At 51.1% G+C, this 115,343-nt stretch carries 106 protein-coding genes, 1 tRNA gene and 2 pseudogenes (1 of these 109 running past the window's edge); 60 read left to right on the top strand and 49 right to left on the bottom strand.

Translation table 11 applies throughout. From position 1 onward, the window contains the following. The 5 genes from cydD to A7098_RS08355 all read left to right on the top strand — a co-directional run. Nucleotides 1-275, top strand: partial view of a cysteine/glutathione ABC transporter permease/ATP-binding protein CydD gene (cydD, locus tag A7098_RS08375; protein ID WP_105280637.1) — the 3' portion only. It extends 1,492 nt beyond the left edge of the window; the window shows 275 of its 1,767 coding nt (coding positions 1,493-1,767); its start codon lies off the left edge, out of view; its stop codon occupies nt 273-275. Next, complete coding sequence (cydC, locus tag A7098_RS08370) at nt 276-1,997, top strand: cysteine/glutathione ABC transporter ATP-binding protein/permease CydC (RefSeq protein WP_105280636.1); 1,722 nt, start codon at nt 276-278, stop codon at nt 1,995-1,997. A gap of 44 nt (nt 1,998-2,041) precedes the next feature. Next, the gene (gene aat / locus A7098_RS08365) at nt 2,042-2,746 is read left to right on the top strand and encodes a leucyl/phenylalanyl-tRNA--protein transferase (RefSeq protein WP_001241665.1); all 705 of its coding nucleotides are present in this window, start codon (nt 2,042-2,044) and stop codon (nt 2,744-2,746) included. 284 nt (nt 2,747-3,030) lie between these two features. Then, a complete protein-coding gene (gene infA / locus A7098_RS08360; protein ID WP_001040187.1) occupies nt 3,031-3,249 on the top strand; it encodes a translation initiation factor IF-1 in 219 nt (72 codons plus the stop codon). 253 nt (nt 3,250-3,502) lie between these two features. After that, nucleotides 3,503-3,590: transfer RNA gene (locus tag A7098_RS08355), tRNA-Ser, on the top strand. 403 nt (nt 3,591-3,993) lie between these two features. Here A7098_RS08355 and clpA read toward each other — a convergent pair. From clpA to A7098_RS24200, 3 genes are all read right to left on the bottom strand, one after another. Then, entirely contained in the window at nt 3,994-6,270 is a 2,277-nt protein-coding gene (clpA, locus tag A7098_RS08345; RefSeq protein WP_000934072.1) for an ATP-dependent Clp protease ATP-binding subunit ClpA, read from the bottom strand. A gap of 30 nt (nt 6,271-6,300) precedes the next feature. Next, a complete protein-coding gene (gene clpS / locus A7098_RS08340; protein WP_000520781.1) occupies nt 6,301-6,621 on the bottom strand; it encodes an ATP-dependent Clp protease adapter ClpS in 321 nt (106 codons plus the stop codon). A gap of 98 nt (nt 6,622-6,719) precedes the next feature. After that, nucleotides 6,720-6,794: a hypothetical protein gene (locus tag A7098_RS24200; RefSeq protein ID WP_212741843.1), complete on the bottom strand. Its 75-nt coding sequence runs from the start codon at nt 6,792-6,794 to the stop codon at nt 6,720-6,722. A 149-nt stretch (nt 6,795-6,943) separates the two neighbouring features. Between A7098_RS24200 and cspD the strand changes: the two genes are divergently transcribed. Further along, nucleotides 6,944-7,168: a cold shock-like protein CspD gene (gene cspD, locus A7098_RS08335; RefSeq protein WP_000410785.1), complete on the top strand. Its 225-nt coding sequence runs from the start codon at nt 6,944-6,946 to the stop codon at nt 7,166-7,168. 72 nt (nt 7,169-7,240) lie between these two features. Here the strand turns inward: cspD and macB are convergent. Together macB and macA are read right to left on the bottom strand one after the other, a co-directional pair. Further along, nucleotides 7,241-9,186, bottom strand: a pseudogene (gene macB, locus A7098_RS08330) (macrolide ABC transporter ATP-binding protein/permease MacB). Continuing rightward, nucleotides 9,183-10,298, bottom strand: a complete 1,116-nt coding sequence (gene macA, locus A7098_RS08325; protein ID WP_000797455.1) for a macrolide transporter subunit MacA — start codon at nt 10,296-10,298, stop codon at nt 9,183-9,185. The pseudogene macB and the gene macA overlap by 4 nt, the downstream one beginning before the upstream one ends. A gap of 150 nt (nt 10,299-10,448) precedes the next feature. On the opposite strand from macA, the gene A7098_RS08320 reads away from it, so the two are divergent. Then, entirely contained in the window at nt 10,449-11,405 is a 957-nt protein-coding gene (locus tag A7098_RS08320; RefSeq protein ID WP_137598424.1) for a VirK/YbjX family protein, read from the top strand. Here A7098_RS08320 and A7098_RS08315 read toward each other — a convergent pair. After that, the gene (locus A7098_RS08315; RefSeq protein WP_000599824.1) at nt 11,402-13,060 is read right to left on the bottom strand and encodes an ATP-dependent endonuclease; all 1,659 of its coding nucleotides are present in this window, start codon (nt 13,058-13,060) and stop codon (nt 11,402-11,404) included. The genes A7098_RS08320 and A7098_RS08315 overlap by 4 nt on opposite strands. A gap of 423 nt (nt 13,061-13,483) precedes the next feature. Here A7098_RS08315 and aqpZ point away from each other — a divergent pair, with 423 nt between their 5' ends. The 4 genes from aqpZ (at nt 13,484) to hcr (ending at nt 18,331) form a co-directional block, all read left to right on the top strand. Continuing rightward, nucleotides 13,484-14,179: an aquaporin Z gene (aqpZ, locus tag A7098_RS08310; RefSeq protein ID WP_010347562.1), complete on the top strand. Its 696-nt coding sequence runs from the start codon at nt 13,484-13,486 to the stop codon at nt 14,177-14,179. A gap of 476 nt (nt 14,180-14,655) precedes the next feature. After that, nucleotides 14,656-15,555 carry an L-lysine exporter LysO gene (gene lysO / locus A7098_RS08300; protein ID WP_105280635.1) on the top strand — a complete coding sequence of 300 codons (900 nt, stop codon included), beginning with the start codon at nt 14,656-14,658 and terminating at the stop codon, nt 15,553-15,555. 143 nt (nt 15,556-15,698) lie between these two features. Next, nucleotides 15,699-17,351: a hydroxylamine reductase gene (hcp, locus tag A7098_RS08295; protein ID WP_000458798.1), complete on the top strand. Its 1,653-nt coding sequence runs from the start codon at nt 15,699-15,701 to the stop codon at nt 17,349-17,351. 11 nt (nt 17,352-17,362) lie between these two features. Beyond that, the gene (hcr, locus tag A7098_RS08290; RefSeq protein ID WP_105280634.1) at nt 17,363-18,331 is read left to right on the top strand and encodes an NADH oxidoreductase; all 969 of its coding nucleotides are present in this window, start codon (nt 17,363-17,365) and stop codon (nt 18,329-18,331) included. A 42-nt stretch (nt 18,332-18,373) separates the two neighbouring features. Here hcr and A7098_RS08285 read toward each other — a convergent pair whose 3' ends face one another. Beyond that, nucleotides 18,374-18,808, bottom strand: coding sequence for a DoxX family protein (locus A7098_RS08285; protein ID WP_000258529.1), 435 nt, complete (start codon nt 18,806-18,808; stop codon nt 18,374-18,376). A gap of 151 nt (nt 18,809-18,959) precedes the next feature. Between A7098_RS08285 and poxB the strand changes: the two genes are divergently transcribed. From poxB to A7098_RS08265, 4 genes are all read left to right on the top strand, one after another. After that, nucleotides 18,960-20,678, top strand: a complete 1,719-nt coding sequence (gene poxB / locus A7098_RS08280; RefSeq protein WP_105280633.1) for a ubiquinone-dependent pyruvate dehydrogenase — start codon at nt 18,960-18,962, stop codon at nt 20,676-20,678. A gap of 37 nt (nt 20,679-20,715) precedes the next feature. Beyond that, a complete protein-coding gene (gene ltaE / locus A7098_RS08275) occupies nt 20,716-21,717 on the top strand; it encodes a low-specificity L-threonine aldolase (protein WP_105280632.1) in 1,002 nt (333 codons plus the stop codon). Nucleotides 21,718-21,727: 10 nt separating this feature from the next. Further along, nucleotides 21,728-23,158, top strand: a complete 1,431-nt coding sequence (locus tag A7098_RS08270) for an SDR family oxidoreductase (RefSeq protein ID WP_105280631.1) — start codon at nt 21,728-21,730, stop codon at nt 23,156-23,158. Between the two features lie 99 nt (nt 23,159-23,257). Beyond that, entirely contained in the window at nt 23,258-24,271 is a 1,014-nt protein-coding gene (locus A7098_RS08265) for an NAD(P)-dependent oxidoreductase (RefSeq protein WP_024191085.1), read from the top strand. On the opposite strand, the gene amiD is transcribed toward A7098_RS08265, so the two are convergent. Together amiD and A7098_RS08255 are read right to left on the bottom strand one after the other, a co-directional pair. Further along, nucleotides 24,268-25,098, bottom strand: a complete 831-nt coding sequence (amiD, locus tag A7098_RS08260) for an N-acetylmuramoyl-L-alanine amidase AmiD (RefSeq protein ID WP_105280630.1) — start codon at nt 25,096-25,098, stop codon at nt 24,268-24,270. The two genes, A7098_RS08265 and amiD, sit on opposite strands and share 4 nt — an antisense overlap. Beyond that, complete coding sequence (locus A7098_RS08255) at nt 25,095-25,418, bottom strand: heavy metal-binding domain-containing protein (protein ID WP_001160737.1); 324 nt, start codon at nt 25,416-25,418, stop codon at nt 25,095-25,097. Before A7098_RS08255 ends, amiD begins: the two co-directional genes overlap by 4 nt. 125 nt (nt 25,419-25,543) lie before the next feature. Between A7098_RS08255 and A7098_RS08250 the strand changes: the two genes are divergently transcribed. The 6 genes from A7098_RS08250 to artJ all read left to right on the top strand — a co-directional run bounded on the left by A7098_RS08250 (nt 25,544) and on the right by artJ (nt 30,171). Then, nucleotides 25,544-26,059 (top strand): lipoprotein, encoded by a 516-nt coding sequence (locus A7098_RS08250; RefSeq protein WP_010347551.1) that lies wholly within the window; start codon nt 25,544-25,546, stop codon nt 26,057-26,059. 217 nt (nt 26,060-26,276) lie between these two features. Then, nucleotides 26,277-27,005, top strand: coding sequence for an arginine ABC transporter ATP-binding protein ArtP (artP, locus tag A7098_RS08245; protein WP_000027204.1), 729 nt, complete (start codon nt 26,277-26,279; stop codon nt 27,003-27,005). 18 nt (nt 27,006-27,023) lie between these two features. Continuing rightward, nucleotides 27,024-27,755, top strand: a complete 732-nt coding sequence (artI, locus tag A7098_RS08240) for an arginine ABC transporter substrate-binding protein ArtI (RefSeq protein WP_000756564.1) — start codon at nt 27,024-27,026, stop codon at nt 27,753-27,755. Between the two features lie 6 nt (nt 27,756-27,761). Further along, nucleotides 27,762-28,478: an arginine ABC transporter permease ArtQ gene (gene artQ / locus A7098_RS08235; protein ID WP_001001680.1), complete on the top strand. Its 717-nt coding sequence runs from the start codon at nt 27,762-27,764 to the stop codon at nt 28,476-28,478. Continuing rightward, a complete protein-coding gene (gene artM / locus A7098_RS08230) occupies nt 28,478-29,146 on the top strand; it encodes an arginine ABC transporter permease ArtM (RefSeq protein ID WP_000895401.1) in 669 nt (222 codons plus the stop codon). Before artQ ends, artM begins: the two co-directional genes overlap by 1 nt. A gap of 293 nt (nt 29,147-29,439) precedes the next feature. Beyond that, the gene (artJ, locus tag A7098_RS08225; protein ID WP_010347547.1) at nt 29,440-30,171 is read left to right on the top strand and encodes an arginine ABC transporter substrate-binding protein ArtJ; all 732 of its coding nucleotides are present in this window, start codon (nt 29,440-29,442) and stop codon (nt 30,169-30,171) included. Nucleotides 30,172-30,342: 171 nt separating this feature from the next. On the opposite strand, the gene rlmC is transcribed toward artJ, so the two are convergent. The 10 genes from rlmC to A7098_RS08170 form a co-directional block, all read right to left on the bottom strand. Next, nucleotides 30,343-31,470, bottom strand: a complete 1,128-nt coding sequence (gene rlmC, locus A7098_RS08220; protein ID WP_001149760.1) for a 23S rRNA (uracil(747)-C(5))-methyltransferase RlmC — start codon at nt 31,468-31,470, stop codon at nt 30,343-30,345. A 40-nt stretch (nt 31,471-31,510) separates the two neighbouring features. Then, the gene (locus A7098_RS08215) at nt 31,511-31,999 is read right to left on the bottom strand and encodes a YbjO family protein (protein ID WP_000389254.1); all 489 of its coding nucleotides are present in this window, start codon (nt 31,997-31,999) and stop codon (nt 31,511-31,513) included. A gap of 59 nt (nt 32,000-32,058) precedes the next feature. Then, on the bottom strand, nt 32,059-32,904 hold the full coding sequence (gene potI, locus A7098_RS08210) for a putrescine ABC transporter permease PotI (protein WP_085460562.1): 846 nt from the start codon (nt 32,902-32,904) through the stop codon (nt 32,059-32,061). Further along, the gene (gene potH / locus A7098_RS08205) at nt 32,901-33,845 is read right to left on the bottom strand and encodes a putrescine ABC transporter permease PotH (RefSeq protein WP_000105409.1); all 945 of its coding nucleotides are present in this window, start codon (nt 33,843-33,845) and stop codon (nt 32,901-32,903) included. Before potH ends, potI begins: the two co-directional genes overlap by 4 nt. A gap of 9 nt (nt 33,846-33,854) precedes the next feature. After that, nucleotides 33,855-34,988 carry a putrescine ABC transporter ATP-binding subunit PotG gene (potG, locus tag A7098_RS08200; RefSeq protein ID WP_000995981.1) on the bottom strand — a complete coding sequence of 378 codons (1,134 nt, stop codon included), beginning with the start codon at nt 34,986-34,988 and terminating at the stop codon, nt 33,855-33,857. 94 nt (nt 34,989-35,082) lie between these two features. Then, nucleotides 35,083-36,195, bottom strand: coding sequence for a spermidine/putrescine ABC transporter substrate-binding protein PotF (gene potF / locus A7098_RS08195; RefSeq protein WP_000126057.1), 1,113 nt, complete (start codon nt 36,193-36,195; stop codon nt 35,083-35,085). 350 nt (nt 36,196-36,545) lie between these two features. After that, a complete protein-coding gene (locus A7098_RS08185) occupies nt 36,546-37,022 on the bottom strand; it encodes a YbjN domain-containing protein (RefSeq protein ID WP_000203025.1) in 477 nt (158 codons plus the stop codon). A gap of 87 nt (nt 37,023-37,109) precedes the next feature. Beyond that, entirely contained in the window at nt 37,110-38,012 is a 903-nt protein-coding gene (gene rimK, locus A7098_RS08180) for a 30S ribosomal protein S6--L-glutamate ligase (protein ID WP_000684316.1), read from the bottom strand. Nucleotides 38,013-38,072: 60 nt separating this feature from the next. Continuing rightward, a complete protein-coding gene (gene nfsA / locus A7098_RS08175) occupies nt 38,073-38,795 on the bottom strand; it encodes a nitroreductase NfsA (RefSeq protein WP_105280629.1) in 723 nt (240 codons plus the stop codon). Further along, nucleotides 38,779-39,066, bottom strand: a complete 288-nt coding sequence (locus tag A7098_RS08170; protein WP_001201565.1) for a YbjC family protein — start codon at nt 39,064-39,066, stop codon at nt 38,779-38,781. The genes nfsA and A7098_RS08170 overlap by 17 nt, the downstream gene beginning before the upstream one ends. Nucleotides 39,067-39,225: 159 nt before the next feature. Between A7098_RS08170 and grxA the strand changes: the two genes are divergently transcribed. Further along, a complete protein-coding gene (grxA, locus tag A7098_RS08165) occupies nt 39,226-39,483 on the top strand; it encodes a glutaredoxin 1 (protein ID WP_001195223.1) in 258 nt (85 codons plus the stop codon). A 31-nt stretch (nt 39,484-39,514) separates the two neighbouring features. Here the strand turns inward: grxA and A7098_RS08160 are convergent, their stop codons facing one another. After that, the gene (locus A7098_RS08160; RefSeq protein ID WP_000681103.1) at nt 39,515-39,892 is read right to left on the bottom strand and encodes an inner membrane protein YbjM; all 378 of its coding nucleotides are present in this window, start codon (nt 39,890-39,892) and stop codon (nt 39,515-39,517) included. Between the two features lie 268 nt (nt 39,893-40,160). On the opposite strand from A7098_RS08160, the gene A7098_RS08155 reads away from it, so the two are divergent. Beyond that, on the top strand, nt 40,161-41,846 hold the full coding sequence (locus tag A7098_RS08155; protein WP_001024863.1) for an aspartate:alanine antiporter: 1,686 nt from the start codon (nt 40,161-40,163) through the stop codon (nt 41,844-41,846). A 135-nt stretch (nt 41,847-41,981) separates the two neighbouring features. Here A7098_RS08155 and rcdA read toward each other — a convergent pair whose 3' ends face one another. After that, nucleotides 41,982-42,557, bottom strand: coding sequence for a DNA-binding transcriptional regulator RcdA (gene rcdA / locus A7098_RS08145; protein ID WP_001250444.1), 576 nt, complete (start codon nt 42,555-42,557; stop codon nt 41,982-41,984). Nucleotides 42,558-42,640: 83 nt separating this feature from the next. Here rcdA and A7098_RS08140 point away from each other — a divergent pair, with 83 nt between their 5' ends. From A7098_RS08140 to ybjH, 3 genes are all read left to right on the top strand, one after another. Beyond that, a complete protein-coding gene (locus A7098_RS08140) occupies nt 42,641-43,849 on the top strand; it encodes an MFS transporter (RefSeq protein ID WP_105280628.1) in 1,209 nt (402 codons plus the stop codon). After that, entirely contained in the window at nt 43,849-44,664 is an 816-nt protein-coding gene (gene ybjI, locus A7098_RS08135; protein ID WP_105280627.1) for a 5-amino-6-(5-phospho-D-ribitylamino)uracil phosphatase, read from the top strand. Before A7098_RS08140 ends, ybjI begins: the two co-directional genes overlap by 1 nt. 84 nt (nt 44,665-44,748) lie before the next feature. Beyond that, nucleotides 44,749-45,033 carry a protein YbjH gene (gene ybjH, locus A7098_RS08130; protein ID WP_077629224.1) on the top strand — a complete coding sequence of 95 codons (285 nt, stop codon included), beginning with the start codon at nt 44,749-44,751 and terminating at the stop codon, nt 45,031-45,033. Between the two features lie 40 nt (nt 45,034-45,073). Here the strand turns inward: ybjH and mdfA are convergent, their stop codons facing one another. Further along, nucleotides 45,074-46,306: a multidrug efflux MFS transporter MdfA gene (mdfA, locus tag A7098_RS08125; RefSeq protein WP_105280626.1), complete on the bottom strand. Its 1,233-nt coding sequence runs from the start codon at nt 46,304-46,306 to the stop codon at nt 45,074-45,076. A 283-nt stretch (nt 46,307-46,589) separates the two neighbouring features. Here mdfA and ybjG point away from each other — a divergent pair, with 283 nt between their 5' ends. Both ybjG and deoR read left to right on the top strand, forming a co-directional pair. Next, entirely contained in the window at nt 46,590-47,186 is a 597-nt protein-coding gene (gene ybjG / locus A7098_RS08120; protein WP_105280625.1) for an undecaprenyl-diphosphate phosphatase, read from the top strand. Between the two features lie 57 nt (nt 47,187-47,243). Next, a complete protein-coding gene (deoR, locus tag A7098_RS08115) occupies nt 47,244-48,002 on the top strand; it encodes a DNA-binding transcriptional repressor DeoR (protein WP_105280624.1) in 759 nt (252 codons plus the stop codon). 47 nt (nt 48,003-48,049) lie between these two features. Here the strand turns inward: deoR and dacC are convergent, their stop codons facing one another. After that, a complete protein-coding gene (gene dacC / locus A7098_RS08110) occupies nt 48,050-49,252 on the bottom strand; it encodes a serine-type D-Ala-D-Ala carboxypeptidase (protein ID WP_105280641.1) in 1,203 nt (400 codons plus the stop codon). A gap of 246 nt (nt 49,253-49,498) precedes the next feature. Between dacC and gstB the strand changes: the two genes are divergently transcribed. Continuing rightward, entirely contained in the window at nt 49,499-50,125 is a 627-nt protein-coding gene (gene gstB / locus A7098_RS08105; RefSeq protein WP_105280623.1) for a glutathione S-transferase GstB, read from the top strand. Here gstB and yliI read toward each other — a convergent pair. The 3 genes from yliI to A7098_RS08090 form a co-directional block, all read right to left on the bottom strand. After that, nucleotides 50,122-51,237 (bottom strand): aldose sugar dehydrogenase YliI, encoded by a 1,116-nt coding sequence (yliI, locus tag A7098_RS08100; RefSeq protein WP_105280622.1) that lies wholly within the window; start codon nt 51,235-51,237, stop codon nt 50,122-50,124. The genes gstB and yliI overlap by 4 nt on opposite strands. Nucleotides 51,238-51,347: 110 nt before the next feature. Continuing rightward, on the bottom strand, nt 51,348-51,731 hold the full coding sequence (gene bssR / locus A7098_RS08095; RefSeq protein ID WP_000497144.1) for a biofilm formation regulator BssR: 384 nt from the start codon (nt 51,729-51,731) through the stop codon (nt 51,348-51,350). Between the two features lie 104 nt (nt 51,732-51,835). Next, nucleotides 51,836-53,890: a beta-galactosidase gene (locus tag A7098_RS08090; protein WP_000357591.1), complete on the bottom strand. Its 2,055-nt coding sequence runs from the start codon at nt 53,888-53,890 to the stop codon at nt 51,836-51,838. Nucleotides 53,891-54,124: 234 nt separating this feature from the next. Here A7098_RS08090 and A7098_RS08085 point away from each other — a divergent pair, with 234 nt between their 5' ends. The 3 genes from A7098_RS08085 (at nt 54,125) to rimO (ending at nt 58,150) form a co-directional block, all read left to right on the top strand. Further along, nucleotides 54,125-55,207 carry a LacI family DNA-binding transcriptional regulator gene (locus A7098_RS08085; RefSeq protein WP_105280621.1) on the top strand — a complete coding sequence of 361 codons (1,083 nt, stop codon included), beginning with the start codon at nt 54,125-54,127 and terminating at the stop codon, nt 55,205-55,207. Nucleotides 55,208-55,461: 254 nt separating this feature from the next. Next, a complete protein-coding gene (locus A7098_RS08080; protein WP_105280620.1) occupies nt 55,462-56,697 on the top strand; it encodes an oligosaccharide MFS transporter in 1,236 nt (411 codons plus the stop codon). Between the two features lie 127 nt (nt 56,698-56,824). After that, a complete protein-coding gene (gene rimO / locus A7098_RS08075; protein WP_105280619.1) occupies nt 56,825-58,150 on the top strand; it encodes a 30S ribosomal protein S12 methylthiotransferase RimO in 1,326 nt (441 codons plus the stop codon). A 46-nt stretch (nt 58,151-58,196) separates the two neighbouring features. Here the strand turns inward: rimO and A7098_RS08070 are convergent, their stop codons facing one another. The 7 genes from A7098_RS08070 to iaaA all read right to left on the bottom strand — a co-directional run bounded on the left by A7098_RS08070 (nt 58,197) and on the right by iaaA (nt 68,295). Beyond that, nucleotides 58,197-59,525, bottom strand: coding sequence for a GGDEF domain-containing protein (locus A7098_RS08070; RefSeq protein WP_105280618.1), 1,329 nt, complete (start codon nt 59,523-59,525; stop codon nt 58,197-58,199). Between the two features lie 7 nt (nt 59,526-59,532). Then, nucleotides 59,533-61,881: an EAL domain-containing protein gene (locus tag A7098_RS08065; RefSeq protein ID WP_105280617.1), complete on the bottom strand. Its 2,349-nt coding sequence runs from the start codon at nt 61,879-61,881 to the stop codon at nt 59,533-59,535. 177 nt (nt 61,882-62,058) lie between these two features. Further along, a complete protein-coding gene (gene gsiD, locus A7098_RS08060; RefSeq protein ID WP_105280616.1) occupies nt 62,059-62,970 on the bottom strand; it encodes a glutathione ABC transporter permease GsiD in 912 nt (303 codons plus the stop codon). 2 nt (nt 62,971-62,972) lie between these two features. Continuing rightward, nucleotides 62,973-63,893: a glutathione ABC transporter permease GsiC gene (gene gsiC / locus A7098_RS08055; RefSeq protein ID WP_000936043.1), complete on the bottom strand. Its 921-nt coding sequence runs from the start codon at nt 63,891-63,893 to the stop codon at nt 62,973-62,975. A 17-nt stretch (nt 63,894-63,910) separates the two neighbouring features. After that, nucleotides 63,911-65,449 carry a glutathione ABC transporter substrate-binding protein GsiB gene (gene gsiB / locus A7098_RS08050; protein WP_105280615.1) on the bottom strand — a complete coding sequence of 513 codons (1,539 nt, stop codon included), beginning with the start codon at nt 65,447-65,449 and terminating at the stop codon, nt 63,911-63,913. Between the two features lie 19 nt (nt 65,450-65,468). Next, entirely contained in the window at nt 65,469-67,343 is a 1,875-nt protein-coding gene (gene gsiA, locus A7098_RS08045; protein WP_105280614.1) for a glutathione ABC transporter ATP-binding protein GsiA, read from the bottom strand. Continuing rightward, nucleotides 67,330-68,295 (bottom strand): beta-aspartyl-peptidase, encoded by a 966-nt coding sequence (gene iaaA / locus A7098_RS08040; protein ID WP_105280613.1) that lies wholly within the window; start codon nt 68,293-68,295, stop codon nt 67,330-67,332. The genes gsiA and iaaA overlap by 14 nt, the downstream gene beginning before the upstream one ends. Nucleotides 68,296-68,496: 201 nt before the next feature. Between iaaA and moeA the strand changes: the two genes are divergently transcribed. Beyond that, nucleotides 68,497-69,732: a molybdopterin molybdotransferase MoeA gene (gene moeA, locus A7098_RS08035; RefSeq protein ID WP_000397342.1), complete on the top strand. Its 1,236-nt coding sequence runs from the start codon at nt 68,497-68,499 to the stop codon at nt 69,730-69,732. Beyond that, entirely contained in the window at nt 69,732-70,481 is a 750-nt protein-coding gene (gene moeB, locus A7098_RS08030) for a molybdopterin-synthase adenylyltransferase MoeB (protein WP_105280612.1), read from the top strand. The genes moeA and moeB overlap by 1 nt, the downstream gene beginning before the upstream one ends. A gap of 189 nt (nt 70,482-70,670) precedes the next feature. Here moeB and fsa read toward each other — a convergent pair whose 3' ends face one another. Next, nucleotides 70,671-71,333 (bottom strand): fructose-6-phosphate aldolase, encoded by a 663-nt coding sequence (gene fsa / locus A7098_RS08025; RefSeq protein ID WP_001487873.1) that lies wholly within the window; start codon nt 71,331-71,333, stop codon nt 70,671-70,673. Nucleotides 71,334-71,463: 130 nt separating this feature from the next. Here fsa and A7098_RS08020 point away from each other — a divergent pair, with 130 nt between their 5' ends. From A7098_RS08020 to A7098_RS08005, 4 genes are all read left to right on the top strand, one after another. Next, nucleotides 71,464-72,363, top strand: coding sequence for a glycyl-radical enzyme activating protein (locus tag A7098_RS08020; RefSeq protein ID WP_000576968.1), 900 nt, complete (start codon nt 71,464-71,466; stop codon nt 72,361-72,363). A gap of 5 nt (nt 72,364-72,368) precedes the next feature. Next, a complete protein-coding gene (locus A7098_RS08015; RefSeq protein ID WP_105280611.1) occupies nt 72,369-74,801 on the top strand; it encodes a glycyl radical protein in 2,433 nt (810 codons plus the stop codon). A gap of 140 nt (nt 74,802-74,941) precedes the next feature. Beyond that, nucleotides 74,942-75,757: a sugar-phosphatase YbiV gene (gene ybiV, locus A7098_RS08010; RefSeq protein WP_000216898.1), complete on the top strand. Its 816-nt coding sequence runs from the start codon at nt 74,942-74,944 to the stop codon at nt 75,755-75,757. A gap of 151 nt (nt 75,758-75,908) precedes the next feature. Further along, complete coding sequence (locus tag A7098_RS08005; protein WP_105280610.1) at nt 75,909-77,168, top strand: DUF1479 domain-containing protein; 1,260 nt, start codon at nt 75,909-75,911, stop codon at nt 77,166-77,168. 228 nt (nt 77,169-77,396) lie between these two features. On the opposite strand, the gene A7098_RS08000 is transcribed toward A7098_RS08005, so the two are convergent. Beyond that, nucleotides 77,397-78,989, bottom strand: a complete 1,593-nt coding sequence (locus A7098_RS08000) for an ABC-F family ATPase (protein ID WP_000961452.1) — start codon at nt 78,987-78,989, stop codon at nt 77,397-77,399. A 218-nt stretch (nt 78,990-79,207) separates the two neighbouring features. Between A7098_RS08000 and ldtB the strand changes: the two genes are divergently transcribed. Further along, entirely contained in the window at nt 79,208-80,128 is a 921-nt protein-coding gene (gene ldtB / locus A7098_RS07995) for a L,D-transpeptidase (RefSeq protein WP_001056379.1), read from the top strand. A 65-nt stretch (nt 80,129-80,193) separates the two neighbouring features. Here ldtB and A7098_RS24195 read toward each other — a convergent pair. The 3 genes and pseudogenes from A7098_RS24195 to mntR all read right to left on the bottom strand — a co-directional run. Continuing rightward, nucleotides 80,194-80,292, bottom strand: a pseudogene (locus tag A7098_RS24195) (hypothetical protein); the annotation flags it as partial. Between the two features lie 68 nt (nt 80,293-80,360). Continuing rightward, nucleotides 80,361-81,479, bottom strand: a complete 1,119-nt coding sequence (locus A7098_RS07985) for an anion transporter (RefSeq protein WP_105280608.1) — start codon at nt 81,477-81,479, stop codon at nt 80,361-80,363. Beyond that, a complete protein-coding gene (mntR, locus tag A7098_RS07980) occupies nt 81,476-81,943 on the bottom strand; it encodes a manganese-binding transcriptional regulator MntR (RefSeq protein ID WP_000091012.1) in 468 nt (155 codons plus the stop codon). The genes A7098_RS07985 and mntR overlap by 4 nt, the downstream gene beginning before the upstream one ends. A gap of 185 nt (nt 81,944-82,128) precedes the next feature. On the opposite strand from mntR, the gene mntS reads away from it, so the two are divergent. Together mntS and opgE are read left to right on the top strand one after the other, a co-directional pair. Then, a complete protein-coding gene (gene mntS, locus A7098_RS07975; RefSeq protein WP_001001762.1) occupies nt 82,129-82,257 on the top strand; it encodes a manganase accumulation protein MntS in 129 nt (42 codons plus the stop codon). Nucleotides 82,258-82,528: 271 nt separating this feature from the next. Then, nucleotides 82,529-84,112, top strand: coding sequence for a phosphoethanolamine transferase (gene opgE, locus A7098_RS07970; protein WP_105280607.1), 1,584 nt, complete (start codon nt 82,529-82,531; stop codon nt 84,110-84,112). A gap of 49 nt (nt 84,113-84,161) precedes the next feature. Here opgE and ompX read toward each other — a convergent pair whose 3' ends face one another. Beyond that, complete coding sequence (ompX, locus tag A7098_RS07965; protein ID WP_024212356.1) at nt 84,162-84,677, bottom strand: outer membrane protein OmpX; 516 nt, start codon at nt 84,675-84,677, stop codon at nt 84,162-84,164. A gap of 52 nt (nt 84,678-84,729) precedes the next feature. After that, entirely contained in the window at nt 84,730-84,795 is a 66-nt protein-coding gene (locus A7098_RS23685; protein ID WP_123056750.1) for a hypothetical protein, read from the bottom strand. A 234-nt stretch (nt 84,796-85,029) separates the two neighbouring features. Here A7098_RS23685 and rhtA point away from each other — a divergent pair, with 234 nt between their 5' ends. The 6 genes from rhtA (at nt 85,030) to ybiO (ending at nt 91,723) form a co-directional block, all read left to right on the top strand. Further along, a complete protein-coding gene (gene rhtA, locus A7098_RS07960; protein WP_024212357.1) occupies nt 85,030-85,917 on the top strand; it encodes a threonine/homoserine exporter RhtA in 888 nt (295 codons plus the stop codon). Between the two features lie 298 nt (nt 85,918-86,215). Next, the gene (gene dps, locus A7098_RS07955; RefSeq protein ID WP_000100800.1) at nt 86,216-86,719 is read left to right on the top strand and encodes a DNA starvation/stationary phase protection protein Dps; all 504 of its coding nucleotides are present in this window, start codon (nt 86,216-86,218) and stop codon (nt 86,717-86,719) included. Nucleotides 86,720-87,122: 403 nt separating this feature from the next. Next, nucleotides 87,123-87,869: a glutamine ABC transporter substrate-binding protein GlnH gene (gene glnH / locus A7098_RS07945; protein WP_000843874.1), complete on the top strand. Its 747-nt coding sequence runs from the start codon at nt 87,123-87,125 to the stop codon at nt 87,867-87,869. Between the two features lie 133 nt (nt 87,870-88,002). Continuing rightward, nucleotides 88,003-88,662: a glutamine ABC transporter permease GlnP gene (gene glnP / locus A7098_RS07940; protein WP_001159053.1), complete on the top strand. Its 660-nt coding sequence runs from the start codon at nt 88,003-88,005 to the stop codon at nt 88,660-88,662. Further along, nucleotides 88,659-89,381 (top strand): glutamine ABC transporter ATP-binding protein GlnQ, encoded by a 723-nt coding sequence (gene glnQ, locus A7098_RS07935; protein ID WP_000569080.1) that lies wholly within the window; start codon nt 88,659-88,661, stop codon nt 89,379-89,381. Before glnP ends, glnQ begins: the two co-directional genes overlap by 4 nt. A 116-nt stretch (nt 89,382-89,497) precedes the next feature. Next, entirely contained in the window at nt 89,498-91,723 is a 2,226-nt protein-coding gene (gene ybiO / locus A7098_RS07930) for a mechanosensitive channel protein (RefSeq protein ID WP_105280606.1), read from the top strand. On the opposite strand, the gene rlmF is transcribed toward ybiO, so the two are convergent. Beyond that, a complete protein-coding gene (gene rlmF, locus A7098_RS07925; protein ID WP_010354760.1) occupies nt 91,720-92,646 on the bottom strand; it encodes a 23S rRNA (adenine(1618)-N(6))-methyltransferase RlmF in 927 nt (308 codons plus the stop codon). The genes ybiO and rlmF overlap by 4 nt on opposite strands. A 275-nt stretch (nt 92,647-92,921) precedes the next feature. Here rlmF and mcbA point away from each other — a divergent pair, with 275 nt between their 5' ends. From mcbA to ybiJ, 5 genes are all read left to right on the top strand, one after another. Then, complete coding sequence (gene mcbA, locus A7098_RS07920) at nt 92,922-93,182, top strand: DUF1471 family periplasmic protein McbA (protein ID WP_010347475.1); 261 nt, start codon at nt 92,922-92,924, stop codon at nt 93,180-93,182. A 264-nt stretch (nt 93,183-93,446) separates the two neighbouring features. Beyond that, entirely contained in the window at nt 93,447-95,729 is a 2,283-nt protein-coding gene (locus A7098_RS07915) for a catecholate siderophore receptor Fiu (protein ID WP_000430029.1), read from the top strand. A gap of 213 nt (nt 95,730-95,942) precedes the next feature. Next, nucleotides 95,943-96,620: a PKHD-type hydroxylase YbiX gene (gene ybiX / locus A7098_RS07910; RefSeq protein ID WP_105280605.1), complete on the top strand. Its 678-nt coding sequence runs from the start codon at nt 95,943-95,945 to the stop codon at nt 96,618-96,620. Nucleotides 96,621-96,693: 73 nt separating this feature from the next. Continuing rightward, nucleotides 96,694-96,960: a C4-type zinc finger protein YbiI gene (gene ybiI / locus A7098_RS07905; RefSeq protein ID WP_105280604.1), complete on the top strand. Its 267-nt coding sequence runs from the start codon at nt 96,694-96,696 to the stop codon at nt 96,958-96,960. Nucleotides 96,961-97,223: 263 nt separating this feature from the next. After that, complete coding sequence (ybiJ, locus tag A7098_RS07900) at nt 97,224-97,484, top strand: DUF1471 family protein YbiJ (protein WP_000849301.1); 261 nt, start codon at nt 97,224-97,226, stop codon at nt 97,482-97,484. A gap of 102 nt (nt 97,485-97,586) precedes the next feature. Here ybiJ and ybiE read toward each other — a convergent pair whose 3' ends face one another. The 5 genes from ybiE to rhlE form a co-directional block, all read right to left on the bottom strand. Continuing rightward, on the bottom strand, nt 97,587-97,646 hold the full coding sequence (gene ybiE / locus A7098_RS24190) for a protein YbiE (protein ID WP_211180490.1): 60 nt from the start codon (nt 97,644-97,646) through the stop codon (nt 97,587-97,589). 65 nt (nt 97,647-97,711) lie between these two features. Next, nucleotides 97,712-98,797 (bottom strand): malate/lactate/ureidoglycolate dehydrogenase, encoded by a 1,086-nt coding sequence (locus tag A7098_RS07895; RefSeq protein ID WP_105280603.1) that lies wholly within the window; start codon nt 98,795-98,797, stop codon nt 97,712-97,714. Nucleotides 98,798-98,937: 140 nt separating this feature from the next. After that, nucleotides 98,938-99,900: a DNA-binding protein YbiB gene (gene ybiB / locus A7098_RS07890; RefSeq protein WP_000386505.1), complete on the bottom strand. Its 963-nt coding sequence runs from the start codon at nt 99,898-99,900 to the stop codon at nt 98,938-98,940. Between the two features lie 27 nt (nt 99,901-99,927). After that, nucleotides 99,928-102,078 carry an ATP-dependent DNA helicase DinG gene (gene dinG, locus A7098_RS07885; RefSeq protein WP_105280602.1) on the bottom strand — a complete coding sequence of 717 codons (2,151 nt, stop codon included), beginning with the start codon at nt 102,076-102,078 and terminating at the stop codon, nt 99,928-99,930. Between the two features lie 313 nt (nt 102,079-102,391). Beyond that, a complete protein-coding gene (rhlE, locus tag A7098_RS07875; protein WP_105280601.1) occupies nt 102,392-103,756 on the bottom strand; it encodes an ATP-dependent RNA helicase RhlE in 1,365 nt (454 codons plus the stop codon). Nucleotides 103,757-103,984: 228 nt separating this feature from the next. Between rhlE and cecR the strand changes: the two genes are divergently transcribed. From cecR to A7098_RS07850, 5 genes are read left to right on the top strand one after another with little or no spacing between them, the layout of a single operon-like run. Next, entirely contained in the window at nt 103,985-104,656 is a 672-nt protein-coding gene (gene cecR, locus A7098_RS07870) for a DNA-binding transcriptional regulator CecR (RefSeq protein WP_105280600.1), read from the top strand. Between the two features lie 2 nt (nt 104,657-104,658). After that, on the top strand, nt 104,659-105,654 hold the full coding sequence (gene hlyD / locus A7098_RS07865) for a secretion protein HlyD (protein WP_123000241.1): 996 nt from the start codon (nt 104,659-104,661) through the stop codon (nt 105,652-105,654). Continuing rightward, a complete protein-coding gene (locus A7098_RS07860) occupies nt 105,647-107,383 on the top strand; it encodes an ATP-binding cassette domain-containing protein (RefSeq protein ID WP_105280599.1) in 1,737 nt (578 codons plus the stop codon). Before hlyD ends, A7098_RS07860 begins: the two co-directional genes overlap by 8 nt. Next, on the top strand, nt 107,376-108,509 hold the full coding sequence (locus A7098_RS07855; RefSeq protein ID WP_000070112.1) for an ABC transporter permease: 1,134 nt from the start codon (nt 107,376-107,378) through the stop codon (nt 108,507-108,509). Before A7098_RS07860 ends, A7098_RS07855 begins: the two co-directional genes overlap by 8 nt. A 10-nt stretch (nt 108,510-108,519) precedes the next feature. Beyond that, the gene (locus A7098_RS07850) at nt 108,520-109,626 is read left to right on the top strand and encodes an ABC transporter permease (RefSeq protein WP_000469029.1); all 1,107 of its coding nucleotides are present in this window, start codon (nt 108,520-108,522) and stop codon (nt 109,624-109,626) included. Here A7098_RS07850 and A7098_RS07845 read toward each other — a convergent pair. Beyond that, nucleotides 109,588-109,998, bottom strand: coding sequence for a YbhQ family protein (locus A7098_RS07845; RefSeq protein ID WP_105280598.1), 411 nt, complete (start codon nt 109,996-109,998; stop codon nt 109,588-109,590). The genes A7098_RS07850 and A7098_RS07845 overlap by 39 nt on opposite strands. Before the next feature lie 132 nt (nt 109,999-110,130). Between A7098_RS07845 and A7098_RS07840 the strand changes: the two genes are divergently transcribed. Genes A7098_RS07840 through A7098_RS07830 form a run of 3 tightly spaced genes read left to right on the top strand, consistent with a single transcriptional unit; the run spans nt 110,131 to nt 113,086 of the window. Next, on the top strand, nt 110,131-110,892 hold the full coding sequence (locus A7098_RS07840) for an endonuclease/exonuclease/phosphatase family protein (protein ID WP_001113359.1): 762 nt from the start codon (nt 110,131-110,133) through the stop codon (nt 110,890-110,892). Beyond that, complete coding sequence (clsB, locus tag A7098_RS07835) at nt 110,889-112,130, top strand: cardiolipin synthase ClsB (RefSeq protein WP_105280597.1); 1,242 nt, start codon at nt 110,889-110,891, stop codon at nt 112,128-112,130. Before A7098_RS07840 ends, clsB begins: the two co-directional genes overlap by 4 nt. Then, nucleotides 112,130-113,086, top strand: a complete 957-nt coding sequence (locus tag A7098_RS07830) for a YbhN family protein (protein WP_000045485.1) — start codon at nt 112,130-112,132, stop codon at nt 113,084-113,086. Before clsB ends, A7098_RS07830 begins: the two co-directional genes overlap by 1 nt. 219 nt (nt 113,087-113,305) lie before the next feature. On the opposite strand, the gene A7098_RS24185 is transcribed toward A7098_RS07830, so the two are convergent. Both A7098_RS24185 and A7098_RS07825 read right to left on the bottom strand, forming a co-directional pair. Further along, entirely contained in the window at nt 113,306-113,524 is a 219-nt protein-coding gene (locus tag A7098_RS24185; protein ID WP_301005541.1) for a hypothetical protein, read from the bottom strand. Further along, entirely contained in the window at nt 113,517-114,968 is a 1,452-nt protein-coding gene (locus A7098_RS07825; RefSeq protein ID WP_301005540.1) for a phosphoethanolamine transferase, read from the bottom strand. Before A7098_RS07825 ends, A7098_RS24185 begins: the two co-directional genes overlap by 8 nt. Nucleotides 114,969-115,343 lie beyond the last annotated feature (375 nt).

The following is a 115,343-nucleotide window of genomic DNA, read 5'->3' as shown; positions in this document are numbered from 1 at the left end:
GCGCATTACTGCATCCCTGTTCGCTATTACTGTTGGATGAACCCGCTGCCAGCCTGGATGCACACAGTGAACAGCGAGTGATGGAGGCGCTGAATGCCGCCTCTTTGCGCCAGACTACGTTAATGGTCACCCACCAGTTAGAAGATCTTGCTGACTGGGACGCCATATGGGTGATGCAGGATGGTCAGATTATTGAGCAAGGGCGTTACGCGGAATTAAGCGTGGCTAACGGTCCTTTCGCTACATTGCTGGCTCATCGTCAGGAGGAGATTTAAATGCGCGCTTTGCTACCCTATCTGGCTCTGTATAAACGTCATAAATGGATGTTAAGCCTTGGTATTGTGTTGGCGATTATTACTCTGCTCGCCAGTATCGGTCTGTTGACGCTTTCCGGCTGGTTCCTCTCCGCCTCAGCGGTTGCGGGCGTTGCAGGACTGTACAGCTTCAACTATATGCTCCCCGCCGCAGGGGTGCGTGGCGCGGCAATCACCCGTACCGCAGGGCGTTATTTTGAACGTCTGGTGAGTCATGACGCGACTTTCCGCGTATTGCAGCATCTGCGCATTTACACCTTCAGTAAACTTTTGCCGCTCTCCCCTGCCGGGCTGGCGCGCTATCGTCAGGGCGAATTGCTCAACCGCGTCGTGGCGGATGTTGATACGCTCGATCATCTTTATTTGCGCGTTATCTCACCGCTGGTGGGCGCTTTTGTGGTGATTATGGTGGTGACAATTGGGTTAAGCTTCCTCGATTTCACCCTCGCCTTCACGCTGGGCAGCATTATGTTGCTGACGTTGTTCCTGATGCCTCCGCTATTTTATCGTGCTGGTAAAAGCACAGGGCATAATCTGACTCATCTTCGCGGGCAGTATCGCCAGCAACTGACAGCCTGGCTGCAAGGGCAAGCTGAACTGACCATTTTTGGTGCCAGCGATCGTTATCGTACGCAGTTAGAGAATACTGAAATTCAGTGGCTGGAAGCGCAACGCCGTCAATCTGAACTAACCGCTTTATCGCAAGCGATAATGCTGCTCATTGGCGCGTTAGCGGTGATCCTGATGCTGTGGATGGCGTCTGGCGGCGTTGGTGGCAATCCTCAACCCGGCGCGTTAATTGCCCTGTTTGTCTTCTGTGCGTTAGCTGCGTTTGAGGCTCTGGCGCCGGTGACAGGTGCATTTCAGCATCTGGGGCAAGTCATTGCCTCTGCAGTACGGATCACTGACTTAACGGATCAAAAACCGGAAGTCACCTTCCCTGATACCCAAACCCATGTTGCCGATCAGGTTTCCGTGACGTTACGTGATGTTCAGTTCACTTATCCTGAGCAATCACAGCAAGCTCTTAAAGGGATTTCCCTTCAGGCAAACGCCGGAGAACATATTGCGATTCTCGGTCGAACGGGATGCGGTAAATCAACACTGTTACAACTGCTGACTCGCGCATGGGACCCACAACAGGGCGAGATTTTGCTTAACGGTAGCTCTATAGCCAGCCTGAATGAAGCGACTCTGCGCCAGACCATCAGCGTTGTGCCACAGCGTGTACATCTGTTTAGCGCAACGCTGCGAGATAATCTGTTACTTGCAGCACCAGGCAGCAGTGATGAGGCTCTGGCGGAGATCTTGCGCCGCGTCGGTCTGGAGAAGCTGCTTGAAGACGCAGGACTCAACAGTTGGCTGGGTGAAGGTGGACGCCAACTCTCCGGTGGCGAACTGCGCCGTCTGGCTATCGCCCGTGCGCTATTACACGATGCTCCACTGGTATTGCTGGACGAACCAACCGAAGGCTTAGATGCCACAACTGAAAGCCAGATCCTTGAATTACTTGCAGAAATGATGCGTGAGAAAACGGTGTTAATGGTCACCCATCGACTTCGCGGTCTCTCTCGTTTCCAGCAAATAATTGTGATGGACAACGGACAAATTATTGAGCAAGGTACTCACGCAGAACTGCTTGCCAGACAGGGGCGTTATTACCAGTTTAAGCAGGGTTTGTGAGCTATTATTGAACGATCCGACTTGCGTAGTGGAGTTTTGCGGTCATGCGCCTGGTTCAGCTTTCTCGCCATTCAATAGCCTTCCCTTCCCCGGAAGGCGCATTACGTGAGCCTAACGGCTTGCTGGCGCTGGGGGGCGATCTAAGCCCTGCGCGTCTGTTAATGGCTTATCAACGCGGTATTTTTCCGTGGTTTTCTCCTGGCGACCCTATTCTGTGGTGGTCGCCCGACCCTCGCGCGGTATTATGGCCAGAATCACTGCATATTAGTCGCAGTATGAAACGCTTTCATAAACGCTCGCCCTATCGTGTCACAATGAATTACGCCTTTGGTCAGGTTATTGAAGGTTGTGCCAGCGATCGCGAAGAAGGAACCTGGATCACGCGCGACGTGGTTGAAGCCTACTACCGCCTGCACGAGTTGGGTCATGCCCACTCGATTGAAGTCTGGCGTGAAGACGAGCTTGTCGGCGGCATATATGGCGTGGCGCAGGGAACGTTATTTTGTGGTGAGTCGATGTTCAGCCGCATGGAAAATGCGTCCAAAACGGCGCTCCTGGTATTCTGCGAAGAATTTATCCATCACGGTGGCAAATTAATCGACTGTCAGGTGCTTAATGATCACACAGCTTCGCTTGGCGCCTGCGAAATTCCCCGCAGGGATTACCTCAATTATCTTAATCAAATGCGCCCGGAACGATTGCCGAATAACTTCTGGGTGCCACGGCAATTGTTTTCGCCTCAGAAATGAATGTTTTCGGCACATTTCTCTCCAGAGTGTTATAATTGCGGTCGCAGAGTTGGTTACGCTCATTACTCCGCTGCCGATAAGGAATTTTTCGCGTCAGGTAACGCCCACCGTTTATCTCACCGCTCCCTTATACGTTGCGCTTTTGGTGCGGCTTAGCCGTGTGTTTTCGGAGTTATGTGCCAAACCTGTTTGTTGCGATTTAGCGCGCAAATCTTTACTTATTTACAGAACTTCGGCATTATCTTGCCGGTTCAAATTACGGTAGTGATACCCCAGAGGATTAGATGGCCAAAGAAGACAATATTGAAATGCAAGGCACCGTTCTTGAAACGTTGCCTAACACCATGTTCCGCGTAGAGTTAGAAAACGGTCACGTGGTTACTGCACACATCTCCGGTAAAATGCGCAAAAACTACATCCGCATCCTGACGGGCGACAAAGTGACTGTTGAACTGACCCCGTACGACCTGAGCAAAGGCCGCATTGTCTTCCGTAGTCGCTGATTGTTTTGCCGCCTGATGGGCGAAGAGAAAGAACGAATAAAAGGTCGGTTTAACCGGCCTTTTTATTTTGTGATATGTATGAAGTACTTTGGAAGTATAAGTCCATAACTTGTCTCGATGTAGATATACTGCACAAGTTGTTTACAGTATGAGCAAACAATAATTATCATTAAAATTCTTCTTGACCGTTTTACTCCAACTCCCTATAGTAGCGCCCCGTTGCCACCCATGAGATTTGGCAGCAAAACAATTTGGTGAGGTGTCCGAGTGGCTGAAGGAGCACGCCTGGAAAGTGTGTATACGGCAACGTATCGGGGGTTCGAATCCCCCCCTCACCGCCATATTTAAAGAAGAGCTCGTACGAAAGTGCGAGCTTTTTTTCGCATTTTATCTGCCTGTACGGCAGTGAACATGGTGGGCGGGTGGAGTATGTTACCTGTGAATTTCTAAGCTGCCTGTACGGCAGTGAACCGAATGGCTTTTGATTCCTCGCTAAAGCGCACTTTCTAAGCTGCCTGTACAGCAGTGAACTCAAATACTACACGTTTAGCCCGTTGTTAATAAAGCAAAACCATCTCATTTTCCTGCTACCACCCTTTTTTATCCTTACCTTCCCGCAGGACTAATTATCAACAACTTACCATCATCATTAAAAAAAGGGTCTGAACCTCCTCCACCCCATAAACAAAAAGTCCGTAACCTCTTTCGAGATTACGGACTTCACCAACCTACCTAACAATCAGATTAATGCGCTGCTTCCGCCTTGTGCTTTTGCGCACTCTGGAATCCGTAGGTCAGCTCATTTTTCTCTTTATCCAGTGCAACGGTGACCTGGCCGCCGTCCACCAGCGAGCCAAACAGCAGTTCGTTAGCGAGCGGTTTTTTCAGGTTGTCCTGAATGACGCGAGCCATCGGACGTGCACCCATTGCCCGGTCGTAACCTTTCTCGGCCAGCCAGTTACGTGCTTCCTGACTCACTTCCAGAGAAACACCTTTTTGATCCAGCTGAACCTGCAACTCGACGATGAATTTATCCACCACCTGATGGATTACGTCGGTTGACAGATGATCGAACCAGATAATGTTGTCGAGACGGTTACGGAACTCTGGCGTAAAGATCTTCTTGATCTCTTCCATCGCATCGGTGCTGTTATCCTGGTGGATAAGGCCAATAGATTTGCGCTCGGTTTCACGTACCCCGGCGTTGGTGGTCATCACCAGCACCACGTTACGGAAATCTGCCTTGCGTCCGTTGTTATCGGTCAGCGTGCCGTTGTCCATCACCTGCAACAGAATGTTGAATACGTCCGGATGCGCTTTCTCGATTTCGTCCAGCAGCAGCACCGCGTGCGGATGTTTGATCACCGCATCGGTCAGCAGACCACCCTGATCAAAACCAACGTATCCCGGAGGTGCACCAATCAGGCGGCTGACGGTATGACGCTCCATATACTCGGACATATCAAAGCGTAAAAGCTCAATGCCCAGGGCTTTGGAAAGCTGTACCGTCACCTCGGTTTTCCCGACCCCAGTTGGACCAGCAAACAGGAACGAACCGACCGGTTTATGTTCGTGGCCTAAACCCGCACGCGCCATCTTGATAGCCTCAGTCAGCGCCTCAATGGCTTTATCCTGACCGAAGACCAGCATTTTCAGGCGATCACCGAGGTTTCTCAGCGTATCGCGGTCACTCTGAGAAACGCTCTTCTCTGGAATACGTGCAATACGAGCTACCACGGACTCAATATCCGCCACATTGACCGTTTTCTTGCGCTTGCTTACCGGCATCAGGCGTGCGCGAGCGCCCGCTTCGTCGATAACGTCAATCGCTTTATCCGGCAGATGACGATCGTTTATGTATTTCACCGCCAGCTCTACCGCCGCACGCACCGCTTTCGCGGTATAACGCACGTCGTGGTGCGCTTCGTACTTCGGTTTCAGGCCGTTGATGATTTGAACAGTTTCTTCGATCGACGGTTCAGTAATATCAATTTTCTGGAAGCGACGCGCCAAAGCACGGTCTTTCTCGAAAATGTTGCTGAACTCCTGATAGGTTGTCGAACCAATTACGCGAATTTTACCGCTGGAGAGCAACGGTTTGATCAGGTTAGCTGCATCCACCTGACCGCCAGAGGCTGCACCTGCGCCGATGATGGTGTGGATCTCATCAATAAACAGGATGCTGTTTGTATCCTGCTCAAGTTGTTTAAGCAATGCTTTGAAACGTTTTTCAAAGTCGCCGCGATATTTGGTGCCCGCTAACAGAGAACCGATATCGAGGGAGTAAATCGTACAGTCAGCCATCACTTCCGGTACATCGCCCTGAACAATACGCCAGGCAAGACCTTCCGCAATGGCGGTTTTACCGACGCCAGACTCCCCGACCAGCAGCGGGTTGTTTTTACGGCGGCGACAGAGAACCTGAATGGCGCGCTCCAGTTCCTTCTCACGACCAATCAGCGGGTCGATTCCTCCCACGCGTGCAAGCTGGTTCAGGTTAGTCGTGAAATTCTCCATACGGTCCTCCCCACCAGCTTGTTCTTCACTGCTCGGCTGGTTTCCTGGTTCAGAAGACTGAGATGGCTCGTCTTTACGCGTGCCATGAGAAATAAAGTTCACCACATCGAGACGGCTGACTTCATGTTTGCGCAACAGATACGCCGCCTGTGACTCCTGTTCGCTAAAGATAGCAACCAGAACATTCGCACCGGTAACCTCACTGCGACCGGAGGACTGTACATGGAAGACCGCACGTTGCAGTACACGCTGAAAACTCAGCGTCGGCTGTGTGTCGCGCTCCTCTTCACTGGCAGGCAGAACGGGTGTGGTTTGTTCAATAAAGGCTTCCAGTTCCTGACGGAGCGCCACCAGATCCACGGAACATGCTTCCAGCGCCTCCCGAGCAGACGGATTACTGAGCAATGCCAGTAACAAGTGCTCGACGGTCATAAACTCATGACGGTGCTCGCGCGCTCTGGCGAAAGCCATGTTTAAACTGAGTTCCAGTTCTTGATTGAGCATAGGCACCTCCCCCAATTTTTATGCCTGCATTCAGGCTTTTTCCAGCGTACACAGCAATGGATGCTCGTTCTCCCTCGCGTACTTGTTCACCATCGCCACTTTGGTTTCTGCAACCTCGGCGGTAAAGACTCCGCAAATGGCCTTCCCCTGGTAGTGAACAGCGAGCATCAATTGCGTTGCACGTTCTACATCATAAGAAAAGAATTTTTGTAACACGTCAATAACAAACTCCATCGGAGTGTAATCATCATTGACTAATATCACTTTATACATAGATGGCGGTTTTAGCGCGTCACGCACTTTTTCTTCCGCCAGTTGATCAAAGTCCAGCCAGTCGTTCGTTTTACCCATTGTCAGTTATCATCTTCGGTTACGGTTATCGGCAGAACGCTCTGCCGCTGACAAGAGCTTATTTGCCTGACCAATCTACTCCACATAATAGATAAGTATCATCTATCGTTGGCATCAGCGACATCAGTCACATTACTGTCAATAGCGTTAACTGCTTCAAATTTTTGATGCATACCTACCCCCTGCCCCCTGTCAAACGCTTGACGACTCGCCCTATTTCTCTAAATTGTATTTCTAGAGTTGGCGAGGTTTTGAACTGCCCCCTCTCTGACCCCGGTTTATTCCATCTTACTTGTATAAGATTTGCGAAGGATGTCGAAGCATGGAAAAGGGTACTGTTAAGTGGTTCAACAATGCCAAAGGGTTTGGTTTCATCTGCCCTGAAGGCGGCGGCGAAGATATTTTCGCTCATTATTCCACCATCCAGATGGATGGTTACAGAACGCTAAAAGCTGGGCAATCCGTTCAGTTTGATGTCCACCAGGGGCCAAAAGGCAATCATGCCAGTGTTATTGTGCCCGTCGAAGTAGAAGCGGCAGTCGCATAGCTCTTCTGTCTCATTGTGTACATCCTACAGGCAAAATGCCAGCCCGATCGGCTGGCATTTTTATCTCAAATACTACTCTCGCGCCAGAGCATCCACTGGATCCAGCCGTGCCGCATTTCTCGCAGGCAGCCAGCCGAATAAAATCCCGGTTATGGTCGAGCAAAGAAACGCCAGCAGCAGCGCCAACGGAGAAAAGCCAATTTCCCAGCCGGGTAAAAAAAGCTGCAAGGTGAAAGCGATTAACAGCGAAAGAGAGATCCCTAACGCGCCACCCACCAGACAAACCAGCACGGCTTCGATCAGAAACTGTTGCAGTACATCGCTGGCTCGCGCCCCCACAGCCATGCGAATGCCAATTTCCCGCGTTCGCTCGGTCACTGACACCAGCATAATGTTCATTACACCAATGCCTCCGACCACCAGCGAAATCACCGCCACCAGCGTCAGAAACAGTTGTAAAGTACGTGTGGTCTTTTCGACGGTTTTCAAGACGCCGTCCATGTTCCAGGTGAAGAAATCCTTTTTGCCGTGACGCAGCGACAACAAACGCGTCAGTTGCTGTTCCGCCTCGGCGCTGTCAAAGCCTTCTTTCACTCTTACGGTAATTGAGTTAAGCCACGACTGTCCCATAACTCGCCCGGACATCGTGCTGTAAGGCAACCACACGCGCAGCACTTTACTGCTACCAAACATCGACTGTTTTTCTTCCGCTACGCCGATGACCCTCGCTGGCATATTACCAACCAGAATCACCTCGCCAACCACATCCGCTTTATGCGGGAAAAGCTGACGGCGGGTATTACTGTCGAGAACGACGACCTGCGCGCGACCGTTGAGTTGCTCCTGATTAAAGGTGTTGCCTTCGCTGAAGGTCATGCCATAGACATTGAAATAATCGCCGCTCACGCCATTGGCACTGGCAGCTACATCAACATTGTTATAACGCAGGCGCAGGTTTTGCGAGACAGCGGGGTGGCAGAGGCGACCCACGGTTGTTTTTGAATAGCGATTAAGTCGTCGTATTTCAGCGCCTGTTGATATTGCGGATCGTCATCGCCAAAATCTTTCCCGGGATAGACATCAATAGTATTCGTACCAATAGAACGAATATCCGCCAGCACCATTTGTTTGGCGGCGTCGCCCACCACGACAATAGAAACCACCGACGCAATACCGATAATAATCCCCAGCATGGTCAGTAAAGTACGCATTTTATTCGCTGCCAGCGCCCGCCACGCCATCGTCAGCGCCTCGTTAAAACCGCTGACAAACTGCCGCCAGCCAGACGCCGTTTTGACTACAGGCTCCGTCCCGCCAGCAACATTCTCCTTTTCAATAGCGGGCGGATTGCGCACGATTTCGCCGTCGCGAATTTCGATCACCCGCTCGGCCTGAGCAGCGACCTGCGGATCGTGGGTGACAATAATCACCGTGTGCCCGCGATCGCGTAACTGATGCAGGATCGCCATGACCTCTTCGCCAGAATGGCTGTCCAGTGCGCCGGTCGGTTCATCGGCAAGGATCACCTGCCCGCCGTTCATCAATGCCCGCGCGATACTGACGCGCTGTTGCTGACCGCCGGAAAGCTGCGCAGGGTAATATTCTGTGCGGTCTTCCAGCCCCAGTCGTTGCAGTAACTCCTGGGCGCGCAGCAGTCGCTGTTTCCTCTCAAGACCGGCATAGACGGCGGGTACTTCAACGTTCTGCTCGGCGGTTAAATGCGAAAGCAAATGGTAACGCTGGAAAATAAAGCCAAAATGCTCGCGGCGCAGTTGCGCCAGCGCATCGGCGTCCAGTGTGGCAACATCCTGACCGGCAACGCGATAGGTGCCGCTGGTGGCTTTATCCAGGCAGCCGAGAATATTCATCAGGGTCGATTTACCAGACCCCGAAGCGCCGACAATCGCCACCATCTCACCGGCATAAATATCAAGGCTGATGCCCTTCAGCACCTCGACCTGCTCATCCCCAGCGGGATAGCTGCGGCGAATATCCTTCAATTCGAGCAAAGGCGTCATTGCGCAGCTCCTGGCTTGGCCTCACCAATCACCACTTCATCGCCCGCTTCCAGCCCTTTGACAATCTCAACATCGGTATCGTTACGTGCGCCAATCGTCACTTCACGCTCGCGTGTTTCACCATTACGCAACAATTTAACCTTATAACGATTATCACCAACCGGATCGCCTAACGCTGACAGAGGGATCGTCAGCACGTTTTTCACATCGGTGAGCTGAATATGAACCTGTGCGGTCATATCCAGTCGCAGCAAACCATTGGGGTTTGGGACTTCAAAACGGGCATAGTAGAAAATGGCGTCGTTAACCTTTTCCGGCGTCGGTAGCACGTCTTTAATCTGCCCTTCGTAGCGCGTCAGCGGATCGCCAAGCACCGTAAACCAGGCTTTTTGCCCCGGCTTCAGGTGGATGACGTCCGCTTCAGAAACCTGCGCTTTTACCAGCATGGTGCTCATATCCGCCAGCGTCAGAATGTTCGGTGCTTGTTGTGCGGCAATCACCGTCTGACCTTGCAGAGTGGTGATTTGCGTGACTTCCCCAGCCATCGGGGCAACGATGCGGGTGTAATCAAGATTGGTTTTAGCGGTGTCGAGAGAGGCCTGATTGCGCTTGATTTGCGCGTCAATAGTGCCGATTTGCGCCTGTTTCACAGCCATCTCCGTCGCGGCGGTGTCGAGATCCTGTTGTGAAACCGCCTGCGTTTGCGCCAGACGTTGTTGACGTGAATACGTCACCCGCGCCAGTTTCAACTCCGCTTCCGCCTGTTGCCGCTGCGCGCGCAGCTCCATCAGTGTTGCTTCCACTTCCTTGATCTGGTTTTCAGCCTGCTCAGGATCAATAACCCCTAAAAGCTGATCTTTTTTAACTTTATCGCCAATCGCCACCGACAGCGTTTTCAACTGACCGCTAACCTGCGCGCCCACGTCAACCTTACGCAGCGCGTCCAGCTTTCCGGTCGCCAGTACGCTTTGCTGCAAATCACCGGGGCGAACAATCAGTGTCTGATAAGTCGGCACGGGCGCGTTGAGAATTCTCCATAACGCAATCAGCCCGGCGATGACTATCACCAGCGCAATAACGTAACGTTTCTTCACGGTTCTCCGATTTTTCATAAATATTCTGAATACTCCATATGCCAATCCGGGTCATCAACTTCAACGAAATATCAACAAAACCCTAAAATTTACGTTAGTAATCACACTATTGATGTTTGGTTAAGATACGCAATGGTGAAATCGGCGTCATGTACAACCATTGATTTCATGAATATGTCGCAGCTAACTGAACGGTCCTTTACGCCATCTGAATCTCTCAGCAGCCTGTCTCTTTTTCTTAGTCTGGCACGTGGACAGTGTCGACCAGGTAAATTCTGGCACCGACGTAGCTTTCGTCAGAAATTTTTGCTGCGCTCGTTGATTATGCCGCGCTTAAGCGTTGAATGGATGAACGAACTATCCCACTGGCCTAATCTCAATACGCTGTTAACACGCCAGCCGCGACTGCCTGTTCGTCTGCATCGCCCTTACCTTGCCGCCAATCTTAGCCGTAAGCAATTACTCGAGGCGCTACGTTACCATTATGCATTGCTGCGTGCGTGTATGTCGGCAGAAGAATTCAGCTTATATTTGAATACCCCCGGCCTGCAACTGGCGAAGCTGGAAGGTAAAAATGGTGAGCCGTTCACGCTTGAGCTGACCATGATGATCTCAATGGATAAAGAAGGTGACAGCACAATCCTGTTCCGCAACAGTGAAGGTATTCCTCTGGCAGAGATCACTTTTACCCTGTGTGAATATCAGGGGAAAAGAACGATGTTTATTGGTGGACTGCAAGGTGCGAAATGGGAAATTCCGCATCAGGAAATTCAGAATGCGACGAAAGCCTGCCACGGGCTATTTCCAAAACGCCTCGTGATGGAAGCGGCCTGCCTGTTTGCCCAACGTTTACAGGTAGAGCAAATCATTGCCGTCAGTAATGAAACGCATATTTACCGCAGCCTGCGTTATCGCGATAAAGAAGGCAAGATCCATGCAGATTACAACGCTTTCTGGGAATCGGTTGGCGGCGTATGTGATGCTGAACGCCATTACCGCCTTCCGGCACTGATAGCACGAAAAGAAGTTGCCGAAATCGCCAGTAAAAAACGAGCTGAATACCGTCGGCGCTATGAGATGCTCGACGCCATTCAGCCACAGATGGCAACGATGTTTCGCGGTTAATCTGCCCGACCGCGCGCCAGCCACAGCACGCGTGAGAACATTTTTTTCAGCAGCGTCGGTACGGATTCCACACCACGACGGCCGGCCTCCATTGCCACTTCAATGGCAAGATCGGGTTTGGAAGAGCGATGGATCGCCTTCGAGATAATTTTGCGCAGATTCATCGGCACATTTTCCGGGATCTGCGCCACGCGGTGGAACACATCGGAAAATCCCTGGCGATACATAAAATGTTCCATATCCAGCGCCGGTAACGCCGTTAAATGTTCTCGTTCAGCTTCCCGATCGTTATTCAACAGGCTGCGTACCGTAGCGGCATATTTCTTCCCTGCTTCATCGCCATCGACCAGTACATGCCATTCAATCCCCATTCGCCGGGCAAATTTAACCAGTGGCTTTAGCCCGGACTGGGCAAATTCAATGACCTTGATCCCTTCGGCATCGAAATGGTGTCCACACTGGCGCGCCAGTTCATTGATAACCCAGGTTTCTGTTTCCCCTTCCACCAGCAACCAGCAGCGAGCAAACAGCGATGACGGACGATTAAAACGAATATGAAAGGATATGCGTCGGCTATCTTCAGTACTCAAGCCACTCGGCCCCAGACGCCAGGCGGCAACGCGAGAAGATTCACGCACCAGACGGCAAACATGCTCTACCGGTGTTAACGAAAGCAGCTCGCCAGAGTTGGTTGTAGCAATACGTTGCAATGGCAGAAGATTCAGCAGATGCCAGGCAACGGAAAGCATAATGGGGTGTAAACGGGTTTCTGGATCTTCTATCAGCAATAATGGACGGGCGTCTTTATCCAGCCGTAATGTCCCTTTTGCCTGCAATAAAGTGGCAAACAGGCCGAGCAAAATAACCCTATACGAGCGACCTCCAGGCCGGTCAATCATCCGGTTGATGATATCCAGATATCGCCAGCTTCGTTGCTCATTGCTGGCTCGCCGCCGCATTAAACGATATCTCGCCTGTCCGGCGCCCTGCTCAGAGAAATAATGCTCAAGCAGTTGCACCATTGCCGAAAGTCCCTGACGAATCTGCCCATCAGAGAGATTTTGTGGATGCGAGGATAACTCACGGGCGAGGAAATCGAGCTGGCGTGCGGTGACTTCCACATTGGGGACATTTGGCACCGTGCCACTACGAATACGGCGCATAAAACGGGCATCACGCAAGCGCAGCACCGGCATTAAACGCACCAGATGGCGTGCCTGATCGTTAATATCCTCGACATCAATCGGATGTCCGTCTTTATCGAGAAAACTGCGGAGTGTCATCACACTGCCGTCTTCCGCACTCTCCCCTTCTAGGCGATAAAAAATACGGTGATAGCCATCGGCGCACGGCGTCCAGCACGCTTCCAGCGGACGATAGCGGCGCACCCGATGCCGGCCTGGCAGCGATTCGCGGAAGGTCAAAATGATATGCAGATGATGTTCCCGCCCATTGATATCTCCCGTCGGAAACCAGAAATCGTCGCGCTCAAAATGGTAGAGATCTGACTCTGGCGATAACAGCAGGGTTAAAGCGTCCAGCAAGCTGGATTTACCCCACGCGTTCTCCCCAATCAGGACATTGTTTTGTTCCAGCATCAACGATAAACGGTTGATACCGCGAAAACCCACAATTTCAACGCGCTCAAGAATCATATCCCCTCCAGAAATATGTTATTTATCTTCTACTCCGGCAGTATAACGAGAAAGACGGTGACAATACGTGATGACAGCACAATTAAGCATGGCAAATGACTGAAAAATGAGCGAATAATTGTGTTATATACCCTCTTAACGATCCCCCTGAAAAAACAACAAAATCAAATAATTAGCTTATGAATTATTTTTGTTACCACCAAAGGCTTAATTCAGTTGTTTGCACTACAATGTCAATCAGGCAAATGACTATATGAGGGAACTGACTATTGCCCTAAATCAAAATTACTGGATTTATTTATCTGGCGAATGACTCGCCTTCGTTTTTAAAATACCCACGCATTATTTCTGTCGTCACTTTTTTACGACGACCCTATAAAACGACCATATTTTTCACAGGGTCAATTTTTAATTGAGGTGGATATGTTCAGAAAATTAGCAGCTGAATGTTTTGGTACTTTCTGGCTTGTATTTGGTGGCTGCGGTAGCGCAGTGCTGGCAGCAGCGTTCCCGGAATTAGGCATTGGTTTTGCTGGTGTCGCGCTGGCTTTTGGTCTGACCGTACTGACCATGGCCTTCGCTGTCGGTCATATTTCTGGTGGTCATTTTAACCCGGCGGTCACTATTGGTTTATGGGCAGGCGGTCGTTTCCCGGCAAAAGAAGTCGTTGGCTATGTGATTGCCCAGGTTGTCGGCGGTATTGTGGCGGCGGCATTGCTGTATTTAATTGCCAGCGGCAAAGCTGGATTTGACGCGGCAGCCAGCGGTTTTGCTTCTAACGGTTATGGCGAGCATTCACCGGGCGGTTATTCCATGCTTTCTGCACTGGTGGTTGAACTGGTACTGAGTGCGGGTTTCCTGCTGGTGATCCACGGCGCAACCGACAAATACGCTCCGGCGGGTTTTGCACCCATTGCCATTGGTCTGGCATTAACACTGATTCACTTAATCAGTATTCCGGTGACTAACACTTCCGTTAACCCGGCGCGCAGTACTGCGGTTGCTATCTTCCAGGGCGGTTGGGCATTAGAACAACTGTGGTTCTTCTGGGTGGTGCCAATTGTCGGCGGTATTATCGGTGGTCTGATTTACCGTACTCTGCTGGAAAAACGTGATTAATTAGCATTGGCATTTTATCTGCCCTGATTGTTTTATCTTCGACGTTACAAACCGCACGGGTGTTGGTGGCGTCAAAATCGCTGAAGCGTTCCCCGAAGGCCGGGGCAGCCCACATGGATGTGGGCTGAGGGCGCGTCTTACAGGGACGTTACCTCGCGCCCGACCCGGTAGCCGAAGGGGATAAGCTGAAGGCACCGCGCAGCGGCGATTTTGTTCGCCAGAGCCCGGGGGTGCAGGGGGCGGCGGCGACTGGCCGCCCCCTGCGCGCTCCTTGCACCAGTGGCTTTATATGGCATTGCACATGAAAGGAGTGCAACAATGTTAAGCTCTCAAATAGAATGACGAGATCTTTAAGCTCAACGCAGTCCCCTTCTTGTGCATAACATTTCCTTTTAATTGCAACTTTACTCATCCTTCTGCTTTCAGTAGTGTGTCATCGCGCATTTCGACTTCTTCTTTGCAAGGACTGAGTTTTCATGTTTTCTGGGCTGTTAATCATTCTGGTTCCCCTGATTGTGGGTTACCTCATTCCACTTCGCCAAAAAGCTGCGTTAAAACGCATTAATCAGCTATTAAGCTGGATGGTCTATCTCATTCTCTTTTTTATGGGTATCAGTCTGGCGTTTCTCGATAACCTCGCCAGTAACCTGTTGGCGATTCTGCATTATTCTGCCGTCAGTATTACCGTTATTTTACTGTGTAATATTGCCGCCCTTATGTGGCTGGAGCGCGGTCTGCCGTGGCGCAACCACCATCAGCAAGAAAAACTTCCGTCACGTATTGCGATGGCGCTGGAGTCGCTAAAACTGTGCGGCGTAGTCGTAATTGGTTTTGCCATTGGCCTTAGCGGATTAGGTTTCTTACAACACGCCACTGAAGCCAGCGAATACACCTTAATTCTGTTACTTTTTCTCGTCGGTATTCAGCTACGCAATAATGGCATGACCTTAAAGCAGATTGTCCTTAATCGCCGGGGAATGATTGTCGCTGTAGTGGTGGTTGCCAGTTCTTTAATTGGTGGCTTAATTAACGCCTTTATTCTTGATCTCCCCATCAATACCGCGCTGGCAATGGCCTCCGGTTTCGGCTGGTATTCTCTTTCCGGTATTTTGTTGACCGAATCTTTTGGGCCGGTAATCGGAAGCGCGGCGTTTTTTAATGATCTGGCTCGTGAGCTAATCGCCATTATGCTCATCCCCGGTCTTATCCGTCGCAGTCGCTCAACAGCATTGGGTTTGTGCGGTGCCACATCAATGGATTTCACCCTGCCCGTGCTTCAGCGGACAGGCGGGCTGGAGATGGTTCCAGCGGCGATTGTTCACGGTTTTATTCTTAGTCTGTTAGTGCCAATTCTGATCGCCCTTTTCTCTGCGTAATACCTCTCTGGCGGTAGATCCCTGCCGCCAAAATTGCGCTAAATCAATCTCCCTTAAAGTTGCATGAAAAACCCCTTTTATCCCGTCTTGAAGAGTCTTAACCTTAAACATGTATATTAAATATAACTTTAAAAGGTGTGATCATGTTTTGTGTGCAATGTGAACAAACTATCCGTACTCCGGCAGGAAACGGCTGCTCATACGCGCAGGGGATGTGTGGTAAAACGGCGGAAACCTCTGACCTTCAGGATTTACTCATCGCGGCGCTGCAAGGGCTTTCGGCTTGGGCGGTAAAAGCGCGTGAATACGGCATCATCAACCACGATGTAGACAGCTTTGCGCCACGCGCATTTTTCTCAACCCTGACCAACGTTAACTTCGATTCTCCGCGTATTGTCGGCTACGCTCGTGAAGCGATTGCCCTGCGCGAGGCGCTGAAAGCGCAATGCCTGGCTGTAGATGCCAACGCCCACGTCGATAACCCGATGGCGGACTTACAACTGGCGAGCGACGATCTCGGCGAACTGCAACGTCAGGCAGCAGAATTTACTCCGAACAAAGATAAAGCGGCGATTGGCGAAAACATTCTCGGCCTGCGTCTGCTCTGCCTGTATGGCCTGAAAGGTGCGGCGGCCTATATGGAACACGCACACGTTCTCGGTCAATACGACAACGATATTTACGCCCAGTACCATAAAATCATGGCATGGCTGGGAACCTGGCCTTCCGATATGAACGCACTTCTCGAATGTTCAATGGAAATCGGTCAGATGAACTTCAAAGTGATGAGCATTCTGGATGCAGGCGAAACCGGTAAATATGGTCACCCGACGCCAACTCAGGTCAACGTGAAAGCGACGGCGGGTAAATGCATCCTGATTTCCGGTCACGATCTCAAAGATCTCTACAACCTGCTGGAACAGACCGAAGGCACGGGCGTTAACGTCTACACCCACGGCGAAATGCTGCCAGCGCATGGCTATCCGGAACTGCGTAAATTCAAACATCTGGTCGGTAACTACGGCAGCGGCTGGCAGAATCAACAAGTTGAGTTCGCTCGCTTCCCTGGTCCCATCGTGATGACCTCTAACTGCATCATCGACCCAACCGTGGGTGCTTATGACGATCGTATCTGGACCCGCAGTATTGTTGGCTGGCCGGGCGTGCGTCATCTGGATGGCGAAGATTTCTCTGCGGTTATCGCCCAGGCGCAACAAATGGCGGGCTTCCCGTACAGCGAAATTCCGCACCTGATCACTGTGGGCTTTGGTCGTCAGACGCTGCTTGGCGCGGCGGATACGCTGATTGATCTGGTCAGCCGCGAAAAACTGCGTCATATCTTCCTGCTTGGCGGCTGTGACGGCGCGCGCGGCGAACGTCACTACTTCACCGATTTCGCCACCAGCGTGCCGGATGACTGCCTGATCCTGACCCTCGCCTGTGGTAAATATCGCTTTAACAAACTTGAGTTTGGCGATATCGAAGGTCTGCCGCGTCTGGTGGATGCCGGTCAGTGTAACGATGCATACTCAGCGATTATTCTGGCGGTAACGCTGGCAGAAAAACTGGGCTGCGGTGTCAACGATCTGCCGTTGTCGCTGGTGCTCTCCTGGTTTGAACAGAAAGCGATTGTCATTCTGCTGACGCTGCTTTCTCTGGGCGTGAAAAATATCGTCACCGGCCCGACTGCACCTGGCTTCCTGACCCCAGACCTGCTGGCGGTGCTGAATGAGAAATTCGGCCTGCGTTCTATCACCACTGTTGAAGAAGACATGAAGCAACTGTTGAGCGCGTAAGGAGTTTGTCGATGACGATGCCAACGAATCAATGCCCGTGGCGGATGCAGGTTCATCACATTAAGCAAGAAACGCCGGATGTGTGGACGATTTCCCTGATTTGCCACGATTACTATCCGTATCGCGCCGGGCAATATGCGCTGGTCAGCGTGCGAAACTCAGCCGAAACGCTGCGTGCTTATACCATCTCCTCCACACCTGGTGTGAGTGAATACATCACCCTGACCGTGCGGCGGATTGATGACGGTGTCGGTTCCCAGTGGCTGACCCGCGAAGTGAAACGCGGTGACTATCTCTGGCTTTCGGACGCGATGGGGGAATTTACCTGCGACGATAAATCTGAAGATAAATTCCTGTTACTGGCGGCCGGCTGCGGCGTCACGCCGATTATGTCGATGCGTCGCTGGCTGGCGAAAAATCGTCCGCAGGCAGATGTACAGATGATCTACAACGTGCGTACGCCGCAGGACGTCATTTTCGCCGATGAGTGGCGTAATTATCCGGTGACGCTGGTGGCAGAAAATAACGTCAGTGAGGGCTTTATCGCTGGGCGTCTCACTCGCGAACTGTTGGCAAGCGTTCCTGACCTGGCTTCGCGTACTGTGATGACCTGTGGCCCGGCGCCGTATATGGATTGGGTGGAACAGGAAGTGAAGACGCTTGGCGTGACACGTTTCTTTAAAGAGAAATTCTTTACGCCAGTGGCGGAAGCGGCGACCAGCGGTCTGAAATTCACCAAACTGCAACCGGCGCAAGAATTTTACGCACCGGTTGGCACCACGCTGCTGGAGGCGCTGGAAAGCAACAAAGTTCCGGTTGTCGCCGCCTGCCGTGCGGGTGTTTGCGGCTGCTGTAAGACAAAAGTGGTATCCGGTGAATATACGGTGAGCAGCACCATGACGCTGACCGACGCCGAAATCGCTGAAGGTTACGTACTGGCGTGTTCATGTCATCCGCAGGGGGATATGGTGCTCGCCTAAAGTTTAATGCCCGGCAAACTTAGCCGGGCATTTTTTAAGGAATTATCGCCAGGCAGAATTACCCGCCACGGCATAACGTCCGGCACCAAGAAAAGCGACGGCGAGAGCTGCAATAAAGAAATAAACCAGGCTTTCAATCGCCCAGGCTCCGGTTTTATCCAGCATCCCTGTTTTTCCCATTCCCACCATCAACCACGCCACGACCATTGTCAGGGCGATAACCAATGCGGCAGGTCGCGTCAAAATACCGAATATAATCAATATCGGCGCAACCACTTCCCCAATCAGTACGCCGTAGGCAATAAAGCCAGGAAAACCTTTTGCAACCAGCATTCCACTAATACCGTCAATTCCGGCAAATAACTTATGTATCCCGTGGAAAAGCATCAATCCTCCCACCGCCAGGCGTAACAATAATTTGCCAAAATCCTCATGCGTCAGCATCCGGTTCACTGCATTTAACATTGGTGTAACCATCTGAATTAACTCCTTTTATCGTAAAAATGCCATTCGCATCAGCCTTGGCGATTCCCGGATTAAAAGCAACAGAAATATCAGTATTCAGCCAGCGCAACAGGCAGCATCTACTAAACTTGTTACCGTTATCACATTCAGGAGACGGAGAACCATGAAACAAACGGTTGCAGCTTATATCGCCAAAACACTCGAATCGGCAGGCGTGAAACGCATCTGGGGAGTCACGGGTGACTCTCTGAACGGTCTTAGCGACAGTCTTAATCGCATGGGCACTATCGAGTGGATGCCGACCCGCCATGAAGAAGTCGCGGCCTTTGCCGCTGGCGCTGAAGCCCAGCTTTCGGGAGAACTGGCGGTCTGTGCCGGATCGTGCGGCCCCGGCAACCTTCACTTAATCAACGGCCTGTTCGATTGTCATCGTAATCACGTTCCGGTACTGGCGATTGCCGCCCACATCCCTTCCAGCGAAATTGGCAGCGGCTATTTCCAGGAGACCCACCCGCAAGAGTTATTCCGCGAATGTAGTCACTATTGCGAGCTGGTTTCCAGCCCGGAGCAGATCCCACAAGTGCTGGCGATTGCCATGCGCAAAGCGGTGCTTAACCGTGGCGTTTCCGTTGTCGTTTTACCGGGCGACATGGCGTTAAAACCTGCGCCAGAAGGGGCGACCTCGCACTGGTATCATGCGCCACAGCCGGTAGTCACACCGGAAGAAGAAGAGTTACGCAAACTGGCGCAACTGCTGCGTTACTCCAGCAATATCGCCCTGATGTGCGGCAGCGGCTGTGCGGGGGCGCATAAAGAGTTAGTCGAGTTTGCCGGAAAAATTAAAGCGCCAATCGTCCATGCCCTGCGCGGTAAAGAACATGTCGAATACGACAATCCGTATGATGTCGGAATGACGGGATTAATCGGCTTCTCGTCAGGTTTTCATACCATGATGAACGCCGACACGTTAGTGCTGCTCGGCACCCAGTTCCCCTACCGCGCGTTCTACCCGACCGATGCCAAAATTATTCAGATTGATATCAACCCAGCGAGCATTGGCGCACACAGCAAGGTGGATATGGCACTGGTCGGCGATATCAAATCGACTCTGCGTGCATTGCTGCCGCTGGTGGAAGAAAAAACCGATCGCAAGTTCCTCGATAAGGCGCTGGAAGATTACCGCGATGCCCGAAAAGGGCTGGACGATTTAGCTAAACCGAGCGAGAAAGCCATTCATCCACAATATCTGGCGCAGCAAATTAGCCATTTTGCTGCCGATGACGCCATCTTTACCTGTGACGTCGGCACGCCAACAGTATGGGCAGCGCGTTATCTGAAAATGAACGGCAAGCGTCGCCTGTTAGGTTCGTTTAACCACGGTTCGATGGCCAACGCCATGCCGCAGGCGCTGGGGGCGCGGGCGAGCGAGCCGGAACGTCAGGTGGTCGCCATGTGCGGAGATGGCGGTTTTAGCATGTTGATGGGCGATTTCCTGTCAGTCGTGCAGATGAAACTGCCGGTGAAAATTATCGTCTTTAATAACAGCGTACTGGGCTTTGTGGCGATGGAGATGAAAGCCGGAGGCTACCTGACTGACGGCACCGAACTGCACGACACCAACTTTGCCCGCATTGCCGAAGCGTGCGGCATTACGGGTATTCGCGTAGAAAAAGCCTCTGAAGTCGATGAAGCACTGCAACGCGCCTTCTCCATCGACGGCCCGGTGCTGGTGGATGTGGTGGTTGCCAAAGAAGAGTTAGCCATTCCGCCGCAAATCAAACTTGAACAGGCCAAAGGATTTAGCCTGTATATGCTGCGGGCGATCATCAGCGGACGCGGTGATGAAGTGATCGAACTGGCGAAAACGAACTGGCTAAGGTAAAAAGGGTGGCATTTCCCGTCATAAATAAGGACATGCCATGATTGATTTACGCAGTGATACCGTAACCCGACCGAGCCGCGCCATGCTCGAAGCGATGATGGCCGCCCCGGTTGGGGACGACGTTTACGGAGACGACCCTACCGTTAATGCTCTGCAGGACTACGCGGCAAAGCTTTCCGGTAAAGAAGCTGCCATTTTTCTGCCGACCGGCACCCAGGCTAACCTGGTCGCTCTGCTCAGTCACTGCGAACGCGGCGAAGAGTATATTGTCGGTCAGGCCGCGCATAATTATCTGTTTGAAGCTGGTGGTGCGGCGGTGCTGGGCAGTATTCAGCCGCAACCTATCGACGCAGACGCCAACGGCACGCTGCCACTGGATAAAGTGGCGATGAAAATCAAACCTGACGATATCCACTTCGCCCGCACCAAATTACTCAGTCTGGAAAACACCCACAACGGCAAAGTGCTGCCGCGTGAATACCTGAAAGAAGCATGGGAATTTACCCGCGAGCGCAATCTGGCGCTGCACGTTGACGGCGCGCGCATCTTTAATGCCGTAGTAGCTTACGGCTGCGAACTAAAAGAGATCACGCAATATTGTGACTCGTTCACCATTTGTCTGTCGAAAGGTCTTGGTACGCCAGTCGGTTCGTTACTGGTCGGCAATCGTGATTATATTAAACGCGCCATCCGCTGGCGGAAAATGACCGGCGGCGGGATGCGCCAGTCCGGCATTCTGGCTGCCGCCGGGATGTATGCGCTGAAAAACAACGTTGCACGGTTGCAGGAAGACCACGACAACGCCGCCTGGATGGCGGAGCAGTTGTGTGAAGCAGGCGCGGATGTGATGCGTCAGGACACTAATATGCTGTTTGTCCGCGTCGGGGAAGAAAAAGCTGCCGCGTTAGGTGAATACATGAAAGCGCGAAACGTACTGATCAACGCCTCGCCGATTGTCCGCCTGGTGACGCATCTTGACGTCTCGCGCGAACAACTGGCGGAAGTCGCCGCCCACTGGCGCGCTTTCCTGACGCGTTAAGGAGAGAGACGTGCCGCAACGCATTTTAGTTCTCGGTGCCAGTGGCTACATTGGTCAGCATCTGGTGCGCACACTCAGTCAGCAGGGGCATCAGATCCTGGCAGCGGCACGTCACGTCGACAGGCTTGCAAAGCTGCAACTGGCTAATGTCAGTTGCCATAAAGTCGATCTTAGCTGGCCGGATAACCTACCGGCACTATTGCAGGATATCGATACCGTCTATTTTCTGGTGCACAGCATGGGCGAAGGCGGCGATTTTATCGCGCAGGAGCGCCAGGTGGCTCTCAACGTCCGCGATGCGCTGCGCAAAGTGCCGGTTAAGCAATTAATCTTCCTCAGTTCACTGCAAGCCCCGCCACATGAGCAGTCAGACCATCTGCGCGCCCGTCAGGCTACGGCGGACATTCTTCGTGAAGCGGGTGTCCCGGTGACCGAATTGCGTGCCGGAATTATCGTTGGCGCAGGTTCAGCGGCGTTCGAAGTCATGCGCGATATGGTATACAACCTGCCGGTGCTAACCCCGCCGCGCTGGGTTCGTTCACGCACCACACCCATCGCGCTGGAAAACCTGCTGCACTATCTGGTGGCGCTGTTAGATCATCCGGCCAGCGAACACCGCATCTTCGAAGCTGCCGGACCAGAGGTGCTCAGTTATCAACAACAATTTGAACATTTTATGACCGCAAGCGGTAAGCGCCGCTGGTTGATCCCCATCCCCTTTCCCACCCGCTGGATTTCGGTATGGTTTCTCAATGTGATTACTTCCGTACCGCCCACCACCGCCAAAGCGTTGATTCAGGGGCTGAAACACGATCTGTTAGCAGATGACACCGCGTTACGTGCACTCATTCCACAACCGCTGATCGCTTTCGATGATGCGGTACGTAGCACGTTGAAAGAGGAAGAAAAACTGGTCAACTCCAGCGACTGGGGATACGACGCTCAGGCTTTTGCCCGCTGGCGACCAGAATACGGTTATTTCGCCAAACAGGCGGGGTTTACCGTTAAAACTTCCGCCAGCCTTCAGGCTTTATGGCAGGTGGTGAATCAAATCGGCGGTAAAGAGCGTTATTTCTTTGGCAATATTTTGTGGCAGACCCGGGCGCTAATGGATCGCGCGATAGGTCACAAACTGGCGAAAGGTCGCCCCGCACGGGAATATCTGCAAACAGGCGATGCGGTGGATAGCTGGAAAGTGATTATCGTCGAACCGGAAAAACAACTTACCCTGTTATTTGGCATGAAAGCGCCGGGGCTGGGAAGACTGTGTTTTACTCTGGAAGATAAAGGCGACTATCGCACTATTGATGTACGCGCCTTCTGGCATCCTCACGGTATGCCAGGGTTGTTTTACTGGCTACTGATGATCCCAGCGCATCTGTTTATTTTTCGCGGCATGGCAAAACGAATCGCCAGACTTGCAGAACAAAGCACAGATTAATCGAAAAAAACCTGCGTTATTCTTTCACGTTTCCCATTGCATCAAGGAGAAAATCACGGAAGAATGCGCTCGTCGTTTTATCAACAACAGTGGAATGATATGAAGGTACTGGTTACCGGCGCCACCAGCGGTTTAGGTCGAAACGCGGTTGAGTTTTTATGCCGGAAAGGCATCAGTGTGAGAGCAACCGGTCGCAACGAAGCGATGGGCAAATTGCTGGAAAAAATAGGTGCAGAGTTTGTCCATGCGGATCTGACTGAGCTGGTCTCATCGCAGGCGAAGGTGATGCTCGCAGGCATTGATACACTGTGGCACTGTTCCAGCTTTACCTCGCCATGGGGAACGCAGCAGGCTTTCGATCTGGCAAACGTTCGTGCCACTCGCCGCCTGGGCGAATGGGCTGTCGCCTGGGGTGTACGTAACTTTATTCATATCTCTTCACCCTCCCTGTACTTCGACTATCACCACCATCGCGATATCAAAGAAGATTTTCGCCCTCACCGCTTCGCCAACGAATTTGCCCGCAGCAAAGCCGCCAGCGAAGAGGTGATCAATATGCTTTCGCAGACCAACCCACAAACGCGCTTTACTATTCTGCGCCCACAAAGTCTGTTCGGCCCGCACGATAAAGTTTTTATTCCCCGTCTGGCGCATATGATGCACCACTACGGCAGCATCCTGTTACCCCACGGTGGCAGCGCGCTGGTCGATATGACCTACTATGAAAATGCCGTGCACGCTATGTGGCTGGCGAGTCAGGAAGCGTGCGATAAGTTGCCTTCTGGTCGTACATACAACATTACCAACGGCGAACATCGCACTCTGCGCAGCATCGTGCAGAAACTGATCGACGAACTGAACATTGATTGCCGTATCCGGTCGGTGCCTTACCCGATGCTGGATATGATTGCCCGCAGTATGGAGCGTTTAGGACGCAAGTCAGCAAAAGAGCCGCCGCTGACCCATTACGGCGTCTCCAAGTTGAATTTTGACTTTACGCTGGATATTACGCGTGCGCAGGAAGAGTTAGGTTATCAGCCGATCATCACGTTAAATGAAGGTATTGAGCAAACTGCCGCCTGGCTGCGCGACCACGGAAAACTGCCGCGCTAATCCTGACCGTATTTCTCCAGTAACGCTTCGGCAATCGCCTGAGTTTCTGCATCCGCTTCGCCGTTATATAACGTCGGGCGGAAGTGCATCTGAAACGCCATAATCACTCGCTGCTGTTCGCGCGGCGTCATTTCAGGTTTTACGTCATAGCCGTAGCGTGCCAAAAGCTCAAGCAACGATGCGGTTTCTACCGGCGTGTGGGGCGCGCGCCCGGCCAGATAAAAGCTAACGCGCGATGCATCCGGCCAGGCACCAATCCCCTGCTGCGCCAGTTGCTGCCACGGGAACAGTGGACCAGGATCGTCTTTGCGCTGTGGGGCAATATCCGCATGTGCCACTACGTTTTCTGGTTTGATGTGATAGCGGGCGATAATATCTTTCGCCAGTGGAATGAGCGCCTGAATTTGCGCTGGTTCAAACGGCGTAAAATATTTCACCCCCGCTGATTTCTGCCAGCCGCGATTTTCCAGCTCAATGCCAATAGAGGTATCGTTAATCCGCGTCGCCCCGCGCCAGGCGCTGATCCCCGCGTGCCAGGCCAGTTCTTGCTCCGGCACCAGTTGCCAGATACGCGGTTTGCCGTTGAAACGCGGCGGCACAGCTGGCACTAGGTAGTGCGAGCTGACTTTTTTATCGGTCAGCGTCGCCAGCGACGTGTCGAAATCATCCGCCGTGTAGTGGATCACCAGCACTTTAATACGGGGATATGCCGCCTGCGCCTGGCGTCGGGTATCGAGTTGGTATCCCTCTTTCTCGACAATGCCTTTTTCGCCTGCGCACCCTGCCAGTAACAGGATCGCCGCAACCAGCCAGAAAACGCTTCTCATCGACGTGTTTTCACCGCCGTTCCGCTGACGCTGACCATCAGCATACTGCCGTTTTGCCCGACAGTTTCGTAGTCGATATCAATGCCAACCACTGCGTCCGCTCCCAGCGCCCGTGCCTGGGAGCCTAATTCTTCAAACGCAATCTCCCGGGCTTTGCGCAGTTCCTTTTCGTAAGCCCCTGAACGACCGCCGACGATATCGCGGATACCGGCAAAGAAATCACGAAAAATATTGGCGCCTAAAATCGCTTCGCCCGTCACCACACCGCAATATTCAACGATGGTCTGACCTTCAAGTGTTGGGGTTGTGGAAAATTGCATGATCGATCTCCTTGTTTGCTAAGCCTTCGATCTCAAAAGCATTATCGGACTGATACGCTATTATTGAAAGGATATCATTATTATCGTAGAACGCTTTCAAGGTGTTCGCTTATAAGGAAATCATTATGCGCTACAGCAAATTGACCATGCTTATCCCTTGCGCACTGTTACTCAGTGCTTGCACCACCGTCACGCCAGCCTATAAAGACAACGGCTCCCGCACAGGTTCTTGCGTCCAGGGCGGCCCTGACAGCGTGGCTCAGCAATTCTATGATTACCGTATTCAGCATCGCAGTAACGACATTACCGCTCTGCGTCCGTACTTGAGTGACAAACTGGCGGCACTGCTCAGTGATGCCAGCCGCGATAACAACCAACGCGAATTGTTAAGCAGCGATCCCTTCTCCAGTCGTACCACCTTGCCAGACAGCGCCCGCGTCGCCAGTGCTTCTACCATCCCGAATCGCGATGCACGTAATATTCCGCTGCGCGTGGATCTGAAACAAGGCGACCAGAGCTGGCAGGATGAGGTGCTGATGATTCAGGAAGGCCAGTGTTGGGTCATCGACGATGTGCGCTATTTAGGTGGCAGCGTTCACGCCAAAGCGGGGACATTACGCCAGTCCATTGAGAATCGTTAATCCCTTGATTAGATTATAACCCCCATAAATTGTCCGGCATTCTGAGAGGAATGCCGACATTTATGCTCGCCGAACAACGCCCCCGTTATTTTGTGCTATGTTTATTGAATAATGCGCTTTGCTTTTAACTTTTAAAGCAGAAATATTGCATAATTATTCTGTCAAAGGTACTATCTTCGACCTCAATAGCTATCAGACTGCCAGTATACGAGTGTCAATGAGTATTCAATTAAACGGCATTAATTGCTTCTACGGCGCACATCAGGCGCTGTTCGATATCACGCTGGATTGCCCGCAGGGCGAAACGCTGGTGTTACTTGGCCCCAGCGGCGCGGGGAAAAGCTCGCTGCTGCGTGTACTCAATCTGCTTGAGATGCCGCGCTCCGGTACGCTCAACATTGCAGGCAACCATTTCGATTTCACCAAAACACCGTCAGACAAAGCGATTCGCGACCTGCGTCGCAACGTCGGCATGGTGTTTCAGCAATACAATCTGTGGCCGCATCTCACCGTGCAGCAAAACCTGATCGAAGCGCCCTGCCGCGTACTCGGCTTGAGTAAAGATCAGGCGCTGGCTCGCGCAGAAAAACTGCTTGAGCGTCTGCGTCTCAAACCTTATAGCGATCGTTACCCACTGCACCTTTCTGGTGGTCAGCAACAACGTGTCGCTATTGCCCGTGCGCTGATGATGGAGCCGCAGGTACTGCTGTTTGATGAACCGACTGCCGCGCTGGATCCGGAAATTACGGCACAAATCGTCAGCATCATTCGTGAGCTGGCGGAGACCAATATTACCCAGGTGATCGTCACCCACGAAGTTGAAGTGGCGCGTAAAACCGCCAGCCGTGTGGTGTATATGGAAAACGGTCACATCGTTGAACAAGGCGACGCGCGCTGCTTTACCGAGCCGCAAACCGAAGCATTTAAAAACTATCTCTCTCACTAAAGATTCGGGATAACGACAATGAAAAAAGTTCTGATTGCCGCGTTAATTGCAGGTTTTAGTCTTTCCGCCACAGCTGCCGAAACCATTCGTTTTGCTACCGAAGCCTCCTATCCTCCGTTTGAATCTATAGACGCGAATAACCAGATCGTCGGTTTTGACGTTGACCTCGCACAGGCGCTGTGTAAAGAGATTGATGCAACCTGTACTTTCTCCAACCAGGCATTTGACAGCCTGATCCCGAGTCTGAAATTCCGCCGTGTGGACGCCGTTATGGCGGGTATGGATATCACTCCAGAGCGCGAAAAACAGGTGCTGTTCACCACCCCGTACTATGACAACTCCGCCCTGTTTGTGGGTCAGCAAGGTAAATACACCAGCGTTGATCAGCTGAAAGGCAAGAAAGTCGGTGTGCAGAACGGGACGACACACCAGAAATTCATTATGGATAAACATCCGGAAATCACCACAGTTCCGTATGACAGCTACCAGAACGCAAAACTGGATCTGCAAAACGGTCGTATCGACGGTGTATTCGGTGACACCGCAGTAGTAACCGAATGGCTGAAAGATAACCCGAAACTGGCGGCAGTGGGCGACAAAGTGACCGATAAAGATTACTTCGGTACTGGCCTCGGCATCGCAGTACGTCAGGGCAACACTGAACTGCAGCAGAAATTTAATACTGCGCTGGAAAAAGTGAAGAAAGATGGCACTTACGAAACCATCTACAACAAATGGTTCCAGAAGTAATCCCTGATGAATGAATTTTTTCCTTTAGCAAGCGCCGCCGGGATGACCGTCGGCCTTGCCGTTTGTGCATTGATTGTCGGACTGGCGCTGGCGATGTTCTTTGCAGTATGGGAGTCAGCAAAATGGCGCCCTGTTGCGTGGGCAGGTTCGGCGCTGGTGACGATTCTGCGCGGCCTGCCAGAAATTCTGGTGGTGCTGTTTATCTATTTTGGCTCCTCGCAGTTACTGCTGACGCTTGCGGATGGCTTCACCATCAATCTTGGATTCGTGCAGATCCCGGTGCAGATGGACATTGAGAACTTCGACGTTAGCCCGTTCCTTTGCGGGGTTATCGCTCTGTCACTGCTGTATGCCGCTTATGCTTCGCAAACTCTGCGTGGCGCACTGAAAGCGGTGCCGGTGGGGCAGTGGGAATCGGGTCAGGCGCTGGGGCTGTCGAAATCGGCTATCTTTTTCCGTCTGGTGATGCCGCAGATGTGGCGTCATGCGCTGCCTGGTCTCGGCAACCAGTGGCTGGTACTGCTGAAAGATACCGCGCTGGTCAGTTTGATTAGTGTGAATGATTTAATGCTGCAAACCAAAAGCATCGCCACCCGTACCCAGGAACCGTTTACCTGGTACATTGTGGCGGCGGCGATTTACCTGGTGATTACCCTGTTGAGCCAGTACATTCTCAAACGCATTGACCTGCGCGCGACACGTTTTGAGCGGAGACCTGGCTGATGCTTGAGTATTTACCCGAACTGATGAAAGGGCTGCATACCAGCCTGACCCTGACGGTTGCCTCGCTGATTGTGGCGCTGATTCTGGCGTTGATTTTTACCATCATCCTGACGCTAAAAACGCCGGTGCTGGTGTGGCTGGTGCGTGGTTATATCACGCTGTTTACCGGTACACCGCTGCTGGTGCAAATCTTCCTGATTTACTACGGACCAGGTCAGTTCCCGACGTTGCAGGAGTATCCGGCGCTGTGGCATTTGCTGTCGGAACCGTGGCTGTGTGCGCTAATTGCATTGTCGCTGAACAGTGCAGCGTATACCACGCAGCTGTTTTACGGGGCGATTCGCGCGATCCCGGAAGGTCAATGGCAGTCCTGTAGCGCGCTGGGAATGAGCAAAAAAGATACGCTGGCGATCCTTCTGCCGTATGCCTTTAAACGCTCGCTCTCGTCTTATTCCAACGAAGTGGTGCTGGTGTTCAAAAGTACCTCTCTGGCATACACCATTACGCTAATGGAAGTGATGGGCTACAGCCAGTTACTGTACGGACGCACCTACGACGTAATGGTGTTTGGCGCGGCGGGGATTATTTACCTCGTCGTCAACGGCCTGCTGACGCTGATGATGCGTCTGATTGAGCGTAAAGCACTGGCATTTGAACGTCGGAATTAATGTGACTGCGTACACATTCGCCGGGGGGTTTTGTAGGTCTGAGAAGACGCGCCAGCGTCGCATCAGACACCTGCACGGTGCCTGTGCCGGATGCGGAGTAAACGCCTTACCCGGCCCACATAGTGCATAAATCCTTATAATGAAGACGGACAACCCACTAAGTTGTCCGTCTTTTTTTATCTCTCGCAAACTATTTAATCATATTTATTGCATATAAATTCATTTGATGGCATTGTAAATCCATGCCGCAGACACGGCTAATAATCATAAGATTGACAGACGGGAGTTCCATCATGAAAAAGCTAGTTCTTGCCGCATTACTTGCATCCTGTGCATTCGGCGCTTCTGCCGCAGAGAAAATCAATTTCGGCGTCTCTGCCACTTATCCGCCATTCGAATCGATGGATGCAAATAACCAGATCGTCGGCTTTGATATCGATCTGGCAAAAGCGTTATGCAAACAAATGCAGGCAGAATGTACTTTTACTAATCACGCTTTCGACAGCCTGATCCCGTCACTGAAATTCAGAAAATATGACGCAGTGATTTCCGGGATGGACATCACACCGGAACGTAGCAAACAGGTCGCCTTTACCACCCCCTATTACGAAAACTCAGCCGTTGTGATTGCCAAAAAAGATACCTATAAGACTTTTGCCGACCTGAAAGGTAAACGTATTGGTATGGAAAACGGCACTACCCACCAGAAATATATTCAGGATCAGCATCCGGAAGTGAAAACCGTCTCTTATGACAGTTATCAGAATGCATTTATCGACCTGAAAAATGGTCGTATTGATGGGGTATTTGGTGATACAGCGGTAGTTAATGAGTGGCTGAAAACCAATCCGCAACTGGGCGTTGCGACTGAGAAAGTAACCGATCCGCAGTACTTCGGCACCGGTCTGGGCATCGCTGTACGTCCGGATAACAAAGCTCTGCTGGAGAAACTGAATAACGCACTGGCAGCCGTTAAAGCAGACGGTACATATCAGAAAATCAGCGATCAGTGGTTCCCGCAGTAATTGAGACTGAGACGAAAGTAAGATGCCTGATGCGCTACGCTTATCAGGCCAACATCGACTCTGCAATGTATTGATTGAGCACGATTTGTAGGCCGGATAAGGCGTTCACGCCGCATCCGGCATGAACAAAGCGCACCAGGTCTGCGATCTGAAGCCGCAGATGCGGCTTTTTTATTGCTTCACCAGCAGCGTCAGCACTTCATAATGTGCGGTGTGGGGGAACATATCGAAAAGCTGTACCCGCTCAATGCGATATCCTGGTAGTTCGCGGATATCTTTCGCCATCGTTTGGGCGTTACAGCTTGAGTAGATAATAAAACGCGGTGCCATCGTCGAAAGATAATCACACAGCGGTTTACCAATGCCGCGACGCGGTGGATTAACCAGCACCAGCTCCGGCACTTCACCCTGAGCAGTGGCAAACTGAGTGGAGTCCAGCGCCTGAAATTGCAGACGCGTTAGAGCCAGTTCAGCAGCAGATTGTTTCGCACAGGCTATCGCTTCTGGCGCAATTTCAATCCCCGTTAGCTGCATTTCTGGCGTTGCGCAATGCAAACCAAAACCACCAACGCCGCAGAACAGATCCCACATATGATTTACCGGCAATTGCCGCACCCAGTCACGCGCGGTGGCGTACAGCTGGCTGGCGACCGCCGGATTAGTCTGGAAGAAACTTTGCGGGCGGATCCACAGCGGCACGTCATTAAAACGCTCTGCCAGCGCCTGCTGTTCGGTCAGGTAGATCTCCGTCTCCCCTTCCATTATCGCCATATGCACTGGCTGAATATTGACGGTAATGACTTTTAGCTGCGGCAGTTGCGCCTGTAACCACGGCAGCGCCTTACGCAGTTGCGCCAGCTTGGTTTCAGAGCGCAGTACAAAGCGCAGCATCATACCGCCATCCATCTGGCTTTCAGTCAGCAGAATATATTTCAGTTCGCCACGCTTGCGCGCCACGTTGTAGGGCGTCAGCCCCGCACGGGCGATAAACGGTTTTAGCGCCGCAAAAACAGGCGCAAATGAGGCAGGGTAAAGCGGACAGTCGCAAAGATCTTCTGGCGTACCGTCGCGGTGTAGCATTCCGAGCAGTGGTTTTTCAACGCTACCACTCACCACCATTTTGGCTTTATTGCGAAACCCTTGTTCCGGGCCAGACACCGGCGCGCACCATTCCGCGACCGGAAAATCGGCCAACAGATTTTTAAGATCGGTGGTTTTAGCGGAGAGTTGCTCTGGAATCGGCTGCGTTATCCACTGACAGGAGCGGCAGCGACCCGCGTCGTAAAGTGCGCACTGCATACATTGACCTTCACATCATCAGGGGCGAGGATTATACACATTATTGCAACTGGAAGAACCGCCTACTGGTGGCGGGAACAAACAGCAGCAATAAGATGAGCATGTCCGGCAGCTTTTGTAACATCAGGCTATGGAAGATTTCGCGTTTCGATTCACCAGGAATGCTGAACAGCTCAGGGTAACCATAACCGAGCGAAGCTGCCCACAGATAACTGGCGGCCGTGATTTGCGTCAGCAGATACAGCCAGCGCGCCAGGCGACGCCCTTTCACTAGCGAAAACGCACACCAGATTTCAATAAAAACCAGCGCAAGGCTGCTTAGAAAGACCAGCGTTAAACTCCAGGTTTGTACGCTGCGATGTATGAACTCGCCGATACCGCGCACGCCCAGCGTATTGAAAATCATCAGCACGTCGAGGCCACGGATCATAATAATGGCGAGCGCCGCCACCTGCACCAGTGCAGGCACATTCAGGCGAGCATGTGATGAAGATGTTTTCTTAAAAAATCCCAACGTTTCGTCTTCCATGAAAACAATGCCGCGACATGCGCGGCATTATGTAGCCAGGTTGGCAAATTTTAGTGTCTTCAGCCACGTCTTGCACGCTGGATATCGCGTATCCGCTGCTTTTCTGCGCGCGCCATTAAATACCAGGCGATAAATCCGACAATTCCTACCGCGCCGAGAATCAATGTTGCCAGGGCGTTGATTTCCGGATTCACCCCCATCCGCACGCTGGAGAAGACCAGCATTGGTAAGGTGGTGGCTCCCGGCCCGGAAACAAAGCTGGCGATCACCAGATCATCAAGCGACAGAGTAAAAGCCAGTAACCAGCCAGAAATGATCGCCGGCATGATCATCGGTAGTGTAATGACGAAAAACACCTTCAGCGGCGTCGCGCCGAGATCCATCGCCGCTTCTTCAATGGAGCGATCCAGTTCCCGCAGACGCGAAGAAATAACGACTGCCACATAAGCTGTACAGAAAGTGACGTGCGCCAGCCAGATAGTTAACATACCGCGATCGGCAGGCCAGCCGATCGCATGAGCAAGAGCAACGAACAATAACAACAGCGACAGGCCAGTAATCACATCCGGCATGACTAGCGGCGCGGTGATCATAAAGGCAAAGCCATTTGATCCACGAAACCGCCCAAAGCGTACCAGCACAACCGCCGCGATAGTTCCAAGAATTGCCGCCGCCGTCGCCGCACAGGCGGCAATCGTCAGACTTAAGCCGACCGCACTCATCATCGCATCATCACGCAATAACTCGCCGTACCAGCGCGTTGACCAACCGGCCCACACCGTCACCAGCTTCGAACTGTTAAATGAATAGATGACCAGCATCAGCATCGGCGCATAGAGAAAGGTGAAGCCCAGCAACAAAATCACCATTCGCCAGGGCGAACGAACGACCGGTAAATTATTCATCCGTGTTCCCCCACGCTTTTTTGCTGATATTTGTGGAACCACATAATTGGCACAATCAGCAGCAATAACATAACGATTGCCACCGCTGAGGCCACCGGCCAGTCACGGTTATTGAAAAACTCCTGCCACAGAACGCGCCCGATCATGATGCTGTCCGGGCCGCCGAGCAGTTCCGGGATCACAAACTCACCCACCGCCGGAATGAAAACCAGCATCGATCCGGCGATAATCCCACCTTTGGTAAGCGGCACTATCACCGTAAAGAAAGTCTTCAGCGGACGCGCGCCGAGATCAAGCGCAGCTTCCACCAGCGAATAATCAATGCGAGTTAACGCGGTGTAGATAGGCAACACCATAAACGGCACATAGGCGTAAACAATGCCGATATAAACGGCCAGATTGGTATGCAGAATGGTCAGCGGCTGATCGATAACCCCCAGCCACAGCAGGAAATTATTCAGCACGCCATTGTTTTTTAGTATCCCCATCCAGGCGTAAACGCGGATCAAAAATGAGGTCCACGAAGGCAGGATCACCAGCAGCAATAAGATATTGCGGGTCGAAGGTTTACTGTGCGCCACTGCCCACGCCAGTGGGTAGCCGAGCAATAAGCAACAAACGGTCGAAATCGCCGCCACCTGTAACGACTGGAGATAAGCATCGAAATAGAGCGGATCGTCAGTCAGTTGCAGGAAATTGCCGAGATTGAGGGTGACAGACAGTTGCCCGTCAGCCCACGCCATCAGTTCGGTATAAGGCGGAATGGCGCGCGCCATCTCAGCCAGGCTTATTTTAAAGACGATAAGAAATGGCAGCAGAAACAACAAAATCAACCAGATATACGGCAGCGCAATCACCAGTTTGCGACCGTGCTTCATTTGCCACTGTGTAAGCCACTGCTTTAATCCGCCCGGCTGGGCAGCAGGTTCAAGTGTACTCATCTTTGCTCCTTAAACCGTCAGCACCACACAACTGTCTGATTCCCAGCACAAACGAACTTCATCGCCCCAGGTCGGTAACCCTTTGCGAAAACGATGGGCGTTTTGTAACTGGGCGCTGATCATCTGCCCGCTTTTCAGGCGGACATGATAAACAGACAAATCACCGAGATAGGCAATATGTGTCACCTCTCCCACTGCAAAATTGCAGCCATCAGCAGGCGGTTCGTCACAGAGCATGATTTTTTCCGGACGCAGCGCCACATGCACCGGCACGTTATCCACCACAGACGCATCGGGATCGACTTTCAACGGATGCACCAGCCCAGGCGAATAAAGCAACAGGCCATCTTCCTGGCGTTCCTTTAGCAGCCCTTCGAAAACATTGACCGATCCAATGAACTCGGCGCTATATCGTGTCGTCGGGTGCTCATAAATTTCCTCCGGCTCGCCAATCTGAACAAATTTACCGCGATTCATAATCGCGATGCGCCCCGCCATGGTCATCGCCTCTTCCTGATCGTGCGTTACCATCACACAGGTCACGCCGACACGCTCCAGAATATCCACCACTTCAAGCTGCATCCGGTCGCGCAGTTTTTTATCCAGCGCGCCCATCGGTTCATCGAGCAGTAATAGTTTCGGGCGTTTGGCGAGGCTTCGGGCCAGCGCCACTCGCTGACGTTGGCCACCGGAAAGCTGATGCGGTTTGCGTTTGGCAAACTCCTGCATATGCACCAGCCCCAGCATTTCATTGACCCGACTGGCAATTTCCGCTTTTGGTAACTTGTCTTGTTTCAGACCAAAGGCAATGTTTTGCTCCACGGTCATATGGGGGAATAGCGCGTAGGACTGGAACATCATGTTGATGGGGCGCAGATAAGGCGGAACCTGTGACAAATCGACACCATCAAGCATAATTTGCCCGGCAGAAGGTTGTTCGAAACCTGCTAACATACGCAGCAGCGTGGACTTGCCACAGCCGGATGCGCCCAGCAGTGCAAAGATTTCGCCTTTATAAATGGTCAGACTGACATCATCGACCGCGTGTTGACCATCGTAAGATTTGGTCAAATTGCGGATTTCTAATAGTGGTGTCAGCGACTTACGACTTTTCGCCTGCGGGCGAGGGATAGCGTCATTCACGGCTGCTCTCCGGCATTTAATGTGTGCAAGCGCACCAGGATGGTGCGAATTGCCGGCGGGAGTGGTGCGCCCGTCCGGCATCTACGGCAGCGGATTATTTTCCGCTCTTCACTTTTGTCCACGCGCGGGTGCGCACACGATCGATTTTCGGATCCTGCACTTGCAGGGTGAACATTTTGGCGCGAACGTCCGCCGGAGGATAAATCCCTGGATTATCACGCACTTCCGCACTCACCAGCGGCGTAGCTGCTTTATTGGCGTTGGCATAGAACACATGGTCAGAGATATGTGCTACTACATCCGGGCGCAGCAGATAATTCAGGAACTGATACGCTTCGTCTTTATTTTTGGCATCGGCAGGCATGGCAAAGACATCAAAGAATGCCATCGCCCCTTCTTTCGGAATCGAGAAAGAGACATTCACGCCATTCTTCGCCTCCTTCGCGCGGTTGGAGGCCTGCCAGACATCGCCCGCCCAGCCAATCGCCACGCAGATGTCGCCATTAGCCAGGTCGTTAATATATTGAGATGAATGGAAATAACGAATATTCGGGCGCAGTTTCAATAGCAGGTCAGTCGCTGGTCCGGTGTAATCATCCGCTTTGGTGCTGTTCGGATCTTTACCAAGATAATTCAACACAGTGGCAAAAACTTCTTCCGGCGCATCGAGGAAAGAGACACCACAGCTTTTCAGTTTTTCCAGATTTTCTGGTTTGAGGATCAAGTCCCAGCTATCGACCGGCGCGTTTTCGCCCAGCACTGCTTTGACTTTATCGACGTTATACCCAATCCCGGTAGTCGCCCACATATACGGCATAGCAAATTTATTGTCGGGATCGTGTTTTGCCACCAGCTTCAGCAGTTCTGGATCGAGATTCTTCCACTCCGGCAATTTGCTTTTATCCAGCGGCTGGAATACTCCCGCAGTCAACTGGCGCTCCAGAAAGCTGGCTGACGGCACGACCAGGTCAAAACCGGTACTCCCCGCCATTAATTTGCCTTCCAGCACTTCGTTGGAATCAAAAACATCGTAGACGACTTTAATACCGGTCTCTTTTTCAAAATTTGCCACCGTATCCGGGGCGATATAATCAGACCAGTTATAGATGTGGAGTGTTTTTTGTTCAGCCGCGAGCGTGCCGACAGAGACGGCCATCAGAGCACCCGCAATCAGACCCGATAGCCATTTTTTATTTAAGGCGGTCATATCTCTTTCCTTCTGAAAGTTCGTTAACAAACGAACAAAAGTTGTCACACTAAAAGATATGCAATAAACGTGCATATTTTTTATCGGCGCGGTGCAAGAAAAGAGAACTCTCTCCCGGCCAGCATTGCTCGCTATATAAAAGCCTCGCAAGAATAACTTTAGCCAGGGTTTGAAACTATAGCTGTAATTAAAAAACGGTATTTAACAAATTTTTATGCGCATTTGCTCTATGTGATAAAGCAAATCTGGCACAATGGAAGTGAAATAATCTTTAATGAAAGGTTAAAATCAGCAGGAAATATTACGGCGCGCAGTCACTGCGGCAGCGACTGCGTGCTCGAAAAAAGTTATCAGTGAAGGAAATAGTTTTCGGTAACGTTGTTTTGCCCTTCATCGTCAGTCGGCAACAGCAGCTGATGGGCATTAGCTTCGAGGATGACCATTGAAATCTGCTCTTCGCTCTGGCGTACAAACCATGCAAACTGTTCATAGGTTACACCCTGCATAACAGATAAAGACTGGCAAACCACCAGCTTTGGCAGATTATCATCCTGCATATCGAGAAATGCTTTCACGGTCAGTGAGCTGGCATTGATGGCTGATAAATCCGCCGCCAGCGGCAACACGGCTGAAGGCCTGACTTCCGCCATGGCAGAAAACAGGATTGTGTTATCAATCAGGTCGATTTTGGCATCAAAGACACCGTCGAAATTCTGCATATGGGGCAGATGCAAAGCCTGACAGTTATCACATTCAAAAAAACTCATCCCCAGGTCATCGAGCCATTGACGCAACGTATCCAGACCAGGAACGACCAGCGATGTCATAATTTTGTACAACCTCTTCCGATAAAAAGACTGGCACAGCTTACGCAAAAAGCGCAGGCAAAACCATGATCAGTAATGTGATTGCGACTAACCACCCGTTTTCAGGCAATATTCTGCCGTGGCGTGGCGTTCGATCCAGCGGATCATTTTACCCGCAATGTCGATACCGGTGGTTTTTTCTATTCCTTCCAGCCCCGGCGACGCATTCACCTCCATCACCAACGGCCCGCGATTGGCACGCAGAATATCCACACCGGCAACATCCAGCGCCATCGTTCGCGCAGCTTTGATGGCGATTTCACGCTCCTTCGGCGTGATACTGGCGATGCTTGCCGCGCCGCCACGATGCAAATTGGAGCGAAAATCGCCCTCTTTCGCCCGCCGTTCAATCGCCGCGACAACTTCATCACCGACGACCAGACAGCGGATATCGCACCCTTGCGCCTCTTTGATATATTCCTGCACCAGAATATGAGCGTTCAGGCCGCGAAAAGCATCAATCACGCTTTCTGCCGCCTGGCGCGTTTCCGCCAGCACCACACCAATTCCCTGCGTGCCTTCGACCAGCTTAACCACCAGTGGCGCACCACCGACCATATCGATTAAGTCGCTGGTATCATCCGGCGAATGCGCAATCCCCGTGACAGGCAGGTCAATGCCCTGACGCGCCAGCAGTTGCATGGAACGCAATTTGTCACGCGCCCGGGCAATCGCGACCGATTCGTTCAGCGGGTAACTGCCCAGCATTTCGAACTGGCGCAGCGCCGCCGTCCCATAAAAGGTTATAGCAGTGCCAATGCGTGGGATCACTGCGTCAAAATGGGGTAACTTACGGCCTTTGTAGTGAATGGAAGACGCCGCAGGATTTATGTTCATGTAGCAAGAAAGCGGATCGAGAATTTCAACCAGGTGACCACGCTGTATGGCGGCTTCACGCAACCGCTTACACGAATAGAGCGTTCCATCCCGGGACAATATGGCAATTTTCACCCTGCACCTCTCTGTCAGACCTGGTCAAAAGCCCGCGTATAATACATCGCCGTAACGGTTTTAGCGCGTCGCCCAACCTTGTTTATGCAAATAATCGAGAATAAAAGGACGGCTTTCTTTGATAATCGTCCGGCGAATATGATCGCTCCAGGTATCCCGGCGATTATTACTGCCACGGGTAAGATAATATTCCGCCAGTTGCTCGTCATACTGTGCCAGAGCATCTTTATCCAGCGGTTGGTAGCTGTTTTCATGCACCAAAATGGAAGCCGGTAAACGCGGCTTGAGATCCGGGTTATCCGCAGGCCAGCCGAGACACAAGCCAAACAGCGGCAGAACATGCTTTGGTAATTTCAGCAGCTCCGTCACCGCTTCAATGTTATTGCGCAGGCCGCCAATATATACACCGCCTAACCCCAACGATTCCGCTGCGGTTAAGACGTTTTGTGCCATCATCGCCGTATCAACAACACCGAGCAACAACTGTTCAGCCAGGCCGAGTTGAGCATCCGGGCAGATCTGCAAATGACGGTTAAAGTCGGCGCAAAACACCCAAAACTCCGCCGCTTGCGCAACATGTTTTTGCCCGCCGGTCAGCGGCACCAGGGCTTCACGCAATGCGGGGGCGGTAATGCGAATAATGCTACTACACTGCAAAAAGCTGGAACTGGAGGTCGCACGGGCGCTGTTGATAATCGCCTCACGCTGTTCAGCGGAGATAGGTTCATCAGTGAAATGGCGAATGGAGCGGTGACCACAAATAAGTTCAATGGTTGGCGTCATTATCTTTTTCTCTTTCTGAACGTGAAGATTCCAGTGGATGATTCATCAGTTGCGGGGCCAGCCGTTTTGCCACCTGAAGAATAACCACCACCGCAGCGGGAAGCATGAGCAAAACACCGAGAAAAATCATCAGAATTTGCGCTTCTGGCGTAGAAAACGGCGCTGGAAGCGAAAAGTTGTCACTTATCGACAACAGCGCCGCCGCCAGTAACATCATTCCAATAAATTCCAGTATCAACACGCTTTTAGGCAATTTACCGATCGCGCGCATAAACTTCCCTCTGCAAAGTGAGCTGCCAGTTTAAAACCTTTCGCCGCGTTGTGCTTAACAGTTATAGCTTTAAGCAATCAATGCAACAGGTTAAACCTACTTTCAGCGAATAAGATTTGGCGTGATCATGCACACATGACAGATAAATGGAGAAAGCCAATGCAAACCGTTATTTTCGGTCGTCCGGGTTGCCCTTACTGCGTGCGTGCCAAAGATTTGGCAGAAAAGTTAAGTAATGAACACGATGATTTTCACTATCAGTATGTGGATATTCGTGCTGAAGGGATCACTAAAGAGGATCTGCAACAGAAAGCTGGCAAGCCGGTAGAAACCGTACCGCAGATTTTTGTCGATCAGCAACACATCGGTGGCTATACCGATTTTGCTGCCTGGGTGAAAGAGAATCTTGACGCCTGATTACCGGATAAGCCCTCTCTGTTTGAGGGCTTTATTGATTTTTTCTGTGTTGTGGCCTGAACAAGCTACTAATAAACAAAAAACATAACGCGCCCAGCGCACACCAGAAGACGGCACTCAACAACCACGCCAGCTCCTGCCAGAATGAGCGTGATGGTGAAAAAAACAGACGCATAATTAACATAGAACAGGGTGCTGCCAGCATTGCGCCAAACAGTGGTTTAAGGACTTCTCTACGCCGCGAAAAAAAGCTGGCTACAGCCCCAGGAAGAATGAAAAACAGTAAGCCGATTTCAGGGTGCCCGGCAGCCCGAAAAGCTCCCTTCATATGTGTCGCCAGAAAAAGGCACACCACAATAAAGAGGACAAAACAGCAAATTGCCCCCGCCCAATGTTGTTTATGTTTCACATGTTCCTCCTGACACTGCCTCTATCGAACACATTTTTCGCCGGTGTGGCGCTCAGTAAGATAAAGCCGCTTCGCATTCCATGCTAATATAGGCCAACACAATTCTTATAGCCGTTGGTATCTAATGTGATTACACTAGTAAAATATATTGTTACTTTACTATTGATTAAGTGCGCTGAATGAATCTGCGCTCTGAATTCAGGTAAAAACATTATCTTAAATTACCATTTCTTTCAACAGCTTACTCGTAAACAAGAAGTTAGTCTCCGTGAATATAAACGTCGCCGAATTGTTAAATGGGAATTACATTCTGTTATTATTCGTGGTCCTCGCGCTTGGACTATGTCTCGGAAAATTACGACTTGGTTCAATCCAACTGGGTAATTCCATTGGCGTTTTAGTCGTATCACTGTTATTAGGGCAACAACATTTCAGTATTAACACCGACGCGCTTAATCTTGGCTTTATGCTGTTTATTTTCTGCGTCGGGGTCGAAGCCGGACCCAACTTTTTTTCCATTTTTTTCCGCGATGGTAAAAATTACCTAATGTTAGCCCTGGTAATGGTCGGTAGTGCACTGCTGATCGCCTTAGGGCTGGGTAAGTTGTTTGGCTGGGACATCGGCCTGACGGCTGGTATGTTGGCTGGCTCAATGACATCAACACCGGTTTTGGTTGGTGCGGGCGATACCTTACGCCACTCTGGAATAGAAAGCAGGCAACTCTCTGCGGCACTGGATAATTTAAGCCTCGGGTATGCATTAACCTATTTGATTGGCCTGGTGAGTTTGATTGTCGGTGCGCGTTACTTGCCTAAGTTGCAGCATCAGGACTTACAGACCAGCGCCCAGCAAATCGCTCGTGAGCGAGGTCTGGACACCGACGCCAGCCGTAAAGTCTATCTGCCGGTAATTCGCGCCTACCGCGTCGGCCCGGAACTGGTCGCCTGGGCCGACGGCAAAAACTTGCGTGAACTGGGTATTTATCGACAAACAGGTTGCTACATTGAACGTATTCGTCGTAACGGGATTCTGGCAAATCCGGATGGTGACGCCGTGCTACAGATGGGCGATGAAATAGCGTTGGTAGGCTATCCCGACGCCCACGCCCGACTCGATCCCAGCTTCCGTAATGGTAAAGAAGTTTTTGATCGAGACCTTCTCGACATGCGTATCGTCACTGAAGAGGTGGTCGTCAAAAACCATAACGCTGTCGGTAAACGTCTGGCACAACTGAAGCTGACCGATCACGGTTGTTTCCTTAACCGCGTCATTCGCAGCCAGATCGAAATGCCGATCGACGATAACGTGGTGCTTAATAAAGGCGATGTATTGCAGGTGAGCGGCGATGCCCGTCGCGTGAAAACCATCGCCGATCGCATCGGCTTTATCTCGATTCACAGCCAGGTTACTGATCTACTGGCATTCTGCGCGTTCTTTGTCATCGGTCTGATGATCGGGATGATCACCTTCCAGTTCAGCACATTCAGCTTCGGCATGGGTAACGCTGCCGGGTTGTTATTCGCTGGTATTATGCTGGGCTTTATGCGAGCGAACCACCCAACCTTCGGCTATATTCCCCAGGGCGCGTTAAGCATGGTGAAAGAGTTCGGTTTGATGGTATTTATGGCGGGCGTTGGTTTAAGTGCCGGCAGCGGCATCAATAACGGCCTGGGCGCGATTGGCGGTCAGATGTTGATTGCCGGGTTAATTGTCAGCCTGGTGCCCGTTGTGATTTGCTTCCTGTTTGGCGCTTATGTGCTGCGCATGAACCGCGCGCTGTTATTCGGTGCAATGATGGGTGCGCGTACTTGTGCTCCAGCAATGGAGATCATCAGCGACACTGCGCGCAGCAACATTCCGGCATTAGGTTATGCGGGCACTTATGCAATAGCTAACGTGCTGCTGACGTTGGCAGGGACAATCATCGTAATGGTATGGCCAGGACTCGGATAAAACTGAAGTTGCCCCAAAAATGAAATTTTTTTGCACAACCGCAGAACTTTTCCTCGGGGCATCAGTCTTAATTAGTGCCACTGCTTTTCTTTGATGTCCCCATTTTGTGGAGCCCATCAACCCCGCCATTTCGGTTCAAGGTTGGTGGGTTTTTTGTTGCCTGAATTTTATCTCCTGCCCTGCCAATTGCGCCACCATCTGCAAAATATCCTCGCGCGATAGCGGCTTACGGTCAGTGACAAAATGCAGTGTCATCCCTTCAATAAACGCATCCAGCGCGCGGGCGGTTCCGGGTTCAAACCATTGTTCGAGCGTTTGCTGACTGCGCTGCATCCAGTTTTGCATCACCGTTTTTAATAGCGGTTTTCGGCTGGCCAATGCGTAGAGTTGATACATCAGTTCCATGTTATCCGGCGTTGCAACCTGCGAGCTGTAGATCATGTCAGTTATGGCCTGGCAGGCGCCTGATGCATCACTAACATCGCTAAAAAATGCCTGATATTGCTTAGACATTATCTCTGTAAAACTGCTGAACGCCTCCAGCAGCAGCTCATCAATTCCTGAAAAATAGTAGGTCATCGACCCCAACGGCACTCCGGCAAGGGTAGCGATTTTGCGGTGTGTAACGGCATGTATTCCGTAAAGTTTCACCGCCTCCAGCGTGGCCTGGATGATTTTTTCTCGCCGTTGCGGATCGTTAGCGCGACGCATGTCATTTCCTCTCTTTGCAATTGTGTACAAATGTACACAACCTTGCTAATGTTGTCTTCCCTCTTCTTTTTTTGACGTGATCTATGACCGTAAATTCTTCACGTAATGCCTTGAAACGCCGAACCTGGGCGCTGTTTATGTTCTTCTTTTTGCCAGGCCTGTTAATGGCATCCTGGGCAACCCGTACGCCTGCTATCCGCGATATTCTTTCTGTTTCGATCGCTGAAATGGGCGGTGTACTCTTTGGCTTGTCGATCGGTTCGATGAGCGGAATTCTCTGCTCGGCGTGGTTAGTGAAACGTTTTGGGACGCGTAATGTCATCCTGGTCACGATGTCCTGCGCGTTGATCGGGATGATGATATTAAGTCTGGCGCTCTGGCTGACATCGCCCGTGCTCTTTGCCGTGGGTCTTGGCGTCTTTGGAGCCAGTTTTGGTTCTGCGGAAGTGGCGATAAACGTTGAAGGTGCCGCCGTTGAGCGAGAAATGAATAAAACGGTTTTGCCGATGATGCACGGCTTTTATAGCCTGGGCACGCTGGCAGGTGCTGGTGTCGGGATGGCGCTGACGGCCTTTGGCGTTCCGGCAACGGTGCACATTTTATTGGCGGCGCTGGTAGGCATCGCGCCTATTTATATCGCCATTCAGGCAATCCCTGACGGTACGGGCAAAAATGCTGCCGATGGCACCCAGCATGGTGAAAAAGGCGTACCTTTTTATCGCGATATCCAGTTGCTGCTGATTGGTGTTGTAGTGCTGGCGATGGCCTTTGCCGAAGGTTCTGCCAACGACTGGTTACCCTTATTAATGGTTGACGGTCACGGTTTTAGCCCTACTTCCGGCTCGCTGATTTATGCCGGTTTTACCCTGGGGATGACTATTGGACGCTTTACCGGCGGTTGGTTCATCGACCGTTACAGTCGCGTTACCGTGGTTCGTGCCAGTGCACTAATGGGGGCATTGGGTATTGGGCTGATTATTTTTGTCGATAGCGCCTGGGTCGCGGGGGTGTCTGTTGTCCTTTGGGGGTTGGGAGCTTCTCTGGGCTTCCCACTGACCATTTCTGCCGCCAGTGATACCGGCCCCGATGCGCCGACCCGCGTCAGCGTGGTAGCAACAACCGGTTATCTGGCTTTCCTCGTCGGGCCGCCGCTGCTGGGCTATCTCGGCGAACATTATGGATTACGTAGTGCAATGCTGGTTGTACTGGCGCTGGTTATTCTCGCGGCTATTGTCGCGAAGGCCGTCGCCAAACCCGATACCAAAACGCAAACGGCGATGGAGAATAGTTGATGAGCATTAAATTAATTGCGGTAGACATGGATGGTACTTTCTTAAGCGATCAAAAAACCTATAACCGCGAGCGGTTTATGGCTCAATATCAGCAAATGAAAGCACAAGGGATTCGCTTTGTGGTCGCCAGCGGGAATCAATATTATCAGTTGATCTCTTTCTTCCCCGAAATTGCCGATGAAATTGCCTTTGTGGCAGAAAACGGCGGTTGGGTAGTGAGCGAAGGCAAAGATGTTTTTAATGGCAAGCTGTCGAAAAATGCATTTACCACTGTAGTGGAACATTTACTGACGCGCCCGGAAGTGGAAATTATTGCCTGCGGAAAAAATAGCGCCTATACCCTCAAAAAATATGACGATGCCATGAAAACGGTGGCGGAAATGTATTATCACCGTCTGGAATATGTCGATAACTTTGACAATATCGACGATATTTTCTTCAAATTTGGGTTAAACCTCTCTGACGAACTCATTCCGCAAGTGCAAAAAGAGTTACATGATTCGATTGGCGATATTATGGTGCCGGTTCACACCGGCAACGGTAGCATCGATCTGATTATCCCCGGCGTACATAAAGCCAATGGCCTGCGGCAACTCCAGAAGTTATGGGGAATAGACGACAGTGAAGTGGTGGTCTTTGGCGATGGCGGTAACGATATCGAAATGCTGCGCCAGGCTGACTTTAGCTTTGCGATGGAAAATGCCGGCAACGCGGTCGTAGCTGCGGCGAAATACCGCGCTGGCTCCAATAACCGTGAAGGCGTACTGGATGTGATCGATAAAGTTCTTAAGCACGAAGCGCCATTTAATCAATAAAACGGCAGCACGCCCGGCAACACAATGCCTGAATGAAGGATGCATAATTCGCGGAAATTCCCCTTCTGGATTATTTCAGGCGAAATGATGATGAAAAATTGTGTACTGCTGGGCGCGTTTCTGTTGAGTTTTACTGGTGTGGCAATGGCGCAAAGTGTCACCGTTGATGTGCCGAGCGGATACAAAGTGGTGGTAGTCCCCGATTCAGTCAGCGTTCCACAAGCGGTCAGCGTCGCGACTGTACCGCAAACTGTCTATGTGGCGCCTACTCCAGCTCCGGCTTACCGCCCACATCCGTATGTTCGTCACCTTGCCAGCGTAGGCGAAGGGATGGTTATCGAACATCAAATCGACGACCATCACCATTAATCCATGAATGCCTGATTGTGCAAAGCAACCAGGCATTTTCTTATCCGTCGTTTGAATTTCCTGTTTGTTTATCTTTTAAAAAGATAAACATCAGCAGCAGCCACAAAATTCCGTTGGCAAGGTTAAAGAGATTAAACAGGCCGTTGCCCCCGTTCAGCCAGGCATGTTTACTGATTTCGATACCGACGGTAAAGATCAGCATTTGTAACATCCCCATCGCCGCAGAAACCGTACCTTTACTCATATCGCTGGCAAACAGGGTTAATCGCACCAGCCCCGCATTCGCCAGGCCAATACCAAAAGCATAAATACTTAACCCGGCGGTCATCCATAAATACGCGTGCGATGAGATAACCGTTGCGGCAGCGGCGACTAACAGGCCAATCATAATCGGCCAACCGCCCATGATGATCAATGCGCGAACGGTGCGGCGCGAGGTCAAACGCGCTAACAGCAAGTTACCCGCAATTAACGCCCCGAAAACTGGCACTTGCAGCAAACCATATTCATAGCTGCTCAACTTTTCGCCAGTGATAATGATAATTGGTGACTGGGCGATCCACGCCAGCAACGGCAGGCTGACGAACCCCAGCGCCAGAGCTCCGGCAGCAAAGCGACCGTTCTTCAGCACCAGCTTGTAGTCATGCCCAAGCTCTTTCAGGGACAGTTTCTCACCAATACGCGTGGCGGTTTCCGGCATAGCGCGTTGCAGACCGAAAAAGGAGATCGCTGCCAATACGGCAAACAAGACAAACATCCCCTCCCAGGGCAGCACATGAATCCATGCGGCGCCCACCAGCGGACCGAGTAGCGGAGCAATCAGCGCCACGTTCGCCATCAGCGCGGTGATCTTGATACAAACCGCCTCTTCGAAGGATTCCTGAATCGCGGCGTATCCGACAGCGCCAATGAAACAAAGGCTTATCCCTTGCAGGAAGCGTAATAGCGTGAATTGTTCAATGTTTTGCGCCAACAATATTGCCAGACAGGTGACGATAAACCACACCACGCCCGCCAGCATCACCGGACGGCGGCCAATACGATCCGACAGCGGTCCCAGGAGCCACTGTAAAAACATCCCGCCCGCCAGGTAAGCGGTCATCGAAGTAGGAACCCAGTCAATACCCGCCTGATACTCTTCCACTACAGCGAGCATACCGGGTTGAATCATATCATTGCCGATATAGGTCGAGAATTCGTAGAGCACCAGACAGAGAGGAAAAAGTAACGCCTGACGTCCAAGCCGGGCACCGGAAGCTAATCTATTTTGCATGCAATTTCTTCGCCAATAATAATCGCGCAAAGTTTAATAAAAGCGCGGCAAACGAGAAAGCAAATTTTGTAGGTGAAACCACGCTTAAGCACATTCTTACATTATTCCGAGTATAGCTACTCTTTCTTTAAGCTTTATTTAATTCCTTCTCGTTACTATTCCCTGTTGTAAACCAATCCGAAAGTGAAATAAGACGATGCCGCTTTACCCTGTTTAACATGCACTTTATGCTCATCGACTTGCCTGATGGCTCCCCAATAATCACCTTTTGAGTCTGAAAGTTATGCTGGAAAATCTGAATTACTCATTATTCTCTCTTATTAACGCGACGCCAGACTCATCCGCATGGATGATTTCGTTAGCGATTTTTATTGCCAAAGATTTAATTACTGTAGTACCGCTGCTGGCTACGGTGCTTTGGCTATGGGGGTTTACAGCGCAACGGCAACTGGTGATAAAAATCGCTATCGCGCTGGCGGTCGGCCTGTTTGTTTCCTGGACGATGGGGCACTTATTTCCGCACAACCGTCCGTTTGTTGATCATATCGGCTATAACTTCCTGCATCATGCGGCGGATGACTCTTTCCCAAGCGATCACGGCACGGTGATATTTACCTTTGCGCTGGCATTTTTATGCTGGCATCGCCTGTGGTCAGGCGCAATCCTCATGACGCTGGCGGTGGTCATTGCCTGGTCACGTGTTTATCTCGGTGTTCACTGGCCGCTGGACATGCTCGGTGGATTATTGGCAGGAATGATTGGTTGCCTTAGCGCCCAGATTATCTGGCAGGCTGTGGGGGCAATGCTCTACCAGAAGCTGCAATTATGGTATCGCTTCTGTTTCGCCTTACCTATACGTAAAGGCTGGGTGCGTGGCTGATTTCGGATAAAAAGTGTAATATCAGGCGGCTCGCTTCAATAACTATTCAGAGGGAATATGGAAACACGTCGCGAAGAGCGTATAGGGCAGTTACTACAAGAATTAAAACGCAGCGATAAGTTACACCTGAAGGATGCCGCCGCCCTGCTTGGGGTTTCAGAGATGACGATTCGTCGCGATTTGAATAACAACAGTGCCCCCGTCGTACTACTCGGCGGCTATATTGTTCTGGAACCGCGTAGTGCCAGCCATTACCTGTTAAGCGATCAAAAATCCCGCCTGGTGGAAGAAAAACGCCGGGCGGCAAAACTGGCCGCGACGCTGGTTGAACCCGATCAGACCCTCTTTTTTGACTGCGGCACCACCACGCCGTGGATTATTGAAGCGATAGATAATGAAATCCCTTTCACCGCCGTTTGTTATTCGCTAAATACCTTTCTGGCGCTGAAAGAGAAACCCCATTGCCGCGCGTTTCTTTGCGGTGGTGAATTTCACGCCAGCAACGCCATTTTCAAACCCATTGATTTTCAGCAAACACTGAATAATTTTTGCCCGGATATCGCTTTTTATTCCGCAGCTGGCGTACATGTCAGTAAAGGCGCAACCTGTTTTAATCTTGAAGAGTTGCCGGTAAAACACTGGGCTATGTCAATGGCACAAAAGCACGTGCTGGTTGTCGACCACAGTAAGTTTGGCAAGGTACGTCCGGCGCGCATGGGCGAGCTGAAACGCTTTGATATTGTGGTAAGCGATTGTTGCCCGGAAGATGAGTATGTGAAGTACGCGCAGACGCAGCGTATTAAGTTGATGTATTAATGACGCATAACCGGATGACGTTTCCGCGCCATCCGGTCATCAGAAGATTAAGAGAACCAGCTGCCGAACCACTGATGGAATTTCATCATCACGAAGTCCCACATCCGACCAAAGAACCCACCCTCTTCCACATTTTCCATCACGATCAGCGGACGCTGTTCAATAGATTTACCGTTAAGCTGGAAATCAATGGTGCCGACAACCTGACCTTTTTTCAGCGGCGCGGTGAGCTGCGGTTCCGTTAACGTATAACTCGCTTTCAGGTTTTTCAGTTGCCCGCGTGGGATGGTCACTGATCCCCCTTCGCCTGCGCCGAGATTCACTTCGCTCTTATCACCGAACCAGACGCGCTGAGTCACAAAGGTGGCATCAGGTTTAATTGGCGTCACGGTTTCAAAAAAGCGAAAGCCCCAGGTCAGTAATTTCTCAGACTCATTAAAACGGATGCGGTCAGTTTTTGCCCCCAGCACTACGGAGATTAAACGCATATCACCCTGGGTAGCCGAAGCAACCAGATTATATCCCGCACCTGCCGTGGTTCCGGTCTTCATGCCATCAACATTCAGATTGCTGCTCCACAGCAGACGATTACGGTTAGGCTGACGAATTTTGTTAAAGGTAAACTCTTTCTCTTTATGAATAGCGTACTCTTCCGGCACATCGTGGATTAATGCTTTACCCAGCAATGCCATATCGCGCGCGGTACTGAATTGCCCCGGCGCATCCAGACCGTGCACCGTCTGGAAGGTGGTGTTGGTCAGGCCCAGTTTTTTGGCATAACCATTCATCAAACCAATAAATGACTCCTGACTCCCGGCAACGTAATCGGCCAACGCAATACAGGCGTCATTACCGGACTGGATAATCACACCTTTGTTCAAATCCGCCACCGAAACCTGATCGCCCGGTTTGAGGAACATTACCGACGAACCGCGCAGTGCCGGGTTTCCCGTCGCCCAGGCATCTTTACCGACCGTCACCATATCGGTGAGTTTGATCTTATCGGCCTTAAGCACCTGCCCAACCACATAGCTGGTCATGATTTTAGTCAGACTCGCGGGATCCAGTTTCTCATCCGCATTGCCTTCTGCCAGCACTTTACCGCTGGCGTAATCCATTAAAATCCATGCACGCGCATCCACGCTCGGCGCTTCAACGGTTTGTTCTGCCGCGAATGCCGTTGGGGCAAAAAGGAATAAAAATGCAGAACCCGCTGCAAGACCACGAAGGAAAGAGGAGTATTGCGTCATAAATGCCACCCGAGTATCCATTCAAAAAAAATACGTTATATCGCCGTATGATAAGTTCGGTGATTAATAACGCACACACAAGTTTAAAGAAACCGTAAGTTGGTAAAGTTTTTAAAGTTTATGCAATATCCTGCAGCTTCGCTGCTTCTGGCGTCATTTTTTTACTCGCTGTTGCTTAAAAGTTAACTTTACTTCACCATCGGAGTCCTGTTCAGCCTGTGGCTGCCTGTCGGAAAAGGGGTGAGTATGATTACGTTGTGGGGTCGGAATAATTCAACCAACGTTAAAAAAGTGTTGCTGACGCTCGAAGAACTGGAACTGCCTTATGAGCAAATTTTGGCGGGTCGTGAGTTTGGGGTAAACCATGACGCCGATTTTCTGGCGATGAACCCTAACGGGCTGGTGCCGCTGTTGCGTGATGACGAAAGTGGTTTAATTCTTTGGGAATCAAACGCCATTGTCCGCTATCTGGCTGCACAGTACGGGCAAGAACGTCTGTGGATCGACTCACCGGCACGTCGCGCAGAAGCCGAAAAGTGGATGGACTGGGCAAACCAGACGCTCAGCAATGCCCATCGTGGGATCCTGATGGGATTAGTCAGAACGCCACCAGAAGAACGTAATCAGGCCGCCATTGATGCCAGCTGCAAAGAGTGCGATGCCCTGTTTGCCCTACTCGATGCGGAGCTGGCAAAAGTAAAATGGTTTTCTGGCGACGAGTTTGGTGTGGGCGATATCGCTATCGCACCGTTTATTTACAATTTGTTTAACGTTGGCCTGACCTGGACACCGCGTCCGAATCTGCAACGCTGGTATCAGCAACTCACCGAACGCCCCGCTGTGCGCAAAGTGGTGATGATCCCCGTTAGCTAATTGCGTGGGCTAACTTTGAGTAATTCCCCGTTGGGCTCGTCGGTGAGAACGTATAAATAACCGTCGGGTTCTGTGCGAACGTCACGAATTCGCTGCCCCCTGTCCGTTAATATGCGGCCATCTTCCGTCACTTTGTCGCCTTTGACGCTCATCACGATGACATCTTTATCTTTCAGCGCGCCAATAAATAATTTTTGCTGCCACTGGGGGAATTTGTCACTGTTATAGAAGGCCATACCGCTCACGGCGGGCGAATCTTTCCAGTAAAAAACCGGTTGCTCGGTTCCGGCGACGATTTCCCCTTTTGCTTCCGGTATTTTAAAACCTGAGTAATTAATGCCCCAGGTTGCCAGCGGCCAACCGTAGTTTTTGCCTTTTTGCGGGATATTAATTTCATCACCACCGCGCGGGCCATGTTCATTCAGCCACAGCGCATTACTCCACGGATTCATCGCCATCCCTTGCGGGTTACGAATGCCATAAGACCAGATCCCGGCTCGCGCACCGGATTCGTTTACAAAGGGATTATCATCCGGGATCTCGCCCTGTTCGGTCAGACGCACCAGTTTGCCCTGTAATTTATCCAGATCTTGCGCCGTCAGACGCTGATTGTTTTCGCCCAGAGCAATAAAAAGATAACCGTTACCGTCGAAGACCAGCCGCCCGCCAAAATGGTTGCCGGTAGAAAGTTTTGGTGTCTGGCGAAAAACGGTGCGGAAGTCGGTCACTTTTGAGAGATCATCACTTAAGCGGCCATACCCCACGGCAGTTCCGGCTTTGCCATCATCGCCAACTTCGGAATAACTTAACCAGATGCGGCGCGACTGGGCAAAATCAGGCGCTAATGCCACATCCAGCAGGCCGCCCTGCCCGCGCGCCCAGACTTCCGGCACACCGACAAGCGGCGCAGATAATCCTTTTCCTGCTTGCCAGTGACGCAACTCGCCACCGCGCAGGGTGATTAACATGCCGTGATTATCAGGTAAAAAGGCCAGCGCCCACGGATGGTCGAGTTTGTCTTGCAGTACTTCGACATTTACCGGCGCGGGAGCCGCCCAGAGAGCGGAAGAAACACAGAGAAAGGGCACAAGGAAAAGGGATTGTCGATGCATAACGCCTCCGGATTGACTCTGGCTTAAAGCGTAGTCAGTGGAGGAGATGACAAATTCATTTTTACAAAAACTTAAACATGAAGGGGGAGACGCTTTCTCCCCCTTAGTTTTCAGGCCTGCGCAAGCATGGTGTGCTTTTCAAGGCTCTGGATACTCAGCGTTAAGCTCATCAGACAATTTTCAAGCTTATCGGCGTTGACGGTAATAACAGTCGGGCAATCATGATGCCCACTCATCAAACATACTGCGGCTGTCGCTAATGCTTCTTCAGCATGATGAAGAGCACTCCACTCTTCCTGATCCAGATGAAGATTCAACCGCAGCGATTTATCGTGCAGTTCGCGATTCAGTTTAAAAAAGTTATCTCGTAGATGATTGCTTTCGCTGACGGACATGTATCCTTTGGCCTTCCTCAGTTGCACATATGCGGCGAGGTCAACTCTTGCATCGATCAACCGGTTAAGTAGATCGCTTCGCTGTCTGTCAACGAACATACTTCGATCCTCCTCTTTGCAGCCTTTGTGCAATTAAATAGTATGGCTGCTTTTTGTACAAAATGCTGTCAGGGATCAATACTTCACATTTTATTAATAAGAATTTACATTATTTCTCTTTCCAGCACCTCGCATCCCCACGGCGCCAGTTCTAAGTCTTGTGAACAAGCTTTACCTGTTTCCGCCACTCGCCACGCTCCAGGAAGCACAATATTTTGTACATGAGCAGTGTAGTTTTGTACAAAAACCCATTCCTGATCGCCGTCTGTCCGACGCGTTGCAATAACGCCAGCAGGAAGTTCAGTAGCAAGTGCTTTTGGGAGATGAAGTGTGTTGATCAACATCGCGGCAAACGCTTGATGAAATGACGCATCATTACGCGAAGCCACATAGAAAGCTCGACCTTGTCCGACGTGATTTACCGTTAACGCAGGCGTACCCGCATAAAAATCCTCGCCATAGCGCGCCAGAACCTGTGCACCTTCGGCGTGAATAACCGCACATAATTCCCGTGCCTGCCATTGCCCCTGCAGTCCATACGCATTCGGCTCACAGATAACTTCGTTATGCTGATAATCATTAAGGCTATCAATCTCTTCAGCCCACACACCCATCAGGTCACGCAACGGGCCAGGGAACCCACCCAGGTGACATAAATCGGTTTCATTGACTATCCCGGACCAGTAAGTGGTGACAAAATTGCCACCAGCGTCAACATAGGCGCGAGCACGAGCAGCAAATCCATCGCGAACCATATAGAGCATTGGGGCAATAACTAACTGATAACCCGTAAGATCACAATCAGCATTGATAATATCGACCGCCACGCCCTGCTCCCAGAAAGGTCGGTAATGCTCCACTACCGTTTGCTCGTAGTGGATACCGCAATTGCGCGGCCCGGCAGCATCATTGACCGCCCAGCGGTTTTCCCAGTCGAAAATAATGGCAACTTTTGCCTGCGTTTTCGTCCCAACCAATTGGTTAAGATGAGCCAGCCGTTGCCCCAGTTGTATGACTTCGCGCCCGGTACGCGTCTCCAGATGACCGACATGATCAACTACCGCACCATGAAACTTCTCCACGGCGCCACGACTCTTACGCCACTGAAAATAGTGCACGCCGTCTGCGCCGTGAGCGACGGCCTGTAAGGAAGAAAGAATATTCATTCCCGGCTTTTTCAATTTGCTGGTTGGCTGCCAGCTTGTCTGGCTGGGCGTGGATTCCATCAGAATAAACGGTTTATTTTTCAAGGTACGCATCAGGTCGTGATACATCGCTGTTTTACAGGCAACGGCGCGTTCATCTTCCTGTTTATGCCACATGGGATAGCTATCCCAACTCACAAAATCAACCACTTCGGCTAATGCCCAGTAGTTGTAGTCATTGAAATACCACATAAAATTGGTCGTCGCAGGTAAATCTGGGCGTTCAGCTTTTAACGGCGCGATCTCCATTTGGTAGAACTCTTTTACCTGCGATGTGACAAAGCGCCGCCAGTCAAGATTCAAACCGTGGTTAGACATCTCACCTAATGGGGAAGGCGATTCAATTTGTGACCAGTCACTGTATGTATGGCTCCAGAAGCCAGTCCACCATGCCTGATTAAGCGCCTCAAGAGTGGTGTAACGAGTCTGCAACCAACGGCGAAACGCCTGTTGGCATCCCTTACAATGACACTCTCCGCCATATTCATTACTGATATGCCACCCCAGAACCGCCGGATGATTGGCGTATCGCTGCGCCAGCTTACGGTTAATTTGCGTCACTTTATCTTTATACACTGACGAAGAAAGGCAATGATTATGGCGACCTCCGTGAAGCATTTTCTCGCGTGAGGCGCTAACTCTCAGAACCTCTGGATAACGAGCTGCAAGCCAGGCGGGTTTTGCTCCGCTTGGTGTTGCGAGGAAGACAGAAATCCCGCCAGCATGAAGTTTATCCAGCACTTCATCCAGCCAGTCAAAGCGATACTCACCCTCTGTGGGTTCCAGCATTGACCAGCTAAAAATGCCCACCGACATGGTGTTACAACCAGCCTGTTGCATCATGGCGATATCTTTCTCCAGAATCCCAGGGACATGTAACCATTGCTCCGGATTGTAATCAGCACCATGAAGTAACCATGGGGCCCTGGGGATGATCGGTGGGTGCTTGTCCATGCTGACTCCTGAATTGTTTTAAACAGACAAAAAATGTTATTCGTTCACAACGATATCATCTAGTAATTAATTGCTTCGCTATGCAAGGAATGTCCGGCAAGAATGTGATCAAGTACGCGTTTTTTCCCTTCAAACAGGTTCGTCGGTTCAGCTTACCAGCACTGAGACAGGTGAGCGTGATACGTATGACATTCACTGCGGTATACTGTGACAAATTTTTTAGCCGGGGCGAATATGAAAACCAAAGCTGCAACCCTTGCCGATGTTGCTCGTCATGCCAATGTTTCTTATCAGACAGTGTCGCGGGTGCTTAACAATTCAGCGAACGTGTCTGCCAAAACACGTCAAAAAATTGAACAAGCCATTGCCGAACTTAAATACGTTCCAAATCGCGTAGCTCAACAGTTGGTAGGGAAAGAGAGCAAAACGGTCGGGCTGGTTACAACTTCGCTCGCCCTACATGCCCCCTCGCAAATTGCGGCAGCAGTGAAAAAATATGCCGGAGAACAGGGATATCAGGTGCTGATATCCATGATTGATGATGTTGATATTAAAGGTATTCAGGCTGCAATTAATGACTTAAAAGCACAACGGGTAACAAAGATTATTATCAACGCACCACTGGAAACGGCATTGGCTGAAACTCTGGTTGCTGAAAACAGCGATGTATTGTGTCTGTTTCTCGACGTGGATCCTTATAGCCCGGTGTTTAACGTCACCTTTAATCCCGCAGAAGGTGCACGCGCCAGCGTGAAATATCTTTACGATTTGGGGCATCGTCAATTTTGCCTGGTCTCTGGCCCAGAAAATTCAGTACCAGCGCGGCTACGACTCAATATCTGGCGCGATACCCTCTCCTCACTCCAACTGACGCCGCTGGCCATTCATTACGGTAGTTGGGACGCTCAAAGCGGCTATCTGGCGACGTTACAGATGCTACGTGAAACGCCACAGGCGACCGCTCTTCTGATCGCCAATGATCAGATGGCATTGGGGGCGTTAAGCGCCTTACATCAACAAAAACGTAAAATCCCGCAAGATATTTCTGTCATTGGCTATGACGACACCTATGAGAGTGCGTTTTTTGAACCTTCGCTAACGACCGTCGCAATCGACTTTGATTTACAAGGGAAAATTGCCGTTCAACAGATTTTACAGCCGGACGATGAACATGCGATGCTCCGCTCTTCAACCATCCTTCCCAGCCGCCTGGTCGTGCGTAACTCTGCTGGCCCTCTGCACTCACCACAGACAGATCTGATGAATATTGCTGAACACCTTCGCACACTGGCGGATGAGCTAACACGCAAGGCATAAAAGTAATACGTTCCCATAAAAAGATTTAGTGATCTATTTCGCTAAATCTTTTTTATTACCAGCAATAATTGTGATGCAAATCGCAAACATTCATTTAACACATTGCCTAATCATCGCGGTCAGGGTCAGAGTAAAAATGAAATTGTTAACGTATGACATTTTCCGGAGATGCATACCAAAACAATAACCAGTAAGCACAGCGAATGCCTGTGCCAACGGTAAATGACCCAACGCCAGTGATTGAGGATATGGCTATGTTATTGCCCGGTAAACGTAATTATATTTTGCTCAGTATTTTCGATTTCCTGTACCTCTTTGCCTGGTCGGCAACGATGGCATTTTTTGTCATATGGACGACACAGCATCTGGAAATTACCGCCACACGCACAGGATTACTTTATTCCGTTAATGCTTTCATTGCGTTATTAATGCAACCGTTCTTCGGTTTCATCTCCGATAAATTTGGTCTTAAGAAACAACTCATCTGGCTCCTCGTCGCATTATTACTTCCCGTAGGCCCATTCTTTATTTATGTGTACGCCCCGCTTCTGGTTCATAACTTCTGGCTGGGCGCTGTTTTGGGTGGCGTTTACCTGGGGATCATTTTTAATTCTGGCTGTGGCGTTCTGGATTCCTGGATAGATAAAGTTTCGCGTCGTTATCATTTTGAATATGGTCGCGTAAGAATGTGGGGCTCTCTGGGATGGGCCGCCGCCGCGTGGATTGTGGGTAAATACATTGATACCAGCCCTAATCTCTCTTTCTGGCTGGCAAGCTGTGCCATTGTGGTCGCCGCAATCTGCTTTATGTTTACCAAAATCGAACTGACCGAGGCGGAAATTGAAAAAACCAATTCGCTGAAAGCTATCCATGCGCTTGAACTGGCGAAAAATAGTCAGTTCTGGTTTTTATTGATGTTCACTCTGTTCGTAACGCAAATTTATGACACCTACGATCAACAATTCGCACAATATTTTTCGCTGCAATTTCCGACACCAGAAGAAGGCAATCGCTGGTACGGGATTCTGGCTTCTGTCCAGGTCTGTGGAGAAACCCTATTTCTCTGTCTGATGCCGTGGTTTGTTAACCGCACTGGCGCAAAATGGGCATTAGTGATTGCCGGAACCATTATGTCGTTGCGCATTGCCGGTTCTGCAATCCAACTGGGACCAGTGTGGATTGCAGCCGTTAAAATGATGCACGCCATCGAAAAACCACTGATCCTGGTATCTGTGTTTAAATTTATCGCAGCTAACTTTGATCATAAACTCTCTTCGACGGTCTACCTGCTGGTGCTTTTTGTGGCATCCATCGCCACGGCAATCTATTCACCTATTGCCGGCTATCTGTATGACACCATTGGCTTTGCTGAAACCTATCTCATCCTGGGGGCGATTGCCGGTTGCTTCACGCTTATTTCGGTCTTTACGCTGCGGGACAAATCCAGCAGCCAGCCAGTCGAGGCGCTAACTGAAAACCCTGTAGCCTGATAACCATTTGCGCCCCGATATTTGGGGCGTTTTCCTCGCCTGTTGACCAGATTACGATACAAATTTTATCCAGAACTCTGTAGAATCCCTGCCCTGACCTTTCCTGTAACTGAATATTTTTTAAGCTATGAGCAAAGTAACTCCCCAGCCGAAAATCGGCTTTGTTTCCCTCGGCTGTCCGAAAAACCTCGTCGATTCAGAGCGTATTCTGACCGAATTGCGCACTGAAGGTTATGACGTAGTACCGAGCTACGACGACGCAGACATGGTAATCGTCAACACCTGCGGTTTTATTGACAGTGCGGTGCAAGAATCACTGGAAGCCATTGGCGAAGCGTTGAATGAAAACGGCAAGGTAATAGTGACCGGTTGTCTGGGGGCGAAAGAAGATCAGATCCGCGAAGTCCACCCGAAAGTGCTGGAAATCACCGGCCCTCATAGCTATGAGCAGGTTCTGGAGCACGTTCATCACTACGTGCCAAAACCGAAACACAACCCATTTCTGAGCCTGGTGCCTGAGCAAGGCGTTAAGCTGACGCCACGTCATTACGCTTATCTGAAGATATCCGAAGGCTGTAACCATCGCTGCACCTTCTGCATTATTCCGTCTATGCGCGGCGATTTGGTGAGCCGTCCGATTGGCGAAGTGTTAAGCGAAGCGAAACGCCTGGTAGATGCGGGCGTTAAAGAGATTCTGGTGATCTCCCAGGATACTTCCGCGTATGGCGTTGATGTTAAACACCGTACAGGCTTTTACAACGGCGAGCCGGTAAAAACCAGTATGGTCAGCCTGTGCGAACAGTTATCAAAACTGGGGATCTGGACACGTCTGCACTACGTTTACCCTTACCCGCATGTAGATGACGTTATCCCGCTGATGGCTGAAGGCAAAATCCTGCCGTATCTGGATATTCCGTTACAGCACGCCAGCCCGCGCATTCTCAAACTAATGAAGCGCCCGGGTTCTGTAGATCGCCAACTGGCACGCATCAAACAGTGGCGCGAAATCTGCCCGGAACTGACCCTGCGTTCAACCTTTATTGTCGGCTTCCCTGGCGAGACGGAAGAAGATTTCCAGATGCTGCTCGGCTTCCTGAAAGAAGCACGTCTGGATCGCGTTGGCTGCTTTAAATACAGCCCGGTTGAAGGCGCAGACGCCAATGCCCTGCCTGACCAGGTTCCGGAAGAAGTGAAAGAAGAACGCTGGAATCGCTTCATGCAACTGCAGCAGCAGATTTCCGCCGAGCGCCTGCAAGAAAAAGTGGGCCGTGAAATTCTGGTGATCGTCGACGAAGTAGACGAAGAAGGCGCGATTGGCCGCAGCATGGCAGATGCACCGGAAATCGACGGCGCGGTTTATCTCAACGGTGAAACCAACGTTAAGCCGGGCGATATCCTGCGTGTGAAAGTCGAGCACGCCGACGAGTACGATTTGTGGGGTAGTCGGGTTTAATTAATTCAGGCCGGGCAAAATCATTTGCCCGGTTCGTTAATAAAAATTACTGCCAGCTAATCTGTGCCCTGCCGTTTTTCTTACTTTTATACAGCCGCTCATCCGCCAGCATTTTTAACCGTTCAACGGTAGTACATTCATTTGAATGCGCCACGCCGATACTGGTGCTTAAATTAATACTCCCCACCTGGAAATTGACGATATCTTTTAAAATCGATAGCAACTCATCCAGGGTTCCGCCAGTATAAATCACCGCAAATTCGTCGCCGCCAAAGCGGTAGACTTTGCCTTTATCCACCGGAATTTGTGATTTAAGGATTTTCACGACCTTCATCAACACTTCATCGCCCAACAAATGACCGAAGGTATCGTTAATATTTTTGAATTTATCGACGTCAAACAGGCATAAATAACCGCCTTTTTCCGGTAAGGTTTTTAAATCTTCGTCAAAGGATTTTCTGCCCATTGCTTTTGTCAGATCGTCAAGAAACGCCGAGTTATACATGCTGTAGAGTTTTTTGACATCCGCCGCCGAAAAGAAAAGCCCACCGTCCAGCACGCGATCAAAATGGTTATTAATAATGGCTTCTTTCTCAACAATGCCACGATTAATCACTCTGCGTATCAGATAGAGGCAACTTGTGCCTGAAATAACTGCCACCAAGGCAGCAAAGAAAATAATCAGCGTACATACCTGCAAATAAACGTCTTTTTTATAAGCAAATACGTACAATCCGGTCGGCAAATAGGAGAAATGTTCCATCGCTTCCGAAACGGTGAAGATGGCGTTTTTGGCATTATATTCATCACCGGTAACTGGCTTGCCGTTCTTAAACAGTGAGAACATCAGGTTCTCGCTATCCATTGCCAGTGACTTTGACAGTAACGAAAATCGCTCCAGCCCAAGCAAAAATATCAAACTGCGATTGTGAGTAACCGGATAGAGATAATAGACGAAGGTTTTGCCGTCAAAAGAGATGAACCCCGTATTTTTAACATGCCGATACTTAACAACTTGCATAATATCTGCACAATAATTATTTTCATACTCCTTAACCTGAATACACTCATCACTGGAAATCAGATAAGGACCAACATCATACAAATAAGAAGGTGAAACCGAGTCAGCGTAAGCTGTGCGCAAGCCAGCCAGCAATTCTTCTTCAGTCGGGTTAAGCGTGTTAATGAGATCAATTGCCACACTACGCCGATATTCAGCAATATTTGCCACCGTAAAAGCAGTATCAATAACGGACTGTTTCAGGCCATACACCCGTTCTTTTACCATCTGGGTATAGATCCCGCAGGCAACTGCTGAAATCATGATAAAAATCAGCAGACTGACTGTAAGTACGAATTTATTGATTCTGGACATACCTAAACTACTCTTTTACTAACTTTCCACTTTTGTCCCAGGCAGAGAATGGCAACGGCTTCTGGTACAGATACCCCTGGGCCTGAACACACCCTAATTTGATTAATTCACGCGCAACCTCTTCGCTCTCAACACCTTCTGCAATCACCGGGATCCGGTTATAGCGTGCCAGGTCGAAGATAATGCGCAAAATTTTACCCGCAGTGCCGAAAATATCGCCGGTAAATTGCGAGTCCACTTTTATGCTATCAGGATTAATTTCATAAAAACGTTTCAGGTTTGACAAACCCGTACCAAAGTCATCAATCGATATTCGTACCCCTTGTTTACGCAGTTGTTCAATATTGAGATAAAAATGTTCACTAATTCGCTCAATCACAGTTTCAGTGATCTCAATACAGAGACTTTTCGCCATCAGTTCATGTTCTTTCATGATGGCGATAAAACGCTCATGAAAATGTGGTTCGTTTAATTGCCAGGGCGAAACATTTATATGCAGTAAGAAATCCTGTTTCAGGAGCGCACGCTGGCTAAAATGGCGGAATTCAGCCATCGCCGTTTTAATAATTTGGTAACCCAGTTCATTGATAAAAGCGATATCTTCCGCGATAGCAATAAACTTCAGCGGCGAGATGATCCCCCGCTCCGCAGAAACCCAGCGGCACAGTGCCTCAGCCCCCAGAATTTCACGGGTGTTAATATCAACAATCGGTTGATAAACCAGGAATAGCTCGCCTTTTTCCATTGCATGACGGATATTGCGCGCAATCCAGATATTCTCTTCAATTTCGCTGAGTTTCGCATCATCACAGAAAATAAACTCAGAGAACATATGGTCACGGATGCTGGAAATCGCCAGCTTCAGTTTTTCTGCGTAGCTCCAGGCATTTTCGCCCTTCAGAGGTTCACAAATGGCAGATTTGTGTATACGCAGATTGCGATAGCCAAAGCTACTGTCGAAATCGTTTATCATCGCGATCTTACGGGTAAAAGTCTGTATATTTTCCCGACACAATAATAAATAGAGATCGGCATTAAATGTCACGATATCGCAGCATTGTGCATATTTCTCGGCAATTCGCTGACACAGCCTCCTGACGATTTTGTTGCGTTCCTCGACACCAAACACGGCTTCGACGGCTTCCAGTCCGCACAGTTTGATGATCCCGGCGGCCAGATACTGATTATTGTTTGACTCAATAATCGCCATATTTTTGATAAAACCGCTTTCCTGATCGTAGGAGATCAGCGAGAGCAATTTATTTGAACGCTCAACTTCAGCATCTTTCATTTCCGCGATCGAATTTTTGATGCTGATAATCTCTTTCGCATCGCCGTCACGAATTTTCAGTGCCTGCATTTGATCCGCAGAGTCAGGTAAAAACTCCAGCGTATTGACCAGCGTTGTCATTTCTGAAAATTGCCGACGGAACACACGGGTCGTCATTAAGTAAACCGCCAGCAATACGACAATAATGAAAGCAAACGGTAAATAAAAAAGTTTATCTGACGCGTTAAATAGTTTCCCCGTAGGATAATAAAAATAGATTTCGAATAGCGAGTTATTGGGTACGCGCGATGTTTTTGCTATATACTCTGTATCGACAGAATCAATAATATTATAATTATCTTCGCTATTATAAATAATCAATTTTTCACGGGCGAGTTGGTTCTTGGCAATGATTTCATAACCTTGTTTCAGAAACAACACTTCATCAGTTGCGCTGATTTGATCAAGGTATTCGTTCAGGTATCGCCAGTTTAAATCGACATGAATTTTATCAATAGCCAGCAAATCACGGTCTTTGCCGTTAATTCGTAGTGTAAAAGAAATACATTTTTTCCCCGGACGATCAAAGCAATTATATGCCGGATTCCAGCTACTGTCAGAGCCATCCGAAGCTACTGACCACGGGCGCTGCGACGGATTAAAATCGGCAAAGATGACGCGTCCTGCCTCATCAACAAGGGGACCATTTACCTTTTCCTGATGATAAATAAAGATTTTATCATTCGCCCGCCGCGAAAATAGATAATATTTATCATTATCCAGTACCAGCCCCACTGAGTCTAAAAATGGCATCATTTCCATTTTCAGGATGACAGCTCGTTTAATCTCCTCACTGTTTTTCAATAAATAAAGTGAGTCCTTTAACGTCAGAGCGGAACGTTCAATATCTTTAAAGAAATAGCCAACGTTTTTTTGAATAAGTTCAAAGCGGCTATCAGCACGTTTTACCGCACGCTCCGATACCAGCTGATAGTTAATGATGAAAAAAAGAACAATAAATGACAGCGCAGCCAATAAAAATAAAATTATCAGCCTGATCTTTATCTTTTCGTATAAACTCAGCATGTTAATACATTTAACAAAATAACTGTCAGTACGCTGTGCCGCTGCATAAATAGTCCCTCACAGCGGCTTTTTAACCAAATTACTCGATTCTACAAAATTAGAAGAAAGTTACAACACTTGCTTAAGGCAATAATTTCCTCTGAGGTCATTACCCTTTCAAGCAATATTCAACCGTGACTATCCTTTAATTTTGGGGTCCAGCGCATCACGCAAACCATCACCCAGCAAGTTGAACGCCAGCACGGTCAGGAAAATAGCCAGTGCCGGAAAAACCGCCACATGCGGCGCGATAACCATATCCGCTCTCGCTTCGTTGAGCATCGCTCCCCACTCCGGGGTCGGCGGCTGCGCTCCCAGGCCGAGAAACGACAGACTGGCGGCGGAGATAATTGAGGTGCCAATGCGCATGGTAAAGAACACGACGATGGAAGAGACTGTCCCCGGTAAGATGTGGCGCAACAAAATGGTCATATCGCTGGCCCCAATACTGCGCGCTGATTCAATAAAGGTTTGCTGTTTTAACACCAGCGTGTTGCCGCGCACCAGTCGGGCAAACGCAGGAATAGAAAAGATAGCGACGGCGATAATCACGTTAGCAATGCCGCTTCCCAGCACCGCGACAACAGCAATAGCCAGCAAAATGCCAGGGAAAGCAAACAGCACATCGCAAATACGCATGATCAGCCGATCCCACCAGCCTTCGTAATATCCAGCCAGCAAACCCAGCAACGTCCCAATCGCCGCACCGATAAACACCGCAAACACGCCCGCCGCCAGCGAGATTTGTGCACCAACCAGGACACGGCTGAAAATGTCGCGCCCCAGTGAATCGACGCCAAACCAGTGCTGCAAAGAAGGTCCGTTATTCAGATTGTCATAATCGAAATAATTTTCGGCGTCATAGGGGACGATCCAGCGTGCAAAAATTGCCATCATAATCAACAAAATGACGAATAATGCGGCGGTCATCGCCATATGCTGACGGCGAAAACGTCGCCAGAACTCATGCCACGGAGTACGCACCTGATCAGGTTTTACTAGTGGCATGGCGTTTAACACCGCCTGACGACGCCAGTTAAATAATCGCATCCTTACTTGTACCTGATAGCCGGGTTAATGGCGGCGTAAAGCACATCCACCACTAAGTTGATAAGAATAAATTCCAGCGAGAAAAGCAGAATTTCCGCCTGAATCACCGGGTAATCGCGCATTTCTACGGAGTCAACGAGTAAGCGCCCAAGTCCGGGCCAGTTGAAAACCTTCTCCACCACGATGGAACCTCCGAGCAAAAAGCCAAACTGTAAGCCCATCATGGTCACTACCGGGATCATCGCGTTGCGTAGCCCATGTTTGAGGACAACCCAGGTTTCGCTCACCCCTTTCGCCCTCGCGGTACGCATATAATCTTCGCTTAAGACATCGACAAACGACGCACGGGTAAAGCGCGCCATCACGGCTGCCACTGCCGCGCCGAGCGTCAGGGAGGGTAAAATGTAGTGCTGCCAACTGTCTGCACCTACGGTAGGCAGCCAGCCCAGCTCAACGGAGAAAACCTGTATCAAAAGCATCCCCAGGGCAAATGCCGGGAAGGAGATCCCCGACACCGCGATGGTCATACTCAATCGATCCGGCCAACGGTTACGCCAGACGGCGGCGATAATTCCTGCCGCCATACCAAATATCACCGCCCAGACCATACTGGTTATGGTCAGCCACAGCGTTGGCATGAAGCGGCTGGCAATCTCATCGGCAACCGGACGACGCGACACCATCGACAGGCCAAAATCTCCCTGCACTGCGTTGCTGATGTAGTGCCAGAACTGGTGATACAGCGGCTGATCCAGACCCAGTTGCTGACGCACCAGTTCGATGACCTGAGCATCGGCTTCGGGGCCGGCAATCAATCGCGCCGGATCGCCGGGCAGCATATGGACAAATAAAAACACCAGCACCGAGACGATAAACAGCGTCGGAATCAACCCCAGTAAGCGTTTGATAACGTAATTAAGCATTCCACTCCCTGCGTTGCTTATTGCAAGTCCGCATCTTCAAAGCTGAAGCCGGTGTCTGGCATGATCCAAAAACCGGTCAGATTTTTACTGTGTGCCGACACCAGTTTTTCGACCACCAGCGGGATCCACGGCGACTCTTGCCAGATGATATCCTGCGCCGCCTTATATAAGCGGGTCTTTTCCGCCGGATCGTTAGTTTTCAGTGCCTGAGCCAGGAAATCATCCACCTGTTTATTACTGTAAAACGCAGTATTAAACAGCGTCGGTGGCCAGTTCTGTGACGCAAACAGCGGCGATAACGCCCAGTCAGCTTCGCCGGTCGATGCCGACCAGCCGGTGTAGAACAGTCGCACGCCGCTCTCTTTTTGCCCTTTACCTTCTACTTCTGCCGCCCGCTGTCCGGCATCCATCGCCGTCACCTGGGCTTTAATTCCTACCTGCGCTAACTGCTGCTGGGTAAATTGCAGCACTTTCTGCGCGGTGCTGTGGTTATGTGACGACCACAGCGTGGTACTGAAACCGTTGGGATATCCCGCCTCTTTAAGTAATTCGCGCGCTTTTGCCGGATCGTAAGGCCACGGTTGGTAACTTTGCGCGTAGGCGATACTCGGCGGCACCACGCCAGTGGCGGGCGTTGCATATCCCGCAAACGCGACTTTCACCAGCGCCGGACGGTTGATGGCATAATTCAGCGCCTCCCGTACCTTCGGGTTATCGAACGGCTTTTGCGTCACATTCATACTGATATAACGCTGCATAATCGACGGGCTGGCCATCAGCTCGATATTTTTGTTTTTCTCCAGCAGCGCGGCCTGCTCGTAGGGAATGGGGAAAGCAAACTGCGCTTCACCGGTTTGCAACATTGCCGCGCGAGTGTTGTTATCCGCCACCGGACGCCAGGTAATGCTGTCCAGTTTGGGTAGTCCTGACTGCCAGTAACCGGTGAATTTTTTAACCTTCACAAAATCGGTCTGATTCCAGGTGTCCAGTTCATACGGCCCGGTTCCCACCGGATGAAAACCAATCTCTTTGCCATATTTTTCCAGCGCCGCCGGAGAAATCATCGCTGTCGCCGGATGGGCAAGAATATTAATAAACGCGGAGAACGGCTGTTTAAGCGTAATCTTCACCGTTGTCGGATCGACCGCTTCAGTTTTGGCAATATTCTTATACAAGTTATAGCGTTTAAGATGATTCGCTGGGTCACTGGCCCGATCCAGATTCGCTTTTACCGCCGCCGCGTTGAAGTCGGTGCCATCCTGGAACTTAATCCCTTCACGCAATTTCACGGTGTAAGTGAGGCCGTCACCGGAGACGGTATAACTCGCCGCCAGCACATTTTTCAGCTTCATATCTTTATCCAGACCGAACAGCCCCTGGTAAAACGATTTCGCCACGGCCTGTGACAACGTGTCATTCGCGTCATACGGGTCGAGGGTGGTGAAGTTCGATCCCACCGCCACAACCACATCTTTGGCAGCGAATGCACAAGATGCCATCAACGCTGTGACAATACCCAGCGCCACTAACCCACTACGGTGTACAGCTCTTGCCATTTGATTCTCCGCCTGAATGTTATCTACGCATGAATGCGTATTCTGATTGTGGTTGTGCGACGTAATGCCCCGGCCCGACGCATTGCAACGAGACGGCTGCAACCTCTTCGCCACGCTGATGAATATTGCTGGGAAGATCGTCCGATAGCAGTACGCGCTGTGGTCGCAGCCGGGACGGTTCAGCAACCGGAACTGCCGCCAGTAATTTACGCGTATAAGGGTGCTGTGGATTTTCAAAGACCGCGCGCCGGGGGCCTATTTCGACAATTTGTCCAAGATACATCACCGCTACACGATGGCTGATCCGCTCCACGACCGCCATATCGTGAGAGATAAACAGATATGCAATGCCGAAATCACGCTGGAGATCGAGCAACAAGTTGATAATCTGCCCGCGAATAGAAACATCCAGCGCCGACACGGCTTCATCGGCAATAATGACTTTGGGATTCAACGCCAGCGCACGGGCAATACAGATACGCTGACGCTGGCCGCCGGAAAACTCATGCGGGTAGCGCCACGCATGTTCGGGTAACAGACCAACGCGTTCCAGTAGCCACGCAACGCGTGCAGCGGCTTCATTACCCTGCAATAATCCATGAACACGTAGCGGTTCGATAATCGAATCACCGATCGTCTGGCGTGGATCCAGTGAGGCGTAAGGATCCTGAAAAATAAACTGAATATCGCGGCGCAATGCCTGAAGTTTGCCGGGTGACAGAGTATCGATTCGCTGGCCGTTGAAGATAATTTCTCCGCCCTGACTTTCAACCAGGCGCAACAACGCCCGTCCGGTGGTGGATTTACCACTGCCAGACTCCCCCACCAGCGACAACGTTTCACCCGGCCAGAGATCAAAACTAACCTTTTCAACGGCGTGCACTTCCCGCGTTACGCGATTCAACAACCCACTACGCAAAGGGAAACGGGTGACCAGATTACGCACCTGTAAAACAGGTTCGCCATCAACCACCGTTTTCTGCTCGACAGGGCGTTCCTGTTGAGTCGGATGTTCAAGCGATATCAACGGGAAACGTCGGGGATAATCTTGCCCTCTCATCGCGCCAAGCTGCGGAACAGCAGCCAATAGCGCACGGGTATAAGGATGCTGTGGCGCATGAAAAATCTGTTCGACGCTGCCCGTTTCCACCGCCTCGCCCTGATACATCACCAGTACCCGATCGGCAATCTCCGCCACCACGCCCATGTCGTGGGTGATAAAGATGACGCCCATCGACATCTCTTTTTGCAACACTTTGATTAATTGCAGGATCTGCGCCTGAATGGTGACGTCCAGTGCAGTCGTCGGCTCATCGGCAATCAGCACCGCCGGGCGACATGACAGCGCCATGGCAATCATCACCCGCTGACGCATCCCACCGGAGAGTTGATGCGGATAACGCGAAAGAATGGTTTGTGCTTCCGGGATGCGAACCTGATCCAGCATCCGTTTCGCCTCCGACATCGCTTCTTCACGACTGGCGTTCTGATGCAGACGGATAGACTCGGCAATCTGTTCGCCCACGGTAAATACCGGATTTAGCGACGTCATTGGCTCCTGGAAAATCATCGCTATATCCGCACCGCGTATATGCTGCATTTGCCGGGAGCTCTGCTGCTCACTAAGCTCAATCACCTCACGACTGCGGCGCCGCAATAACATTTTGTCGCACTGCACCAGCCCCCCCGCCTGTTCTAACAGACGCATCAACGCCAGTGCTGTAACTGACTTGCCGGAACCGGACTCTCCAACAATTGCCAGCGTCTCACCACGTCGCAGGCTAAAAGAGAGACCGCGAACCGCAGCCACTTTTTGCTGGTCCTGCATAAAGGCAATATTGAGATTATCAACAGCCAGCACATCATCGGCTTCAAGCTCATCACTGTGTGGCAACGGTGTCCCCTTTTTCACGATAGATACCGGTGGTTGGCGTATCGCCTGCGTAGCCCCAGGCGCGATACATTCCCTCGGTGTTAAAAGGTAGCGCGACGTTGCCTTCATGATCGATAGCGATTAGTCCGCCACTGCCGCCAAGCGCAGGGAGTTTTTCCATCACTACCCGCTCGCAGGCTTGTGCGAGGCTTAAGCCCCCGTAATCCATCAACGCGGCGATGTCATACGCCGCCAGCGCGCGAATGAAGACTTCGCCCGTGCCGGTACAAGAAACTGCCACGCTGGCGTTATTGGCGTAGCACCCGGCGCCAACCAGCGGGCTGTCGCCGACCCGACCAGGTAATTTATTGGTCATTCCCCCCGTGGACGTGGCAGCCGCCAGATTGCCATGGAGATCCAACGCCACGGCTCCCACAGTGCCCATTTTCTGTTTTTCATCCAACGGTGCGCCGCTATGGTCGAGGAGCATCTCCCCTTCCTCACGCGCCGCCAGTAATTGTTCATAACGCAAAGGCGTGGAGAAAATCTCCGGCGAGACGCGCTCCATGCCATGAGCAAAAGCAAAATTTTCTGCGCCATCACCTATCATCATCACATGCGGGCTTTGTTCCATCACCAGACGGGCGGCAAGAACCGGATTACGCAGATGACTGACGCCCGCCACTGCACCGGCTTTCAGGGTATTGCCATCCATCACGCAGGCGTCGAGTTCATGGGTTTCATCACGCGTAAAGACAGCGCCAATTCCGGCGTTAAACAGTGGGCACTCTTCCAGCAAGCGCACGGCTTCCGTCACTGCATCCAGCGCACTTGCGCCCGCTTCGAGCATGTTCTGTCCGGTTTCAACAATGGCAGACAGTGCCTCAATGTAGCGTAATTCCTGTTGCAGACTCATCTGTGCGCGGCTAATTGCGCCTGCGCCGCCGTGAATTGCAATGACTGCTTTGCCCATAGTATTCGTCCATTAAGGGTGGCTCGCCACTTTGCTATAAATATCAGAATTTTTATGAATTATTCATTCAATTTTTGAATATAGAAAGATGTATATGGCATGTAAAGGCAGGAGCCCGCTCTACGACCGAGGTGGCATACAGTCCGTGGCGTTTTTCTGACATAATAGGCGGATTCGATTTTGCCCCGCAGGAGTGTTTTCATGGAATTTACCACCGGTTTGATGTCGCTCGACACCGCGCTTAATGAGATGCTTTCTCGCGTTACCCCTTTGACTGCTCAGGAAACGCTGCCACTGGTTCAGTGTTTTGGTCGTATTCTGGCGAGCGATGTGGTTTCGCCGCTCGATGTCCCTGGGTTTGATAACTCGGCAATGGACGGCTACGCGGTTCGTTTAGCCGATATCGCCTCCGGGCAACCGCTGCCCGTTGCTGGCAAATCGTTTGCCGGGCAGCCGTATCATGGTGAATGGCCTGCTGGCACCTGTATTCGCATTATGACCGGTGCTCCGGTGCCGGAAGGCTGTGAAGCGGTGGTGATGCAGGAACAGACCGAACAAACGGATGCAGGAGTGCGTTTTACCGCTGAAGTGCGTAGCGGGCAAAATATTCGTCGTCGCGGTGAAGATATCTCTGCGGGTGCGGTTGTTTTCCCGGCGGGGACTCGCCTGACTACCGCAGAGCTGCCGGTGATTGCTTCACTGGGAATTGCCGACGTTCCGGTGATTCGCAAAGTGCGTGTGGCGCTGTTTTCCACCGGTGATGAACTCCAGTTGCCAGGTCAGCCACTGGGCGACGGTCAAATCTACGATACCAACCGTCTCGCCGTACACCTAATGTTAGAACAACTGGGTTGCGAGGTGATCAACTTAGGGATTATCCGCGACGATCCCCACGCCTTGCGCACAGCATTTATTGAAGCCGACAGTCAGGCGGATGTAGTGATCAGTTCTGGCGGTGTTTCGGTTGGTGAAGCGGATTACACCAAAACCATTCTCGAAGAGCTGGGCGAAATCGCCTTCTGGAAGCTGGCGATTAAACCGGGTAAACCGTTCGCGTTCGGTAAACTCGGCAATAGCTGGTTCTGCGGCCTGCCGGGTAATCCGGTTTCAGCAACGCTGACATTCTACCAACTGGTACAGCCGTTACTGGCAAAATTAAGCGGCAACACCGCCAGCGGCCTGCCTACGCGCCAGCGTGTACGCACGGCTTCTCGCCTCAAGAAAACGCCTGGTCGTCTTGATTTCCAGCGTGGTGTGCTGCAACGCAATGCCGACGGCGAACTGGAAGTGATGACCACCGGACATCAGGGTTCCCATATATTTAGCTCTTTTAGCCTCGGCAACTGCTTTATCGTGCTGGAACGCGATCGCGGCAATGTTGAAGCGGGCGAATGGGTGGAAGTCGAGCCGTTTAACGCGTTGTTCGGAGGCCTGTAATGGCGGAACTCAGCGATCAGGAGATGCTGCGCTACAACCGGCAAATCATCCTGCGTGGTTTTGATTTTGACGGCCAGGAAGCGTTGAAAGATTCTCGCGTGCTGGTCGTCGGCCTCGGTGGACTCGGTTGCGCAGCCTCGCAGTATCTGGCAAGCGCCGGTGTCGGCAACCTGACGCTGCTCGACTTCGACACGGTTTCGCTCTCGAATCTGCAACGCCAGACGCTACACAGTGACGCTACGGTCGGGCAACCGAAGGTTGAATCTGCCCGTGATGCACTGGCACGGATCAATCCACATATCGCAATTACACCAGCGAATGCGTTACTTGATGATGCTGAGCTTGCTGCGTTGATTGCTAAACACGATCTGGTGCTCGACTGTACGGATAACGTTGCGGTACGTAATCAACTGAACGCAGGCTGTTTTGCCGCGAAGGTGCCGCTGGTTTCCGGCGCGGCAATTCGTATGGAAGGTCAAATCACCGTCTTTACTTATCAGGACGGCGAGCCTTGCTACCGCTGCCTTAGCCGTTTGTTTGGCGAAAACGCGTTAACCTGCGTGGAAGCAGGCGTGATGGCGCCATTGATTGGCGTAATTGGTTCGTTGCAGGCAATGGAAGCGATCAAACTGCTGGCAGGCTATGGAAAACCTGCCAGCGGAAAAATCGTTATGTACGATGCGATGACCTGTCAGTTCCGCGAAATGAAACTGATGCGCAATCCGGGATGTGAGGTTTGCGGGCAGTAATTGTCGCCTCCAGGCCTGATAAGACGCGCCAGGCGTCGCATCGGGCATTGTGCTCCGGGTGTCGGATACGGCGTAAACGCCTTATCCGACCTACGGTTCGGGCGCAGATTTCCAGGCCTGATAAGACGTGGCAGGCATCGGTGCACTCCGCCACGTTATAAGCAATTTATGAGGATGCAGAACATCCCGTTAAATCGACGTTCTGCCAAACGCGCCCTGCCAGTCCTGCTCAAACTTCGCTACGGCAGCGTCAACCGCCGGATAGCTAATCATCTGTTGTGCCACATCCAGCGGCAGGGTGATGGATTCACATCCTGCCAGTAAGCAGTCCAGCGCCTGACGCGGGGTTTTGAAACTCGCGGCTAACACTTTCGCCTGTGGCGCATGCATTTTCAGTAACTGATGCAAATCGGTCACGGTTTGAATACCGCTACCACCCTGAGCATCAATACGGTTGACATAAGGCGCAACATATTCCGCGCCCGCCAGCGCCGACAACAGCCCTTGTGCCGCGCCATACACCGCCGTACCCAGCGTCGGAATCCCTTCCGCTTTTAACATCTTAATAGCTGCCAGCCCCTCGGCGGTCACCGGGACTTTCACCACGATATCCGCAATAATAGAACGCAATTTACGTGCGTCATTCACCATCCCTTCAGCAGTGGTAGCCATTACCTGGGCAAACAGACGCCCCTGACCGCCCATCGCCTCGTGAAGTTGCGGAAGCACAACGTCCAGCGGTTTTTTACCCGCTGCGATAATGCTTGGGTTAGTGGTCACACCCGCCAGCGGAAAAATACGTGACAGCGCCTTCACCGCAACAACGTCTGAAGTATCCAGATACAGTTCCATAACCATCCTCAAAATGTACTTTTTGTCTGAAACCAGACTACCACGAGAAAACTCTCTGAACAGTTGACGCACATCAACATAACTTTCATTCGAAAGTAATTTAATGTTTGAACGAAACAGAGAGGCATCTATGATCTTCAATATTCAACGCTACTCGACCCACGACGGCCCCGGCATTCGCACAGTGGTTTTTCTGAAAGGTTGCTCGCTGGGTTGTCGCTGGTGTCAGAATCCTGAAAGCCGCGCCCGCACGCAGGATCTACTGTATGACGCACGTCTGTGCCTGGAGGGCTGCGAGCTATGTGCTAAGGCCGTGCCGGAAGTGATTGAGCGCACGCTGAATGGCCTGCTTATTCATCGGGAAAAGTTAACCCCGGAGCATCTGACGGCGTTAACCAACTGCTGCCCGACACAGGCGTTAACCGTGTGTGGTGAAGTGAAAAGCGTTGAGGAGATCATGGCGACCGTTTTGCGCGATAAACCGTTTTACGATCGCAGCGGCGGCGGCTTAACGCTTTCTGGCGGTGAACCCTTTATGCAGCCGGAAATGGCGACGGCGCTACTGCAAGCCAGCCACGAGGCCGGCATTCATACTGCGGTAGAAACCTGCCTGCATGTGCCGTGGAAATATATCGCCCCTTCTCTGCCCTATATCGATCTGTTTCTTGCCGATTTAAAACACGTCGCCGACGTGCCGTTTAAACAGTGGACCGACGGTAACGCCGCCAGAGTGCTGGATAACCTGAAAAAACTCGCCGCAGCGGGGAAAAAAATCATTATCCGCGTGCCGCTGATTCAGGGCTTTAATGCTGACGAAACCTCTGTAAAAGCCATTACCGATTTTGCCGCCGACGAGCTGCACGTTGGCGAAATTCATTTCCTGCCCTACCACACGCTGGGCATCAACAAATATCACTTACTTAATCTGCCCTATGACGCCCCGGAAAAACCGCTTGATGCGCCAGAACTGCTCGACTTTGCCCAGCAGTATGCCTGCCAGAAAGGGTTAACCGCGACTTTACGAGGATAACAACCATGACAACACTGAAACTGGACACGCTCAGCGACCGCATTAAAGCGCACAAAAATGCGCTGGTGCATATTGTGAAACCGCCGGTTTGTACCGAGCGCGCACAGCACTATACCGAGATGTATCAACAACATCTCGATAAGCCGATCCCGGTTCGTCGCGCGCTGGCGCTGGCGCATCACCTGGCGAATCGCACCATCTGGATCAAACACGATGAGTTGATCATCGGCAACCAGGCAAGCGAAGTTCGCGCCGCGCCAATCTTCCCGGAATATACCGTGTCGTGGATCGAAAAAGAGATTGATGATCTGGCCGATCGTCCCGGCGCGGGTTTTGCGGTGAGCGAAGAGAACAAACGCGTTCTGCATGAAGTGTGCCCGTGGTGGCGCGGTCAGACCGTACAGGATCGCTGCTACGGCATGTTTACCGATGAGCAAAAAGGCCTGCTGGCGACCGGTATTATCAAAGCAGAAGGCAATATGACCTCCGGCGATGCACACCTGGCGGTGAATTTTCCGCTGTTGCTGGAAAAAGGGCTTGATGGTCTGCGCGAGAAAGTGGCGGAGCGTCGCTCGCGTATCAACCTGACTGTGCTGGAAGATTTGCACGGCGAGCAGTTCCTGAAAGCGATTGATATCGTGCTGGTTGCAGTCAGTGAACATATTGAACGTTTCACTGCCCTGGCGCGTGAAATGGCCGCCACCGAAACCCGCGAAAGCCGTCGCGATGAACTGCTGGCAATGGCAGAAAATTGCGACCTTATCGCCCACCAGCCGCCGCAGACGTTCTGGCAGGCGCTGCAACTGTGCTACTTCATCCAGTTGATTTTACAGATCGAATCTAACGGTCACTCGGTGTCGTTTGGTCGTATGGACCAGTATCTCTACCCATACTATCGCCGCGACGTTGAACTGAACCAGACGCTGGATCGCGAACACGCCATTGAGATGCTGCATAGCTGCTGGCTGAAACTGCTGGAGGTGAACAAGATCCGCTCAGGCTCGCACTCGAAAGCCTCTGCGGGAAGTCCGCTGTATCAGAACGTCACCATTGGCGGGCAAAATCTGGTTGATGGTCAGCCGATGGACGCAGTGAATCCGCTCTCTTACGCGATCCTGGAATCCTGCGGTCGTCTGCGCTCCACTCAGCCTAACCTCAGCGTGCGTTACCATGCGGGAATGAGTAACGATTTCCTCGACGCCTGCGTACAGGTGATCCGCTGCGGCTTCGGGATGCCGGCGTTCAACAACGACGAAATCGTGATCCCGGAATTTATTAAACTCGGTATTGAACCGCAGGACGCTTACGACTACGCAGCGATTGGTTGTATCGAAACCGCCGTCGGCGGCAAATGGGGCTATCGCTGCACCGGCATGAGCTTTATCAACTTCGCCCGCGTGATGCTGGCGGCGCTGGAAGGCGGTCGTGATGCCACCAGCGGCAACGTGTTCCTGCCGCAAGAAAAAGCGTTGTCAGCGGGTAACTTCAACAACTTCGATGAAGTAATGGACGCGTGGGATACGCAAATCCGTTACTACACCCGCAAATCGATCGAAATCGAATATGTGGTCGACACCATGCTGGAAGAGAACGTGCACGATATTCTCTGCTCGGCGCTGGTGGATGATTGCATTGAGCGAGCGAAAAGTATCAAGCAAGGCGGCGCGAAATATGACTGGGTTTCTGGCCTGCAGGTCGGCATTGCCAACCTCGGCAACAGCCTGGCGGCAGTGAAGAAACTGGTATTTGAACAGGGCGCGATTGGTCAACAACAACTGGCTGCCGCGCTGGCGGATGACTTCGATGGCCTGACTCACGAGCAACTGCGTCAGCGTCTGATTAACGGCGCGCCGAAGTATGGCAACGACGATGATAGCGTCGATACGCTGCTGGCTCGCGCCTATCAGACCTATATTGACGAACTGAAGCAGTACCACAACCCGCGCTACGGTCGTGGTCCGGTTGGCGGCAACTATTACGCAGGTACGTCGTCTATCTCCGCTAACGTACCGTTTGGCGCGCAAACAATGGCAACGCCGGACGGACGTAAAGCACATACCCCGCTGGCGGAAGGCGCAAGCCCGGCTTCCGGTACTGACCATCTCGGCCCAACGGCGGTCATTGGCTCGGTGGGTAAACTGCCTACCGCAGCGATTCTCGGCGGTGTATTGCTCAACCAGAAACTAAACCCGGCGACGCTGGAGAACGAATCTGACAAGCAGAAACTGATGATCCTGCTACGCACCTTCTTCGAAGTGCATAAAGGCTGGCATATTCAGTACAACATTGTTTCCCGCGAAACGCTGCTGGAAGCGAAAAAACATCCGGATCAGTACCGGGATCTGGTCGTGCGCGTAGCGGGCTATTCCGCCTTCTTCACCGCGCTCTCTCCAGACGCTCAGGACGATATCATCGCCCGCACCGAACACATGCTGTAATCCCCTCAGCCCGGCGTCACCGCCGGGCTAAAACATTCACGAAATCAATTTTACTCTCGCTTTCATTCGAAATTAGTTTGTGCTCCGCATCACATTGTCATTACACTGTGGCGTTTGCATTCATTGCCGGGAGCACTTTTATGACTGTAAAAGTTATCGTTTGCGATATGGACGGTACTTTTCTTAACGACGCCAAAATGTACAACCAGTCACGTTTTATGGCGCAGTATCAGGAACTGAAAAAGCGCGATATTGAGTTCGTTGTCGCCAGTGGTAACCAGTATTACCAGCTTATTTCCTTCTTTCCTGAGCTAAAAGATGAGATCTCTTTTGTCGCGGAAAACGGCGCGCTGGTCTACGAACATGGCAAGCAGTTGTTCCACGGCGAACTGACCCGGCATGAATCCAGGATTGTCATTGGGGAACTGCTGAAAGATAAACAACTCAATTTTGTCGCCTGTGGTCTGCAAAGCGCATACATCAGTGAAAATGCGCCGGAAGCATTCGTCGCACTGATGGAAAAACACTACCATCGACTGAAACCTGTGAAGGATTACCAGGAGATTGATGACGTGCTTTTCAAGTTTTCGCTCAACCTGCCGGATGAACAAATCCCGCTGGTTGTCGACAAACTGCACGTTGCGCTCGATGGCATTATGAAACCTGTCACCAGTGGCGCGGGTTTTATCGACCTGATTATTCCCGGCCTGCATAAAGCAAATGGTATTTCGCGGTTGTTAAAACGCTGGGGTCTGTCACCGCAAAATGTGGTAGCGATTGGCGACAGCGGTAACGACGCAGAGATGCTTAAAATGGCGCATTATTCCTTTGCGATGGGCAATGCTGCGGAAAACATTAAACAAATCGCCCGTTACGCTACCGATGATAATAATCATGAAGGCGCGCTGAATGTGATTCAGGCGGTGCTGGATAGCTCCGCTCCTTTCAATAAGTAATCTTCTCCCGGCCGGAGCGACCGTTCCGGCATCTCTCTTTTTTGCTCACTTTGTGCACTGACTCAAGATTTTTATCTTGCGTTAACTTATTTTTAACTTAAAGTATCAATCGTAACTATTTTTACTTTCGAACGAAAGTTGCGAGGTTGATATGACTTTTACCTATGAGACGCTGCCAACAGATGCGAAAACGGCTATCCGTGAAATGAAAGCGAAGCTGCGACAACAGATCGGCGATGTACAACAGGTCTTCGAAAAACTCTCTGCAAAAATCGAAGCGCGTGTAGCAGAAATAGACGCACTGAAAGCGCAAGGATTGCCGGTTTGGCCGGAAGTTCCTTATAGCGACATTGCAGCAGGTACAGTGAGTGAAGCCACGCGCAATGAGATAAAACGTCGCGGTTGCGCGGTAATAAAAGGCAATTTCCCCCGCGAGCAGGCGCTGGCGTGGGATCGCGCAATGCTCAACTACCTTGATGCCAATCACTTTGATGATGTGTATAAAGGTCCCGGTGACAGCTTTTTCGGCTCGCTGGAGGCGTCTCGCCCCGAAATCTATCCCATTTACTGGTCACAGGCACAGATGCAGGCGCGGCAGAGCGACAATATGGCTGCGGTGCAATCTTTCCTTAACCGTCTGTGGAAGTCTGAAAGCAACGGCAAACAATGGTTTGATCCCGATGTTAGCGTGATCTATCCAGACAGGATCCGCCGCCGCCCACCGGGCACGACGTCCAAAGGTCTGGGGGCACACACTGATTCTGGCGCACTGGAACGCTGGTTATTACCTGCTTATCAGCGCGTTTTTGCCCATGTTTTCAACGGTAATTTTGATGATTACGATCCGTGGGATGCTGCACACCGTACCGATGTAGAAGAATACACCGTCGATAACACCACCAAATGTTCGGTGTTCCGCACGTTCCAGGGCTGGACGGCACTTTCCGATATGTTACCAGGCCAGGGATTGTTACACGTGGTGCCGATCCCGGAAGCGATGGCATACGTTCTGCTGCGTCCGTTGCTGGATGACGTACCGGACGACGAGCTGTGCGGTGTTGCGCCTGGTAAAGTTCTGCCTGTTTCAGAGAAATGGCATCCCTTATTGATGAAAGCACTAACGTCAATTCCGGCAATAACAGCGGGGGATTCTGTCTGGTGGCACTGCGATGTGATCCACTGTGTCGCACCGGTAGACAATCAACAGGGCTGGGGGAATGTGATGTATATTCCTGCCGCGCCGATGTGCGAGAAAAACCGGGTTTATGCGCACAATGTCAGGAAAGCACTGGAAAAAGGTGCATCGCCGGGAGACTTCCCACGGGAAGATTATGAAACAAACTGGCAAGGCCGATTTACACTGGAAGATCTGAACGTTCACGGTAAACGCGCGCTGGGCATGGATGTTTGAGAAGTGATGGATTAGTGGAAGTGAATTGATGTGAGGTTAAGAAAGTAGGTTCGATGTTGCTCAGATTGCTGACAAAGTGCGCTTTGTTCATGCCGGATGCGGCGTTAACGCCTTATCCTGCCTACAAAGTCCTTCATATTCAATATATTGCAGGTACTGCATAGGCCTGATAGCAATCTTGTATTTGTCATCAGTAGCCCTGACATAACCAGGGCTACTGACTATAACTTACTCGATCCCTTTACTACGCAGGTAATCTTCGTAATTACCGCTAAAGTCAATCACGCGTTCCGGCGTGATTTCCAGAATACGGGTCGCCAGGGAGCTTACAAACTCACGGTCGTGAGAAACAAAAATCAGCGTGCCCTGATACAGTTCCAGCGCCATGTTAAGCGACTCGATGGATTCCATGTCCAGGTGGTTGGTCGGTTCGTCCATGATCAGAATGTTCGGTTTCTGCATCATTAACTTACCAAACAGCATACGGCCTTTTTCACCACCGGAAAGCACTTTAGCAGGCTTTTTGATGTCGTCCTGGCTGAACAACAAACGACCGAGAATGCTGCGCACCGCCTGCTCGTCATCGCCTTCCTGTTTCCACTGGCTCATCCATTCAAACACGGTCAGGTCATTATCGAACTCATATTCGTGATCCTGCGCGTAGTAACCAATGCGCGCGTTCTCTGACCATTTTACGGTGCCACTATCCGGTTCCAGATCACCCACCAACGTTTTCAGCAAAGTCGATTTACCGACGCCGTTGGTGCCGAGTACCGCCAGCTTTTCACCCACTTCCAGCAGCAGGTTGAGATTTTTAAACAGTGGACCGTTATCAAACCCTTTGGTCAGACCTTCCACTTCCAGCGCGTTACGGAACAGTTTCTTATCCTGCTCGAAACGGATGAACGGGTTCTGACGGCTGGAGGCTTTCACCTCTTCCAGTTTGATTTTATCAATCTGGCGCGCGCGCGAAGTTGCCTGGCGAGATTTCGAGGCGTTGGCGCTAAAGCGGCTGACAAAGGATTGCAGCTCGGCAATCTGCGCTTTCTTCTTGGCGTTATCAGCCAGCAGACGCTCACGCGCCTGGGTCGCCGCCGTCATGTACTCATCGTAGTTGCCCGGATAAACGCGCAGCTCGCCGTAATCCAGATCCGCCATGTGGGTACAAACCATGTTAAGGAAGTGACGGTCGTGCGAGATGATGATCATGGTGCTGTCACGCTCGTTCAGCACCTGTTCCAGCCAGCGAATGGTGTCGATGTCGAGGTTGTTGGTCGGTTCGTCAAGCAGGAGAATGTCTGGATCAGCAAACAGCGCCTGCGCCAGCAGCACACGCAGCTTCCAGCCAGGAGCAACTTCACTCATCGGGCCGTAGTGTTGTTCCACTGGAATTCCCACACCAAGCAACAGTTCACCGGCGCGAGCTTCCGCAGAGTAACCGTCCATTTCGCCGTATTTCACTTCCAGATCGGCAACTTTATAGCCATCTTCTTCGCTCATTTCCGGCAAAGCATAGATGCGGTCGCGCTCCTGCTTCACTTCCCACAACTCTTTATGCCCCATGATCACCGTATCCAGCACGGTGAACTCTTCAAAGGCAAATTGATCCTGACGTAGCTTACCAATGCGCTCGTTGGGATCGAGGGAAACGTTACCCAGCGTCGGCTCTAAGTCGCCGCCGAGGATCTTCATAAAGGTGGATTTACCACTACCGTTCGCGCCAATCAGGCCGTAACGGTTGCCGCCGCCAAATTTGACGGAAATGTTTTCAAACAACGGCTTACTGCCGAACTGCATGGTGACGTTACTGGAAACTAACACAGGCGTATCCTGAAAAGAGATATGACAAACCGCGCATTATGCCATAAGTCTGAAAGAAGATCCCGTCTCCCGCTTAAGGTCTACACTCTTCCCAAAGGCAAAAAATGTGATTTAGTACACATCTGATTTCACTGTTAGCTGGAATGAACATATAATGCGCTTCCAATACTCTAATATTCTCAACCTAATGGCCTGCCAGGCACGAAATCTCGCTTAACATGAATATGAAATTGAAAACGTTATTCGCAGCGGCCTTCGCTGTTGTCGGCTTTTGCAGTACCGCTTCAGCGGTAACTTATCCTCTGCCAACCGACGGGAGTCGCCTGGTTGGTCAGAATCAGGTGATCACTATCCCTGAAGGTAACACTCAGCCGCTGGAGTACTTTGCGGCGGAGTATCAGATGGGGCTTTCCAATATGATGGAAGCGAACCCTGGTGTGGATACCTTCCTGCCGAAAGGCGGCACCGTACTGAATATTCCGCAGCAACTGATCCTGCCGGACACTGTTCATGAAGGCATTGTGATTAACAGCGCAGAGATGCGTCTGTATTACTATCCGAAAGGAACTAACACCGTTATCGTACTGCCGATCGGCATTGGTCAGTTAGGCAAAGACACACCTATCAACTGGACCACCAAAGTAGAGCGTAAGAAAGCAGGCCCGACCTGGACGCCGACCGCTAAAATGCATGCAGAATACCGCGCTGCGGGCGAACCGCTTCCGGCTGTCGTTCCGGCTGGCCCGGATAACCCGATGGGGCTGTACGCACTGTATATCGGTCGCCTGTACGCTATCCACGGCACCAACGCCAACTTTGGTATCGGCCTGCGCGTAAGCCACGGTTGTGTGCGCCTGCGTAACGAAGACATCAAATTCCTGTTCGAGAAAGTGCCGGTCGGTACTCGCGTACAGTTTATTGATGAGCCGGTAAAAGCGACCACCGAGCCGGACGGCAGCCGTTATATTGAAGTCCATAACCCGCTGTCTACCACCGAAGCCCAATTTGAAGGTCAGGAAATTGTGCCAATTACGCTAACCAAGAGCGTGCAGACAGTGACTGGTCAGCCGGATGTCGATCAGGCTGTTCTGGATCAGGCTATTCAAAACCGTTCCGGGATGCCGGTTCGTCTGAATTAATCTTTAAAACTTAAAGCAAAGGCGGACTCATAATCCGCCTTAGACTGCTGATGGCAATACATAATTGCCTGATGCGCTACGCTTATCAGGCCTACGCGGAACCTGCAATATATTGAATCCGCAAGATTTTGTAGGCCGGATAAGGCGTTTACGCCGCATCCGGCATGAACAAAGCGCACATTGCCAACAATCAGAGGCGGACTCATAATCCGCCTTTTTTATTTGTCGGCTCTTACACTGCCGGGAACATAACTAACAAAACGTATCCTACCAGCGCCGCCCACAACAGCATCGGTATCGAATAGAGATGGAAACGCCACCAGATCCGGCGATCGTTCGCCATCCGTAGCGCAATCAAATTTGCCAGCGATCCGGGTAATAAGCCAAAACCACCTACGTTTACCGCCCATGCCAGTAATAAAGACGATGGTACATAATTGAGCAGCAAAATCGTGCTCGGCACGTTACTGATCACCTGCGATAAACCAATCGCCGTTAACCATAATCCGGGTTCGGATAAATGACTCACGTTACTCAACACGCCTTGCAACGCCGGAAGCTGGGTCAGTAAATGGACGTCGATAAACATCGCCATAAACACCAGCAGCAACGTCCAGTCCACACTCAGCACCACGCGACGCGCCAGCAGCGTAAACCCCACTGCCACAATCACCAGCCCCCACAGCTCTTGTTTCAACTCCAGCGCCGTAAGGAAGACGATATACAGTCCCAGACAACTCCACACCAGCCGTGGTTTCCACTCCGGCGTTTGCGTCCCCGTATGATATTGCAGCGCCTTTCCAGGGAAACAACACCAGCACAGCAGCAGCAATGTCAGCATCATTGCGCCAGCCAACGGTGCCATCTGTGCAATAAAACCGGCAAACGAAAGACCCGAACGTCCCCAGATAAGGATATTTTGCGGATTACCAATCGGCGTCAGCAGCGATCCGGCATTCACTGCCAGTGCCTCAAAAATAATCAGCCGATTAACCGGGATCTCACACAGTCTTTTCAGCGTGATGGTCAGCGGGACAACAATAAACAGCGCGACATCGTTGGTTAGAAAGGTAGAAAGCAGCGCCGCCGCCAGCACCATAAACATCGCCAGCCGACGCTCAGTAGCAAAACGGCGCACCATTTTGCGCCCAAGCACATCAAAATAACCGCTTAATTCAACACCTTTGGTCAGCAGCATCAGGCCACTTAAGGTAATGATGGTGTGCCAGTCGATAGCGCCAGGCCAGGATTTCGGCGCAAAGGGAACAAAAAAACTTAATCCGATACCAACGAGAATTAATAACTGAAAAAAGCGATCGCCTTGCAGCGTGCGTAAAAAAGGCAGGCTCATTTGGCACCGTGTTTCTGGGTAAACAAACGAAAGGCGTCCAGCGTCTCTTCACTGACATGGTGTTCCATGCCTTCCGCGTCGCGACGGGCAATTTCCGGGCTGACGCCCAACACCAACAAGAAATTTTCGACTATCTGATGGCGCTCGCGGCTTTCCTGCGCCAGCTTCTCTCCTTCCGCCGTTAAAAACACGCCACGCCACGGGATCATTTCAATCAGCCCCAGGGTTGCCAGCCGCTTAAGCATTTTAGCCACCGTCGGTTGCGAAACGCCCAGACGAGCAGCCATGTCCACCTGACGGGCTTCCCCCACTTCTCTTATCAGGTCAGAAATCAGCTCAACATAATCGTCAATAAGTTCGCGGCGATGCGCTTCTCTTACCTGGCGAAACCCTTCAACGTGCTCTTCCACGTTCACTAACTGCGTCACTTTTTTTGCTGTTGGCGTACCTGCGCGACGACTCATTGTGCTTCCTCATTATGGTGACACATATATAGCGTTCTTATTTCGTGCGCACATTGTAAACCAGAGTTGCGAAGGCACAAAAAATTAACGTTTTAGCAATAGCTATATAATATAGCCTGTGCTATATCTGTATGTAATGCAATCATCCCTCAAGGAGTGACGGGATTAGCAAGTCAGGAGGTCTTATGAATGAGTTCAAGAGGTGTATGCGCGTGTTTAGTCATTCTCCCTTTAAAGTACGGTTAATGCTGCTCTCGATGTTGTGCGATATGGTCAACAATAAACCGCAGCAGGATAAACCCTCCAATAAATAGCGGCGTCGCGGTACGCCGCTTCACTCCTGCTTTATTGCAGGCATAAATCTTTACTGCCTGAAAACCCCCACTTTTTGTCAGATTTGCAATCTTCTTCGCAAAAGATTTGTTCGTCAGTAGTTGACCTGAACGGCGGCTCGCTCTATCTTCTTGCAGCCCTGCGTATATTGCGGCTCGCGGATGCAGACCCTTTTCCCCTCTTCACGCACTCTTGCAGGTATTGACCCTTGACGCCAGGGTAAGCACATGGCGTTTGTTACGATAGTGGCATATGAATTTAACCCTCAAAGAATCGCTTGTTACCCGTAGCCGGGTATTTAGCCCGTGGACTGCGTTCTACTTTTTACAGTCGCTATTAATTAATCTCGGCTTAGGCTATCCCTTCAGTTTTCTCTACACCGCCGCGTTTACGGCTATTTTGCTTTTGCTATGGCGGACATTGCCTCGCGTGCAAAAAGTCCTGGTCGGCGTCAGTTCATTAGTGGCAGCCTGTTATTTCCCTTTTGCTCAGGCCTACGGCGCGCCTAACTTCAATACCTTGCTGGCCCTGCACTCCACCAATATGGAAGAGTCAACTGAAATCCTGACGATTTTTCCGTGGTACAGCTACCTGGTCGGCTTATTTATTTTTGCGCTCGGCGTAATAGCAATCAGGCGAAAAAAAGAGAGTGAAAAAGCGCGCTGGAATACCTTCGACAGCCTGTGTCTGGTATTCAGTGTGGCGACATTTTTTGTTGCTCCCGTGCAAAACCTGGCCTGGGGCGGCGTATTTAAACTGAAAGATACTGGCTATCCGGTATTTCGTTTTGCTAAGGATGTCATCGTCAATAATAACGAGGTGATTGAAGAGCAAGAACGGATGGCAAAACTTTCCGGGATGAAAGATACCTGGACGGTTACTGCAGTTAAACCGAAATATCAGACCTATGTGGTGGTGATCGGTGAAAGCGCACGTCGCGACGCTCTCGGTGCCTTTGGCGGTCACTGGAATAACACCCCGTTTGCCAGCAGCGTTAACGGTCTGCTCTTCGCTGATTACATTGCCGCCAGCGGCTCCACGCAAAAATCGCTCGGCTTAACGCTTAACCGCGTCGTCGATGGCAAACCACAATTTCAGGATAACTTTGTCACCCTTGCCAACCGCGCAGGTTTTCAGACCTGGTGGTTTTCCAATCAGGGACAAATTGGTGAGTACGATACCGCCATCGCCAGCATTGCCAAACGTGCAGATGAAGTGCACTTCCTGAAAGAAGGTAATTTTGAAGCAGATAAGAACACCAAAGACGAAGCGTTACTGGACATGACCGCTCAGGTGCTGGCGCAAGAACACTCGCAACCGCAACTGATTGTTTTGCATCTGATGGGCTCACATCCGCAGGCCTGCGACCGGACACAAGGCAAATACGAAACCTTTGTGCAATCGAAAGAGACGTCATGCTATCTCTACACCATGACGCAAACAGACGATTTACTGCGCAAACTCTATGACCAGTTACGCAACAGCGGTAGCAGTTTCTCGCTGGTTTACTTTTCTGACCACGGTCTGGCCTTTAAAGAACGCGGTAAAGAAGTGCAATATCTGGCTCATGACGATAAATATCAGCAAAATTTCCAGGTGCCTTTTATGGTCATTTCCAGCGACGATAAAGCGCACCGGATAATTAAAGCCCGCCGTTCAGCCAATGACTTCTTAGGTTTTTTCTCTCAATGGACAGGGATTAAAGCGAAGGAGATCAACATCAATTATCCGTTTATCTCTGAGAAGAAAGCAGGGCCGATATACATCACTAACTTCCAGTTACAAAAGGTTGATTACAACCATCTCGGAACCGATATATTCGATCCCAAATCTTAAGATAAAAAAATCCGCCCCGAGAGGCGGATTTTTTATATCACCGAAGTGATTAGAAGCGGTAACCAACACCGGCAATCCAGGTGCCTACGTCAACGTTACGAATACGGCTCTGCTCGTAAGAGAAGTCCAGAGCAACGTTTTCGATTGGGTTGAACTGCAGACCCGCACCGTAGGAGAAGCCGTAGTCGCTGGTGTCGTGTTTGTAGGTCGGGTATTCAGTGGTCTGGAATTTACCATAGCCCACACCCACTACACCGTAGATGCTTGCCCAGTCGTTAATGCGGTAAGCCGGACCAGCAGTGATGCCGTAGTACTGGGTTTTGTTGTAGTCACCAGAGCTTGCAGTACGGCTTTTCTCGGTGTAAGTGAAAGAACCGATCACACCCAGCGGGCTGTTGTCTTCTTCATAGCGGTATTTCAGGTTGAAACCGCCCATTTTGTTCATTTTGCCCTGAGCGTCGCTCTGTGCATAACCACCAGTTACGGTAGAAGTCGCAGCTACAGAAGTACCTGCGGTGAAAGCCAGAACTGCGGCCAGTGCTGAAAGACATGCAATTTTTTTCATAACCACCTCAAATGTGATTCAAATAAGTCCTAAGTTTTAAATATATCAAAAATTAATGGGAAACTCTTCGCGATTTGTGATGTCTAACGGGCCATTTCGTGTAACAGAACGTTTCCATTCACCGCTATCCATCTAAATTTAAATCATTTTTTCAGTGAACTGCGTAAGTATTACGCATATATTCACACTCTCTCATCCAGATTATTCTTAATCAGCAAACTGATGAATCCATCAATCCTGGCGCATTTTAGCCAAAACGGGGAAAAAATTTTTCAACAAATGCTCAACCACCCACTGGTACATCCAGTACACTCCACGCTTTACCTTGCTATACAACTTTATGGGAGAAAGGATGCCAGGGTCATTACGTAAAATGCCGGTCTGGTTACCAATAGTCATATTGCTCGTTGCCATGGCGTCTATTCAGGGTGGGGCTTCATTAGCAAAATCACTTTTTCCACTGGTTGGCGCGCCTGGAGTGACTGCGCTGCGCCTTGCACTGGGAACACTGATTCTTATCGCTTTCTTTAAACCGTGGCGGCTGCGTTTTGCCAGAGAACAACGGTTGCCGCTGTTGTTTTACGGTGTATCTCTGGGTGGGATGAACTATCTCTTTTATCTCTCTATTCAGACTGTACCTCTGGGAATTGCAGTTGCGCTGGAGTTCACCGGGCCACTGGCGGTGGCGCTGTTCTCCTCTCGTCGCCCGGTAGATTTCGTTTGGGTTTTGCTGGCAGTGCTCGGTCTGTGGTTCCTGCTGCCGCTGGGGCAAGATGTTTCCCATGTCGATTTAACCGGCTGTGCGCTGGCGCTCGGTGCCGGTGCTTGTTGGGCTATCTACATATTAAGTGGGCAACGTGCTGGTGCTGAACACGGCCCTGCGACGGTGGCGATCGGTTCGCTGATTGCGGCATTAATTTTCGTGCCAATCGGTGCGTTACAGGCTGGAGAGGCTCTCTGGCATTGGTCGGTTGTTCCATTAGGTTTAGCTGTCGCAATTCTCTCGACCGCTCTGCCCTACTCGCTGGAGATGATTGCCCTCACCCGTTTGCCGACGCGGACATTTGGTACGCTGATGAGCATGGAACCAGCACTGGCCGCCATTTCCGGGATGATTTTCCTCGGTGAGATGCTGACGCCAATACAGATTCTGGCGCTCGGCGCAATCATCGCTGCTTCAATGGGTTCCACGCTGACAGCACGCAAAGAGAGCAAAATAGAAGAAATAGATATTAATTAAATTTACAATTCTGCATGGTTATGCATAACCATGCAGAATATTTCGCTAAATTTCACCTGCTACATCCTTATATATCTGACTATACAAAAGCATATTTATTCCGAAAATTCCTGGTGAATATATAAATAAGAATTATTCTTACTATAATATATAACCAACTGTATTTTATGCAGTTTTATTTTTTACGTTTGTTACCACTATTAGTGTGATAGGAACAGCCAGAATAGCGGAACACATAGCCGGTGCTATACTTAGTCTCGTTAATTACTGGGACATAACATCAAGAGGATATGAAATTATGAGTACCGCTAAATTAGTTAAATCAAAAGCGACCAATCTGCTTTATACCCGCAACGATGTCTCTGACAGCGAGAAAAAAGCGACAGTAGAGTTGCTGAATCGTCAGGTTATCCAGTTTATTGATCTTTCGTTGATTACCAAACAGGCACACTGGAATATGCGCGGCGCCAACTTCATTGCCGTACATGAAATGCTGGATGGCTTCCGTACCGCTCTGATCGATCATCTGGATACCATGGCTGAACGCGCGGTACAACTGGGCGGCGTTGCCCTTGGCACCACTCAAGTTATCAATAGCAAAACACCGCTGAAAAGCTACCCGCTGGACATCCACAACGTTCAGGATCACCTGAAAGAGCTGGCGGATCGTTATGCAATTGTCGCCAATGATGTACGTAAAGCCATTGGTGAAGCAAAAGATGATGATACTGCAGATATCCTGACCGCCGCCTCCCGCGACCTGGATAAATTCCTGTGGTTTATCGAATCTAACATCGAATAACACCAACGCTGATGGTTCAAAACGTTAACAAACAATAAAAGCGGCTTCCTGAAAGGGGGCCGTTTTTTTTGATGCCCTGTCTCTACGCACTTTTTTAGTGCATCCCATTCCCCTTCCAGCCTGACAAAGTAAACTTTTTGTATCAACATCATCACACAATCGTTACATAAAGATTGTTTTTTCATCAGGATTTACGCTAAATAATCATTGTGTTGACTGCACTATTTTAGCGCACCACTTTGGCGCCCCATAATGGTGCAATCTAACGGTGTTGCCTCATAAATCGTGCAATGCATTTTTATCGCCTCTCGAAAAATCAACGAGTTGCAAAACTGGCACGATTTTTTCATATAGGTAAATGTTACGCAGGGGATCGTCCCGTGGATAGAAAAAAGGAAATGCTATGAAGTCTGTATTAAAAGTTTCACTGGCAGCACTGACCCTGGCTTTTGCGGTTTCTTCCCATGCCGCAGATAAAAAATTAGTTGTCGCGACAGATACCGCTTTCGTTCCGTTTGAATTTAAACAGGGCGACAAATACGTGGGCTTTGATGTCGATCTGTGGGCGGCAATCGCCAAAGAACTGAAGCTGGATTACGAGCTGAAACCGATGGATTTCAGCGGTATCATTCCGGCGCTGCAAACCAAAAACGTCGATCTGGCGCTGGCGGGCATCACTATCACCGACGAGCGTAAAAAAGCGATCGATTTCTCTGACGGCTACTACAAAAGCGGTCTGTTAGTGATGGTGAAAGCGAACAACAACGATGTGAAAAGCGTGAAAGATCTCGACGGTAAAGTGGTTGCAGTGAAGAGCGGCACTGGCTCCGTTGATTACGCGAAGACGAACATCAAAACCAAAGATCTGCGACAGTTCCCGAACATCGATAACGCCTATATGGAACTGGGTACTAACCGCGCAGACGCCGTCCTGCACGATACACCAAACATTCTTTACTTCATCAAAACCGCTGGTAACGGCCAGTTTAAAGCGGTGGGTGACTCTCTGGAAGCACAGCAATACGGTATTGCTTTCCCGAAAGGTAGCGACGAGCTGCGTGACAAAGTTAACGGCGCGTTGAAAACTCTGCGCGAAAACGGAACTTACAACGAAATCTACAAAAAGTGGTTCGGTACTGAACCGAAATAATAACACCACGCCTGTAAAGCGCACGGACAGTCCCCTCTCCCCTCTGGGGAGAGGGGAGAGGGGCACAGGCCTGCTCCAACACCATTAATTACCCTGAATTTGATTATTTACACCACGGTAACAGGAACAACATATGCAGTTTGACTGGAGTGCCATCTGGCCTGCCATTCCGCTTCTGATTGAAGGCGCCAAAATGACCCTGTGGATTTCGATCCTCGGTCTGGCTGGCGGCCTGGTGATCGGACTGGCGGCAGGTTTTGCACGCACCTTTGGCGGTTGGATAGCCAACCACGTCGCGCTAGTCTTTATTGAAGTGATTCGCGGCACACCTATCGTCGTCCAGGTGATGTTTATCTACTTCGCCCTGCCGATGGCGTTTAACGACTTACGCATCGACCCGTTTACTGCGGCGGTGGTCACCATCATGATCAACTCCGGCGCGTACATTGCGGAAATCACGCGTGGCGCAGTGCTGTCTATTCACAAAGGTTTTCGTGAAGCAGGACTGGCGCTCGGTCTTTCACGTTGGGAAACCATTCGCTACGTCATTTTACCGCTGGCACTGCGCCGTATGCTGCCGCCGCTGGGCAACCAGTGGATCATCAGCATTAAAGACACCTCGCTGTTTATTGTTATCGGCGTGGCGGAACTGACTCGTCAGGGGCAAGAAATTATTGCCGGCAACTTCCGCGCCCTTGAGATCTGGAGCGCCGTGGCGGTGTTCTATCTGATTATTACCCTGGTGCTGAGCTTTATTCTGCGTCGTCTGGAAAGAAGGATGAAAATCCTGTGATTGAATTTAAAAACGTCTCCAAGCATTTTGGTCCAACCCAGGTGCTGCACAATATTGATTTGAACATTGCTCAGGGCGAAGTCGTGGTGATTATCGGGCCGTCCGGTTCCGGTAAATCGACCCTGCTGCGCTGCATCAACAAACTGGAAGAAATTACCTCTGGCGATCTGATTGTTGATGGTCTGAAGGTTAACGATCCGAAAGTTGACGAGCGTCTGATTCGCCAGGAAGCGGGCATGGTGTTCCAGCAGTTTTACCTCTTCCCGCATCTGACGGCGCTGGAAAACGTGATGTTTGGCCCTCTACGCGTGCGTGGCGCAAACAAAGAAGAGGCAGAAAAACTGGCACGTGAGTTGCTGGCGAAAGTTGGTCTGGCAGAACGCGCGCATCACTACCCTTCCGAACTTTCTGGTGGTCAGCAACAGCGTGTGGCGATTGCCCGTGCACTGGCAGTGAAGCCGAAAATGATGCTGTTCGATGAACCGACTTCCGCTCTCGATCCTGAACTGCGCCATGAAGTGCTGAAGGTTATGCAGGATCTGGCTGAAGAAGGGATGACGATGGTGATCGTGACCCACGAAATCGGTTTTGCCGAGAAAGTAGCTTCGCGCCTGATCTTTATCGACAAAGGCCGGATTGCGGAAGATGGCGATCCGCAGGTGTTGATCAAGAACCCACCGAGCCAGCGTTTGCAGGAATTTTTACAGCACGTCTCTTAACTTCTCAGCCTCCCTTTCCCCTGAAAGGGAGGCACTCCAGATTCCTCTCATTTCAAATCGCCCCTCCCCCAGCATCTATACTTATCTTTTTGCTTTGTTTTCTCACTGGAGGAGTCATGCGGTGGATCCTGTTCATCCTCATCTGCCTGCTGGGCGCACCTGCCCACGCGGTGTCCATACCCGGCGTAACAACCACAGCAACAACAGATTCAACCTCTGAACCGGTTTCAGAACCGGATATCGAACAAAAAAAAGCGGCCTATGGCGCACTGGCGGACGTGCTGGATAATGACACCTCGCGCAAAGAGTTGATCGACCAGCTACGCACCGTTGCCGCCACGCCCCCCACAGACCCCGTACCGAAAATCGTACCGCCGACGCTGGTTGAAGAGCAAACCGTGCTGCAAAAGGTGACTGAAATCAGCCGCCATTATGGCGAAGCACTCTCCGCGCGCTTCGGGCAACTTTACCGTAATATCACTGGCTCCCCGCATAAACCCTTTAACCCGCAAACCTTCAACAACGCGCTGACCCATTTTTCAATGCTAGCGGTGCTGGTGTTTGGCTTTTACTGGCTGATTCGCCTGTGCGCGCTGCCGTTATATCGCAAAATGGGTCAGTGGGCGCGGCAAAAAAACCGTGAGCGCAGCAACTGGTTACAGCTTCCGGCGATGATTATCGGGGCGTTTATTATCGATTTGCTGTTGCTGGCACTGACGTTATTTGTCGGCCAGGTATTAAGCGACAACCTGAACGCCGGTAGTAAAACCATTGCTTTTCAACAAAGCCTGTTTCTCAATGCTTTCGCTCTGATTGAGTTTTTCAAAGCTGTTTTACGCCTGATTTTCTGCCCGAACGTGGCAGAGCTGCGCCCGTTCAATATTCAGGATGAAAGCGCCCGCTACTGGTGCCGCCGCCTTAGCTGGTTAAGCAGTCTGATTGGTTATGGACTGATTGTGGCAGTGCCAATTATCTCTAATCAGGTGAATGTGCAAATCGGGGCGCTCGCCAACGTGATAATCATGCTGTGCATGACCGTCTGGGCGCTCTATCTGATCTTTCGTAATAAAAAAGAGATCACCCAGCATCTGCTCAACTTTGCGGAGCACTCGCTGGCATTCTTCAGCCTGTTTATTCGCGCTTTTGCGCTGGTGTGGCACTGGCTGGCAAGCGCCTATTTTATTGTGCTGTTTTTCTTTTCGTTGTTCGATCCAGGCAACAGCCTGAAATTTATGATGGGTGCAACGGTGCGCAGCCTGGCGATTATTGGTATCGCAGCGTTTGTTTCCGGTATGTTTTCCCGCTGGCTGGCGAAGACCATCACCCTCTCGCCACATACTCAGCGTAACTATCCGGAGCTGCAAAAACGGCTGAACGGCTGGCTATCAGCGGCGCTGAAAACGGCGCGTATTCTGACGGTATGCGTGGCAGTGATGCTGCTACTCAGCGCCTGGGGGCTGTTCGATTTCTGGAACTGGCTGCAAAACGGCGCGGGGCAGAAAACCGTGGATATCCTGATCCGTATCGCGCTCATCCTTTTCTTCTCGGCGGTTGGCTGGACAGTGCTCGCCAGTTTGATCGAAAACCGGCTGGCTTCGGATATTCATGGCCGCCCGCTGCCCAGCGCCCGCACGCGCACCCTGCTGACGCTGTTCCGTAATGCGCTGGCGGTAATCATCAGTACCATCACCATCATGATTGTGTTGTCGGAAATCGGCGTCAATATCGCGCCACTGCTGGCAGGTGCCGGGGCATTAGGCCTGGCTATCTCGTTTGGTTCGCAAACGCTGGTAAAAGATATTATTACCGGCGTGTTCATTCAGTTTGAAAACGGCATGAACACTGGAGATTTGGTTACCATCGGGCCGTTGACCGGCACGGTGGAACGGATGTCGATTCGCTCCGTGGGCGTGCGTCAGGATACCGGGGCATATCACATTATTCCGTGGTCTTCGATAACCACCTTTGCTAACTTCGTCCGTGGCATTGGTTCGGTGGTCGCCAATTATGATGTCGATCGTCATGAAGATGCCGATAAAGCCAATCAGGCACTGAAAGATGCGGTAGCGGAATTGATGGAAAATGAAGAAATTCGCGGGCTGATTATTGGTGAACCGAACTTTGCCGGCATTGTCGGCTTAAGCAATACCGCGTTTACGTTGCGTGTTTCGTTCACCACACTGCCACTCAAACAGTGGACGGTACGCTTTGCCCTCGACAGCCAGGTGAAAAAGCATTTCGACCTGGCGGGTGTTCGCTCGCCGGTGCAAACTTATCAGGTGCTACCTGCACCGGGAACGCCCCCGGTAGCACCACTGCCATCGGGGGAGCCAACGCTTTAACGCTGGCGATTGACAAAACGACGGCGCTGTTCGTCGTTCATAAAGGTCCAGGCAATAAAGCGACTCTGCTTTTGCCCCTGGGCCATCTCTTTTTTGACCACTTTCACCGCACCAACATCCGTCAGTGCACGATACAAAGGCGGTAAGTTTTCGCCACGAGATACCAGCGAGGTAAACCACATCACCTGCTTTGCGAAGCCTTTACTCTCTTCAATCATCTTTTTGATAAAGGCCACTTCGCCGCCTTCACACCACAATTCCTGCTGTTGACCACCAAAGTTCAGCGCGTTATCTCTGTCCAGCCCCAGGTTACGCCGTTTGCGCTCACTACCTGCCCGTGCCGCAGCGGCGGAATCGTGGAATGGCGGGTTACACAAGGTCGCGTCGTATTGCTCGTTTTTGTGGATGATGCCGTTAAAAATGGCGCCGGTATCCTTTTGCCGACGCAGACGGATAGCGCGGTTAAGACCCGGATTGGCGCTGATGATCGCCTGCGCACTGCTTAACGCCTGGCTGTTAGTTTCTGTACCGGTAAAACGCCAGCCATATTCATGCACACCAATCAGCGGATAAATACAATTCGCACCAACACCGATATCCAGAATACTGGCATTGGCTGGAATTGTTCCGCTTGCCTCAGCCAGTAAATCGGCAAGATGATGAATATAATCTGCCCGCCCCGGCACTGGTGGGCAGAGAAAACCGTCAGGGATATCCCAGCTCGCCACAGCATAAAAATGTGCCAACAGCGCCTTGTTGAGCGCCTTCACTGCCAGCGGATTGGCGAAGTCAACGCTTTGCTCACCGGCAGGGGTAAGCGTAAGGAATTGCGCCAGTTCAGGATTCACCTGACAAAGCGTGGCGAGATCGTAGCGACTGTGATGACGATTGCGCGGGTGTAACCCCGGTTTCTGGGCGGACATAGCATTCTCCTTTAAGCAGCGGCGTAAGATACCCGCATAACGCAGCAGGGTAAATATCTGGCTGCGTTTAACATGCTTCAAAACCTTAACCCGACTTCATTTTTTATCAATTCATCATAAAAATCAGTGTTCTTCATGTCATTGATTTGTCTGGTTTTGTAAAATTATTTTGTTCAAAAAACAAGCACATCTCTGTCAATTTTTTGCGTCATTTCCATCGCACAGGAGACCTACACTTATCATGCACTACTCGTTGTATTTATGAGGATGTCATTATGAAAAAGTGCCTCGCACTACTGATTGCCACCGTCCTGAGCGGAATCACCTTCACGGCTTATGCCGCGCAACCACTGAGTAACCAGGACAGCGGTCAACTACGACCCGCCGGAACCGTTTCGGCGACCGGCGCATCTAACTTAAGCGATCTGGAGGATAAACTGGCAGAAAAAGCGCGCGAACAAGGCGCGAAAGGTTATGTCATTAATTCCGCAGGCGGAAATGACCAGATGTTCGGTACTGCAACCATCTACAAATAACCCCACCAACGCAACTGCATTCACCTCTGGATGCAGTTTTCGCCCAATTTGTAATCAAAAAACATCAAATATGAACACAATGTAAATAAATGTATTTCTTTTTCGTGCAATGGGTGATAGAAAATCGCGCCAAGTGATAATGCTTATCAAAATTATTATCACTTGCACGAACACTTTTACGGGATTAACAGTGGCATCGCATCCGCAGAGATGCTTTCTCGTGACAGTGAAAATTTCAACATATAAGAAAAAGTCACCTGCAAAATGGAAAACAATCGCAATTTCCCTGCCAGACAATTTCATTCGCTCACGTTCTTTGCCGGTCTTTGTATTGGCATCACGCCTGTGGCTCAGGCACTCGCCGCCGAAGGGCAAACTAACGCGGATGACACGCTGGTTGTCGAAGCATCAACGCCTTCGCTTTATGCGCCACAACAATCTGCCGATCCGAAATTCTCGCGTCCGGTAGCGGATACTACCCGCACGATGACGGTGATTTCTGAACAAGTGATTAAAGATCAGGGCGCAACCAACCTTACCGACGCGCTCAAAAACGTCCCCGGCGTGGGTGCGTTTTTTGCGGGTGAGAACGGTAACTCCACCACTGGCGACGCCATTTATATGCGTGGTGCCGATACCTCTAACAGTATTTATATTGATGGCATTCGCGATATCGGCAGCGTCTCGCGCGACACCTTCAATACCGAGCAGGTCGAAGTGATTAAAGGGCCGTCCGGCACCGACTACGGGCGCAGCGCACCGACAGGCTCGATCAATATGATCAGCAAACAGCCGCGCAATGATTCCGGCATTGACGCCTCCGCCAGTATTGGCAGCGCCTGGTTCCGTCGCGGCACTCTGGACGTTAATCAGGTCATTGGCGATACCACTGCGGTACGTCTTAATATGATGGGCGAAAAAACGCACGATGCCGGGCGCGATAAAGTCAAAAATGAGCGTTATGGCGTCGCCCCTTCCGTGGCATTTGGTCTTGGTACATCGAATCGTTTGTATCTCAACTATTTACACGTTACCCAGCACAATACGCCAGATGGCGGCATTCCGACCATTGGTTTACCGGGCTATTCCGCACCTTCTGCGGGTACGGCGGCGCTGAATCATTCCGGAAAAGTTGATACGCATAACTTTTATGGTACGGATTCCGATTACGACGATTCGACCACCGATACTGCCACCATGCGTTTTGAGCACGACATCAGCGATAACACCACGATTCGCAATACCACACGTTGGTCGCGCGTGAAGCAGGATTATCTGATGACGGCGATTATGGGAGGGGCGTCAAATATTACCCAGCCCACCAGCAATGTGGATAGCTGGACATGGTCACGCACGGCGAATACCAAAGATGTAAGCAATAAAATCCTCACCAACCAGACTAACCTGACATCGGCATTTTATACCGGTTCAATTGGTCATGACGTCAGTACCGGCGTGGAATTTACCCGCGAAACGCAGACCAACTACGGCGTTAATCCGGTGACGTTACCGGCGGTGAATATTTATCATCCTGACAGTAGCATTCATCCTGGCGGCCTGACGCGCAATGGCGCAAACGCTAATGGTCAGACGGATACCTTCGCGATTTATGCCTTCGATACGCTGCAAATCACCCGTGATTTTGAGCTAAACGGCGGAGTTCGGCTGGACAATTATCATACTGAATATGACAGTGCCACCGCCTGCGGCGGCAGCGGACGCGGTGCCATCACCTGCCCTGATGGCGTAGCGAAAGGTTCTCCGGTCACCACCGTCGACACCGCCAAGTCGGGCAATCTGGTGAACTGGAAAGCCGGGGCGCTGTATCACCTGACGGAAAACGGCAATGTCTATATTAACTATGCCGTTTCCCAGCAGCCGCCGGGCGGCAACAACTTCGCCCTTGCGCAGTCTGGCAGCGGTAACAGTGCCAACCGCACCGATTTTAAACCGCAAAAAGCCAACACCAGCGAGATTGGCACCAAATGGCAGGTTCTGGATAAACGCCTGTTGCTCACCGCCGCGCTGTTCCGTACTGATATCGAAAATGAAGTTGAGCAAAATGATGACGGGACTTATTCGCAATACGGTAAGAAACGCGTCGAAGGCTATGAGATATCCGTGGCCGGGAATATCACTCCCGCGTGGCAGGTGATTGGCGGCTATACCCAGCAAAAAGCAACCATCAAAAACGGCAAAGAAGTTGCCCAGGATGGTTCCTCATCGCTGCCGTATACCCCGGAGCACGCCTTTACCCTATGGAGCCAGTATCAGGCAACCGATGATATCTCCGTTGGTGCGGGCGCACGGTATATCGGCAGTATGCATAAAGGTTCAGACGGCGCGGTGGGAACGCCAGCATTTACCGAAAGTTATTGGGTCGCCGACGCCAAACTGGGGTATCGGGTTAATCGCAATCTCGACTTCCAGCTAAACGTCTACAACTTGTTTGATACCGATTACGTCGCCTCAATCAATAAGAGCGGCTACCGTTATCATCCGGGCGAGCCAAGAACTTTCCTGCTCACCGCCAATATGCATTTCTGATTCAGATTTGGGGCGCAGGGTTCACTAAGATTGATGACGAGAACAGGAGTGCCTGATGCGCTGCGCTTATCAGGCCTACAAAATTCGTGCAATGCATTGAATTTACATGATTTAGTAGGCCGAATAAGGCGTTAACGCCGCATCCGGCATGAGTTAAGTGCACTCTGTCAACAATCGGTGTGATGCTCAGCCCCCACTTTTTGGAGAACTTATATGATGTACCACATTCCCGGCGTGTTATCGCCACAAGACGTCGCCCGCTTTCGTGCACAACTGGAACAAGCCGAATGGATTGATGGACGCGTCACCACCGGTGCACAAGGCGCGCAGGTCAAGAATAATCGACAGGTAGATACCCGCAGCGCGTTATATGCCGCATTACAAAATGAAGTGCTGAACGCGGTTAACCAACATGCTTTGTTCTTTGCCGCTGCCTTGCCGCGTACCATTTCCACGCCGCTGTTTAATCGCTATCGGAACAATGAAACCTATGGTTTTCATGTGGATGGCGCAGTACGCAGTCATCCACAAAACGGCTGGATGCGCACCGATCTTTCCGCCACGCTATTTTTGAGCGATCCGCAAAGTTACGAAGGCGGCGAACTGGTCGTCAATGACACCTTCGGGCAACATCGGGTAAAACTCCCGGCTGGCGATCTGGTGTTGTATCCCTCCAGCAGCCTGCACTGTGTGACCCCCGTAACGCACGGCGTACGGGTGGCATCATTTATGTGGATACAATCAATGATCCGCGATGATAAAAAGCGCGCCATGCTGTTCGAACTGGACAACAATATTCAGTCACTCAAAAGCCGCTACGGCGAAGGAGAAGAGATCCTGTCGCTACTCAATCTTTATCATAATCTGCTGCGGGAATGGTCGGAGATCTGACGCTTGAACTGCCCAGGTTCATCCCTAGATTAGCTACACTTAACAGTACAAGCATTGATATGGGGAGGACGATATGGCATCCGGTTGGGCTAACGATGACGCCGTCAACGAACAGATCAACAGTACAATTGAAGATGCGATTGCCCGCGCCAGGGGTGAAATTCCGCGTGGCGAAAGCCTGTATGAATGTGAAGAGTGCGGTGCCCCCATCCCGCAGGCCCGTCGGGAAGCCATTCCTGGCGTGCGCTTATGCATTCATTGTCAGCAGGAGAAAGATTTACAAAAAACATCTTATACAGGATATAATCGCAGAGGTTCGAAAGACAGCCAGTTACGTTAACTACAACTGGCGGGATGTTTAGCGTGTATAATTTGTATTTTGCGTGGCATTCCGTGCCTTTAACGTAGCCGTAACTGCCACATGTTACAAAATTGGTTCATACATACGATAAATGAATGGATTATCAGCATGTTAGATATCAATCAATTTATTTGAACAAGGCGGTCAATTCTCTTCGATTTTATCTCTCGTAAAAAACGTGATACTCATCACATCGACGAAACAACGTCACTTATACAAAAATCACCTGCGAGAGATTAATTATGAAAACTATCAATACTGTTGTTGCTGCTATGGCTCTTTCAACTCTGTCATTTGGCGTGTTCGCGGCGGAACCGGTCACGGCATCCCAGGCACAGAACATGAATAAAATCGGCGTGGTTTCTGCCGATGGCGCATCCACCCTCGATGCCCTGGAAGCAAAACTGGCTGAGAAAGCGGCAGCAGCCGGTGCTAGTGGATACAGCATTACTTCCGCCACCAACAACAATAAATTAAGCGGTACAGCGGTAATTTATAAGTAATTCGTAGGACGGATAAGGCGTTTACGCCGCATCCGGCAACAGATGCCTGATGCGACGCTACCGCGTCTTATCAGGCCTACAAAATCCGAACCGTTGGACGGATCAGGCGTTTACGCTACGTCCAGCACAAGTATTTCCCTGTCTGTTTGCCGACAGACGCATGTGCTCCAACCCTCATTGATCCTATGTTACCCTTGTTTGCCCGTCCGTCACTGGACGGGCTTTTTTTAGCTGACTGATTGCTGGCAGAAAGCCTGCAACGTCTCTTCTGATATACCAATCTGCCGCGCTGCGTCGCAAATTGCCTGCCAGCTTCCGGCATCCAACGGGATCCCCATCTCCTGCCGTTCGCGACGCGTGTTCACTTCCCACTCACCCGGCAGCAAAATCGGTTTATCGTCATCATGCGGCGAGGCTTTCACCCACTCGGCAAAGGCTTCGGACTGCGTTGCACAATCTGGCGCACCGAACAGCTCCGGGTTAATGATAATGCTCGTCATGCAGTTAAAACCGGCATCGGGGCTGTGCTGCAATGTTTCCTGATAAGTAGTTTTGCCGCCAGAAAGTGCACCACTGAGAATTTCGCACATCACTGCCAGGGCATAACCTTTATGTTCAGCAAAGGCCAGCAACGCTCCTAACGGTGACTCCAGCATGACTGCCGGATCGGTCGTTGGCACGCCATTAACGTCGATCAGGCAACCAGGTGGTACAGGCACGCCTTTATGCCAGGCCACACGCGCTTTACCAAACGCAATGGTGCTGGTGGCGTAATCAAGCAACAACGGGAAATTATCTTTTCGGGGAAAGACCACGCAGAACGGATTTGTGCCAAAGCGACTGTCACGACCACGGAACGGCGCGACAGCCTTACTCCCTACCACACTGACAAAGTGGATAGAGACAAAACCCGCCGCCGCGCACTGTTCCGCCCAATAACCAATGCGCCCGATATGATGTGAGTTACGCAGCGCCACGGCAGCAATGCCGTGGTGACGTGCTTTTTCAATCCCCAGAGCCATGGCCTCATATGCAGCGACCTGACCACATGCACGATCGCCATCAAGCGTGACCACAGCCCCCGCATCTTTGACAATTTTGGCGTGATGGTTGATCTGCAAATAGCCCTGCTGCCAGGAACGCACATAATTCGGGATCATGCCAATACCATGTGAATCATGTCCTGCCAGATTTGCTGCGATTAAATGATCTGCTACTAATTTTGCTTCCTGTTCCTCGCTACCCATCTGACGAAACACAGTCAGGACAAAGTTGTGCAGCGTCCGGGCATCAAAGCGATGACCACTTTCCATGGTTAACTCCTGTTTATGTTATATGCCTGTTGTTTTTTTATGCTGCGCGCCGCACACGGGAAGGTCAATAAAGATGCTGCACTTTCATGGTGCAGTGGAGTAAAGACCGGATGACAGTCATCATCCGGCTGAGGAAGAAATTAAAAGGATTGTTTAATGCGCGCCAGACCATCGCTAATGGTTGCCACTTCGCCCGCCGCCGCCAGACAGCAAGCCATCTGGATGTTCAGTGACTCAGGAATTGGTTCGTTGCCTGCCAGGCAACGCTCAATCCACTTCGCCGTGGTTTCCGGGTCTTTTGCTTGTGGCAGTAGCTCGTTGCCAGCAGTGTCCTGTTTTTCATACAGCACCCGCATCCCTTCGCGGTCAATAAGATTTATTTGCGGGCAGCGTTGCGGATTAGCATAGACTTCGCCTTCGGTGCCGTGCATTAACAGCGCCCGTCCGCCAATATCGCTAAAGAATTTCGCGACTCGCCCGATGTATTCCGGATGCGAGACGCTGGAAAGACGCAGTGCCTCACCTTCGGCAAACGGTGTCGCCAGTTTCGCCAGGGTATGCGCACTGTTACGCACGCCCATCCGCCAGCGCATTGCCAGTTGTTTTTCCAGCGGCGGGCAAAACGCGCCTACGGGCATAAATACCGGCTGGTGCTCGTCAAGCTTCGCCTGTGCTTGTCCGGCATGTAGCGTTGGCGCAATCCCCATCAGTTGAAAAATGGTTTCGGTCAGCACGCGAGTCGGATCTTCACTCACGCCGTGAACCACCACCGGAAAACCGAGTTTATGCAGCAGAATCGCCAGCAACGGTGTCAGGTTGGCCTGTTTACGCGCACCGTTGTAACTGGGGATGACAATCGGCATCGGCTTGCCGGCGGGGGGCGTTAGCTTGATGGTGTGATTTTGCATGGCTTCGTAAAAGCCGAGCATCTCTGCTTCCCCTTCCCCTTTGATACGCAGTGCAATCAATACACCACCCAACTCAAGGTCAGGCACTTCGCCATTGAGCATATGGGCATACAGACCGCGCGCCGTATCCTGATCCAGATCGCGCGCGTGGTTTTTTCCGCGCCCGATCTCTTTGATGATTTTGCGATAGTCCATTTACGACTCCTTACCTGACTCACATCATTAACGCCGCCGACGGCGTGGGGATTTCGCTTTTTCTTTCTTTTTAACTATACCTTCAGGGACTTCCGGTTGCTCTATCGGAAATACCGGTAATGCGTCCAGTAGTCGCTTGCCATAATTTTTGGTCAACAAGCGTTTGTCGTAGATAACCACCTCGCCCCAGCAACTGTGGCTTCGAATAAGACGCCCAACCTGCTGAATCAGATTAAACGAAGCACTCGGCAGGCTTTGCACCTCAAACGGGTAGCGGTTAAGACTTTTTAGCCATTCGCCTTCGGTAATCACCACTGGACTGTCGATAGGCGGAAAGGCGATTTTATGGATATGCACCTGGCTGAGCAGATCGCCTTTCAAATCAAGCCCTTCGGCAAATGACTGTAAACCTACCAGTACACTGCGTTCACCGTTAGCGACGCGTTTGCGATGCAGTTCAACTAAGCGGTAGCGCGGCTGATCTCCCTGCACTAACAGCATCAGACGTAAATCCGTCACATAGTCGAGAAACCTCTGCATCGCCCGTCCGCTGGCAAACAGCACCAACATGCCGAGATGCTTTTTGCTCTCCACCTGCTCACGGAAAAAAGCGGCCATTTCGGCAATATGCTGCTCTTCGCTGTCGATAGAAGGCTCAACGCACATCCGGGGAATAACAATTTTGCCCTGCTCGCAGTGGTTGAACGGTGAATCCAGCGCCACGAAGCGATCGCCCGCTTTTTCTTTCAGCCCGCTCATCTCCTGCAAACGCGAAAAACTGTTCAACGAACGCAAGGTCGCGGAAGTGACAATAATGTGCGGAATGCTGCGCCACAGCAGCCTTTCCAGCTGATCGCTGACGCGGATCCCCACGCAGTGAAACCAGAGATGTAGCTGCCCGTCACGCTCTTCCCGCGTCGCCCATTTGGTCACTGGCGCACCGGAAGATTGCGCCAGCGAGGCCAGCCGCCAGAGTTTGCTTTGCGCCTCAAACATCCCCAGCGCGCGGTTCATCTGCAAAATAAGCCGATGCAGGCGCACAATGTCATGGCTGCCGGTTTTCTCGCTTAAATCGTTAAGGAATAGTTCTGCCAGACCACGCAACATCTCTGTCAGTTTCGCCAGCCGCTGGCAGATCTCCAGCACTTCATCAGGCAGTTCGCCCATCGCAAACCGGTGCTCAGCCTCCTGCCCGGCAGGCATATAGAGATTGAGAATGTTGTTTAAAGAGGCGATAAGCTCATACAACTCTTCACAATGCGCATTCAAACGTTCAGGGATTGCCAGCGGCGGGATCGTCTTCGGGCGAAACTGCTCCATGCAGGTGGCGACCAGTTTCGTGAACAAGTCAAGTTGCAGCCGATACCAGGGCGCGGTGATTTCGGCGCTCATCTCCAGCGCATCCCGCGCCACGTCCGGCAGGTGATGCCCTTCATCCAGCACCAGCAGCAAGTTTTTCGGGTCTGGCAATACCGCTTCGCTTTCCATCGCCGCCATCACCAGCGCATGGTTTGCCACCACCACTTCCGCTTCCTGAATCTCCCGACGAGCCACAAAAAACGGGCATTCGCGGTAGTAGTAACAGTTGCGGTTCAGGCAACTGGCTTTGTCGGTACTCAAACGGCGCCAGAGATCGTCATCAATAGCGATATCCGTATGATCGCGCAGGCCATCCCATTTATAAGTGTCGAGATCGCCCTTCAGCTTTGCACAGCGTTTTTGCTCTTCCTGATTATTAGGCGTCAGTTCGTCGTCAAGAAAAGCGAGCAGATCCTGTTGCGTGGGTTCAGTGCTGGCGAGCGCCGTCAGATTGCGCGGGCAAACGTAGCGCCCACGCCCAAAAGCGGCAGTGAATTTAAGATCGGGAATGATCTTTTTCAGCAGCGGTAAATCTTTGCTGTAAATCTGATCCTGCAATGCCACGTTGGCGGTACTGACCACCAGCGTTTTTTGCTCTTCGCGGGCAATGGCGATGCCAGGAATCAAATAGGAGAGCGTTTTCCCAACGCCGGTGGGGGCTTCAATCGCCAGATGCCGCCCTTCTTCTCCGGCCAGCGTTTTGGCGACGTCCGCAATCATCTGCCGCTGCGGCGCACGGGGAATAAAGTCGGGGATCTGTTCCTGAAGCGCCTTATACCAGGCGGCAATTTGCGCTTTAAGCGCGGCGGTTAATGCCATGAGAAAACCTGAAATACTGTATAAACAGCCAATATTGTGGCATTTTTCGGTTTTCAGGGGTAATGGTTTTTCTGTTTCTGGAAAGCGGCTCGCAATAACGTTTTCCGGATGCGGGGATTTCCCGCATCGGGAGAAACATCATTGTCAGCAATCTTATGCCGGGCATAGCCCGGCATAAGATTGCTGACAAACTGGCTTAATAGCCAAAAACAGGTACGGTTTTCCCCCTCAGCCTTTTAGGGAGAGGGGACTGTCTAGGCACTTTTGGGACTTTGTCATCAGTCTGCTGCCGGGCATAGCCCGGCATAAAATATTACTGCGCAGCGGCAGGTTTACGCGGACGGCGGCGACGTTGTTGTTCGCCTGCTGGTTTGGCATCGCCGAGGCGGCGAGATGGTTTTTCTGCGGGTTTCGCGTTACCAGACTTCGCTCCACCTTCAGCGCGGCGTGGCTGCTGTTGACCGCGACCACCACCTTGCCCACGACCGCCGCCACTGCGTTGCTGGCGACCATTCTGGATCGGTTCGGCTTTGATTGACGGGTCCGGCTCATAGCCCGGAATCGCAATGCGCGGGATCTCTTTTTTCAGCAGTTTTTCGATATCACGCAGCAGTTTGTGTTCATCAACACACACCAGCGACAATGCTTCGCCAGTTGCCGCCGCACGACCAGTACGCCCGATACGGTGGACATAATCTTCCGGTACGTTTGGCAGCTCATAGTTGACGACGTGTGGCAACTCTTCGATATCCAGGCCACGCGCGGCGATGTCAGTTGCCACCAGCACGCGAATATCGCCCGATTTAAAATCGGCCAGCGCACGGGTACGCGCACCTTGCGATTTATTGCCGTGGATCGCCGCACTGCGAATGCCATCTTTATTTAATTGTTCAGCCAGATGGTTAGCGCCATGTTTGGTACGGGTAAACACCAGCACCTGCTGCCAGTTGCCTTTACCAATCATGTGTGACAGCAATTCCCGTTTGCGTTTCTTATCGACAAAGTGAACGTGTTGTGTCACCTGATCAGACGCGGTATTGCGGCGTGCCACTTCAATTTCCAGTGGGTTATGCAGCAGTTTTTCTGCCAGAGCTTTAATATCGTCAGAGAAGGTCGCGGAGAACAGCAGGTTCTGGCGCTTCGCGGGCAGTTTTGTTAACACACGACGAATATCGTGGATAAAGCCCATATCGAGCATACGGTCAGCTTCATCAAGGACGAGGATCTCTATCTGATCCAGCTTCACCGCATTCTGGTGTTCCAGATCCAGCAAACGCCCCGGCGTTGCCACCAGCACATCAACACCGCCACGCAGCTTCATCATCTGCGGGTTAATGCTGACGCCACCAAACACCACCAGCGAACGAATGTTCAGGTATTTGCTGTAATCACGGACGTTTTCACCAATCTGCGCCGCCAGTTCACGGGTCGGGGTAAGAATGAGCGCGCGCACCGGACGACGCCCTTTGGCGTGCGGCTCGCGGGAAATCAGGTGTTGCAACAGCGGCAGCGTAAAGCCCGCTGTTTTGCCCGTGCCGGTCTGGGCACTGGCCATCAGGTCGCGACCTTCCAGCACCGCAGGGATCGCCTGCTGCTGAATAGGGGTGGGTTCACGGTAACCTTGCTCGGCAACGGCGCGCAGGATATCAGGGCTTAAACCCAAAGAATCGAAAGACATAACTACTCCGAACCGCCCCGACCGTTACCGGTGTAGTTTTCAGGGAGATACTGAAAAGGAAAATGACAAAAACCACAATGTCATGAGGGAGCGGAGTGTAGCAGTTTTTGTGACGCAGCGCATAAATTATCCCTGTGACTGACGTTGCTCAAATTCTTAGCCATACTGGACAACGCGAAAAATGAGTCATAATCTTAATCAATCATTTGATTAAGAATGGGCTGTGCTATGAATAGTCCTGCCATGACAACCAAAGGTGAACAGGCGAAAAAGCAGCTGATTGCTGCTGCACTGGCGCAGTTTGGTGAGTATGGAATGAACGCCACCACCCGCGATATCGCCGCCCTGGCCGGGCAGAATATCGCTGCTATTACCTATTACTTCGGTTCGAAAGAAGATTTATATCTCGCCTGCGCCCAGTGGATTGCCGATTTTATTGGCGAGCAGTTCCGTCCGCACGCCGAAGAAGCCGAACGTTTGTTCGCGCAACCACAGCCTGATCGGGCTGCCATCCGCGAACTGATCCTTCACGCCTGCAGGAACATGATTAAGCTGCTCACCCAGGATGACACCGTCAACCTCAGTAAGTTTATCTCCCGTGAGCAGCTCTCTCCTACGGCAGCCTATCACCTGGTGCACGAACAGGTGATTAGCCCGCTACACAGCCACCTGACACGCCTGATTGCCGCCTGGACCGGCTGCGACGCCAACGATACCCGCATGATCCTTCATACCCATGCGTTGATTGGTGAGATTCTGGCGTTCCGTCTTGGCAAAGAAACAATTCTGTTACGTACCGGCTGGACCGCGTTCGATGAAGAAAAGACCGAACTGATCAACCAGACGGTGACCTGTCATATAGACCTGATTTTGCAAGGATTATCGCAAAGGAGTTTGTAGTGATGAAAAAACCTGTCGTGATTGGACTGGTGGTTGTGGTACTTGCCGCCGTGGTTGCCGGAGGCTACTGGTGGTATCAAAGCCGCCAGGATAACGGCCTGACGCTGTATGGCAATGTGGATATTCGCACCGTGAATCTAAGCTTCCGTGTCGGTGGTCGTGTTGAGTCGCTGGCAGTAGACGAAGGTGATGCGATCAAAGCGGGCCAGGTTCTGGGCGAACTGGATCATAAGCCGTATGAGATTGCCCTGATGCAGGCGAAAGCAGGCGTTTCGGTGGCACAGGCGCAGTACGACCTGATGCTTGCCGGGTATCGCGATGAAGAAATCGCTCAGGCCGCCGCAGCGGTGAAACAAGCGCAAGCCGCGTATGACTATGCGCAGAACTTCTATAACCGTCAGCAAGGGTTGTGGAAAAGCCGCACCATTTCGGCAAATGACCTGGAAAATGCCCGCTCCTCGCGCGACCAGGCGCAGGCAACGCTGAAATCAGCACAGGATAAATTACGTCAGTACCGTTCCGGTAACCGTGAACAGGACATCGCCCAGGCGAAAGCCAGCCTCGAACAGGCGCAGGCGCAACTGGCGCAGGCGGAGCTGAATTTACAGGACTCAACGTTGATAGCACCGTCTGATGGCACGCTGTTAACCCGCGCAGTAGAGCCAGGCACGGTACTCAATGAAGGCGGCACGGTGTTTACCGTCTCGCTGACGCGTCCGGTGTGGGTGCGCGCCTATGTTGACGAACGTAATCTTGACCAGGCCCAGCCGGGGCGCAAAGTGCTGCTCTATACCGATGGTCGCCCGGACAAGCCCTATCACGGGCAGATTGGTTTCGTTTCACCAACCGCTGAATTTACCCCGAAAACCGTCGAAACGCCGGATCTGCGTACCGACCTCGTCTATCGCCTGCGTATTGTGGTGACCGACGCCGATGATGCGTTACGCCAGGGAATGCCAGTGACGGTGCAATTCGGTGACGAGGCAGGACATGAATGATGCCGTTATCACGCTGAACGGCCTGGAAAAACGCTTTCCGGGCATGGATAAGCCCGCCGTCGCGCCACTCGACTGCACCATTCACGCTGGTTATGTGACGGGGTTGGTAGGGCCGGACGGCGCGGGCAAAACCACGCTGATGCGGATGCTGGCCGGGTTGCTGAAACCTGACAGCGGCAGGGCCACAGTTATCGGTTTTGATCCGATCAAAAACGACGCTGCGCTGCACGCGGTGCTCGGCTATATGCCGCAGAAATTCGGTCTGTATGAAGATCTCACGGTGATGGAAAACCTCAATTTGTACGCGGATTTACGCAGCGTCACCGGTGAAGCACGTAAACAGACTTTTGCTCGCCTGCTGGAGTTTACGTCTCTTGGCCCGTTTACCGGACGCCTGGCGGGCAAGCTCTCCGGTGGGATGAAACAAAAACTCGGCCTGGCCTGTACCCTGGTGGGCGAACCGAAAGTGTTGCTGCTCGATGAACCCGGCGTCGGCGTTGACCCTATCTCACGGCGCGAACTGTGGCAGATGGTGCATGAGCTGGCGGGCGAAGGGATGTTAATCCTCTGGAGCACCTCGTATCTCGACGAAGCCGAGCAGTGCCGTGACGTGTTGCTGATGAACGAAGGCGAGTTGCTGTATCAGGGAGAACCAAAAGCCCTGACACAAACCATGGCCGGACGCAGTTTTCTGATGACCAGCCCGCACGAGGGCAACCGCAAATTGCTGCAACGGGCATTGAAACTGCCGCAGGTCAGCGACGGCATGATTCAGGGGAAATCCGTGCGCCTGATCCTCAAAAAAGAGGCCACACCAGACGATATTCGCCATGCCGACGGGATGCCGGAAATCAACATCAACGAAACCACACCACGTTTTGAAGATGCGTTTATTGATTTGCTCGGCGGTGCCGGAACCTCGGAATCGCCGCTGGGCGCAATATTACATACGGTAGAAGGCACACCGGACGAAACAGTGATCGAGGCGAAAGAGCTGACCAAAAAATTTGGTGATTTTGCCGCCACCGATCACGTCAACTTTGCCGTTAAACGTGGGGAGATTTTTGGTTTGCTGGGGCCAAACGGCGCGGGTAAATCGACCACCTTTAAGATGATGTGCGGTTTGCTGGTGCCGACCTCTGGTCAGGCGCTGGTGCTGGGCATGGATCTGAAAGAGAGTTCCGGTAAAGCGCGCCAGCATCTCGGCTATATGGCGCAAAAATTTTCGCTCTACGGCAACCTGACGGTCGAACAGAATTTACGCTTTTTCTCTGGTGTGTATGGCTTACGCGGTCGGGCGCAGAACGAAAAAATCTCCCGTATGAGCGAGGCATTTGGCCTGAAAAGTATCGCCTCCCACGCGACCGATGAACTGCCATTAGGTTTTAAACAACGGCTGGCGCTGGCCTGCTCGTTAATGCACGAACCGGACATTCTGTTTCTCGATGAACCAACTTCTGGCGTCGATCCCCTCACCCGCCGTGAATTTTGGCTGCACATCAACAGCATGGTAGAGAAAGGCGTCACGGTGATGGTCACCACCCACTTTATGGATGAAGCGGAATATTGCGACCGCATCGGGCTGGTATATCGCGGGAAGCTGATTGCCAGCGGTACACCGGACGATTTGAAAGCGCAGTCGGCTAACGATGAGCAACCCGATCCCACCATGGAGCAAGCCTTTATTCAATTGATCCACGACTGGGATAAGGAGCATGGCAATGAGTAATCCGATCCTTTCCTGGCGTCGCGTGCGGGCGCTGTGCGTCAAAGAGACGCGGCAGATCATTCGCGATCCAAGTAGCTGGCTGATTGCGGTGGTGATCCCGCTGTTGCTGCTGTTTATTTTTGGTTACGGCATTAACCTCGACTCCAGCAAGCTGCGCGTCGGGATTTTGCTGGAGCAGCGTAGCGAAGCGGCGCTGGATTTCACCCACACTATGACCGGCTCGCCCTATATTGACGCCACCATCAGCGATAACCGTCAGGAACTGATCGCCAAAATGCAGGCGGGGAAAATTCGTGGTCTGGTGGTGATTCCCGTGGATTTCGCCGAACAGATGGAGCGCGCCAACGCCACCGCGCCGATTCAGGTGATCACCGACGGCAGTGAGCCGAATACCGCTAACTTTGTGCAGGGGTATGTCGAAGGGATCTGGCAGATCTGGCAAATGCAGCGGGCAGAGGACAACGGGCAGACCTTTGAACCGCTTATCGACGTCCAGACACGCTACTGGTTTAACCCGGCGGCGATAAGCCAGCACTTTATTATCCCCGGTGCGGTAACCATTATCATGACGGTCATCGGCGCGATCCTCACCTCGCTGGTGGTGGCGCGGGAGTGGGAGCGCGGCACTATGGAGGCTTTGCTCTCTACGGAGATTACCCGCACGGAACTGCTGCTGTGTAAGCTGATCCCCTATTATTTCCTCGGTATGCTGGCGATGCTGCTCTGTATGTTGGTGTCGGTGTTTATTCTCGGCGTACCCTATCGCGGTTCGCTGCTGATCCTGTTTTTTATCACCAGTCTGTTTTTACTCAGTACGCTGGGGATGGGGCTGCTGATTTCTACGATTACCCGCAACCAGTTCAACGCCGCTCAGGTGGCACTGAACGCCGCTTTCCTGCCGTCGATTATGCTTTCCGGCTTTATATTTCAGATAGACAGTATGCCCGCAGTGATCCGCGCGGTGACGTACATTATTCCCGCACGTTATTTCGTCAGCACCCTGCAAAGCCTGTTCCTCGCCGGGAATATTCCGGTGGTGCTGGTAGTGAATGTGCTGTTTTTGATCGCTTCGGCGGTAATGTTTATCGGCCTGACGTGGCTGAAAACCAAACGTCGGCTGGATTAGGGAGAAGAGCATGTTTCATCGCTTATGGACGTTAATCCGCAAAGAATTGCAGTCGCTGCTGCGCGAACCGCAGACGCGAGCGATTCTGATTTTACCCGTGCTTATTCAGGTGATCCTGTTCCCGTTTGCCGCCACGCTGGAAGTGACCAACGCCACCATCGCCATCTACGATGAAGATAACGGCGAGCATTCGGTGGAGCTGACCCAGCGTTTTGCCCGCGCCAGCGCCTTTACCCATGTGCTGCTGTTGAAAAGTCCGCAGGAGATCCGCCCAACTATCGATACGCAAAAGGCGCTACTGCTGGTGCGTTTCCCGGCTGACTTCTCACGCAAACTGGATACTTTCCAGACCGCACCGTTGCAGTTAATTCTCGACGGGCGTAACTCCAACAGTGCGCAAATCGCCGCCAACTACCTGCAACAGATCGTCAAAAACTATCAGCAGGAGCTGCTGGAAGGAAAACCGAAACCAAACAACAGCGAACTGGTGGTACGCAACTGGTATAATCCAAATCTCGACTACAAATGGTTTGTGGTGCCATCACTGATCGCCATGATCACCACTATCGGCGTGATGATCGTCACTTCACTTTCTGTCGCCCGCGAACGCGAACAGGGAACGCTCGATCAGCTACTGGTTTCGCCCCTCACCACCTGGCAGATATTCATCGGTAAAGCCGTACCGGCGTTAATTGTCGCCACGTTTCAGGCCACCATTGTGCTGGCGATTGGTATCTGGGCGTATCAAATCCCCTTCGCCGGATCGCTGGCGCTGTTCTACTTTACGATGGTGATTTACGGTTTGTCACTGGTGGGATTCGGTCTGCTGATTTCATCACTCTGTGCAACGCAACAGCAGGCGTTTATCGGCGTATTCGTCTTTATGATGCCCGCCATTCTACTTTCCGGTTACGTTTCACCGGTGGAGAACATGCCGGTATGGCTGCAAAACCTGACGTGGATTAACCCTATCCGCCACTTTACGGACATTACCAAGCAGATTTATTTGAAGGATGCGAGTCTGGATATTGTGTGGAACAGTTTGTGGCCGCTACTGGTGATAACGGCCACGACAGGGTCAGCGGCGTACGCGATGTTTAGACGCAAGGTGATGTAACTTTTTATCTTTCGCCAGTAACGACACCACCGCCGGGCCGGCAAGGATCGCCAGCCCTGCAATTGTCAGCAAATAGTTGTTTTCCAGTACGCGGGACAACAGCCACAGCACAATCAGCGCCGCGCCAAAATACCAGGTGGTGGTCAGCTCTTCCAGTACGTCTGCCACCTCGCGCCAGCGTTGTTCGGGGTGGCGCTGAAACACCAGCATCATCACTATCGTTACGCAATACAGCACGCACAATCCCACGCCGACGTGAACCAGAGTTTTACTCATCCAGCCCACCACCAGCAGCGCCACTACCAGTAAATGCAACATAATCTGCCAGCAACTTAGGCCAGTTGCGACACGAACACGTTGTTGCCACTTCATGGCTTCTCTCCTGAAGAATTTATCTCTACTAACTCAGAGTACCGAACTTTACGGAAAATTCCGTAAGACCGCACCTTTTTGTGACGCCGACTACACTATTTCAATGAGATAAGAGGCAAAGACAGGAAAATTATGCCCGATCAAACACAACAATTTTCGTTCAAGGTACTCACCATCAATATTCACAAAGGCTTTACCGCGTTTAACCGACGCTTCATTTTGCCGGAACTTCGCGACGCCGTGCGCACCGTCAGCGCCGATATTGTTTGCCTGCAGGAAGTGATGGGCGCGCACGAAGTTCATCCGCTGCATGTGGAAAACTGGCCCGATACCTCGCACTACGAGTTTCTCGCCGACACCATGTGGAGCGATTTTGCCTACGGCCGCAATGCTGTGTATCCAGAAGGGCATCACGGTAACGCGGTGCTGTCACGCTATCCCATTGAACATTATGAAAATCGTGATGTTTCTGTCGATGGAGCGGAAAAACGTGGCGTACTGTATTGCCGCATTGTGCCACCGGTGACCGGGAAAGCGATTCATGTGATGTGCGTGCATCTTGGCCTGCGTGAGGCGCACCGTCAGGCGCAGCTTGCGATGCTCGCCGAATGGGTGAACCAGCTTCCGCCCGACGAACCCGTTTTAGTGGCGGGTGATTTCAACGACTGGCGGCAAAAAGCCAATCATCCCTTAAAAGTACAGGCCGGGTTGGATGAGATATTTACCCGCGCCCACGGACGCCCGGCGCGCACGTTTCCAGTGCAATTTCCTCTACTACGTCTGGACAGGATCTATGTCAAAAATGCCAGCGCCAGCGCGCCAACCGCGTTGCCGCTGCGGACATGGCGACACCTTTCTGATCATGCCCCTTTAAGTGCGGAGATTCATTTATGAAATGTAGCTGGCGCGAAGGCAATAAGATCCAGTTGCTGGAGAACGGCGAGCAATATTATCCCGCTGTATTTAAAGCGATTTGTGAGGCGCAAGAACGCATTATTCTTGAAACGTTTATCTGGTTCGAGGATGACGTCGGTAAACAATTACACGCAGCATTGCTGGAGGCTGCACGACGCGGGGTTAAAGCGGAAGTCTTGCTGGATGGCTACGGTTCGCCGGATCTCAGCGATGAGTTTGTCAATGAACTGACGGCGGCTGGCGTAGTGTTTCGTTATTACGATCCCCGCCCTCGCCTGTTCGGTATGCGCACCAATGTGTTTCGCCGGATGCATCGCAAAATTGTGGTGATCGACGCACGTATCGCCTTTATTGGCGGGCTGAATTACTCCGCCGAGCATATGTCCAGCTACGGTCCAGAGGCTAAACAGGATTACGCGGTACGCCTCGAAGGGCCGATTGTCGAAGATATTCTCCAGTTTGAGCTGGAAAACCTGCCAGGACAGAGCGCGGCACGACGCTGGTGGCGACGTCATCACAAAGCGGAAGAGAACCGCCAGCCGGGAGAAGCGCAGGTATTGCTGGTCTGGCGCGATAACGAAGAACATCGCGATGATATCGAACGTCACTATCTGAAAATGCTCACTCAGGCGCGGCGGGAAGTGATTATCGCCAACGCCTACTTCTTCCCCGGCTATCGATTTTTACACGCCTTGCGTAAAGCGGCACGGCGCGGGGTGCGGATCAAACTGATCATTCAGGGCGAACCGGATATGCCGATTGTCAGAGTCGGTGCGCGTTTGCTGTATAACTATCTGGTTAAAGGCGGCGTTCAGGTTTTTGAGTACCGCCGCCGCCCGCTCCACGGCAAAGTGGCGTTAATGGACGATCACTGGGCGACAGTAGGGTCCAGTAATCTCGATCCGCTCAGTTTGTCACTGAATCTCGAAGCAAATGTCATCATCCACGATCGTCATTTTAACCAGACGCTACGCGACAATCTGAATGGCATCATCGCCGCTGACTGCCAGCAGGTAGATGAAACCATGCTGCCAAAACGCACCTGGTGGAACCTGACTAAAAGCGTGCTGGCATTCCACTTTCTACGCCATTTCCCGGCGCTGGTGGGCTGGCTTCCGGCGCATACGCCACGTCTGGCGCAAGTTGATCCGCCCGCGCAGCCGGCAATGGAAACTCAGGATCGGGTAGAAACTGAAAATACGGGGGTGGAACCCTGATGAGTAAATCACACCCGCGCTGGCGCTTAGTAAAGAAGATCCTCACCTGGCTGTTTTTTATCGCGGTGATTGTGTTGCTGGTGGTCTACGCCAAAAAGGTGGACTGGGAAGAGGTCTGGAAGGTCATCCGTGACTACAATCGCGTTGCGCTGCTCAGTGCGGTCGGGCTGGTGGTCGTCAGCTATCTGATTTACGGCTGCTATGACCTGCTCGCTCGCTCTTACTGCGGTCATAAACTGGCGAAACGTCAGGTGATGCTGGTGTCGTTTATCTGCTACGCCTTCAACCTGACGCTTAGTACCTGGGTTGGCGGCATTGGTATGCGCTATCGTCTTTACTCCCGCCTGGGATTACCGGGTAGCACTATTACACGGATTTTCTCGCTGAGTATTACCACCAACTGGCTGGGCTATATTTTGCTGGCCGGGATTATTTTTACCGTGGGCGTGGTGGAACTGCCGGATCACTGGTATATCGATCAAACCACGCTGCGTATTCTCGGCATTGGTTTGCTGCTGATAATTGCAGTCTATTTATGGTTTTGCGCCTTCGCTAAACACCGCCATATGACCATCAAGGGGCAAAAGCTGGTGCTACCTTCATGGAAATTCGCCCTTGCCCAGATGCTGATTTCCAGCGTCAACTGGATGGTAATGGGAGCGATTATCTGGCTATTGCTTGGTCAAAGCGTGAACTATTTCTTTGTACTGGGCGTGTTGCTGGTTAGTAGTATTGCTGGTGTCATCGTGCATATTCCGGCGGGGATTGGTGTGCTGGAAGCGGTGTTTATCGCGCTACTGGCAGGGGAACATACATCCAAAGGAACGATTATCGCCGCCCTACTCGCTTACCGTGTCCTGTACTACTTTATCCCGCTGCTGCTGGCGCTGATCTGTTACCTGTTGCTGGAAAGCCAGGCGAAGAAGCTACGGGCGAAAAATGAAGCGGCGATGTGATGTTTAGTTAAGTTCTTTGGTTTGTGCAGATTGTTAGCAACGTGCTATTTGTTCATGGCGGATGCGGCGTGAACGCCTTACCCGCCCTACACAACTAATGCTTTCCTGCATTCTGATACGCTACAGCCCTTTAACAAAGTATGTTTTACGCCAGAGTAATGTTTGTTGTTTCCTTAATAATCATCAGGGGACATCTGGCGATGTCCTCTCAGCATAAAATTACAGCGGATTCGGACTGGCTTCGCGATAAGAAACCTTTTTCTTCGGTGATGTAAAGGTGTCTCGCAGATCTTTATATTCATATATTTTAGCTCGGGTGCCATCAGTTACTGGAATAGAGGAGTGCGGACGATAACACTGAGATAATGGCGAATTGCAATGCTCTTCGTGGGTAGAGATGCCCAGCCAGTCAAGAATCATCGCATAGTTATTAAGCAATGAATAAACATTCTTGAATGTGTCCAAGTTTACGCGGTTGACTGGCGATAGCAGCCTGGCTATACCAGATAAATTGCGGTACATCGTAGGCTTCTTTACTGGGAGTATCTGCGGCGTGCATATAATACGATGGAATATTGGGATTTTTCTCCAGACCATGGTCAGAAAAATAGAGTAATGAGGATTTACTTCCCTCCAGTCTTTTCATGATTTCACCAATGATGTAATCGGTAAATCGTATGGAGTTGTTGTAGCAATCCTCGTATTTATCCCCAGTTTTAATTTTATCTGCCCATTCAGGGTAGCGTGTACAGGCAATTTCATGGCTACCATTACCATGTAGCATTATTAATTTCTTACCCTTGACTTTTAATGCTTCATCCAACAACGGCAGAAGGCTATCATCGTATCCCTCGCTTACCCAATGTGTATTATTACTGGAACGACCAATGAGCGTAATATAGTTATTATGCTTCCCGGACATACCCACGGTACTTAACCAGGTAGTCTGATACCCCACTTTATTAGCTACGGCAATAACATTATTTGATAAGTCCGCAGTGGTAAAACTTTCTGTTGTCGCTTTACTGAGGATCATCGGAACAGAAGTTACTGTTGCCGCCGCTGGAGAAACTGCATTATCAAAGATAAGCGCCTGTGGTCCAATCTCATTTTGTACAGGCGTGGTATTGATACCAAAGCCATACAAACTCATATTACTGCGCCGTACAGACTCCCCTACGATAATAACATAATTTTCAATATCCGTTTCTTTAGCTATCAATCCCGGTAAATCCACATCAATTTGTTTTATTTCTCTGGCAAAAGAAATATCTCGATAAGCAATAATAAAATCGGCAGCGGTATAAAATGGTGTAAATCTTAACACCCTGGAGCTTAATGGAGAGTATCCTCCAAGACCATCTTTTTTCTGTTTACTCCATTGATTGTAACTAAACCATGAGATAAATATTAATAGTATCACCAGTGATGCACATTGAACCTTAGTAGACACACACTTAACGCCCATGGGTATAGAAAAATAAGTCAGCAAGAAATAAACAACACATACTGGCATCCAGGATAGATATAACCCCGACATTGCTTTCACTTCAGACCAGTGGGTTTCCATGATACTCATTGCAAAGATAATATTAAATTCACTTTGATAAATTTGCCATGTACAAAGCGCGACCATAAAATTAATGGTCAATAATAGTGACACACTCAATGCCACTATTTTCCCAACAAATAATCGATAACACCCTGTCAAACACAGGATGATTAGCAAGTTGCAGATACCGACGCGCAGGATAACTCTCAATGGCTGTAAAAAATAAACAGGCCAAAGCTGGAGTAATACAGACACAAGTAGCAATGCGATGAAAATGTATTTTTTTGACTGCCGTGGATAAGCCGTTATCGATGGTAATACGAAAGACATAGAACCCTGATCCATTTATTATATGAATATATATTTAAAAATTAATCCCATTGAAATATATTATCAGCAGATGATTGATTTTTACCCGCAAGCATTTATTTAACAGATGAATATCGCCAGCCATTAATAAAACCGTAGGATTGTACTCTATTTTCTTTTAGGTATACCAGATTTATAAAAATGCATCATATGCGTAGATATAATCGATGTGAATTATATCTTTATGTCTATTTTTTAAATATATACTTATTATCGAATAGATAAAAAATCCCGGTGTCGTTCCGGGATTTTTATAAGAAATGCGTTTAACGGCGGTTTCCAAAAAAACGCCGCAACATAAAGGAAAAGGTGATGAAGTCCAGAAAAAAAACCTTT

Origin of the sequence: Escherichia sp. MOD1-EC7011, assembly GCF_002965005.1 — a bacterium.
In the GTDB taxonomy this organism is placed as follows: domain Bacteria; phylum Pseudomonadota; class Gammaproteobacteria; order Enterobacterales; family Enterobacteriaceae; genus Escherichia; species Escherichia ruysiae.
This window is presented reverse-complemented; position numbering and strand designations above follow the sequence as displayed.

Bases quoted from the DNA above. Each gene is read 5' to 3' on its own strand.
- cydC (WP_105280636.1), top strand. From the start codon at position 276: ATGCGCGCTTTGCTACCCTATCTGGCTCTGTATAAACGTCATAAATGG.
- aat (WP_001241665.1), top strand. From the start codon at position 2,042: ATGCGCCTGGTTCAGCTTTCTCGCCATTCAATAGCCTTCCCTTCCCCG.
- infA (WP_001040187.1), top strand. From the start codon at position 3,031: ATGGCCAAAGAAGACAATATTGAAATGCAAGGCACCGTTCTTGAAACG.
- clpA (WP_000934072.1), bottom strand. From the start codon at position 6,270: ATGCTCAATCAAGAACTGGAACTCAGTTTAAACATGGCTTTCGCCAGA.
- clpS (WP_000520781.1), bottom strand. From the start codon at position 6,621: ATGGGTAAAACGAACGACTGGCTGGACTTTGATCAACTGGCGGAAGAA.
- cspD (WP_000410785.1), top strand. From the start codon at position 6,944: ATGGAAAAGGGTACTGTTAAGTGGTTCAACAATGCCAAAGGGTTTGGT.
- macA (WP_000797455.1), bottom strand. From the start codon at position 10,298: ATGAAAAATCGGAGAACCGTGAAGAAACGTTACGTTATTGCGCTGGTG.
- A7098_RS08320 (WP_137598424.1), top strand. From the start codon at position 10,449: ATGAATATGTCGCAGCTAACTGAACGGTCCTTTACGCCATCTGAATCT.
- A7098_RS08315 (WP_000599824.1), bottom strand. From the start codon at position 13,060: ATGATTCTTGAGCGCGTTGAAATTGTGGGTTTTCGCGGTATCAACCGT.
- aqpZ (WP_010347562.1), top strand. From the start codon at position 13,484: ATGTTCAGAAAATTAGCAGCTGAATGTTTTGGTACTTTCTGGCTTGTA.
- lysO (WP_105280635.1), top strand. From the start codon at position 14,656: ATGTTTTCTGGGCTGTTAATCATTCTGGTTCCCCTGATTGTGGGTTAC.
- hcp (WP_000458798.1), top strand. From the start codon at position 15,699: ATGTTTTGTGTGCAATGTGAACAAACTATCCGTACTCCGGCAGGAAAC.
- hcr (WP_105280634.1), top strand. From the start codon at position 17,363: ATGACGATGCCAACGAATCAATGCCCGTGGCGGATGCAGGTTCATCAC.
- A7098_RS08285 (WP_000258529.1), bottom strand. From the start codon at position 18,808: ATGGTTACACCAATGTTAAATGCAGTGAACCGGATGCTGACGCATGAG.
- poxB (WP_105280633.1), top strand. From the start codon at position 18,960: ATGAAACAAACGGTTGCAGCTTATATCGCCAAAACACTCGAATCGGCA.
- ltaE (WP_105280632.1), top strand. From the start codon at position 20,716: ATGATTGATTTACGCAGTGATACCGTAACCCGACCGAGCCGCGCCATG.
- A7098_RS08265 (WP_024191085.1), top strand. From the start codon at position 23,258: ATGAAGGTACTGGTTACCGGCGCCACCAGCGGTTTAGGTCGAAACGCG.
- amiD (WP_105280630.1), bottom strand. From the start codon at position 25,098: ATGAGAAGCGTTTTCTGGCTGGTTGCGGCGATCCTGTTACTGGCAGGG.
- A7098_RS08255 (WP_001160737.1), bottom strand. From the start codon at position 25,418: ATGCAATTTTCCACAACCCCAACACTTGAAGGTCAGACCATCGTTGAA.
- A7098_RS08250 (WP_010347551.1), top strand. From the start codon at position 25,544: ATGCGCTACAGCAAATTGACCATGCTTATCCCTTGCGCACTGTTACTC.
- artP (WP_000027204.1), top strand. From the start codon at position 26,277: ATGAGTATTCAATTAAACGGCATTAATTGCTTCTACGGCGCACATCAG.
- artI (WP_000756564.1), top strand. From the start codon at position 27,024: ATGAAAAAAGTTCTGATTGCCGCGTTAATTGCAGGTTTTAGTCTTTCC.
- artQ (WP_001001680.1), top strand. From the start codon at position 27,762: ATGAATGAATTTTTTCCTTTAGCAAGCGCCGCCGGGATGACCGTCGGC.
- artM (WP_000895401.1), top strand. From the start codon at position 28,478: ATGCTTGAGTATTTACCCGAACTGATGAAAGGGCTGCATACCAGCCTG.
- artJ (WP_010347547.1), top strand. From the start codon at position 29,440: ATGAAAAAGCTAGTTCTTGCCGCATTACTTGCATCCTGTGCATTCGGC.
- rlmC (WP_001149760.1), bottom strand. From the start codon at position 31,470: ATGCAGTGCGCACTTTACGACGCGGGTCGCTGCCGCTCCTGTCAGTGG.
- A7098_RS08215 (WP_000389254.1), bottom strand. From the start codon at position 31,999: ATGGAAGACGAAACGTTGGGATTTTTTAAGAAAACATCTTCATCACAT.
- potI (WP_085460562.1), bottom strand. From the start codon at position 32,904: ATGAATAATTTACCGGTCGTTCGTTCGCCCTGGCGAATGGTGATTTTG.
- potH (WP_000105409.1), bottom strand. From the start codon at position 33,845: ATGAGTACACTTGAACCTGCTGCCCAGCCGGGCGGATTAAAGCAGTGG.
- potF (WP_000126057.1), bottom strand. From the start codon at position 36,195: ATGACCGCCTTAAATAAAAAATGGCTATCGGGTCTGATTGCGGGTGCT.
- A7098_RS08185 (WP_000203025.1), bottom strand. From the start codon at position 37,022: ATGACATCGCTGGTCGTTCCTGGTCTGGATACGTTGCGTCAATGGCTC.
- nfsA (WP_105280629.1), bottom strand. From the start codon at position 38,795: ATGACGCCAACCATTGAACTTATTTGTGGTCACCGCTCCATTCGCCAT.
- A7098_RS08170 (WP_001201565.1), bottom strand. From the start codon at position 39,066: ATGCGCGCGATCGGTAAATTGCCTAAAAGCGTGTTGATACTGGAATTT.
- grxA (WP_001195223.1), top strand. From the start codon at position 39,226: ATGCAAACCGTTATTTTCGGTCGTCCGGGTTGCCCTTACTGCGTGCGT.
- rcdA (WP_001250444.1), bottom strand. From the start codon at position 42,557: ATGCGTCGCGCTAACGATCCGCAACGGCGAGAAAAAATCATCCAGGCC.
- A7098_RS08140 (WP_105280628.1), top strand. From the start codon at position 42,641: ATGACCGTAAATTCTTCACGTAATGCCTTGAAACGCCGAACCTGGGCG.
- ybjI (WP_105280627.1), top strand. From the start codon at position 43,849: ATGAGCATTAAATTAATTGCGGTAGACATGGATGGTACTTTCTTAAGC.
- ybjH (WP_077629224.1), top strand. From the start codon at position 44,749: ATGATGATGAAAAATTGTGTACTGCTGGGCGCGTTTCTGTTGAGTTTT.
- mdfA (WP_105280626.1), bottom strand. From the start codon at position 46,306: ATGCAAAATAGATTAGCTTCCGGTGCCCGGCTTGGACGTCAGGCGTTA.
- ybjG (WP_105280625.1), top strand. From the start codon at position 46,590: ATGCTGGAAAATCTGAATTACTCATTATTCTCTCTTATTAACGCGACG.
- deoR (WP_105280624.1), top strand. From the start codon at position 47,244: ATGGAAACACGTCGCGAAGAGCGTATAGGGCAGTTACTACAAGAATTA.
- dacC (WP_105280641.1), bottom strand. From the start codon at position 49,252: ATGACGCAATACTCCTCTTTCCTTCGTGGTCTTGCAGCGGGTTCTGCA.
- gstB (WP_105280623.1), top strand. From the start codon at position 49,499: ATGATTACGTTGTGGGGTCGGAATAATTCAACCAACGTTAAAAAAGTG.
- yliI (WP_105280622.1), bottom strand. From the start codon at position 51,237: ATGCATCGACAATCCCTTTTCCTTGTGCCCTTTCTCTGTGTTTCTTCC.
- bssR (WP_000497144.1), bottom strand. From the start codon at position 51,731: ATGTTCGTTGACAGACAGCGAAGCGATCTACTTAACCGGTTGATCGAT.
- A7098_RS08090 (WP_000357591.1), bottom strand. From the start codon at position 53,890: ATGGACAAGCACCCACCGATCATCCCCAGGGCCCCATGGTTACTTCAT.
- A7098_RS08085 (WP_105280621.1), top strand. From the start codon at position 54,125: ATGAAAACCAAAGCTGCAACCCTTGCCGATGTTGCTCGTCATGCCAAT.
- A7098_RS08080 (WP_105280620.1), top strand. From the start codon at position 55,462: ATGTTATTGCCCGGTAAACGTAATTATATTTTGCTCAGTATTTTCGAT.
- rimO (WP_105280619.1), top strand. From the start codon at position 56,825: ATGAGCAAAGTAACTCCCCAGCCGAAAATCGGCTTTGTTTCCCTCGGC.
- A7098_RS08070 (WP_105280618.1), bottom strand. From the start codon at position 59,525: ATGTCCAGAATCAATAAATTCGTACTTACAGTCAGTCTGCTGATTTTT.
- A7098_RS08065 (WP_105280617.1), bottom strand. From the start codon at position 61,881: ATGCTGAGTTTATACGAAAAGATAAAGATCAGGCTGATAATTTTATTT.
- gsiD (WP_105280616.1), bottom strand. From the start codon at position 62,970: ATGCGATTATTTAACTGGCGTCGTCAGGCGGTGTTAAACGCCATGCCA.
- gsiC (WP_000936043.1), bottom strand. From the start codon at position 63,893: ATGCTTAATTACGTTATCAAACGCTTACTGGGGTTGATTCCGACGCTG.
- gsiB (WP_105280615.1), bottom strand. From the start codon at position 65,449: ATGGCAAGAGCTGTACACCGTAGTGGGTTAGTGGCGCTGGGTATTGTC.
- iaaA (WP_105280613.1), bottom strand. From the start codon at position 68,295: ATGGGCAAAGCAGTCATTGCAATTCACGGCGGCGCAGGCGCAATTAGC.
- moeA (WP_000397342.1), top strand. From the start codon at position 68,497: ATGGAATTTACCACCGGTTTGATGTCGCTCGACACCGCGCTTAATGAG.
- moeB (WP_105280612.1), top strand. From the start codon at position 69,732: ATGGCGGAACTCAGCGATCAGGAGATGCTGCGCTACAACCGGCAAATC.
- fsa (WP_001487873.1), bottom strand. From the start codon at position 71,333: ATGGAACTGTATCTGGATACTTCAGACGTTGTTGCGGTGAAGGCGCTG.
- A7098_RS08020 (WP_000576968.1), top strand. From the start codon at position 71,464: ATGATCTTCAATATTCAACGCTACTCGACCCACGACGGCCCCGGCATT.
- A7098_RS08015 (WP_105280611.1), top strand. From the start codon at position 72,369: ATGACAACACTGAAACTGGACACGCTCAGCGACCGCATTAAAGCGCAC.
- ybiV (WP_000216898.1), top strand. From the start codon at position 74,942: ATGACTGTAAAAGTTATCGTTTGCGATATGGACGGTACTTTTCTTAAC.
- A7098_RS08005 (WP_105280610.1), top strand. From the start codon at position 75,909: ATGACTTTTACCTATGAGACGCTGCCAACAGATGCGAAAACGGCTATC.
- ldtB (WP_001056379.1), top strand. From the start codon at position 79,208: ATGAATATGAAATTGAAAACGTTATTCGCAGCGGCCTTCGCTGTTGTC.
- A7098_RS07985 (WP_105280608.1), bottom strand. From the start codon at position 81,479: ATGAGCCTGCCTTTTTTACGCACGCTGCAAGGCGATCGCTTTTTTCAG.
- mntR (WP_000091012.1), bottom strand. From the start codon at position 81,943: ATGAGTCGTCGCGCAGGTACGCCAACAGCAAAAAAAGTGACGCAGTTA.
- mntS (WP_001001762.1), top strand. From the start codon at position 82,129: ATGAATGAGTTCAAGAGGTGTATGCGCGTGTTTAGTCATTCTCCCTTT.
- opgE (WP_105280607.1), top strand. From the start codon at position 82,529: ATGAATTTAACCCTCAAAGAATCGCTTGTTACCCGTAGCCGGGTATTT.
- ompX (WP_024212356.1), bottom strand. From the start codon at position 84,677: ATGAAAAAAATTGCATGTCTTTCAGCACTGGCCGCAGTTCTGGCTTTC.
- rhtA (WP_024212357.1), top strand. From the start codon at position 85,030: ATGCCAGGGTCATTACGTAAAATGCCGGTCTGGTTACCAATAGTCATA.
- dps (WP_000100800.1), top strand. From the start codon at position 86,216: ATGAGTACCGCTAAATTAGTTAAATCAAAAGCGACCAATCTGCTTTAT.
- glnH (WP_000843874.1), top strand. From the start codon at position 87,123: ATGAAGTCTGTATTAAAAGTTTCACTGGCAGCACTGACCCTGGCTTTT.
- glnP (WP_001159053.1), top strand. From the start codon at position 88,003: ATGCAGTTTGACTGGAGTGCCATCTGGCCTGCCATTCCGCTTCTGATT.
- ybiO (WP_105280606.1), top strand. From the start codon at position 89,498: ATGCGGTGGATCCTGTTCATCCTCATCTGCCTGCTGGGCGCACCTGCC.
- rlmF (WP_010354760.1), bottom strand. From the start codon at position 92,646: ATGTCCGCCCAGAAACCGGGGTTACACCCGCGCAATCGTCATCACAGT.
- mcbA (WP_010347475.1), top strand. From the start codon at position 92,922: ATGAAAAAGTGCCTCGCACTACTGATTGCCACCGTCCTGAGCGGAATC.
- A7098_RS07915 (WP_000430029.1), top strand. From the start codon at position 93,447: ATGGAAAACAATCGCAATTTCCCTGCCAGACAATTTCATTCGCTCACG.
- ybiX (WP_105280605.1), top strand. From the start codon at position 95,943: ATGATGTACCACATTCCCGGCGTGTTATCGCCACAAGACGTCGCCCGC.
- ybiI (WP_105280604.1), top strand. From the start codon at position 96,694: ATGGCATCCGGTTGGGCTAACGATGACGCCGTCAACGAACAGATCAAC.
- ybiJ (WP_000849301.1), top strand. From the start codon at position 97,224: ATGAAAACTATCAATACTGTTGTTGCTGCTATGGCTCTTTCAACTCTG.
- A7098_RS07895 (WP_105280603.1), bottom strand. From the start codon at position 98,797: ATGGAAAGTGGTCATCGCTTTGATGCCCGGACGCTGCACAACTTTGTC.
- ybiB (WP_000386505.1), bottom strand. From the start codon at position 99,900: ATGGACTATCGCAAAATCATCAAAGAGATCGGGCGCGGAAAAAACCAC.
- dinG (WP_105280602.1), bottom strand. From the start codon at position 102,078: ATGGCATTAACCGCCGCGCTTAAAGCGCAAATTGCCGCCTGGTATAAG.
- rhlE (WP_105280601.1), bottom strand. From the start codon at position 103,756: ATGTCTTTCGATTCTTTGGGTTTAAGCCCTGATATCCTGCGCGCCGTT.
- cecR (WP_105280600.1), top strand. From the start codon at position 103,985: ATGAATAGTCCTGCCATGACAACCAAAGGTGAACAGGCGAAAAAGCAG.
- hlyD (WP_123000241.1), top strand. From the start codon at position 104,659: ATGAAAAAACCTGTCGTGATTGGACTGGTGGTTGTGGTACTTGCCGCC.
- A7098_RS07860 (WP_105280599.1), top strand. From the start codon at position 105,647: ATGAATGATGCCGTTATCACGCTGAACGGCCTGGAAAAACGCTTTCCG.
- A7098_RS07855 (WP_000070112.1), top strand. From the start codon at position 107,376: ATGAGTAATCCGATCCTTTCCTGGCGTCGCGTGCGGGCGCTGTGCGTC.
- A7098_RS07850 (WP_000469029.1), top strand. From the start codon at position 108,520: ATGTTTCATCGCTTATGGACGTTAATCCGCAAAGAATTGCAGTCGCTG.
- A7098_RS07845 (WP_105280598.1), bottom strand. From the start codon at position 109,998: ATGAAGTGGCAACAACGTGTTCGTGTCGCAACTGGCCTAAGTTGCTGG.
- A7098_RS07840 (WP_001113359.1), top strand. From the start codon at position 110,131: ATGCCCGATCAAACACAACAATTTTCGTTCAAGGTACTCACCATCAAT.
- clsB (WP_105280597.1), top strand. From the start codon at position 110,889: ATGAAATGTAGCTGGCGCGAAGGCAATAAGATCCAGTTGCTGGAGAAC.
- A7098_RS07830 (WP_000045485.1), top strand. From the start codon at position 112,130: ATGAGTAAATCACACCCGCGCTGGCGCTTAGTAAAGAAGATCCTCACC.
- A7098_RS07825 (WP_301005540.1), bottom strand. From the start codon at position 114,968: ATGTCTTTCGTATTACCATCGATAACGGCTTATCCACGGCAGTCAAAA.